At 42.1% G+C, this 115343-nt stretch carries 96 protein-coding genes and 5 pseudogenes (1 of these 101 only partly in view); 48 read left to right on the top strand and 53 right to left on the bottom strand.

The features are described from left to right. The 5 genes from C3F22_RS06525 to C3F22_RS06505 form a co-directional block, all read right to left on the bottom strand. On the bottom strand, positions 1–817 hold the 5' end (the start) of the coding sequence (locus C3F22_RS06525; protein WP_104426126.1) for an acyl-CoA dehydrogenase C-terminal domain-containing protein. 986 nt of this gene lie to the left of the window's left edge; the window shows 817 of its 1803 coding nt (coding positions 1–817); the start codon lies at positions 815–817; its stop codon lies beyond the left edge, outside the window. A 207-nt stretch (positions 818–1024) separates the two neighbouring features. Further along, the gene (locus C3F22_RS06520) at positions 1025–2005 is read right to left on the bottom strand and encodes an NAD(P)H-dependent flavin oxidoreductase (protein ID WP_004785718.1); all 981 of its coding nucleotides are present in this window, start codon (positions 2003–2005) and stop codon (positions 1025–1027) included. An 11-nt stretch (positions 2006–2016) separates the two neighbouring features. Continuing rightward, on the bottom strand, positions 2017–2805 hold the full coding sequence (locus tag C3F22_RS06515; protein ID WP_004785716.1) for an enoyl-CoA hydratase-related protein: 789 nt from the start codon (positions 2803–2805) through the stop codon (positions 2017–2019). Between the two features lie 36 nt (positions 2806–2841). Beyond that, positions 2842–3765 (bottom strand): 2-hydroxyacid dehydrogenase, encoded by a 924-nt coding sequence (locus C3F22_RS06510; RefSeq protein ID WP_004785714.1) that lies wholly within the window; start codon positions 3763–3765, stop codon positions 2842–2844. Beyond that, positions 3762–4517 (bottom strand): class II aldolase/adducin family protein, encoded by a 756-nt coding sequence (locus tag C3F22_RS06505; RefSeq protein WP_004785712.1) that lies wholly within the window; start codon positions 4515–4517, stop codon positions 3762–3764. Before C3F22_RS06505 ends, C3F22_RS06510 begins: the two co-directional genes overlap by 4 nt. A gap of 110 nt (positions 4518–4627) precedes the next feature. Between C3F22_RS06505 and C3F22_RS06500 the strand changes: the two genes are divergently transcribed. Continuing rightward, positions 4628–5065 (top strand): PaaI family thioesterase, encoded by a 438-nt coding sequence (locus C3F22_RS06500; protein ID WP_104426125.1) that lies wholly within the window; start codon positions 4628–4630, stop codon positions 5063–5065. A gap of 121 nt (positions 5066–5186) precedes the next feature. On the opposite strand, the gene C3F22_RS06495 is transcribed toward C3F22_RS06500, so the two are convergent. From C3F22_RS06495 to C3F22_RS06485, 3 genes are read right to left on the bottom strand one after another with little or no spacing between them, the layout of a single operon-like run. Next, positions 5187–6398 (bottom strand): 3-oxoadipyl-CoA thiolase, encoded by a 1212-nt coding sequence (locus tag C3F22_RS06495; protein WP_004785708.1) that lies wholly within the window; start codon positions 6396–6398, stop codon positions 5187–5189. 25 nt (positions 6399–6423) lie between these two features. Continuing rightward, positions 6424–7944 (bottom strand): 3-hydroxyacyl-CoA dehydrogenase, encoded by a 1521-nt coding sequence (locus C3F22_RS06490; RefSeq protein WP_004785707.1) that lies wholly within the window; start codon positions 7942–7944, stop codon positions 6424–6426. Positions 7945–7946: 2 nt separating this feature from the next. Beyond that, a complete protein-coding gene (locus C3F22_RS06485; protein WP_004785705.1) occupies positions 7947–8720 on the bottom strand; it encodes an enoyl-CoA hydratase in 774 nt (257 codons plus the stop codon). A 450-nt stretch (positions 8721–9170) separates the two neighbouring features. Between C3F22_RS06485 and C3F22_RS06480 the strand changes: the two genes are divergently transcribed. The 3 genes from C3F22_RS06480 (at position 9171) to C3F22_RS06470 (ending at position 13175) form a co-directional block, all read left to right on the top strand. Further along, positions 9171–10469 carry an MFS transporter gene (locus tag C3F22_RS06480; RefSeq protein WP_034170871.1) on the top strand — a complete coding sequence of 433 codons (1299 nt, stop codon included), beginning with the start codon at positions 9171–9173 and terminating at the stop codon, positions 10467–10469. 223 nt (positions 10470–10692) lie between these two features. Continuing rightward, complete coding sequence (locus C3F22_RS06475; RefSeq protein WP_004785698.1) at positions 10693–11958, top strand: DcaP family trimeric outer membrane transporter; 1266 nt, start codon at positions 10693–10695, stop codon at positions 11956–11958. A gap of 17 nt (positions 11959–11975) precedes the next feature. After that, on the top strand, positions 11976–13175 hold the full coding sequence (locus tag C3F22_RS06470) for an MFS transporter (RefSeq protein WP_004785696.1): 1200 nt from the start codon (positions 11976–11978) through the stop codon (positions 13173–13175). A 334-nt stretch (positions 13176–13509) separates the two neighbouring features. Here C3F22_RS06470 and C3F22_RS06465 read toward each other — a convergent pair. From C3F22_RS06465 to C3F22_RS06440, 6 genes are all read right to left on the bottom strand, one after another. Next, positions 13510–14332 (bottom strand): IS5-like element ISAba27 family transposase gene (locus tag C3F22_RS06465; protein ID WP_104426124.1). Its coding sequence is split into 2 segments (ribosomal slippage): positions 13510–13950 and positions 13952–14332, totalling 822 coding nucleotides; the frame shifts between segments, so codons are not numbered across the junction. A 183-nt stretch (positions 14333–14515) separates the two neighbouring features. After that, a complete protein-coding gene (locus C3F22_RS06460) occupies positions 14516–15190 on the bottom strand; it encodes a 3-oxoacid CoA-transferase subunit B (protein ID WP_004785695.1) in 675 nt (224 codons plus the stop codon). Then, complete coding sequence (locus C3F22_RS06455) at positions 15190–15858, bottom strand: 3-oxoacid CoA-transferase subunit A (RefSeq protein WP_004785693.1); 669 nt, start codon at positions 15856–15858, stop codon at positions 15190–15192. Before C3F22_RS06455 ends, C3F22_RS06460 begins: the two co-directional genes overlap by 1 nt. A 50-nt stretch (positions 15859–15908) precedes the next feature. Beyond that, a complete protein-coding gene (locus tag C3F22_RS06450) occupies positions 15909–17189 on the bottom strand; it encodes an MFS transporter (protein ID WP_004785691.1) in 1281 nt (426 codons plus the stop codon). Between the two features lie 210 nt (positions 17190–17399). Further along, positions 17400–18599, bottom strand: coding sequence for an acyl-CoA dehydrogenase (locus C3F22_RS06445; protein ID WP_004785690.1), 1200 nt, complete (start codon positions 18597–18599; stop codon positions 17400–17402). Positions 18600–18631: 32 nt separating this feature from the next. Further along, entirely contained in the window at positions 18632–19786 is a 1155-nt protein-coding gene (locus tag C3F22_RS06440) for an acyl-CoA dehydrogenase family protein (protein WP_034171043.1), read from the bottom strand. Between the two features lie 567 nt (positions 19787–20353). On the opposite strand from C3F22_RS06440, the gene C3F22_RS06435 reads away from it, so the two are divergent. Then, a complete protein-coding gene (locus C3F22_RS06435) occupies positions 20354–21190 on the top strand; it encodes an IclR family transcriptional regulator (RefSeq protein WP_004785687.1) in 837 nt (278 codons plus the stop codon). Positions 21191–21352: 162 nt separating this feature from the next. On the opposite strand, the gene C3F22_RS06430 is transcribed toward C3F22_RS06435, so the two are convergent. Beyond that, complete coding sequence (locus C3F22_RS06430; RefSeq protein ID WP_004785685.1) at positions 21353–23551, bottom strand: OsmC domain/YcaO domain-containing protein; 2199 nt, start codon at positions 23549–23551, stop codon at positions 21353–21355. A gap of 456 nt (positions 23552–24007) precedes the next feature. Between C3F22_RS06430 and C3F22_RS06420 the strand changes: the two genes are divergently transcribed. Next, the gene (locus tag C3F22_RS06420) at positions 24008–24889 is read left to right on the top strand and encodes an IS982-like element ISAba9 family transposase (protein WP_004282326.1); all 882 of its coding nucleotides are present in this window, start codon (positions 24008–24010) and stop codon (positions 24887–24889) included. Here the strand turns inward: C3F22_RS06420 and C3F22_RS06415 are convergent. The 4 genes from C3F22_RS06415 to betI form a co-directional block, all read right to left on the bottom strand. Continuing rightward, complete coding sequence (locus C3F22_RS06415) at positions 24876–25658, bottom strand: hypothetical protein (protein ID WP_104426122.1); 783 nt, start codon at positions 25656–25658, stop codon at positions 24876–24878. The two genes, C3F22_RS06420 and C3F22_RS06415, sit on opposite strands and share 14 nt — an antisense overlap. 127 nt (positions 25659–25785) lie before the next feature. Further along, positions 25786–27441, bottom strand: coding sequence for a choline dehydrogenase (gene betA / locus C3F22_RS06410; protein WP_004785682.1), 1656 nt, complete (start codon positions 27439–27441; stop codon positions 25786–25788). A 10-nt stretch (positions 27442–27451) separates the two neighbouring features. Beyond that, positions 27452–28927, bottom strand: a complete 1476-nt coding sequence (gene betB, locus C3F22_RS06405) for a betaine-aldehyde dehydrogenase (RefSeq protein ID WP_004785680.1) — start codon at positions 28925–28927, stop codon at positions 27452–27454. 21 nt (positions 28928–28948) lie between these two features. Further along, positions 28949–29527, bottom strand: a complete 579-nt coding sequence (betI, locus tag C3F22_RS06400) for a transcriptional regulator BetI (RefSeq protein ID WP_004785677.1) — start codon at positions 29525–29527, stop codon at positions 28949–28951. 270 nt (positions 29528–29797) lie between these two features. On the opposite strand from betI, the gene C3F22_RS06395 reads away from it, so the two are divergent. Then, positions 29798–31834: a choline transporter gene (locus C3F22_RS06395; RefSeq protein WP_004785675.1), complete on the top strand. Its 2037-nt coding sequence runs from the start codon at positions 29798–29800 to the stop codon at positions 31832–31834. Between the two features lie 28 nt (positions 31835–31862). Then, entirely contained in the window at positions 31863–32471 is a 609-nt protein-coding gene (locus C3F22_RS06390; protein ID WP_004785673.1) for a MarC family protein, read from the top strand. Positions 32472–32535: 64 nt separating this feature from the next. On the opposite strand, the gene C3F22_RS06385 is transcribed toward C3F22_RS06390, so the two are convergent. After that, positions 32536–34686 carry a TonB-dependent receptor family protein gene (locus C3F22_RS06385; protein WP_004785671.1) on the bottom strand — a complete coding sequence of 717 codons (2151 nt, stop codon included), beginning with the start codon at positions 34684–34686 and terminating at the stop codon, positions 32536–32538. A gap of 479 nt (positions 34687–35165) precedes the next feature. Then, positions 35166–35366, bottom strand: coding sequence for a hypothetical protein (locus tag C3F22_RS18255; protein WP_152606030.1), 201 nt, complete (start codon positions 35364–35366; stop codon positions 35166–35168). A 275-nt stretch (positions 35367–35641) separates the two neighbouring features. On the opposite strand from C3F22_RS18255, the gene C3F22_RS06380 reads away from it, so the two are divergent. Together C3F22_RS06380 and C3F22_RS06375 are read left to right on the top strand one after the other, a co-directional pair. Then, on the top strand, positions 35642–36220 hold the full coding sequence (locus tag C3F22_RS06380) for an ANTAR domain-containing response regulator (RefSeq protein ID WP_004785667.1): 579 nt from the start codon (positions 35642–35644) through the stop codon (positions 36218–36220). 10 nt (positions 36221–36230) lie between these two features. Beyond that, positions 36231–37234 (top strand): annotated as a pseudogene (locus tag C3F22_RS06375) (ABC transporter substrate-binding protein). Positions 37235–37302: 68 nt separating this feature from the next. Here C3F22_RS06375 and mtlD read toward each other — a convergent pair. Then, a pseudogene (gene mtlD, locus C3F22_RS06370) lies at positions 37303–39442 on the bottom strand (bifunctional mannitol-1-phosphate dehydrogenase/phosphatase). Positions 39443–39847: 405 nt separating this feature from the next. Between mtlD and C3F22_RS06365 the strand changes: the two are divergent. Then, positions 39848–40558, top strand: coding sequence for an HAD family hydrolase (locus tag C3F22_RS06365; protein ID WP_104426121.1), 711 nt, complete (start codon positions 39848–39850; stop codon positions 40556–40558). Between the two features lie 69 nt (positions 40559–40627). On the opposite strand, the gene C3F22_RS06360 is transcribed toward C3F22_RS06365, so the two are convergent. The 5 genes from C3F22_RS06360 to C3F22_RS18340 form a co-directional block, all read right to left on the bottom strand. Continuing rightward, the gene (locus tag C3F22_RS06360; RefSeq protein ID WP_104426120.1) at positions 40628–40978 is read right to left on the bottom strand and encodes a hypothetical protein; all 351 of its coding nucleotides are present in this window, start codon (positions 40976–40978) and stop codon (positions 40628–40630) included. Between the two features lie 251 nt (positions 40979–41229). Further along, positions 41230–42396, bottom strand: a complete 1167-nt coding sequence (locus tag C3F22_RS06355) for a fatty acid desaturase family protein (protein WP_104426119.1) — start codon at positions 42394–42396, stop codon at positions 41230–41232. 40 nt (positions 42397–42436) lie between these two features. Next, positions 42437–43459, bottom strand: coding sequence for a flavin reductase family protein (locus C3F22_RS06350; RefSeq protein ID WP_104426118.1), 1023 nt, complete (start codon positions 43457–43459; stop codon positions 42437–42439). Positions 43460–43777: 318 nt separating this feature from the next. After that, positions 43778–45415 carry a long-chain-fatty-acid--CoA ligase gene (locus C3F22_RS06345; RefSeq protein WP_104426117.1) on the bottom strand — a complete coding sequence of 546 codons (1638 nt, stop codon included), beginning with the start codon at positions 45413–45415 and terminating at the stop codon, positions 43778–43780. A gap of 259 nt (positions 45416–45674) precedes the next feature. Further along, positions 45675–45836: a hypothetical protein gene (locus C3F22_RS18340; RefSeq protein WP_162835335.1), complete on the bottom strand. Its 162-nt coding sequence runs from the start codon at positions 45834–45836 to the stop codon at positions 45675–45677. A 189-nt stretch (positions 45837–46025) separates the two neighbouring features. Here C3F22_RS18340 and C3F22_RS06335 point away from each other — a divergent pair, with 189 nt between their 5' ends. After that, entirely contained in the window at positions 46026–47447 is a 1422-nt protein-coding gene (locus C3F22_RS06335; protein WP_104426115.1) for a PLP-dependent aminotransferase family protein, read from the top strand. 41 nt (positions 47448–47488) lie between these two features. On the opposite strand, the gene C3F22_RS06330 is transcribed toward C3F22_RS06335, so the two are convergent. From C3F22_RS06330 to C3F22_RS06320, 3 genes are all read right to left on the bottom strand, one after another. Further along, positions 47489–48832, bottom strand: a complete 1344-nt coding sequence (locus C3F22_RS06330) for a DcaP family trimeric outer membrane transporter (RefSeq protein WP_104426114.1) — start codon at positions 48830–48832, stop codon at positions 47489–47491. 112 nt (positions 48833–48944) lie between these two features. Next, complete coding sequence (locus C3F22_RS06325) at positions 48945–50315, bottom strand: MFS transporter (RefSeq protein WP_104426113.1); 1371 nt, start codon at positions 50313–50315, stop codon at positions 48945–48947. Between the two features lie 229 nt (positions 50316–50544). Beyond that, complete coding sequence (locus C3F22_RS06320; RefSeq protein WP_005100217.1) at positions 50545–51456, bottom strand: LysR family transcriptional regulator; 912 nt, start codon at positions 51454–51456, stop codon at positions 50545–50547. A 115-nt stretch (positions 51457–51571) separates the two neighbouring features. On the opposite strand from C3F22_RS06320, the gene C3F22_RS06315 reads away from it, so the two are divergent. The 12 genes from C3F22_RS06315 (at position 51572) to pcaD (ending at position 62798) form a co-directional block, all read left to right on the top strand. Further along, entirely contained in the window at positions 51572–52681 is a 1110-nt protein-coding gene (locus C3F22_RS06315) for a muconate/chloromuconate family cycloisomerase (protein WP_104426112.1), read from the top strand. 15 nt (positions 52682–52696) lie between these two features. Then, complete coding sequence (gene catC, locus C3F22_RS06310) at positions 52697–52987, top strand: muconolactone Delta-isomerase (protein ID WP_104426111.1); 291 nt, start codon at positions 52697–52699, stop codon at positions 52985–52987. 155 nt (positions 52988–53142) lie between these two features. Then, a complete protein-coding gene (gene catA / locus C3F22_RS06305; protein WP_104426110.1) occupies positions 53143–54063 on the top strand; it encodes a catechol 1,2-dioxygenase in 921 nt (306 codons plus the stop codon). Positions 54064–54138: 75 nt separating this feature from the next. Beyond that, a complete protein-coding gene (benA, locus tag C3F22_RS06300) occupies positions 54139–55527 on the top strand; it encodes a benzoate 1,2-dioxygenase large subunit (protein ID WP_104426109.1) in 1389 nt (462 codons plus the stop codon). After that, positions 55524–56015 (top strand): benzoate 1,2-dioxygenase small subunit, encoded by a 492-nt coding sequence (benB, locus tag C3F22_RS06295; protein ID WP_104426108.1) that lies wholly within the window; start codon positions 55524–55526, stop codon positions 56013–56015. Before benA ends, benB begins: the two co-directional genes overlap by 4 nt. A gap of 88 nt (positions 56016–56103) precedes the next feature. Next, positions 56104–57120: a benzoate 1,2-dioxygenase electron transfer component BenC gene (gene benC, locus C3F22_RS06290; protein WP_104426107.1), complete on the top strand. Its 1017-nt coding sequence runs from the start codon at positions 56104–56106 to the stop codon at positions 57118–57120. A 16-nt stretch (positions 57121–57136) separates the two neighbouring features. Next, positions 57137–57922 (top strand): benzoate diol dehydrogenase BenD, encoded by a 786-nt coding sequence (gene benD, locus C3F22_RS06285; RefSeq protein WP_104426106.1) that lies wholly within the window; start codon positions 57137–57139, stop codon positions 57920–57922. Positions 57923–57966: 44 nt separating this feature from the next. Beyond that, positions 57967–59187, top strand: coding sequence for a benzoate/H(+) symporter BenE (benE, locus tag C3F22_RS06280; RefSeq protein ID WP_104426105.1), 1221 nt, complete (start codon positions 57967–57969; stop codon positions 59185–59187). Positions 59188–59211: 24 nt separating this feature from the next. Then, a complete protein-coding gene (locus C3F22_RS06275) occupies positions 59212–59883 on the top strand; it encodes a 3-oxoacid CoA-transferase subunit A (RefSeq protein ID WP_104426104.1) in 672 nt (223 codons plus the stop codon). A gap of 15 nt (positions 59884–59898) precedes the next feature. Continuing rightward, positions 59899–60552 carry a 3-oxoacid CoA-transferase subunit B gene (locus tag C3F22_RS06270; RefSeq protein ID WP_104426103.1) on the top strand — a complete coding sequence of 218 codons (654 nt, stop codon included), beginning with the start codon at positions 59899–59901 and terminating at the stop codon, positions 60550–60552. 163 nt (positions 60553–60715) lie between these two features. After that, complete coding sequence (gene pcaF / locus C3F22_RS06265) at positions 60716–61921, top strand: 3-oxoadipyl-CoA thiolase (RefSeq protein ID WP_104426102.1); 1206 nt, start codon at positions 60716–60718, stop codon at positions 61919–61921. 97 nt (positions 61922–62018) lie between these two features. After that, positions 62019–62798, top strand: a complete 780-nt coding sequence (gene pcaD, locus C3F22_RS06260) for a 3-oxoadipate enol-lactonase (protein ID WP_104426101.1) — start codon at positions 62019–62021, stop codon at positions 62796–62798. Positions 62799–62857: 59 nt separating this feature from the next. On the opposite strand, the gene C3F22_RS06255 is transcribed toward pcaD, so the two are convergent. Together C3F22_RS06255 and C3F22_RS06250 are read right to left on the bottom strand one after the other, a co-directional pair. Continuing rightward, complete coding sequence (locus tag C3F22_RS06255; protein ID WP_104426100.1) at positions 62858–63745, bottom strand: DMT family transporter; 888 nt, start codon at positions 63743–63745, stop codon at positions 62858–62860. Between the two features lie 233 nt (positions 63746–63978). Beyond that, positions 63979–64437 carry a GNAT family N-acetyltransferase gene (locus C3F22_RS06250; RefSeq protein WP_104426988.1) on the bottom strand — a complete coding sequence of 153 codons (459 nt, stop codon included), beginning with the start codon at positions 64435–64437 and terminating at the stop codon, positions 63979–63981. Positions 64438–64893: 456 nt separating this feature from the next. Between C3F22_RS06250 and C3F22_RS06245 the strand changes: the two genes are divergently transcribed. Next, a complete protein-coding gene (locus tag C3F22_RS06245; RefSeq protein ID WP_104426099.1) occupies positions 64894–65982 on the top strand; it encodes a zinc-binding metallopeptidase family protein in 1089 nt (362 codons plus the stop codon). A gap of 125 nt (positions 65983–66107) precedes the next feature. On the opposite strand, the gene C3F22_RS06240 is transcribed toward C3F22_RS06245, so the two are convergent. Then, positions 66108–67283, bottom strand: coding sequence for a thiolase family protein (locus C3F22_RS06240; RefSeq protein ID WP_171284744.1), 1176 nt, complete (start codon positions 67281–67283; stop codon positions 66108–66110). Between the two features lie 280 nt (positions 67284–67563). Here C3F22_RS06240 and C3F22_RS06235 point away from each other — a divergent pair, with 280 nt between their 5' ends. Next, on the top strand, positions 67564–68427 hold the full coding sequence (locus C3F22_RS06235) for an IS982 family transposase (protein ID WP_002122622.1): 864 nt from the start codon (positions 67564–67566) through the stop codon (positions 68425–68427). Positions 68428–68450: 23 nt separating this feature from the next. On the opposite strand, the pseudogene C3F22_RS06230 reads toward C3F22_RS06235, so the two are convergent. After that, positions 68451–70109, bottom strand: a pseudogene (locus C3F22_RS06230) (acyl-CoA dehydrogenase family protein); the annotation flags it as partial. A gap of 84 nt (positions 70110–70193) precedes the next feature. On the opposite strand from C3F22_RS06230, the gene C3F22_RS06225 reads away from it, so the two are divergent. Continuing rightward, positions 70194–71162 carry an IS30 family transposase gene (locus C3F22_RS06225; RefSeq protein ID WP_014538385.1) on the top strand — a complete coding sequence of 323 codons (969 nt, stop codon included), beginning with the start codon at positions 70194–70196 and terminating at the stop codon, positions 71160–71162. A 357-nt stretch (positions 71163–71519) separates the two neighbouring features. On the opposite strand, the gene C3F22_RS06220 is transcribed toward C3F22_RS06225, so the two are convergent. Together C3F22_RS06220 and C3F22_RS06215 are read right to left on the bottom strand one after the other, a co-directional pair. Beyond that, on the bottom strand, positions 71520–73475 hold the full coding sequence (locus C3F22_RS06220; RefSeq protein WP_104426097.1) for an alkyl/aryl-sulfatase: 1956 nt from the start codon (positions 73473–73475) through the stop codon (positions 71520–71522). 81 nt (positions 73476–73556) lie between these two features. Then, a pseudogene (locus C3F22_RS06215) lies at positions 73557–73817 on the bottom strand (integrase core domain-containing protein); the annotation flags it as partial. 113 nt (positions 73818–73930) lie between these two features. Here C3F22_RS06215 and C3F22_RS06210 point away from each other — a divergent pair. Both C3F22_RS06210 and C3F22_RS06205 read left to right on the top strand, forming a co-directional pair. Further along, a complete protein-coding gene (locus C3F22_RS06210) occupies positions 73931–74899 on the top strand; it encodes an IS30 family transposase (RefSeq protein WP_005804963.1) in 969 nt (322 codons plus the stop codon). 621 nt (positions 74900–75520) lie between these two features. Beyond that, entirely contained in the window at positions 75521–76129 is a 609-nt protein-coding gene (locus C3F22_RS06205) for a TetR/AcrR family transcriptional regulator (RefSeq protein ID WP_005235816.1), read from the top strand. A 53-nt stretch (positions 76130–76182) separates the two neighbouring features. Here C3F22_RS06205 and C3F22_RS06200 read toward each other — a convergent pair whose 3' ends face one another. The 4 genes from C3F22_RS06200 to cysK form a co-directional block, all read right to left on the bottom strand. Next, positions 76183–76380 carry a heavy-metal-associated domain-containing protein gene (locus C3F22_RS06200; protein ID WP_034704558.1) on the bottom strand — a complete coding sequence of 66 codons (198 nt, stop codon included), beginning with the start codon at positions 76378–76380 and terminating at the stop codon, positions 76183–76185. A gap of 54 nt (positions 76381–76434) precedes the next feature. Then, positions 76435–76869, bottom strand: a complete 435-nt coding sequence (cueR, locus tag C3F22_RS06195; protein WP_104426096.1) for a Cu(I)-responsive transcriptional regulator — start codon at positions 76867–76869, stop codon at positions 76435–76437. Continuing rightward, positions 76869–79559, bottom strand: coding sequence for a heavy metal translocating P-type ATPase (locus tag C3F22_RS06190; RefSeq protein ID WP_104426095.1), 2691 nt, complete (start codon positions 79557–79559; stop codon positions 76869–76871). The genes cueR and C3F22_RS06190 overlap by 1 nt, the downstream gene beginning before the upstream one ends. 182 nt (positions 79560–79741) lie before the next feature. Then, on the bottom strand, positions 79742–80740 hold the full coding sequence (gene cysK, locus C3F22_RS06185) for a cysteine synthase A (protein ID WP_104426094.1): 999 nt from the start codon (positions 80738–80740) through the stop codon (positions 79742–79744). A gap of 291 nt (positions 80741–81031) precedes the next feature. Here cysK and C3F22_RS06180 point away from each other — a divergent pair, with 291 nt between their 5' ends. From C3F22_RS06180 to C3F22_RS06140, 9 genes are all read left to right on the top strand, one after another. Next, entirely contained in the window at positions 81032–81352 is a 321-nt protein-coding gene (locus C3F22_RS06180) for an ArsR/SmtB family transcription factor (protein ID WP_104426093.1), read from the top strand. A 206-nt stretch (positions 81353–81558) separates the two neighbouring features. Beyond that, the gene (locus C3F22_RS06175) at positions 81559–83307 is read left to right on the top strand and encodes a SulP family inorganic anion transporter (RefSeq protein ID WP_104426092.1); all 1749 of its coding nucleotides are present in this window, start codon (positions 81559–81561) and stop codon (positions 83305–83307) included. A 157-nt stretch (positions 83308–83464) separates the two neighbouring features. Then, on the top strand, positions 83465–84433 hold the full coding sequence (locus C3F22_RS06170; RefSeq protein WP_265735213.1) for an IS30 family transposase: 969 nt from the start codon (positions 83465–83467) through the stop codon (positions 84431–84433). 238 nt (positions 84434–84671) lie between these two features. Then, entirely contained in the window at positions 84672–85868 is a 1197-nt protein-coding gene (gene sstT, locus C3F22_RS06165; RefSeq protein ID WP_104426090.1) for a serine/threonine transporter SstT, read from the top strand. Positions 85869–85910: 42 nt separating this feature from the next. Then, complete coding sequence (locus C3F22_RS06160; RefSeq protein WP_104426089.1) at positions 85911–86585, top strand: YoaK family protein; 675 nt, start codon at positions 85911–85913, stop codon at positions 86583–86585. A 15-nt stretch (positions 86586–86600) separates the two neighbouring features. Then, the gene (locus tag C3F22_RS06155) at positions 86601–87137 is read left to right on the top strand and encodes a DUF2058 domain-containing protein (RefSeq protein WP_104426088.1); all 537 of its coding nucleotides are present in this window, start codon (positions 86601–86603) and stop codon (positions 87135–87137) included. Between the two features lie 308 nt (positions 87138–87445). Further along, positions 87446–87841 (top strand): transposase family protein, encoded by a 396-nt coding sequence (locus C3F22_RS06150; protein ID WP_008306679.1) that lies wholly within the window; start codon positions 87446–87448, stop codon positions 87839–87841. Next, the gene (locus C3F22_RS06145) at positions 87789–88259 is read left to right on the top strand and encodes a transposase family protein (protein ID WP_104426087.1); all 471 of its coding nucleotides are present in this window, start codon (positions 87789–87791) and stop codon (positions 88257–88259) included. The genes C3F22_RS06150 and C3F22_RS06145 overlap by 53 nt, the downstream gene beginning before the upstream one ends. Positions 88260–88392: 133 nt before the next feature. Beyond that, the gene (locus C3F22_RS06140; RefSeq protein WP_104426086.1) at positions 88393–89670 is read left to right on the top strand and encodes a mechanosensitive ion channel family protein; all 1278 of its coding nucleotides are present in this window, start codon (positions 88393–88395) and stop codon (positions 89668–89670) included. Between the two features lie 163 nt (positions 89671–89833). Here C3F22_RS06140 and C3F22_RS06135 read toward each other — a convergent pair. Further along, positions 89834–90599 (bottom strand): annotated as a pseudogene (locus tag C3F22_RS06135) (IS5-like element ISAba31 family transposase). A 171-nt stretch (positions 90600–90770) separates the two neighbouring features. Between C3F22_RS06135 and C3F22_RS06130 the strand changes: the two are divergent. From C3F22_RS06130 to C3F22_RS06115, 4 genes are all read left to right on the top strand, one after another. After that, positions 90771–92627 carry an ABC transporter ATP-binding protein gene (locus C3F22_RS06130; protein WP_104426085.1) on the top strand — a complete coding sequence of 619 codons (1857 nt, stop codon included), beginning with the start codon at positions 90771–90773 and terminating at the stop codon, positions 92625–92627. 376 nt (positions 92628–93003) lie between these two features. Continuing rightward, a complete protein-coding gene (locus tag C3F22_RS06125; RefSeq protein ID WP_104426084.1) occupies positions 93004–94032 on the top strand; it encodes an AraC family transcriptional regulator in 1029 nt (342 codons plus the stop codon). Between the two features lie 82 nt (positions 94033–94114). Next, on the top strand, positions 94115–94489 hold the full coding sequence (gene gcvH, locus C3F22_RS06120; RefSeq protein ID WP_104426083.1) for a glycine cleavage system protein GcvH: 375 nt from the start codon (positions 94115–94117) through the stop codon (positions 94487–94489). Between the two features lie 252 nt (positions 94490–94741). Beyond that, complete coding sequence (locus tag C3F22_RS06115; RefSeq protein WP_104426082.1) at positions 94742–95917, top strand: MFS transporter; 1176 nt, start codon at positions 94742–94744, stop codon at positions 95915–95917. Positions 95918–95992: 75 nt separating this feature from the next. Here the strand turns inward: C3F22_RS06115 and C3F22_RS06110 are convergent, their stop codons facing one another. The 5 genes from C3F22_RS06110 to C3F22_RS06090 all read right to left on the bottom strand — a co-directional run bounded on the left by C3F22_RS06110 (position 95993) and on the right by C3F22_RS06090 (position 102483). Further along, entirely contained in the window at positions 95993–97189 is a 1197-nt protein-coding gene (locus C3F22_RS06110) for a PilT/PilU family type 4a pilus ATPase (RefSeq protein ID WP_104426081.1), read from the bottom strand. A 406-nt stretch (positions 97190–97595) separates the two neighbouring features. Beyond that, the gene (locus C3F22_RS06105; RefSeq protein ID WP_104426080.1) at positions 97596–98774 is read right to left on the bottom strand and encodes a PilT/PilU family type 4a pilus ATPase; all 1179 of its coding nucleotides are present in this window, start codon (positions 98772–98774) and stop codon (positions 97596–97598) included. Between the two features lie 254 nt (positions 98775–99028). Continuing rightward, complete coding sequence (locus tag C3F22_RS06100) at positions 99029–100078, bottom strand: 3-deoxy-7-phosphoheptulonate synthase (RefSeq protein ID WP_104426079.1); 1050 nt, start codon at positions 100076–100078, stop codon at positions 99029–99031. 553 nt (positions 100079–100631) lie between these two features. Continuing rightward, positions 100632–101162 (bottom strand): hypothetical protein, encoded by a 531-nt coding sequence (locus C3F22_RS06095; protein WP_104426078.1) that lies wholly within the window; start codon positions 101160–101162, stop codon positions 100632–100634. Positions 101163–101370: 208 nt separating this feature from the next. After that, positions 101371–102483: an S-(hydroxymethyl)glutathione dehydrogenase/class III alcohol dehydrogenase gene (locus C3F22_RS06090; protein ID WP_104426077.1), complete on the bottom strand. Its 1113-nt coding sequence runs from the start codon at positions 102481–102483 to the stop codon at positions 101371–101373. Between the two features lie 120 nt (positions 102484–102603). Here C3F22_RS06090 and C3F22_RS06085 point away from each other — a divergent pair, with 120 nt between their 5' ends. The 3 genes from C3F22_RS06085 to C3F22_RS06075 all read left to right on the top strand — a co-directional run bounded on the left by C3F22_RS06085 (position 102604) and on the right by C3F22_RS06075 (position 105528). Further along, on the top strand, positions 102604–104157 hold the full coding sequence (locus C3F22_RS06085; protein ID WP_104426076.1) for a phospholipase D family protein: 1554 nt from the start codon (positions 102604–102606) through the stop codon (positions 104155–104157). Between the two features lie 263 nt (positions 104158–104420). Beyond that, positions 104421–104858: a hypothetical protein gene (locus C3F22_RS06080; RefSeq protein ID WP_104426075.1), complete on the top strand. Its 438-nt coding sequence runs from the start codon at positions 104421–104423 to the stop codon at positions 104856–104858. Between the two features lie 178 nt (positions 104859–105036). Further along, the gene (locus tag C3F22_RS06075) at positions 105037–105528 is read left to right on the top strand and encodes a pyridoxamine 5'-phosphate oxidase family protein (protein ID WP_034171361.1); all 492 of its coding nucleotides are present in this window, start codon (positions 105037–105039) and stop codon (positions 105526–105528) included. 60 nt (positions 105529–105588) lie between these two features. Here the strand turns inward: C3F22_RS06075 and C3F22_RS06070 are convergent, their stop codons facing one another. From C3F22_RS06070 to C3F22_RS06040, 7 genes are all read right to left on the bottom strand, one after another. Continuing rightward, positions 105589–106173 carry a uracil-DNA glycosylase family protein gene (locus C3F22_RS06070; RefSeq protein ID WP_104426074.1) on the bottom strand — a complete coding sequence of 195 codons (585 nt, stop codon included), beginning with the start codon at positions 106171–106173 and terminating at the stop codon, positions 105589–105591. Between the two features lie 32 nt (positions 106174–106205). Further along, a complete protein-coding gene (locus C3F22_RS06065) occupies positions 106206–106916 on the bottom strand; it encodes an SGNH/GDSL hydrolase family protein (RefSeq protein WP_005235857.1) in 711 nt (236 codons plus the stop codon). A 218-nt stretch (positions 106917–107134) separates the two neighbouring features. Further along, complete coding sequence (locus C3F22_RS06060) at positions 107135–108193, bottom strand: fatty acid desaturase (RefSeq protein ID WP_104426073.1); 1059 nt, start codon at positions 108191–108193, stop codon at positions 107135–107137. 412 nt (positions 108194–108605) lie between these two features. Continuing rightward, positions 108606–109349, bottom strand: a complete 744-nt coding sequence (locus C3F22_RS06055; RefSeq protein ID WP_104426072.1) for an SDR family oxidoreductase — start codon at positions 109347–109349, stop codon at positions 108606–108608. A 53-nt stretch (positions 109350–109402) separates the two neighbouring features. After that, entirely contained in the window at positions 109403–110101 is a 699-nt protein-coding gene (locus tag C3F22_RS06050) for a histidine phosphatase family protein (RefSeq protein ID WP_104426071.1), read from the bottom strand. Continuing rightward, a complete protein-coding gene (locus tag C3F22_RS06045; RefSeq protein ID WP_034171364.1) occupies positions 110098–111219 on the bottom strand; it encodes a phosphotransferase family protein in 1122 nt (373 codons plus the stop codon). The genes C3F22_RS06050 and C3F22_RS06045 overlap by 4 nt, the downstream gene beginning before the upstream one ends. Before the next feature lie 54 nt (positions 111220–111273). Further along, positions 111274–112515, bottom strand: a complete 1242-nt coding sequence (locus C3F22_RS06040; protein WP_104426070.1) for an acyl-CoA dehydrogenase family protein — start codon at positions 112513–112515, stop codon at positions 111274–111276. Positions 112516–112749: 234 nt separating this feature from the next. On the opposite strand from C3F22_RS06040, the gene C3F22_RS06035 reads away from it, so the two are divergent. From C3F22_RS06035 to C3F22_RS06025, 3 genes are all read left to right on the top strand, one after another. Continuing rightward, on the top strand, positions 112750–113631 hold the full coding sequence (locus tag C3F22_RS06035) for an IS982-like element ISAba9 family transposase (RefSeq protein WP_004282326.1): 882 nt from the start codon (positions 112750–112752) through the stop codon (positions 113629–113631). Between the two features lies 1 nt (position 113632). Beyond that, positions 113633–114508 carry a LysR family transcriptional regulator gene (locus C3F22_RS06030; protein ID WP_104426069.1) on the top strand — a complete coding sequence of 292 codons (876 nt, stop codon included), beginning with the start codon at positions 113633–113635 and terminating at the stop codon, positions 114506–114508. Positions 114509–114668: 160 nt separating this feature from the next. Beyond that, the gene (locus C3F22_RS06025) at positions 114669–115286 is read left to right on the top strand and encodes a thermonuclease family protein (protein ID WP_104426068.1); all 618 of its coding nucleotides are present in this window, start codon (positions 114669–114671) and stop codon (positions 115284–115286) included. The last annotated feature ends 57 nt before the right edge of the window (positions 115287–115343 follow it).

The following is a 115343-nucleotide window of genomic DNA, read 5'->3' as shown; positions in this document are numbered from 1 at the left end:
TGTCAAAATTCAGCACACAGGTCGCATTGCCATGAATACCCATCTTGTGTTCAATCGCGCTACACACCACGCCATTGCGAGAAGCCACATTCCCAGCTTCATCCAGATTGTATTTAGGCACGATGAACAGTGAAATACCTTTGGTGCCGGCAGGCGCATCCGGTAAACGTGCTAACACAATATGCACGATATTTTCAGCCAGATCATGCTCACCTGCAGAAATAAAGATTTTCTCACCGCTGATGCTGTAGCTGCCATCTTCATTTGGCACCGCTTTGGTACGGATCAGGCCCAGATCAGAACCCGCATGTGATTCAGTCAAACACATGGTTCCGGTCCAGCGACCTGCAATTAAAGGCACCAGGAATTTATGTTTTTGTTCATCGCTACCATGATGCTCTAAGGTACGCATCGCACCATGTGACAGGCCTGGATACATACCCCAAGACCAGTTGGTCGCTGTGATAATTTCTGAAATGGCAATACGGTATAAAGTCGGGAAGCCTTGACCGCCATATTTTTCATCGCCAGTTAATGAAGTAAAGCCGAGTTCTACATATTTGTCATAAGCCGCTTTAAAACCATCCGGTGTAGTTACGACGCCATCCTGCAAACGGCAGCCCTGCTGGTCGCCTGTTGCATTAATCGGTAGAAGTTCGTTTTGGCAAAAGTCCGCAGCGACTTCCAGATATTGTTCCATAATATCCATAGAAACTTTGTCTGCAAACTTTGCATAGCCTGTGTATTTCTGTTCAACATTGAGCAGATCTTTCAGGACAAACTTCATGTCTTTTAATGGCGCAATATAATTTCTCATCGTAATTCCCTTGTATGAGTTCTAATTTGTATATTTATGACAATTAATTTCATAATACGAAATTATGTTTTAGGTCGAATATAATATAAGTTCATGGATAAAATCTAGTCATGACATAAAAAATCACATTTAAAAAATTAAAACTTTGGTATAAAAAAGCCATTCGGTAATGAATGGCTTTTGATTAAATGACCAAAATGAAACGATCTAGCGCGGGAAAAACTGAGCCAAACGTTGCTGAACAATCTGTTCTGCTTCTTGCATGATAGTGTCAATCAGCATTTGACAGGTTGGAATGTCATGGATCAATCCCATCACTTGACCTGCTGTCAGTATGCCTGCATCAACATCGCCATTTTCCAAAGCCAGCTTGCCTTTTAAGCCACTGACATAAGGGCGAATCTGTTCAAATTCCAGATTTGGATCTTCACCCATTTTAACGACGAGATCAGATACTGCATTCTTCGCAACACGCGCAGTATTCCTGAACTGACGGTAAAGCAGATGCGTTGCCCGTTCATCATTGTCGACATAAAACTGCTTGATATTTGGATGGATCGGCGCTTCTTGTGTGGCACAGAAACGTGTTCCCATATTGATGCCTTCTGCACCTAAAGCAAGTGCTGCCACCAAACCACGACCATCCGCAAAACCACCACTGGCTACAATCGGTACAGTGAGTTGATCAGCGGCTGCTGGAATCAGAATCAGTCCAGGAATATCGTCTTCACCCGGATGACCAGCACATTCAAAACCGTCAATCGAGATCACATCCGCGCCGATTCTTTGTGCTGAAAGTGCATGACGTACCGAGGTACATTTATGAATCACAATGATGCCATGCTGTTTAAAGGCTTCAATGTGTTCATGTGGTTTGTTGCCTGCCGTTTCTACAATCTTGATTCTACTTTCAATAATAGCCTGTCGATATTCGGCATACGGCGGTGGGTTTACAGCGGGCAATAAAGTCAGATTTACTGCAAAAGGCTGATCTGTCATTTCACGGCAGCGTGCAATTTCCTTGGTCAGCGCTTCAGGTGTGGGTTGTGTCAATGCCGTCAGCGTTCCCAAACCACCTGCATTGGAGACTGCACTGGCCATTTCTGCAGTACCGACCCACATCATGCCGCCCTGAATAATCGGATAGCGAATGCCTAAAAGCTCGGTAATACGCGTTTGAATTTTCATGAATGCTCTCCTTAGCGTCCGGTAAATTGTGCGGGGCGTTTTTCGATAAAGGCCTGTACACCTTCTTTATAATCCTGACTACTCAGGGCCAGATATTGCAGGTTTTGTTCCAGCTCCAGTTGCTGATCCATGCTATTTTCAGCACTGCGTTGCAGCGCCTGTTTAGTTAAAGCCAGTGCATAGGTCGGCTGTTGTGCCAGTCGCTGTGCAAGTTCTTCGATATAAGCATCAAATTCTGCATCAGGGATCATTTTCCAGATCATGCCCATTTCAGCAGCCTCTTTGGCATGCACAGGTTCACCGAGTAAGGTTAATGCCATAGCGCGTGCATAACCAATTAAACGCGGCAACATCCAGGTACCGCCGGCATCAGGAATTAAGCCGATTTTAGAAAAGGCTTGAATAAATTTGGCACTTTCCTTGGCAATGACCAGATCGCAAGCCAGTGCGATATTAGCCCCTGCACCTGCAGCCACACCATTTACCGCTGCAATCACAGGTTTAGGGCTTTTGCGAATCAGGTTGATTAAAGGATTATAGTATTTAGCCAGCGAACCCTCTGGTGGCAAAGGTACATTGCCAAGCTGTCCAGCCCGTTCTTTTAAATCCTGCCCTGCAGAAAATGCCCGACCATTACCCAGAATCACAATCACCCGAATATCCGGATTCGTATTCCAGCTTTTCAAAACCTGTTGCATTTCCTCATGCATTTGCCGGTTAAAACTGTTCAGTGAATCTGGCCGATTAAAACTTAAAGTAGCGATGCCTTGCTGAACCTGAGTCTGAATCATTTCCCACATCATCAATTTCCTTATTTTTTATCTGTATCCCTACAATTAATAGCCTTTATTGACATCCACCTGATGACACAAATCCAGGCCTTGATTTAAACGGCGGTCATTTTCCAGAATCTGCTCTACCACCACAGACATTGGGGCATGTGAGGCCACATGTGGTGTCACCACAATTTTTTCGTGCTGCCAGAATGGATGGTCAGCAGCCAAAGGTTCCTGTTCAAATACGTCGACAATTGCACCACGTAACTGGCCAGAATCCAGTGCATTGAGTAGATCCTGCTCGATTAAATGCTGGCCACGCCCGACATGAATCAAAGCTGCCTGTTCAGGCAGTTGCTGAAATAATTCAGCAGAAAGAATCCCGGTATTTTCTTCGGTAAGGGGTAGCAGGTTAATCAGAATCTGACTTTGAGCCAGGAACTCGGAAAGCTGTTCTTGACCCACATAACTTTTAACTTGATTAATATCTTTTGGGGAATTCGACCAACCAGAGACTTGATAGCCCATGTCAGCAAAGCGTTCTGCTACGTATCCGCCCATATGCCCCAGTCCCATAATCCCGATCTGGATATGATGGCTATAGCTCTGGCGATATTGCTTCCACAGCTGCTGCTTTTGCTGCTGGATCATGAGGTCAAAATAACGCTGAAAATACAGCACGCCCCAAAGCAGATAATCAAACATGCCTTTTTGATGATGTGGATCCAGTACCCGGCAAACGGCTTGATCTGGGCGTACAGCATTTAAGTTTAAATGTTCTACCCCAGCAGCAATCGAATGAATCAGGCCAAGCTTTGGTAGCTGCTGCACTTTTTCCAGATCTGGAAACCAGGCAGCAACTGTGGTTGCCCGTTCAGCTTCAGGGCTCTCCACTGTACAGAAACTACCAGCTGGCGCATATTTTTGAAAAGACTTGACCAAAATGGCCTCAATATTCGGTACAGAACTGGAAATAACAATCATGATGCATACTCCGTATATTGATGCTCAATCAGGGATAAAGCGGCCTGCCAGGCACGCTGTAATATCGGTTCAATGAGAGGACTCGCGAACTGCTTGGCTGTTTTAATTCGGACTTCTTCTGCTGGATAATGCAATTCAGCACCGCCGCTTAAGGCTTTCACCTGTGCCTGACAGGCGCGTTCCAGAAAATAAATTTCATGAAAAGCCCGTGCAATGGTCTCCCCAGCCGTTAATAGTCCGTGATTGCGTAAAATCATGGCACGATGGTCGCCCAAGTCCTGAATCAAGCGTTCTTGTTCGTCAGTTGAAAGCGCAACGCCTTCATATTCGTGATAGGCCACATGCTGATAAAATTTCATGGCGTGCTGGGAAATTGGGAGAAGCCCGTGTTTCTGTGCAGAAACAGCAATTCCATCCGCGGTATGGGTGTGAATGACACAATTCAGATGAGGATGTGCTTCATGAATCGCAGAATGAATCACGAAGCCTGCCATATTGACTGGCTTGTCTTGTTCATAGCTTTCTACCACCTGTCCTTCATGATTAATCTTCACCAGCGTTGAAGCACGCATTTTTTCAAATGCGACCCCATATTGATTAATCAGAAAGCAGTCAGGCTGATCTGGAACTCTTAAACTGATATGGGTATCAATCAGGTCAGTCATCCGATAATGCGCAATAATGCGATAAAGCGCTGCCAGTTCACAGCGTGCCTGCCATTCAGCAGCTGTAACGAGATTTTTTATTGTCATCATTCCATCCTAGAAAAATATAGCATTTCGATCACTATCTGTTATATCATAATTTTATAAAAACAGAATATTATTTCATAAAGCGAAATATTTTATTAAAGGGAAACGATATGACTACAGCTCAAATGAATGGACTTGAATATCTAACCGCAATTAAAAATGGCGAATTGCCTGGTTCAGCGATGGGACAACTGATTCCCATGAAAATCAGTGTCGTCCATGAAAACTATGTGGAATATGAAGTTTATCCAGATGAACGTCACTTCAATCTGCAAGGCGGCATTCATGGTGGATTTTGCGCCACTGTTCTGGATAGCGTAACTGGTGCAGCAGTGCATACCACAGTTGATGCTGGTGTCAGTTTTTCCACTATTGACCTGAATGTCAAAATGCTCAAAGCCATGAAAAATGGTGAAACTTATACAGCCATTGGTGAAGTGATCCGGATCGGACGCAATGTGCTGACCTCAGAAGGCCGAATTGTCGACAAAGACGGTAAAATTTATGCCTTTGGTTCAGCAACTTTATTGGTCACTGACCGCAAATAATCCTTACGCTGATTTAATTAATCCCTGCGATATGCAGGGATTTTTATTTCTATATAAATAGTCTAATAAAAAATGCCATGTATATTATCTATACATGGCATTAATACGATGACTAAAGCTGTTATGCAGCTTCAGGGTTTTCAATCACCATCGCCAGGCCTTGACCCAGACCGATACATAAACTGATCACGGCATATTTTTTACCAGTACGCTGTAATTGACGTGCGACGGTTAAGGCCAAACGCGCACCTGAACAGCCCAATGGATGGCCAATCGCAATACCACCACCGTTTGGATTCACACGCGGATCATCAAATGCAACATCCAGACCTTTCAGGCAAGATAACACCTGGCTGGCAAATGCTTCATTGATCTCGATAATGTCCATATCATCTAGCGTCAAACCTGCACGTTTAACGGCTTTTTTGATTGCTTCGATTGGACCTGCGCCCATGATGCGTGGCTCAATGCCAGCGGCTGCAGAAGACAGGATACGAGCTAAAGGTTTTAAGCCATACTGTTCCTGAACTTTTTCACTGCCGATAATCAGTGCTGCAGCGCCGTCATTGATACCTGATGCATTACCCGCAGTGACTACACCACCTTCGAAAAGCGGTTTTAACTTGGATAATGCTTCAAATGTCGAAGATGGACGTGGATGTTCATCTTCAATCACTAATTTAGGCAGTAATTTACGCCCTTGTGAAACTTCAATCGGTGTAATTTCACCTTCAAAGAAACCTGCTTCTTTTGCAGCTTGATATTTCGCTTGTGATGCAGCAGCAAAAGTATCTGCCTGTTCACGCGTAATGCCAAACTCTTCAGCGACGTTATCACCTGTTTCTGGCATGCTGTGCGCGCCAAACTGATCAGTAAATTTACGGTTTGGGAAACGTGTACCAATCGTGGTGTCATAGATTTTGGCATCACGTGAATACGCGCTTTCAGCTTTACCCATTACAAACGGTGCACGCGTCATACTTTCTACACCACCTGCAATATACAGCTCGCCTTCACCTGCGGTAATGGCACGTGCTGAATCAATCACAGCGCCCAAGCCTGAAGCACAAAGACGGTTTACAGTTTGACCTGGAACGGTCACAGGCATACCTGCAAGCAGTGCCGCAAAACGAGCCACGTTACGGCTGTCTTCACCGGCCTGGTTGGTGCTACCAAAGATTACATCTTCTACGTCAGCTGCTGGAATACCGGTTTTTTCTAGCAGATTTTTAATAACTGTTGCTGCCAGATCATCTGGACGTACAGTTGCCAGGCTTCCTGCATGGCGACCGATTGGAGAACGTAAACCATCATAAATATAGGCATTTAACATGAGTGTTATTCCTTTAACTTTTTAATTAATGTGTAGTATGAACAAGAGGTAAACCGAGATGAACGCGGCGGCGCAACCAAGGACTTGGGCGGTAACGCTGGTCACGGGTAATTGCAGTCATGCGGTCTAAAATTTTCAGAATTTTTTCCGCACCCAGTACATCGCCCCATTCAATTGGGCCGTATGGATAACCAAGGCCTAACTTCACGGCAACGTTGATATCTTCTACGGTTGCAACACCTTGCTGGGCAATATCACAGCCAAGATTCACAATCATGGCCAAAGCACGTTGTGCTACAAAACCAACGCTTTCCTGAATTGTGCTTGCAGTCACACCATCCAGATTGAAAATCGATTGCGCTGCGTTTACCAGTTCAGCTTTGGTGACAAACGTTGGCATCAAGGTACGGTGTTTATTTAGGCCATAAAGCAGATCAATGCAGACTACTTGCTGCGGAGACACCTGATAGCGGACTGCGGCTGAAGTGGCATCTTCACCATAAGTCGCAATTAGGATTAAAGCATCTGCTGAAGGTGCGTCAGTCTGCTCGATCTGGATGTTGAACTGCTGTAGATATTGCTCAAGCGCTTGACGGTCTTCGCTATATTCTGTACCCAGCCAAACCGATGGATATTGATCCAGCTTTTCAACCAAGGTTGGAGCCACATCACCTACTTTGCTCCCCGAGGTATAATCGTAAAAACCTTTACCAGTTTTACGGCCTAGCTGTTTAGCAATAAAACGCTGGCGGGTAATCACGCTTGGGCGGTAACGTGTTTCTTCATAATACTGGTGATAAATTGATTCACTTACCGGATGAGATACATCCATCCCGGTCAGATCGCCTAACTCGAATGGTCCCATCTTGAAACCGATGCCGTCACGATAGATGCGGTCAATGTCATAAAATGGAGTGACATTTTCATTCAGAATCGCATAGGCTTCACTACCAAAGGCACGACCAGCATGGTTAATGATAAATCCCGGGGTATCTTTGGCTTTTACCGGGCGATGTCCCATTTTTGTAGATAACTGAGTGAGTGCATCTACAATATCAGCACGGGTATTAAAGCCTTCAATCACCTCAACCACTTTCATCAGTGGAACCGGGTTAAAGAAGTGATAACCGGCAACGCGTTCCGGCTGGCTGCAATTGGCGGCAATCGCACTGATAGACAGTGAAGATGTATTGGATGCCAGAATCGCTTCCGGTTTTACGATACCTTCCAGTTGCTGCATCAGCTTTTGTTTGATTTCCAGATTTTCAATAATCGCTTCAACGATTAAATCGCAATCTTTCAGGTCTTCGATCTGCTGGGCAATGGATAAATGAGCAAGATCTTCAGCAGCTTTTTCATGGCTGAATTTACCTTTATCAGCCAGGGTATTTAATGTTTTAGCCAGCTTTTCTTGTGCCTGTTCAGCAGCACCCGCTTTGGCATCAAACAACACGACATCATGGCCCGACTGAATTGCGATCTGGGCAATACCCGCACCCATCGTACCTACGCCAATAATACCGATTTTCTGAATTTGAATACTCATGCTTATCGTCCCTGATAATTTGGTTTACGTTTTTCAATAAAGGCTTGCATACCTTCTTTTTGATCTTCTGAAGAAAACAGCATCTGGAAAGATTTACGTTCCAGCATTAAGCCAGCATTGAGTGGCACATCTTCAGCCAGTAAAGCCACTTCCTTGATTTGTTCAAGCGCGATTGGCGGCATTTTTGCCAGACCTTCAGCCATTTTGATTGCTGTTGCCAGGGTTTCACTGTCTTCCGTTACTTGAGACACCAGGCCAATCTGATAAGCTTCCGGCGCTGGTACCAGACAACCCGTCATGATGATACGCATCGCATGGAATTTACCCACGGCACGGAATAAACGCTGTGTACCACCCGCACCTGGCATTACCCCTACTTTGACTTCAGGCTGACCGAACTGGGCACTTTTTCCGGCAATAATAATGTCCGCATGCATCGCCAGTTCACAGCCACCGCCCAATGCATAACCGTTTACTGCTGCAATCACCGGCTTTGAACACTGCGCAATGGCTTGCCAGTAACGCTCAGTACGACGTTGCATCATCTGGATCGTTTCAGCATTGGCTAATTCTTTAAGGTCAGCGCCTGCAGCGAAATCAGTTTCACCGCCAGTGAGAATAATGGCACGGATATTTTCATCGTCATTCAATTGCAGAAAAGCCGCAGCCAGTTTCTGGCGCACTTCTGTATTCAGGGCATTTTTAGCTTCTGGACGATGGATCTTGACCATCGCCACATGTGTCGAGATTTGCTCTACTTGAACTACCTGTTCCATCAAAAAACTCCATTTATTTTGTATAGCGAAATTTTATTTTATATAAAACTACGGTTTCTAAACCCATAAATCAAGATTTTTTCTCTCAAAAACGTAAAAAAGTTATTTTTTAATAAAAATTAGGGTAAAAACTCTTGTTCAGCTGGCTATTTTATGATTAATTGATTTCGCAATACGGAATTAATTATTTAATTCGAATTTTGGTTATTCATTTATGTAAATATTAACCACAATACAAAATAAAAAAATTAATTTCCGTCATAAGGATACTACGTTGTTCAGTGATTTTTCACTCAAGGTGAAACGGAAAAATCAGATCCAGCCTGATCGTAACAGGGCGAATGCGCACAGACGCTTAGACCTTAGATGAGGAAAATGCTTTTCCGTGAGGAAGAAAATGGATTTAGCGGTAGCAGAGGAATGCTACTTTAATATATAGATGATATAAGAATGACAAGCGATACCATCGTAGCTGAGGAAACTAAAACGGGGGTCTCCTCCGACGGCACCATTAAGCAGGCACCTAAACGCCTGTGGATGACGGCCTTTGTCTTCGCTTTTTTGATTTTACTATGTGACGGTGCAGACATTGGTATTCTGGCTTTCAGCTTGACCAGTTTGAAAGCAGAATGGGGGCTGACTTCTGTACAGGCCGGTGCCTTGGGAAGTTATTCTCTTTTGGGTATGGGGATCGGTGGCTTTATTGGCGGATGGGCCTGTGACAAGTTTGGACGTGTACGTGTCATCGTATTGGCCACTATTTCCTTCTCAATCTTGTCTGCCTATTCAGGTTTTGCCCAGTCTTATCAAGAGTTTGCGATTTTACGTACCCTTTCGTGCTTAGGTTTGGGCTGTTTATATATTGCCTGTAATACTCTGATGTCTGAGTATGTACCAACCAAATACCGTACTACGGTACTGGCAACATTGATGACCGGTTTCACTTTAGGTTCATTGGTGATTACCATGATTTCAGGCTGGATCATTCCTGAATTCGGCTGGCGTATGCTGTACTGGATCACGATTGCTCCATTAGCTTTAGGTATCCTAATGCACTTTATGGTGCCAGAGCCAGAATCATGGAAACGTGTCCGTGAAATGAAAAGAACTGGTCAGATCGTGGATAATGATGCCAAAAAAGGCAACCCATATATCACCATTCTTAAAGATAAAACCCATGGCAAGATGTTCATCCTTTGGTCTTTCAGCTCTGGTTTCCTGCTATTCGGTTATTTCGGTGTAAGCAACTGGTTACCAAGTTATCTTGAAGCTGAATTAGGCATTAAATTCAAGGAAATGGCGCTATACATGGTAGGTACTTTTATCACCATGATGTTCGCCAAAATCATTGCAGGTTATGTGGCTGACAAAATTGGTCGTCGTATCGTATTTGCTTTCGGCACCATGGGAACAGCACTGTTTATTCCTGTCGTGGTGTATATGCACAATGCCGATAATATTGGTGTACTGATGCTGATCTTCGGATTCCTGTACGGTATTCCATATGCCATTAATGCAACCTATCTAACCGAAAGTTTCCCTACTGGAGTACGTGGTACAGCAGTTGGCGGTGCATTCAATATTGGTCGTATCGGTGCAATCTTCGCTCCAATTACGATTGGTTATCTTGCGATGAATGGTTCGATCGGTACGGGTCTATTGGTGATGGGTGCAGCTTACTTCCTATGCGGTTTGATTCCTGCCCTGTTTATTAAGGACCGTTTATACGATCCACAAAAAGCTGAATAACTTTTAACTCAAGAGGGCGGTAAATTTACTGCCCTCCTTCATCTATATTTTTATGACTTTAAATATCGAATACATACCCTTTGACCTGAACAGGATGTTTCTTGGTTGAACGAGATTCGTATTCATTATTCAAAAGTCAGCATCTCTGCATTTAGCAATGAGAGCAACGACAAGGAAAGATTTTCCTTCTTAGATATCAGAAAATTTCTTTAGGGATTAAGAAATGAAAAAATTAGTTTTAGCAACATTATGTGGTATTGCTTCAGCACAGGCATTTTCAGCAGAAGCGTCAGAAGACCGGATGCAGTTTTTAGAATCACAGTTAAAGCAAATCCAGGCCGAACTGGAACAGCAGAAAGCCGCGCAACTTGCGTTAAAGAACCAGCAAGAAGAAGCCAAAGCACAAGACTCTAAAACGCTGAGTTCGATGGTGGATAATGTCGATGTTTATGGATTGATTCGCTTTGATGGCGCAGTTGATTTCAAAAGTACCCCTGAAGCTCGTGGCCGTACTATTAACCAGATTAATAAAGTGCCTTTTACTGAACCTGACTCTACCCGTTCAGATTTTACTGCTGCTGCCAGCCGAATTGGTTTCCTGGCTAAAGACTTGGGTGGAAATCCAAATGTTTCTGCACGTTTAGAAGCTGACTTCTGGACCAATAATGGTAAAGGCGATGGTGGACTACGTATCCGTCATGCACATTTAAAATACTATAACTGGACTTTTGGTCAGGCCTGGTCATTAATGTCGACACCAGAAATTAGTACTGAAGCTGTCGATTACAGCTTATTACTGGGTGGGTCGGTCCTACGTACGCCTCAAGTCAGCTATGCTTTCAAACTTGATCCGGAAAATACTTGGAATGTTGGTCTGGAGTATATGGCTGGTGGCGATCGCTCTTCTGCCTTGCCTGCTTTAACCACTAAATATATTCATCAATCAGGTCCGCTGCATTTATTAGCTCAAGGCTTTGTCAATCAAAAGCAGGCGCAAACTGATACAGGTGATATTGAAAAAGTTGGTTGGGGTGTAGGTCTTGGTGGACGTTATCATCTCAATGATCAAAACTCGATCCAGGGTAACTATTTCCATATGGTCGGTGACCAGCGTATTGCAGCTTTCTTGACTCAAGGTTCAACAACCGATGGTGCTGCTTGGGGTGGAGATTATTCAGTCGATCCAATCAATAACGAACTTTTACTCAATGAGTTTAATAGTTTAAATATCGGCTTTACGCATAAATTTACGCCAAAACTACGTAGTAGCATTAATGCCAGTGTGGTAGATTTTGATGATTCCAGCGACTATGCACGCGCGAATCCTGAAACCAATAAACGTTTAACTGACTATATGGCTAACGTGATTTATTCTCCAGTTCCAAAGGTTAATCTGGGCGCAGAATATCACCACGGCAAACGTGAAACTTTTGATAATCGAGAAGCGGATGTTTCTCGTGTGAATTTATCAGCGACTTATAGTTTCTAAAGCCTTAGGAGACAAGGATGTCAGCCCAAGGGCAAATTTCACGAAAATTTATGTTTATGATGGCCATGACCTGCGCACTCTGCGCGGGTTGTAACTATTTTAACCAGCCATTAATTTATTCTATCGCAGAAGATCTGCATATCAGTGTGGCTGAGTCTGGTTGGACTGTCGTTTTAACCCAGATTGGTTATGCCACTGGGTTATTCTTGTTTGTGCCTTTAGGCGATTTGTTTGAAAAACGCCTCTATATTTGCAGCCTCATGCTATGTACCGGACTGGCGCTAATCGGACTTTCTGCCAGTACCAACCTGCATATGCTGTATGGTTTTACCCTGCTCGCTTCTTTTTGTTCGATTACCACCCAGATTCTGATTCCTTTTGCGGCTAACCTGTCTCAAAGAGAAAAAAGTGCTGAAGTGGTTGGTCTGCTGATGAGTGGCGTACTGGTCGGTATTCTGTTTGCCCGGACTGTATCAGGACTAATTTCTACCCTATGGTCCTGGCATGCAGTCTACCTTTTGAGTGGCTGTTCTATTCTCTTGCTCAGTATCGCTATGTGGTATCAGTTACCTAAAGCGAAGAGCCAATTACAAATGAGTATCTTACAGATTTATCGCTCACTATTTACCTTTGCCAAAACCGAACCCATGCTGATCCGACGTAGCATCATTGGTGGTTTGGGCTTTGGTATGCTGAGTATTATTTTTACCACCATGACTTTTGTACTGGCGGAAGCACCCTATCATTTTAATGATTTCCAGATTGGGTTAATGGGTATTGTTGGTGTGGTTGGCATCTGGTCATCACAATGGACCGGTAAAATGATTGGTCGACATCGGGAAAAATGGATTGCACAACTTGCTACCACGGGTTTAATTCTGGCCTGGATTCCATTATTTTTTGCGCAAAGCTATTTATGGGTGTATATCATTGGATTAATTCCCGCTTATTTTGGGATTTCTTCACTGCATGTGTTAAATCAGAATCTGGTATATCGAATCTCGGTACAAGCCCGTTCCCGTATTAATGCAATCTATATGACCTGTTATTTTTCAGGTGCCGGGATCGGTGCATTTCTATCGCTAAACCTATGGAAAATGTATGGTTGGTCAGCCTGTGTTGCATTGGGCTTTGGCTTTGCCCTGCTCATCTTTAGTATTAACCGCTATGACTTAAGCCGCAAACGCAATCTGGTCAATATCCACTCCCAATCATAAATAATCTAAAATTTAATACTGTGAACTCATAGAATATTAGTTTGAGTTTACAAAGGCTGCTTTCATAAATCATTTTTTTATCATTAAAAAGAAATTCCCTCATCCTAACCTTCTCCCAGAGGGAGAAGGAACTTTCAAAATTCATTAAATATGAAGATTACGATCATTTTTTGGTTTATGAAAGATATTTAAAGTATTTGACATATTAGCCCTGTGTTTCTATTTAGAATTATATGCTGGAAAATAAAGGACAGGATTATCCAGCATAAGAAGAACTATCTTCTACCAGAATCCTTTTCGATTATTTTATTTAATAGACCTCTTGCGAAAGTCGTTATTGCAAGTTCATCCGATTTACCAGTGCAGCGATTAAGTTAATGCGTAAACCGAATCTTTTCCGTCTATTTCGATAGCGTTCACTTAATATTCTAAATGTTTTCAATTGACTATTAATATGTTCGATCACAACTCGTATTTTTCCAATCATTTTATTGTACTTTTTCTCAACATCAAATAAGGGTAAATTCTTCTTTTTCTTTATTGGCATCAATAATTTAAAGCCATCTTGCTCTAATCCGTAGTACCCTAAATCGGTCATAACATATTTACAATGTTTGAATTTTTTAACCGTTCTTCTTGCCAATTTAATGTCATGCTGACTGCCATTCGATATATCTAGCCCTATGATTTGTTTGCTGTTCGGATGATAGATCACTTGTGCTTTTAGCGTATGTTTCTTCTTTTTACCACTGTAGAACTTACTCTGATTTTTTTTTCGGACGTTCTATTGAACATTCTGTCGCATCAATAATGACCCAGTTAAACTGTTCGTCTGCTGTGGTAATGCTTCGTTTTGGCAGAGTAAACCGTCTTGATTTCATCAATGCATCTTCAACCTTTTTAATGGTTCGATTCACATTACTTTCAGCGATATGGTAATTTGCAGCCAACTCCAATTGAGTGCTGTAATTCCGTAAGTAATTGAGTGTTAATAATAATTGATCCTCTATAGCTAAAGTATGAGGACGCCCAGATTTCTTTTTAAGTGATTCTACTTCTTTTAAAACTTCGATCATTTCACTAAAAACTGGTCGAGGTACACCAACCAAGCGCTGGAATTCAGAATCTGAAAAACGATTTAATTTGTGATATCTCATGAAATTTAGATTGAGGTGGTTTTTACTTTCGCAAGAGGTCTAATCTTTTGATATTTAAAAATTTAACCTGATTTAAAATCTTAATATTTAGGGTGTGTTGACACTTTTAGCTTAAAAAATATCTAATAAAAATCGCAGCCTAAGCTGCGATTTCTAATCATGTTTAAATGATTGATAGAATTATTATACGGATGCTTTTAACTGTGCAGCTGCACGGCCATCAAATAACTTGCAACCTGTCTGTTGCTGAAGTTCTTCGATACTCAAGCCATCCACCATTTCTAGCACCCAAGCCTGATTATCTTTGAGTTCAATAATGCACAAATCGGTATAAATGCGGTCAACGCAGTTTTTACCAGTAATTGGATAAGTCAGCTCTTCCACAATTCGTGGTTCGCCATTTTTTGTGACATGTTCCATGCAAACATAGACACAGCGAGCACCAACCGCCAGATCCATGGCACCACCCACTGCTGGAACCGCATCCAGTGCACCGGTATGCCAGTTAGCGAGATCACCATTCACGGCGACCTGAAAGGCGCCCATAATGCAGAAATCTAAATGGCCGCCACGCATAATATCGAAGGAATCTGCAGAGTTCATAAAACTACCGCCATCGAGCATGCTGACCAGTTCTTTACCAGCATTAATCAGATCATCATCAGCCTGTTCAGGATCAGTTAAAGCGGTAAAACCCAGAACACCATTTTCAGAATGCAGGACAATATCCTGTTCAGGTTTTAAATAACCAGCAACGCGTGTTGGTAAGCCAATGCCTAAATTCACATAAGAACCGGTCGGAATATCCTGTGCAACTTTTTCTACAATCTGTTCGCGTGTACGTTTTTGAATTGTCATTATTTGATATCTCCTACCTTCACCACATGCTGCACGAAAATACCCGGCGTCACGATAATCTCTGGATCAAGCTCGCCTAACTCTACAATTTCATGCACTTGGGCAATCGTGGTTTTGGCCGCTTTTGCCATTAACGGGCCAAAGTTTCGCGCTGCTTTACGGTAGGTCAAGTTGCCCCATTGATCAGCCTGATTGCCATAAACCAAGGCATAGTCCGCATGAATTGGATATTCCAGCACATAGTCCTTGCCATTGATATGGCGGGTTTCTTTGCCTTCAGCAATCTTGGTACCGTAACCTGTAGGCGTAAAAATAGCGCCCAGACCTGCACCCGCTGCCTGGATACGGCAAGCCAAGTTGCCTTGTGGTACCAACTCTAGTTCAACCTTTCCAGCTTTATACAGCTCTTCAAACACCTTGGAGTTATTGGCACGAGGAAATGAACAGATCATTTTTGTCACCAGTCCTGACAATAACAGGTTGGTTAGGCCACGGTCACCAGAAGCAGCATTATTGTTGATGATGGTCAAATCTTTAGGACCAATATCAATCAAAGCTTCAATCAGTTCGATTGGCTGTCCTGCCAAACCGAAGCCACTAGTCATAATATGCGCACCATCTGGAATCTGCTTGAGTATAGTTTCGATATCCTGTGTGATTTTATTCATTTAATTGCTTCCTAGCATCTTCCTGTCTTTATAAATATTTGATTAATCAATTAGTCAGCTTTTTGTGGGTCAAACAAACGGTTTTTAATGAAAATCGCTGGGATCAAACCACAAATAAAATAAGCCACACTCATGATAAGTAGACCTGTACCAATTGAGCCACCTTGTGCAAAATAACCGATGGTTAAGGGTGCCAATACTGCGCCTAGACGGCCAATGTTATAAGCGCCACCTGTAGCTGTACCACGGACTTTGGTAGAGAAACTTTCAGTCATATAAGTCGCGTTAATGCCATATGGAATACCGTAAAGGAATCCGAAAAACAGCATCAGCCATAAGATATTGTCCGGTGTGTTGCCAAAGACAATAATTGGAATAAAGATTGCAGTGCCCATGGTACCGAAAGCAAATACTGCACGACGGCCAATTTTATCCGCAATAATGCCTGCGATCACTTTGGTACACATCATGATCAGGAAGGTCCCAATCATATAGGTGGTCATTTCTTTAAATTTAATACCGAGATCTGATTCCAGATAAGCCGGTAACCAGTTACTTACACCGTAATAACCAAACTGTAAAAATGCGGTACTGAACGACCAGAGGATGAACATGCGACGGCTTAAAGCATCGGCAAAGATCATTTTAAACGTATTCTTCGGTTTTTCCTGAACTACGCCGCTGGCTTTGGCTGCCAATCTTTCTTGACGGGCTTTTAACCAGGCTTGTGGCTCTGGTACCAGGAAGAACATGCCAATGGCAAGAACAATCGGAACAATGGCGATATAGTAAAGGTAACGCCAGCCTAATTCTGGAAGTAACCATCCTGCAAGTACAGTGGCAACGACTGAACCAAGTGTCCAACCTGTCATTAAAGCAGCAAGTACTGTAGAACGATATTTTGTTGGCACATACTCTGCCATTAGAGTATTACAGGCAATATAGAGGGCTCCTAAGCCAATTGCTGAAAAGAATCGCAACCATTTGAATTCTTCATAGCTTTGAGTAAAGCCCAGCCAGAAGGTTAATGAAGAGAATAAAGCGATCGCAACAACAATCACCCGAACTCGCCCGAAGCGGTCACAAGCCCAGCCACCAAAAAAGCCACCAATGGCCATACCAGCAAGTGTCCAGCTACCAAGTGCACCTGCCTGAATACTACTTAAAGAAAATTCTTGTTTGAGGCTGGTTAGACTGTAGGCTAATAGTGCAAGATCTGCACCATCTACCAATAACGCTAAAAATGAAAAGATAAAAGCCAGAATCCAGACCTTTTTCTTAGGCATATTTTCTTCTGGTAGAAGGTTTTGTTGTGAATTAAGCGTATTCATAATGTCCTTTACACTTTGCTGGCACTCCTGTGCCTTTTAGCAGTTTATGTTTCACCTAATTAATTAAATGAAACATAGAATGTTTGATTGATCTCTAATTCTGAAACTGACTAGATTTTAAAAAACCATCCCAGAACTGGATTGTCTGACTTCAATTGAAGTCAGACAAAACAAACTAGCCAGCATTGCTGGCTAGAAGTTGATCTTCATTTAGTTGGAGAATGCAGCAATACCCGTTTGCGCACGACCTAGAATTAGGGCATGTACATCATGGGTACCTTCATAAGTATTGACCACTTCCAGGTTTACCAGATGACGAGCTACACCGAATTCATCAGAGATCCCGTTACCGCCCATCATGTCACGCGCTAAGCGGGCAATGTCTAAAGCTTTACCACAGTTATTACGTTTGATCAGTGAAGTACCTTCAACGGAAGCGATACCTTCATCTTTCATACGGCCAAAACGTAATGCCACTTGTAGACCCAGCGCAATTTCAGTTTGCATGTCTGCCAATTTTTTCTGGATCAGCTGATTCGCAGCCAATGGACGGCCAAACTGTTTACGGTCCATGGTGTATTGATGCGCTGTATGCCAACAGAATTCAGCTGCACCCATCGCACCCCAGGCAATACCATAACGCGCACTGTTCAGACAGGTAAACGGACCTTTTAGACCACGAATTTCAGGGAATGCGTTTTCTTCTGGAACAAAAACATTGTCCATCACGATTTCACCAGTAATCGATGCACGCAGGCCAACTTTACCGTGAATCGCTGGTGCAGAAAGCCCTTCCCAGCCTTTTTCCAGAATAAAGCCACGAATGTCACCGACATTGCCTTCAGGAGATACTTCTTTTGCCCAAACTACAAAAACATCTGCAATCGGACTGTTGGTAATCCACATTTTGGCGCCCGTCAGACGGTAACCACCTTCGACTTTCTTGGCACGAGTAATCATGCTACCCGGATCAGAACCATGATCAGGCTCAGTCAGACCGAAACAGCCGATATATTCACCGGTCGCCAGTTTTGGCAAATATTTCTGTTTCTGTTCTTCAGAACCAAATTCATTGATGGGTACCATCACCAGCGAGCTTTGTACGCTGGCCATTGAACGGTAACCTGAATCTACACGTTCCACTTCACGGGCAATCAGACCATAGCTGACATAATTTAAGCCGGCACCGCCGTATTGTTCTGGGATGGTTGGGCCCAGCAGACCCAGCTCACCCATTTCACGGAAAATCGTTGGATCGGTTTTTTCATGACGGAACTGTTCTAGTACACGTGGCATCAGCTTGTCCTGACAGTACGCATGCGCGCTGTCACGGATCATACGTTCTTCTTCAGTCAGTTGCTGTTCCAGTAAAAATGGATCTTGCCAGTCAAATCTAATTCTTGTGCTCATTTTAATATTTCCAATATTCTAAAATCTGCTGCTTACGCGGTCGCTTGTTTAATCATTTCACGTGCGATGATGATTTGCTGGATTTGAGTTGTACCTTCATACAGACGGAACAAACGCACATCACGGTAGAAACGTTCAATTGAATATTCACTGATATAGCCCGCGCCACCATGAATTTGCAGACAGCGATCCGCTACACGGCCACACATTTCAGTCGCAAACATTTTCGCGCATGAAGATTCAGTAGTCACATTCTTGCCTTCGTCACGCAGGCGGGCAGCATCTAGAACCATACATTTCGCTGCATAAATTTCAGCTTTAGAGTCTGCCAGCATGCCTTGGATGAGCTGGAAATTCGCAATCGGTTGACCGAACTGCTTACGTTCCACTGCATAATTTAAAGCATCTTCCAGCATACGCTCTGCCATACCTACGCTATAGCCAGCAATATGCAGACGGCCTTTATCCAGAACACGCATTGCAGTTTTAAAGCCAATGCCTTCAACACCACCGATCAACTGATCTTTATGAACTTTACAGTTGTCAAAAATCACGTCACAAGTGTATGAACCATGTTGGCCCATTTTTTTATCAATTTTGCCCAGACTTAGGCCCGGTGTATTCGCTTCTACCAGGAATGCAGAAATGCCGCTTGCACCTTTGATATCAGGATTGGTACGCGCCATCACCGTAAATGTCGTTGCACGCGGCGCATTGGTAATAAAACGTTTGGTACCGTTTAAAATATAGTAATCGCCATCTTTAACCGCGCTGGTTTTTAAAGATGCTGCATCTGAACCTGAATCCGGCTCAGTTAAACAGAATGAACCAATGATTTCACCAGTCGCATAACGTGGCAGGTATTTCTGTTTTTGCTCTTCAGTACCGTCAATCACGATCCCGCTTGAACCGATCCCGTTATTGGTTCCAATCAAAGAACGGAATGCAGCTGATGTACGGCCTAATTCCATTGCGACCAGAATTTCCTCTTCCATGGTGATACCTAAACCGCCGTATTCCTCTGGAATGGTTAGGCCAAACAGACCTAATTCTTTCATCTGCTCGACAATACGCTCAGGAATCGCGTTGCTTTCTTCAACTTCATGTTCTAAAGGAACTAGTTCATTTTTGACAAAGTTACGAATAGTCGAAAGAAGTTGCTCAAGCATTTCCGGATCGCGAATCATAGGGATCTCCATGTTATTTAGTTCATCTGGGTAAATTCCTTTACCCTTTAATTTTAGTTTCGTAATACGAAATAAATAATCATAAAAATTCATTTTGAGCAAGAAAAATTATTAAAAATTTTATTTTTTAAGCAAAAAAGCAAATTTTTCTAGCTTTAATTAAAAATTTTAGTTAGAATTTTATTTCGCAATGCGAAATTTTTAGATTGTTGGTAGATTTAGAAAAGAGTTAGATGATTTGAATCAGGTCATAATTGATTCTATAAAAGTGCAGCGAGATAAGAATGTTTCAATTAAATCGTGCTGATGATTCTCGTTTTGATTGGCTCCATTTTCCTGAAATTTTATCTGGTGAACTTTAAATTTCTAAAGATACTTAAAAATCATTACAGGTCTCAAAAACCTATAGATTCTGCATGGTTTTTAGCTGAATAGCGCTAATTAACTTAAATACAGATAAAGTGAGCACTTTTTTATTTATTTTTATCACTAATAGAAGTGTTTTATTTTGTATCGTGAAATTTAATTGCTATCATATTTATTAATTTACCTTTAATTGCTCTGACCATGACAAAAAATAAAACTGGCGAAATACCTAATTTTGATGAGATCCGTTTAGATCCGATTTCACATATTCATAGAGAAAATAACCCACAATTTATCGCGTCTATTGCACGTGGTTTAGAAATTCTCAGATGTTTTTCCGCAACGAATCAATTACTGGGCAACCAGGAAATTGCACAGCTAACTAATCTGCCAAAACCGACTGTTGCCCGGATCACCAGCACGTTGGTTTCTTTAGGTTATCTAAAACAGTTACCGAATACGACCAAATACCTGTTGGACGTTGGTGTATTGGCTCTGGGTTATGCAGCGCTAAGCAATATTTCGGCACGTACACAGGCATATCCATTTATGGAAGAAATGTCACGTTATGCGCAAGCGCCTGTCGCCATGGCAACCCGTGATCGTCTGAGCATGATTTATTTGGAAGTCGTTCACACAGAGTCTACTTTGACCATGCGTCGTCCAGTTGGCTCTACCCTGCCTATTCATAGTAGTGCGATGGGCCGTGCCTGCCTAGCTGCGATGGAAGTTAAAGAACGTGAGTATCTATTTGATGCCATCAAGAAAAGAAATGAAGATCAGTGGCCAACCATTAAGCGTAATTTAGAACGTGCTATTCGTGATTATCAGGATTATGGCTATTGCTTATCTCTCGGTGATTGGGCCAAAGATGTGAACTCTGTTGCAGTGCCATTGATTCATCCTAAACATGGTATTTTGACTTTTAACTGCGGCGCACCAACCTATCTGCTCAATCAGGAAAAACTGGAAAATGAAATCGGTCCTCGTCTGATTCATATGGTCAATAACATTTCTCTGACTTTAAATAATATCTAAGCTGTTATTTAAGATTTAAATGGGCGGCAATGATCGCCCTTTATTTTTCTTTTTTAAAACACTCGCAAAATGTTAGAGCAATATAAAAAAATAGCCCATTCTAAGATGGGCTATTTTTTAAAGATTTAAAGACCAGTAAAGTCAGCTAATCATCTTCACTTATTACGCTGCTACAAACTTGGCGCGCGCTGCATGGAGTTTCTTGTAGCTATCAATTAAACGCAGATGACGATCCAGACCTTCAAGCTGCATATTGGTTTCAGCTAAACCGTAGAAACGTACTGTACCTTCTACTGAACCGAGGACTGCATCCATACGGGCATCGCCAAACATACGGCGGAAGTTGTGTTCATAGTCTTCCAGTTCCATTTCATCATCCAGAATGACTTCAAGCACTACATTCATGCATTGATAGAACAGGCCACGTTCAACGGTATTGGTATTGTATTGCAAGAACTGTTCGACCAGATCTTTAGCTTCTTCAAATTGTTGTAGAGCCAGATAGATCAGGAGTTTTAGTTCCAGAATGGTCAGCTGACCCCATTCGGTATTTTCGTCAAATTCAATGCCGATCAAGGTACGGATCTCGGTGTAATCATCTTCATCTGCTTCTTCCAGACGTTCAACCAGAGCTTCTAGCTGTTCATCATCCAAACGATGCAGGTTCAGAATATCTTCACGATATAACAGCGCCTTGTTGGTATTGTCCCAAACCAAATCTTCCATCAGATAAATTTCAGAATAACCCGGCACCAGAATACGACAAGCGGTTGCACCTAAATGCTGATAGACCGCCATATAAACTTCATGGCCCATCTCTTCCAGAATGGTAAACAATTCTTGTGCCTCATCGGCATTTGAGTTTTGGCCATTATTGGTGAAATCCCACTCAACAAAATCATAGTCAGATTTTGCGCTGAAGAAACGCCAAGATACGACACCACTTGAATCAATAAAGTGCTCAACAAAGTTATTCGGTTCAGTGACTGCATTTGAACTGAAGGTTGGTTTTGGCAGATCATTCAGGCCTTCAAAACTACGACCTTGTAACAGTTCAGTCAGACTGCGCTCTAAAGCCACTTCAAAGTTTGGATGTGCACCGAATGAGGCAAAGACACCACCCGTACGCGGGTTCATCAAGGTCACGCACATCACCGGGAACTGACCGCCCAAAGAAGCATCTTTGACCAGTACTGGGAAGCCTTGCTCTTCTAAGCCTTTAATACCTTCAATAATTTTCGGATATTTTGCCAGTACGTGTTCAGGTACATCCGGCAGTGCCAGCTCACCTTCCAGAATTTCACGTTTAACCGCACGTTCGAAAATCTCAGACAGACATTGTACTTGAGCTTCAGCTAAGGTATTGCCCGCGCTCATACCATTACTGAGATACAGGTTTTCAATCAGATTCGATGGGAAATATACAGTTTCACTATCAGACTGACGTACAAATGGCAATGAACAGATACCACGTGCTTTATTGCCCGAGTTAGTATCATAAAGATGAGTACCTAGTAACTCATCTTCAGGATCATAAATTTCACGGGTATGTTCATCTAAAACTTCTGCTGGCAACTCACCATTTGGACCCGGCTGGAACCATTTTTCATCCGGATAATGCACAAATTCTGCATTGGCAATATCTTCACCCCAAAACTGGTCATTATAGAAGAAATTACAGTTCAGACGCTCGATAAATTCACCCAGTGCAGATGCCAGCGCACTTTCCTTGGTTGAACCTTTACCATTGGTAAAGCACATCGGTGACTGGGCATCACGAATATGCAATGACCAGACATTCGGTACAATGTTACGCCAAGACGCAATTTCAATTTTCATGCCGAGGCCTGCCAGAATCGCAGACATATTGGCAATAGTTTCTTCAAGTGGTAAGTCTTTACCCGGAATACAGGTTAGGCTGTCTGAAGCCAGATTTGGCATCAACAAAGCCTGCGCATCGGCATCAATGCTCTCAACTTCTTCAATAACAAATTCAGGACCAGTCTGAATCACTTTTTTGACGGTACAACGGTCGATCGAACGCAAAATCCCCTGACGGTCTTTTTCAGAGATATCAGCCGGTAGCTCGACCTGAATTTTAAAAATCTGTTTGTAGCGGTTTTCAGGATCGACGATATTGTTTTGAGACAGACGGATATTGTCGGTTGGAATGTCACGCGCTGCACAATAAACTTTAACAAAATAAGCTGCACACAACGCAGAAGATGCCAGAAAATAATCAAATGGACCTGGCGCAGAACCATCACCTTTATAGCGGATCGGCTGATCGGCGATTACCGTGAAGTCATCGAACTTGGCTTCCTGACGAAGATTATCGAGATAATTGACCTTAATTTCCATGTGGATACCTAAATATTCTTATGTGCCACCACGGACAGATAAGATGCTAAATCTGAATATACAAGCCGAATCACGGAGGAGAATTTGACTCAAAAATAATAATAACCCGGGTTAAACCTTCAACCAGTTAGTTTCAGGATAAGCTCGAGTAAGAATGGGTGCTATTATAGAATCATTTTATGAAATTGATAATGTTTGCTCGAATTTCCTGTGGATTTATCAAAATATGTGTTAATTAAATATTCAGAAAATCTGGCTTTAAGCCGAGAACAGACTGTTTTTATTAATACTTGCTGTTCCCGGCCGGATTTTATGGACTGGGAAATGCGTTTTTTAAATCAGATCAAGATCCAAATTAAAAATCATAACCAATACCCCAATCTCAACTTTTTAAGTGATTGAAATAAAAAGGACATAACCCTATTTTAGTTTCCACCAAGAAATTAAAGCAAAGTTATGTCCATTGAAGAATTTATCATTTTTGTCTATGTAATCATAGAAGAACTTTATCCCATTGTTGTTACTCAGCCCCTGAGAACTCGTGGTTTTCCGCCTGCTGTTACTGATGCAGAAATCATCACTATGCAAATAGTAGGTGAATTTCTTGGTTTAGATACAGACAAAAATATTTGGATGTATTTCAAAAACAATTGGTTAGAATGGTTTCCAAAATTAGGATCTTATCCCAATTTCTGTAAACATTGTGCAAACCTGTGGCATGTCAGTCAATCCATTATGGCACAGCTCATTCAGCGTTATGGTTCAGATAACATTCACTTTATTGATGGCTTCCCACTCCCTGTCTGTAGTTATACCAGAGCTAGAAAGCATAAAAACTTTAAAGAATACGCAGGTTTTAGTTATTGTGCTGCAAAACAAGAAAAATATTATGGTTTCAAAGCTCATATCGTCATTAATCTTTCAGGCATGATTTCGGGTTATACCTTTGCACCTGCTCATTGTGATGAGCGAGATGTTGCACCTGAAATTACGAATGATATTTACGGTTTACTGGGAGCAGATAAGGGCTATTTAAGACCAGAATTGAAACGATATTATGAATATCAGGGTATTGATTTACAAACACCCTTTAGAAAAAACATGATAGATTTCAGACCTAAAGAGACACTGCAAATACTGATGAAAGCCAGAAGAAAGATTGAAACAGTGATTGGTCAATTAACAGATCGCTTTCACATTCAGAAAGTGAGGGCAAAAGATCTATGGCATTTAACCCACCGCATAACTCGTAAAATTCTGTCGCATACAATTTGTGTGGTGCTAAATAAAAAGCTTGGTCATTCACCAATTCAATTCGAAAATCTTATTTTAAGTTGAGATTGGCGTAACCAATACCAAACACAGCGAGATCGCGCTGCTTATCACCAAAACGGTCATAACCACCAAAGATATAATCACCAGATAAGGTCAACTTCGGCGCAACTTCATAACTCAATCCGGCAGTTGCATAACGGAAAGCATGCTGTTTGGTAGTGTTGCCTAGCTCATTACCTTCATATTTGCCTTCATCATTAAAATAACCACCCGCTGCACCGACATGCGCACCCAGCTTATCATTAAGCTGATGGGTTAAATCCAGGGTATAAAAAGTATCGCCCTGATTGGCATAGGCCACATCATATAAATAGGTCGATACACCCGCTGTAACGCTGGTCTTGTCGTTTAGTGCACGACTTACATTCAAACCTAATTCATTTGAAGTGGTATGGCTGCCACCCGGATAATAATAGGTCGCATCCCAAAAATTCCAGTCGTAGTTTTCACTGCTATAGGTATATCCCACGATAAAATCATGTTCGAACTTATCACGACGATGTGATTTCTTGCCTTCCAGTTCCGGATAGGAATACCCTAAGGTTGAGCCCCAGTAACCGACATAAAAATTACCATAAGCCAGATTCAGTGCTGCCTGTAAGGCAACGTCATCATTTTCTGGTGCATTGGTCAGACCACGGGAGATGTATTTAGAAACTACACTGATGTTTCCACTGGTTTCAATTTTTTTTGCTTCTGCATCGTCTGCAAAACAATAAACACTAGAAACAGCAGCACAGCCGAAAAGGACTGTTTGTTTGAACATTCTCATAAAATATAAATTATATTAAGCAAAGAATGGATAACACTGAAACCGATTACAGCCTTATCCAGCTTTGGGTAAAAATAAATTCCGCTATATTCCTCTTTGCAGCAAGCAACAGGAATATAGCCATGACTTAAGCGCGTGGGGCCCGGTAGAAAGGCGCTGTAGAAGCAGGTAATGCCTGCTTGCCACGGATATGATCTGCAAGCTTTTCAGCCATCATGATCGTGGTTGCATTGAGGTTGCCTGTAATAATGAGCGGCATAATTGAAGCATCGATGACACGCAGGCCTTGCATCTCATGCACACGCCCATAACCATCGACAACGGCCATATCATCCTCACCCATTTTACAGCTACAGGACGGATGATACGCTGTTTCTGCATGATTACGAACAAATTCATCAATTTCTGCATCAGTTTGCAGATTTTTGCCCGGACTGATTTCTTCACCACGATATGGATCCAGGGCGGGCTGATGCATAATTTCACGGGTAATGCGGATGGCATCCCGGAATTCACGCCAGTCCTGTTCGGTACTCATATAGTTGAACAGAATACTTGGATGCTCGAACGGATCTTTGGATTTCAGACGGACTCGACCACGAGATGGTGAACGCATAGAACCGACATGGGCCTGGAAGCCGTGCTCATGGATAGCATTAGTTCCATTGTAATTGATCGCCACTGGCAGGAAGTGATACTGGATGTTTGGCCATTCGAACTCATCCGAAGAACGAATAAAGCCACCGGCTTCAAACTGGTTGCTGGCACCAATTCCTTTACCTAAGAATAGCCATTCTGCGCCAATCATGGGCTGGTTATACCATTTTAATGCTGGGTATAAGCTGACCGGTTTTTTGCACTTATATTGTAAGTACATTTCCAGATGGTCTTGCAGGTTTTCACCCACACCCGGCAGGTCCTGAACCACCGGAATATCCAGACTTTTTAACAATTCAGCCGGACCTACACCAGAGCGTTGCAGGATTTGTGGAGATGCAATTGCACCTGCACATAGTAGAACTTCACGATCCGCAAAGACCTGAATCGGCTGTAAGGTATTTTGACCTTCAAAATATTCTACGCCAATCGCCTTATTGCGATTAAACAGAATTCGGTTGGTCATGGCATGGGTAATAATGGTGAGATTATCCCGGCCTTTGGCCATATCCAGATAACCACGTGCCGTACTGGAGCGACGACCTTGGGGTGTCACAGTACGATCCATTGGCCCGAAGCCTTCCTGTTGGTAGCCATTCAAGTCATCGGTACGTGGATAACCGGCTTGAACCCCAGCTTCGACCATAGCATGAAACAGCTCATTATTATCATTTTTAGGCGTTGCGACTGAAACCGGGCCTGAATCGCCATGATAGTCATTGCCGCCAATATCGCGGGTTTCAGCTTTTTTGTAATAGGGTAGACACTGCGCATAGTTCCAGTGTTCCAGACCTTTAAGGCTGGCCCACTGTTCCAGATCCATAGCATTACCACGGATATAGCACATGCCATTAATCAGTGAAGATCCGCCCAGACCTTTACCACGGCCGCATTCCATACGGCGATTGTTCATGTGGGGTTCTGGATCGGTCAGATAGGCCCAGTTATAACGGCGTCCTTGTAAAGGATAAGCTAAAGCAGCCGGCATCTGGGTTCTAAAATCCAAACGATAGTCCGGGCCACCTGCCTCAAGTAATAGCACCTTAGTATCTGGATCTTCAGTTAAACGCGCTGCCAGAACATTACCCGCAGAGCCCGCACCGATAATAATATAGTCGTAATTCATCAAATCCCCCTTATGCGCTAAATACAGATTGGAAAGGACTGAGTTCGACCTGAACCGATTTGGTCTGGGTGTAATGCTGCAAGGTCACAAGCCCATTTTCACGTCCAACACCGGAATGTTTATAACCACCGACTGGCATTTCTGCAGGCGATTCCCCCCAGGTATTGATCCAGCAGATACCCGCTTCTACCTGATGAATAATTCGGTGTGCACGGGCTAAGTCTGGTGTGACGACACCTGCAGCCAGACCATAATCGGTATCATTGGCACGACGAATCGCTTCTTGCTCAGTGTCATAACTAAGAATACTCATGACTGGACCGAAGATTTCTTCACGTACAATGGTCATGTCATCACGACAGTCGGTAAATACGGTTGGCAGGACATAAGCCCCTTGGACAAACTGTTCATCCTCAGCACGACCGCCACCACATAATAGGCGTGCCCCTTCTATCTTGCCTTTTTCAATATAGCCCAGCACTTTTTCCATATGCTCAAAGCTGGACACCGGACCGAAATTGGTTTCAGGATCGAGAGGGTCACCCATACGAATATGTTCAACACGCTGTAAAATCTTTTCTTCAAATGCTGCTTTCAATGCCAAAGGCACAAATACACGAGTACCGTTGGTACACACCTGACCGGAGCTATAGAAGTTGGCCATCATGGCAATATCAGCCGCCAGATCCAGATCGGCATCTTCACAGATAATCAGCGGAGACTTACCGCCCAGCTCCATGGTAACTTCTTTCAGGCTAGAATTTGCAGCTTGCGCCATGACTTTTTTACCGGTAGAAACGCCACCGGTAAAAGACACTTTGGCAATATCGGGATGCGAAGTTAGATAACCACCAATTTCACCACTACCGGTAACCACATTAAAGACACCATGCGGCACACCGGCTTCGGTATAAATTTCTGCCAGTTTCAGCGCAGTTAAAGGTGTAACTTCACTGGCTTTGAAAATCATGGCATTGCCTGCAGCGAGTGCCGGTGCAGATTTCCACAATGCGATCTGAATCGGATAATTCCATGCGCCAATTCCAGCGACAACACCCAAAGGTTCACGGCGAGTATAGACAAAGGAACTGCTTCTCAGCGGGATTTGCTGGCCTTCAAGAACCGGTAGAATTCCCGCATAATATTCGAGTACATCTGCACCTGTCGTAATATCAACAGTCGATGTTTCACTAAAGGCTTTACCGCTGTCCAAGCTTTCTAATTTTGCCAGTTCATCGTTACGCTCGCGTAAAATGGCGACTGCCTTGTTCAAGATGCGCGAGCGTTGAATCGCGGTCATTTCTGCCCAGACTTTTTGCCCTTGTTGTGCAGATTCAACCGCACGATCGATATCATTTTTTGAACAGACCTGCACTTCAGCCAGGACTTCACCGGTGGCAGGATTAATAGTTTGAAACGTGCTATTGGACGTTGCATCGACATATTGTCCATGAATATAAGGACGTTGCAGTTTGAATGTTGTCAATGGAATTCCCTCGCAAATTGGTTATTTGAGTTGTTGCCGGATATATTCACTACACAGTTCAATCGGCAGTTCTGGATCAATTTCGCCACTTACTAAAGCACCTCTTAGCCAGAATCCATCAATGAGTGCAGCCAGACCTTGTGCTGCCTTCTCAGCTTGATCCTTACTCAGCTTTTTCATGAATTCATATTTAAGATTGGAATGTAAGCGGTAATGGTTTATTTGCTGTAAACGATGTAAATCGGGCTGATGCAGACTGCTGGCCCAAAAAGCCAACCACACCTTCATGACCGCTTTATCCGTTTGTGGAGCAGTAAAATTGCCACGCACAATTGCCAGTAAGCGTTGTTCAGGGGCGTCATTCACCTGTGACTTGATTTCAGCAACAGATTTACCTAATTGCTGCAATAAGTAACGCATTGTGGCTTCAATTAACCCATTTTTACCTTGAAAATAATGACTTATGATGCCTGTTGAGACACCTGCCCTCTGAGCAATCTGACTAATTGAAGCTTCTGCAAAACCTAGCTCATTCACTGCAGCTAAGGTGGCATCGATCAGTTGCTGACGACGGATCGGTTGCATACCAACTTTTGGCATAGGACTAACCTGAATAACGGATGTAGCAATACAAAATCACTCTGCTAAAGCAAATAGCGGAATGATGTAACAATTCCTAAACGCTTTTTTAATTGAACGTTCAATTAATAAAAATTATAGTGCCAGCTCACCCTTGATGTACAGCGCAGTTTGTTTTGGATTTGCAAAAGTTTGTAATTCACGAAAACAAGGAAGCTTTAGGGCCAGCTTTTGCTTTTAAATCACACTGCACTGTAGATCATTCGGCAACAAAACGATGGTCAGAGATTTATGCAAAAGAAAAACGAAGAGGTGCAAGATAGTCTGAATAAGGTAGTCTTTTATTGTTCGGCGACGCTTATTCTGCTGTTTTCTATCATCACGATTTTATTTAATGAACAAGCCAATCTAGTCATTATTAATATTTTAAACTGGGTCAGTAGTACCTTTAGCTGGTATTACCTGCTGGCGGCAACGCTGTATCTGGTTTTTATTGTCTTTATCGCCTGCTCACGTTATGGCGAAATCAAGCTTGGTCCCAAACATTCTAAACCCGAATTCAGCCTGCTGAGCTGGTCGGCCATGTTGTTCTCAGCCGGGATCGGGATTGACTTGATGTTCTTCTCGGTCGCTGAACCCTTGTCTCATTATATGAGTCCTCCAGTCGGTGAAGCTGAAACCTTTGAAGCCGCGCGTCAGTCTATGGTCTGGACCCTGTTTCACTATGGTCTGACCGGCTGGAGCATGTACGCGCTGATTGGGGTTGCGTTGGGATATTTCAGTTATCGCTATAATTTACCACTGACAATTCGATCTGCGCTTTATCCTATTTTTGGAAAAAGAATTAATGGCCCGATTGGCCATACGGTAGATACCGCTGCAGTACTCGGTACGATTTTTGGTATTGCCACCACCTGCGGTATTGGTGTCGTTCAATTAAATTATGGTTTGCATGTCCTGTTCGGCTTGCCAGAAAATATCTGGATTCAAACTGCATTAATCGGTGTTGCCGTCATTATTACCATTATTTCCGTCACTGCGGGGGTCAATAAAGGTATCCGGGTCCTGTCCGAAATTAATATCTATGTATCAATCGGATTGCTGCTCTTTATTCTCTTTATGGGAAATACCGAGTTTTTATTAGCAGCTCTAATTCAGAATTTTGGTGATTATCTCAGCCAGTTCCCGAAACTCTCTTTAAGCAGTTTTCCTTTTGAGCAGCCTAAAGAATGGATGAATAGCTGGACCCTGTTCTTCTGGGCATGGTGGATTGCCTGGTCGCCATTTGTAGGTCTGTTCTTGGCCCGTATTTCTCGTGGTCGTACCATTCGTGAATTTGTCACCGGGACTTTGGTTATTCCTCTGTTATTTACCCTGACTTGGTTGTCTATTTTCGGTAACAGTGCTTTATACAGCGTGATTTTTGATGGTAATACTCAGCTTGCGACAACTGTTTTAGAAAATCCGGCACATGGTTTTTATGACCTGCTGGCACAGTATCCAGGTTTCACATTTATCGCAGGTGTAGCCACCATTACAGGGTTGCTGTTCTATGTGACTTCAGCGGATTCAGGGGCATTAGTATTGGGGAACTTCACCACTAAATTCACTAATATTGAGCATGATTCACCGCGCTGGCTCAGTGTGTTCTGGGCGATTGCGATCGGTCTTTTGACGCTAGCTATGCTAATGGCTAACGGTGTTACTGCATTGCAAAACACTACCATTATTATGGGACTGCCTTTTAGTTTCGTGATCTTCTTTGTGATGGCCGGTTTGTATAAATCCTTGCGTCTGGAGGATTTTCGTCAGGCCAGTACCAGCCTGAATGCGGCACCTGTGGTCGGTAATGTGGATATCTTGAACTGGAAGAAGCGTCTGAGCCGGGTCATGCTGCATCCAAGCCTGTCCCAGACCCGGACCATGCTGGACAATGTCTGCAAGCCGGCCATCGAGGCCGTTGCAACCGAGTTAATTGATAAAGGTATTCAAGTCAATATTCAGGAAAAATCACTTGAGGAAGAACCTGAACTGTATCATCTGGATCTGACTATTCAACTCGATGAAGAAGAAAACTTTGTTTATGAAATATGGCCGGTACGCTATGACACGCCAAATTTCAGTTCACGTGGTAAACGAACCAAACGCTATTACTATCGTCTGGAAAGTTATCTGTTTGAAGGCTCTCAGGGTAACGATCTGGTCGGTTACAGTAAGGAACAGGTGATCAATGACATCCTGGATAAATATGAACGCCATATGATGTATTTGCACATTAACCGGATCAGCCCAGGTAAACGTCCACTTTTCCCGGATCGTGAAATCTAGGATCTCTCAACTACGGAAGGACGCAATGATGTCAGAAAGTTTGAATGCCTTTGCCCTGTTTTTTTCGTTACTCAATCCATTTTTGATGAGTATCTATATGCTCGGAATTATTCGTAATTCCGAAGCAAAGGTCTTCAATATGGCATTGATTCAGGGCAGCCTGATCAGCTTTATTGTTTTCATCATTTTTGCGAAAACTGGTGAAGCCTTCTTTAATGAAGTCTTGCATGTGCGGTTTGAGTCCTTCCAGATTTTTGGCGGTATTATTTTTCTAGTAATTGGCTATCGTTATGTCTTTGAAGGTGCTGATACGATTGGCGTGATGCGTGGAGCGCCCAGTCATCTGGCGGGCACGATTGCCATGCCGTTTATGATCGGTCCGGGCACCATTTCGGCTTCTGTGATCACAGGTATACAGCTCAGTTTAATGCAAACCATTCTGGTGATTTTCTTTACCCTGTTTCTAACCTGTAGCTTGCTGATCCTGATGAAATATCTGCATGATCATTTGCAGCATAAATACTCCAACTACATTGATTTATATGTCGATATTGTAGGTCGTGTTGCTGCGCTTCTGATTGGTACGATTGCCATCGATATGATTGTGACAGGTGTCAGTGGAATTCTGGAAGGCTAGTTTTATATAAGCTGACAATAAAAAAAGCGGGCAAAAATGCCCGCTTTTTTATGCAGTGATTATTTTAAAATTTAAACGACACACCTGCATAAGTCGAGAAGCCTTCACCTGGTGAAGATCGTGCTTCATCTTTCCCATTATCATTAAGACCTGGAATCACCACTGCTGCATATTTTTCATCCGTGATGTTCTTGAAGTTAACCCAGGCACTCCATGACTGATCTTCTGGCGCATATCCCAGATCTATACCCCAAATCTGATAATCATCACTGAAGCGGCTATTGGCATAATCATGTGCCATCTTCGATGCATATTCAGTATTTAGCCCCATATAAAGACCATTATTCAAGGCATAACTGAGCTGCGCCTGATAAAGGTGTTTTGGAATTCCTGGCAACTGGTTTTTACCAAACGATGGATCATTTTTATACTGGAAATCGCTAAGCGTATAAGCCTGTTGCAGACGCAGTTCACCATATCGGGATTCATGCAATGGCGTATCCAGACTTAACTCCACCCCTTGATGAATCGTTGGCGTCGCATTTGCTTCTACACTAATTCTTTCAGATTGAGGAGAGTTACTCCCATAATCTTTAATCATTTCAGAGGTTAACAGTTCATTTTTAACTTTAGAATAATAGTAGCTCAGTGCCCAATCTCCAAAGCCTGATTGTCCACGTCCGCCCAGTTCAAAGCTATTGGCAGTTTGCGTGTCCAAATAGATTGGCGCACGTACCCGACCAGAAGCGACCCCACTATCAAAATAATATGGTGAAGACCATGCCATCGCCCAAGGATGTGCCGGTTCAATGCTGCGGCTTAAATTGGCAAACCATTGCACAGACTCATTCGGCTGATAGGTCAATCCAAGTCTTGGTGCAAAATTCCATTCATAACGACTGACTTCAGGACTCGCCTCAGGATAAGTCACTTCACTTTCCCGATGGGTATACACCGCTGCCAGTCCCAAATCTAATTTGAACTGATCATTTAATGTAGTTTCCTGATCAAATTGCAAGACGTTGTCTGAACCGCGATAGGTATAACGGCGGGTAACGGTATCTGCCGGATATGATGGAGTGTCAAATCTTAAAGTTTCAGTTACGCCACTGTCTGGACGATGAGTGGTGCTACGCAAGGCAATACGCCCCTGATGTTCCAGACCTAGAAACTGATAAGGCTTTTTATACTGGAAGCGCGCAGTAATATCTTCATAATCGACATTAGTACGATAACGACTTTCACGTAGATCCAGCGGATAATGATGATAAGCCAGACTACCGGTCAGTTTTGCATCATCCTGCAGATTCCATGTCGTGGTATTGGCCAGCCAGGTACTGCCCGGCTGGATCCGTTTGGCATCAATAGCTGCAAAATTACTGTCAGCCGTTTCAGGGTTATTTTTAAGATCTTTCTGTTTAATCCGCCCTGGAGTTAAATGTTTGCTCTCACGGTAACGGGCATAAAAACGGGTTTCAATATCCGGACTAATTTGATAGCCCAAATTAAAAGCCAGACCTTTACCATCACTTTCGGCATGATCCTGAATCCCATCAAACTGCGAACCCGTCACTGCCAGATAATAATCTAACTTGTCGATTTGTCGGCCAGTACTAAACTGGTATTTCTGATAGCCATGGCTACCCGCTTCATATTTTAATTCAGAGCCATTTTGCTCTACACCAGTCTTACTTTTATAGTTAACTGTTCCACCTAAGGACAATCCGCCCTGTTTTAAACCATTGGCACCACGGTACACCCCAACATGATCAATCCACCATGGCTCAAGCAGTTCATAAGCCGTACCACCCGGTCCGGTAAAGGGAATATCATCGATCATGACATAAGTTCCGGATGCATGTGCACCAGAAGTACGGTTAATGCCAGAACCACGGATAGAAATTTTGGCTCCTTCATTGCCCGGCGATTGGGCATAAATACCGGGCTGGAGACGGAAGACGTCAGCAGTGGTTCCCAGACGCTGATGTTGTAACTGCTGATCTGAAATAAAGTTGGTTCCTCCCGAAACGCTGACAAGTTCCGCCTCAGTCTGTTTCTGAGAATTTGTATTTTGCTCAGTGGTCACCACAATAGTGTCCAGTTGCTGAACACTATTCTGCGCTAGCGTAGTTTCAGCATAAAGATGGCCTGAAAATGCCGACAATATCATCAGGCTAAGTGGATTCTTCTTGAGAGGAATTTTTGTCATATTCATGGCGAATTTATACAATCCTGTATAAGTGATCCTGATCTGCTTTAGGACTTGGCTTAAAATTTAAGCTGTAGCATAAATGAAGCACGCAAAATTAAGCAGATATTTTCTGCCAAAATATCTGACTGGTGCGGCAATATTTTTAATTTATTCTATACAAATAATCTGTCAGTACTTTGCAAGATCGCAGACAGATTCAAACAAGTTCTGATATCTAACTTATTAAGTATTTGTAATTTATATATATGTATTTTTTTCTTGTAACCATCTTATTTTAGTTGGCAAAAAATGATTTAAATTAAAAATTTCGAAGATATAAACAATATTCTGATTCATCAAGATCAGTTTAATAGACAGGTTTCTAAACCAAAATCTAAGTTATAACTAGAAAATAGAATTCTTATTTTTTGAACTATGGCTTATAGATTTCAGCCCAAAAAAGAAACCCTTCCGCTGGAGAGTTTCTTCATGTATTCTGGCTATTATTTAGAGTCATTTGCAATTACTTGCGCTTGTAATGGTGCAGCTTGCTGGGTGTCGGCTGGTTTTTTCTTGGTTTTCATTTCTGCCACTTTGGCCAGAGTTTTCTCGGTAAAACGTAAACCACCATCTTCTGCCATCACATTACCCGCCATCAAAAGAGTTCCTATTACTAGCAGTGATGGTATAAGTTGTAATTTCATGTCTATTCCACCTTTTTATTTTATAGTGGATTAAAAACAAGCAATTATTATTCCAATATTTTTATATTCTTATTCGCCTTAAAACTCCTTATTTTAGTGCGCTTATTTCAAGAACGCCTTATTTTAGTCAGGTTAATTCGGCCTTCTAAGTTCTTCTGCACTATTTTTATGACACTTTTAACCTGATCTCCTAATTTTTTGCACCAAATTGCATGGTATGTTTTTTGCATAAGTCTTCATGGAATATTCCCCGATTTACTAGCTAAAAATCTTGCATGTCTAAATTACGAATTGCCCTGATTGATGATGATCCAGAACGCGCTGAATTTATTCAGGCTTCTTTGCTTGCGCATGATTTTCATGTAGTGGCCTGTGTCATTCTGAATGACCTCAACATTGTTGATATCAAAAGCCTGCATGCCGATGTCATTCTGTTAAATATGGATCACCCTCATCGCGATATTATCGAAAGCTGCGTGAGTCAGTATGAATTACCTACAGTTCTGTTTACCCAAAATTCCAACAAGGACACCATCAGAAATGCCATTGATGCCGGCGTCACGGCATATATTGTGGACGGGATCGATCCGACCAAACTGGAAAATATTCTGGAAATATCGATTGAACAATTTCAGAAACATAAAAAACTGTTACATGACCTGAAGGAAACTCAGGAAAAATTAAGTGATCGCAGGGATATTGATAAAGCCAAAGTCCTGCTGATCCAGCTGCATGGACTGAGCGAAGAAGAAGCATTTGCCCTGTTGCGCAAAAATGCCATGAGCCACCGGATTACCATTGGCGATATGGCAAGGCGCTTACTTGATGCACAAAAACTGTTATCTGGCCAATAAGGAGCATTCAATGACAACAATAGAAAAAACAGAACTCAATATTGGCTATATTCCACTGCTTGATTGTGTTGCTATTCTTTGGGCGGAGCGACAAGGTTATTTTACTGAACAGGGTTTAAAGGTAAATCTGATCCGTGAAGCCTCCTGGTCCACTTACGCGACCGTCTGGCCTATGGCTTTCTGGATGCAGCCCATTGCCTGTCTGCCATGCTTCCCGCGGCTGCTTTGGGTGCAGACCAGTTACAAGTCGCTTTGCAGACTCCATTAGTACTCAGTATCAATCAGGCATTTATCAGCTTAAGACAGGATCTGTGTTATGCACTGGGCATTCAGCCTGAAGATAATGAACAGATCACGTCGCAAAAGCTGGTCAGTGCCTTAAAGCAGCAACACAAGGTAGGTTTGGCGCATGTTTATAAATACTCCATTCATCATTACTGTTTAAGAGAATGGCTGGCTTTAACTGATCCGCAATATGCCAAAAATATATTGCTCAAGACCTCACCACCCCCTTTGATGGTCAAAGGGATCGCAGCACAGATTTTTGATGGTTTTTGTGTGGGTGAACCTTGGAATATTCAGGCCAAGCTTGAAGGTTATAGCCTGATTGTTGCAGCCAGTCAGAATGTCATTCCTAAAGTGGCAGACAAAGTGCTGGCGATAACTCAGGAATGGGGCGAGTTGCATCCACTGACTGTTGAGGCCTTAGTCACGGCTGTAAAAAAAGCCCAGATGGATTTAAAACATGTTACGGATCTTTCTGAAGTTTGGGACATGCTGATGGATTATCAGATCATCCAGTTTGAATGTTCAGCTTCTCGACACGTTTATGACTTCCATAAAATTCAGAATATTATCCGTAACCTTACAGGTGAAAGTGTTGAGCCTCAATTCACCGATTTTATCTGGTTACTGGGGCAGATGGAAAAATGGGAAAATATTGATCTGTCCGCAGATGATCAGCGACAAATTGCCCAATCCTGTATTTATCAGCAAGAATCCACGACTGTATAAATTATAAATTTATAAACTTCCAATAAAAACCCAGAAATTTCTGGGTCTTTTTTATTTACTGCTGATATTTAACTGAGCGCTTGCTGTAAATCCAGTTGCATGAATTTCTGCAAGGATAGTTTTCCGGCGATAGTCTGATTGATGAATTGTGACATTTCATCATACAAGGTCTCATATAGCTGCGGCTCTAATGCCATACGTCTTAACTGGATCTGTAAATGCATCAACAGTTCCTGCTGCTCGCATTCACCCTGTTCCAGAGCATAGATATAACCCAGCACTGCGCCTTTTAAAACCACATCAAATGGCAAGCTATATTTAAGCAAGGTCAATAATGAACCCATAACCCGTTCATTGTGTTCCAGCTTTCTTAAGGGTTCACGTCCTACACGTGCACATGGGTCCTGATAAGCATAGGCACAAGATTCAGTGAAACTTTGTGCCAGACGTTCCAGATCTGAAGCATGCTTAGGAATCTGATAACAGAGGCCATGCTTTACCTGCGCTAAAGCCTGCTGCATAAATTTTCTGACCGAATGATCTGACATGGCCACGCCAATAGTCTGATGACCGCGCAGGCTGGCATACCAAGCCATCATCGCATGTACACCATTCCATAATCGGTTTTTAATCAGCTGGATATTGGCAATATCATCTACCAGAATCATCTGGCGCATTTTGGCCAATAATGGACTGTTATTTTCCACATAGATTGGCATATCCGTTTCGGCATTAAACAGAATCAGATCCATCGACTGCAGAATATGACTCGGCTGAAAATTACGACGCAGGTCTTCAATATACAAGCCCGCCTGATGTTCCTGGTCTGCATTCAGGGCTGTAGAATCATCCAGACCCACTACGGACAGATCTTCATCCAGCTGATACTGCTTGAACATGTTGTATTTGATGCGCAGCTGACGGTACAGTTTCTGGTCGGACAGTTTGGAGACCATACGGTTCACCACTGTGTCACAGAAATAATGCTGATCCATAATGTGCTGCGCTGTCTGTTCATCCGTAATCTGTTTCAGACGGCTCAGAATCTGCTGCATCACCAGCTGTTTGGCCCCGATTTTATTTAGGATAATTAACAGCGTCAGCGGCTGTTCCTGCTGCTCGTAGGCCAAGTATCGCGCATATAAACCCTGTGCAATCACCTCTGCTTCAGAAACCAGCGCTTCCTCAGGGACACAGACTGCGACCAGACTGGATTCAATATACATGTTCTGCATTTGCTCCAGATCATGCGCATCAATTACACTCATATTTTCAATACGCTGGTCAAAAGAGTTCTGACCATAACGAATGCAATAAGTGCCAAACGCATTTACGGCAGACTGATAGAGTGGATTACGCGTTGAGGCAATAATTTTGCGTGGACGCGTATAACCATCCCAGTGTGATAACACCTGAGCCAAATAACCACCACCAATCGCACCGAAACCGTGAATCCCGACCGTTAACTGATTCAGCGTTTGCGGAAATGCGGTCTCAAGTTCTGGCATTTCCAGAACCGGAACAAACTGGTTCAGATCTGTCAGAAAATCTTCCATCATTTCATAATAATACTGGGCTTGTGCCAGCATCGATTCATTCGGTGTTTTAATGTCTTTGAAAAGTACCGTCATACCACCTGCATCATAAGCAGATCGCAGGCCATTTTCAGAATCTTCAAACATCAGGCATTGAGCCGGACTTAAATTGATTTTTTCGGCTGCGCTGATAAAAATTTCTGGATGAGGTTTCCCCTGTTTAATCTCATCACCACACACCAGCACATCAAAAAATTTATAGACATTGGCATTGATCAGATATTCTTCTGCGATCGCACGTCGACTCGAAGTCGCCACAGCCATTTTTAGGCCTGCCTTGCGTAGGCGTTCCAACACCTGCAATAAACCTTTTTTAATCGGAACACCATAATTGCGTACATGTTCTAGTTCCAGTACATCGGCGCGCTGGCGGATCTCGGCATAAGGAACATCTTGTCCATAACGCTCTTTGGCCAGCTGCTCGGCACTACGGGCACTTAAGCCCAAACACTGCATTAAAACACTGCATTAAATAGTTTTCAGAAAATTCGACGCCGATCAGCTCACGTGAAGCTTGTTGCAAGGTTTGAAAGCGCAAACGTTCAGTATCAAACATGGTTCCATCCATATCGAAAATTGCGCCGTGTACGATTTGATTTTTAAATTCTAGCATTGCTCCCCTTTTATAATTCAATGAGTTAAGAAGTGGACAATACCTTAAGGAAAATAAGAGATTAAATAAACCGATGTAAAGATATGAAATAGTTCTGGCTATAAATTAATCAATAAAGACTAAATTAAATAGTTTTAGGTTTTCTTATGTAACCGTTAGGTAACAAAAAGTAACCAGCAAGTTGTTTCTTATAAAAAATAAATATTCAAATTAGGAGGTGTAGATAAATTCAAATGCTGTGCCAATTTAGTATTACGATTTTTATTATTAGTAATACTTAAAATGCTCAAAATAAGTTCATTTTACGAATTTATTGATAAATACAGTCTGGATGTGCACCCAAACTGGACTTTTTATCTCTATCCAAAAACGGGATAATGGCGGTGAAAGAGAATTGGGTGTGACATGTTTAAAGATAAAAAGCTGGTATGTTTTGACCTGGATGGGACCTTGATTGATTCAGTGGGAATCTGGAACCAGGTCGATGCTGCCCTGATTCAGGAATTGTCGGGGATCGAAATCGGTCTGGATCAGATTCAGCAACTGCGTGACCTGCAACTGAAAGCCTTTAGACATATGCCCGATCCTTATCTGGAATATTGTGGCTATTTAAAAGAGCTATATGGTTTTGAACCCAGCAAGGAAGAGGTTAAAAACCGTCGTTATCATATTTCACGGCATTTTCTGGATCATGTGATAGAACTCAAACCGCAAGCTGAGCTGCTGATTCAAGCCCTAAAACAGCAAGGGATACAATTGGCACTCACGACTACCACCAGCTTGTTCAATGTGCAGCGTTATCAGGACAATAACCAGAAGATTAATCAGAAAATCAGTTTTGATGATGATTTTGCGATTATTTTGACTCGTGAAAATGTTGAGAATATCAAACCGCATCCAGAAGTGTATTTAAATGCGCTCCAGCATTTTGAAATTGAGGCTAAAGATTGCCTGATTGTTGAAGACTCTTTAATTGGGGTGGAAGCTGCCAACAATGCGGGAATTGATGTCGTTGCAATTTACGACCAGTATTCTGCGCATGAAATGGACCTGATCAAAGCCAAGGCAGATTATTTTGTAGAAGATTTTGCTGGTCTCATAAAATTGGTGAACTAAAAAAATGCCATGAATCCTTTCTGATCATGGCATTTTTCGTGTTATCTCTGAATTGATTAGATTAGAGCATTATTTGGCTTTTTTATAGACGGAGCCTGAGCCGACCAGATTGCCAGTTTTTGCGTCAATTGCGAAATCAACGACACCTGCACCTGAATTAATCTGAAGCAGACCATTATCAGCGACTGAAGCTGGCATCGGATTTTTCTTGTCGGTTTTGCCGCTTTCTTTGTCTTTAATGGTATTGGTAATGAAATAGTTTTCACCATTTTTGGAAATCACCAGGATATTTTCCAATTTTGGGTTTTCCAGTGTATTTTTCCAGTTCCCCTGATAATCTGGTGCTGGGGTTTCCGGGGTATTACACGCGGTTAACAGCAATAAAAGTGAGATGCCTGAAAAATATTTAAGATATTTCAAAACTGAGACCTTGAATGATAGAACGCGGCCATTATAAAAAGAACCTCCTTGAGGTAAACGCTTAGCTTGTAGGCGAAGCGTTTCAGCGGTAGTAAATCTGTCCCGCCTTCGTCATTTTTTGAAAATCATCTTCATATTTCGTTCATAAATTCGTGTGAATTGACCACTTTTTAACAGATAAAAAAATCCTCAATAGACCATCCAAATCTATTGAGGAGTACCAAACTGGATAATAGAGAAACCTTAAAAAATTAATTTACAAGTTTGGATTTAAAGTAACGAAACACCGATTTAACTGCATGAGTTTTTTCTGCAATTTGCTGATTCCATTCATTTGGCAGTGAGCATTTCGCCAGTCTGACCCATACAGTCGAGAACTGTTTTATAAAGCTGGCCTCGTTATAGTGAATCCCATACTCAGCACATAAGGCTTTGATTTTTGGTGCTACTTCGGCATAACGGTTTGCTGGCATATCTGGGAACAGATGATGCTCAATCTGATGGCTTAAATTACCACTCAGAATATGCAACCAGTTCGCCCCACTGAAGTTGCTCGAACCACGGATCTGACGCAGATACCATTCCGCACGGGTTTCATTGTCGGTATTGTCCATTTCAAAGGTTTCTGCATCTTCAGTGAAATGTCCATTGAAGATTACCGCAGACGCCCATAGGCTACGAATCACATTGGCAACCGCATTCCCGGTAAATACTGGAATCGCATTTGGACCGGCAATAATCGGAAAAAATACATAATCTTTCAGGACCTGACGACGCATTTTTTTGCGTAAAGGTGCTGCTTCTTCCCAGACCTGTTTCCAGGTTTTGGTTTTATAGGCAATCACATCTTCCAGATGCAAACGCTGTACACCCACATACCATTCAAAGAACACCATCAACTGAATGGTTAAAGGAATATTCCAGATAAAACGTAGTTCCCACGGCTGAGATTCACTGACACGGATCAGACCATAACCGACATCGTGATCCATACCAACAATATTGGTATAAGTGTGGTGAATATAGTTATGGGTGTATTTCCAGTCATCCCCAGTGGAAATAGTATCCCAATCATAAGTAGAACCATTCAAACTTGGATCATTCATCCAGTCGAACTGGCCGTGCATTACGTTATGGCCAAGTTCCATATTTTCCACGATTTTCGAGATACCCAATAAGCCTGTGCCCGCTAACCATACTGGTGGCAACCAGCCTGCAAACATTAACATGCCGCGGGAAGCAATCTCGCTATAACGTACAAAATTACGGATTTTATAAATATATTCTGCGTCTTTCTCGCCCAAATCTTCCATTACTTCACGGCGGATAGCATCAACCTTGGCGCCGAACTCTTCAACCTGTTCCGGGCTTAGAAATTGAGATTTACTGTGTTTTTTAAAATCAATTTGCATATTCATGGGAGCACCTTCTTATTCGTTTAGTAATGGTTGAAATAGCTTATAAATTAATCACCACAGGACTAACGGCCTGTGAAATACAAAGTTTGATTGGAGTATTGTTGCCGTGGTCGATCTCACCTGTCAGCATGTTTTTCACCGAACCGCTGACTTTGGTACATGAGCAAGTATTACAGATGCCCATACGGCAACCATGCGCTGGACGAAGACCCGCCTGCTCTGCACTTTCCAGCAGATTAGATTCTGCCTGGAATTCCTGCTGCGATCTTAAAAACTGTACAGGCTGTGCTTTCACTTTTTCATCCATCGCAATCTGGAAATATTCAGAATGGAAGCTAGATTTCACTGCCAGTTTATCGGCAATCTTGAGTGCAGTTTTCATCATTCCCGCTGAACCACAGGCATAGATTTCACGCTGTTCAAAGTCTGGTACCAGCTTGTTTAGCAATTGCTGGCTCAGATGCTGCTTATGCTCGACTGTATTAAAATGATGATATTTCAGATGAGGATGCATTAACGCTAAGGTTTTGATCTCGGCATGAAATGCATCATCACGGGTAAAATAAATCAGATCAATTGGGTGCTGAAACTGCACGACTGCTTTTTGCAATAAGGAATAAATGGCGGTAATGCCACTGCCTGATGCTAGAAACAGAATCGGTTTAGGAGAGTTTAATAAGGTAAATTCGCCCTGTGGCTGAGACAGCTCGACCACTGCACCCAGTTGCAATAAAGTTAAGGCACGTGACACTTTACCTTGCTGCTTGACTGCAATAATCACATCGCCATTTTTTAAAATGGTCACGATAGAATAATGACGTTGATGACGAACTCCATCCAGACGCAGAGTCACCGCGATATTTTGACCGGCCTGAAATGACCCGCGGTTAAAGTTATAATTTGGACGTAACTGGATTTTGAAAAAGTCTGGGCTGACCGCCTGAATATTCACGACCGATGCTTTGACTTTTTTGAGTGCCCAGGTTGGATGGATTTTTTCACCAACAAAATCAATGAAGTCTTCACGAATCCAATGCGGCTTGTAGGTTGTCATACTTGTCATTTTTATCCCCTCTATTCCGCAGACAGCATTAATGTACAACTGTCTATTTATTATGTAGTCCAGAATAAAGAATTTTGAAGCTCACACCATGTCAATGTAGGTCAAATTATGTGCTTAGAAACCATAGTTAGACTTTTTGTAAGACAATCCTAACCAGAAAGTGCTGTTAAAACTGTATGAACTGAATAAATTGCTTTTTTAGTCTGTATATTTTTAGCAAAAACATATAAAAAAACTGACCTCTATATAAGAGATCAGTTTCTGTTTTAAATATTGGGTGAGTTAAAAAGGCAAAAATTTACCTTTTAAAAAAATAGCTTAACCTACGGCCTGTTCCAGCAAGATAGAACCATAAAGTTCACGCAGGTCTTTTTTCAGCATCTTGCCGGTTCCACTTAACGGAATAGAATCTACAAAGATCACGCGATCCGGGATCTGCCATTTAGCGACTTTGTCCGCATAGTAATCCAGAATTTCAGCTTCACTCACATGACTCTCTGGCTTTTTAATCGCAATCAGAACGGGACGCTCATCCCATTTAGGATGCTGTGCCGCAATCACGGCAGCCATGGCAATTTCAGGATGTCCCATCGCCATATTTTCAAGATCGACTGAAGAGATCCATTCACCGCCTGACTTGATCAGATCTTTGGAGCGATCACACAGCTTCATAAAGCCATCTTCATTTAAGGTAGCGATATCTCCGGTATCAAACCAGCCGTCTGCTGTGAGCGCAGATTCTTCCTTGCCAAAGTAATGATCAATGATCCAGTGCCCTTTAATCTGCAGATTGCCTATGGTTTCACCGTTGCGGGCAATTTCCTGAGTTCCTTTTTCTTCATCGGTTAAGCGTAAATCAACGCCAAACGGTGGACGACCTTGAGACAAGCGAATCTGCATTTTTTCTTCATCCGCCAGATCAAGGTGTTTGGTTTTCAGCTGATTGGCACTCCCGAGTGGACTGGTTTCAGTCATTCCCCAAGCATGAATGGTTTCGCAATTAAACTGCTCTTTAAAGGTTTTCAGCATAGCCGGTGGACAGGCAGAACCACCGACCACATTCCGTTTCAGGCTTTCCAGTTTTGAACCACTTTGCTGGGCAGCCGCAATCAGCCCTTGCCAGATCGTTGGAACGCCTAAAGCCACAGAGACTTTATACGTATCAATCAGATTGACCAGACTGGCTCCATCCAGGCCCGGCCCCGGCAGCACTAGGGTACAACCGACCATGGCAGCGGCATATGGGGTTCCCCAGGCATTGACATGGAACATTGGCACCACCGGCAGCATGATGTCACGCGCTGCTACATTCAGGGAATCCGGCATGATGATGGCGTAACTATGCAACACTGTTGAGCGATGGCTATATAAAACCCCTTTCGGATTTCCAGTCGTACCAGAGGTATAACACAATGAACTCGCTGTATTTTCATCCAGTTCAGGCCAGTCAAATTCTGCAGATTGCTGGGCAAGCAAATCGTCATAAAACTGAACTTCCGGAATGGCTTCACGAATCGACGAATCTTCAGCATCCAGACAAATATACTGTTCTACAGTTTTTAATAACGGTTTGACGGCTTTAATTAAAGGTGCAAAGGTTTTATCAAACAGCAGTACCCGATCGGCAGCGTCATTGATAATAAATACCAGCTGTTCCGGAAATAAGCGCGGGTTGATGGTGTGGCAAACCAGTCCACTTCCCGAAATGGCATACCATGATTCTAGATGTCGATGATTATTCCAGGCAATGGTCGCAACCCGATCGCCGAGTGTCAGACCGAATTGCTGTAATACATTGGCAAAACGTTTCGAGTTTTCCCGGATTTCTCCCCAATTGGTCTTTTTAATGCTGGTATCGGTATTTTTAGAAATGATCTCGGTATCGGCATGATAACGACCGGCATGTTCAATCATGCTGCTGATCAGTAAGGGCTGGAACATCATATTTCCGAGCATGCTTCACTCCTTTATCCTTGTTGTTTGTCCATCTGCTATATCGTTGTTATTTCTGTATGATGCGCTGGCGAAAAGCCTGTATTCATTTTTATCATCAAACAGTCTGAATCTAGCAAGGAAATCTGACTTTGTGAGTGTCAAATTGTGACAAAGTCATAGAGTGGATGCAGAAAAAGTAGAAAATAAAACTGGTAATGTGTGGCATAAAAAAGCCCCAATTTAGATTGGGGCGATGATAGTGTTCAGGGAGAAGAGAATTTTAAAAGCCGCTCATCATAATTTTGTCTGCATTTACTACAAAGATAACGCCGAGGCAGAATAAACCGGCATAAAGTGCAAACCAGAGAATCATCTTCTTGAATGCTGCATCAGAAATACTGCTATCCGCATATTTTGGTGCTTTGTTGTCTTCTGAATTCATATGATCACCCATAGGTTGGTCTGGCGTTATGAGTTTTATTATCAGCAGACCTAAATCAGCTGTATAGATACAATATTCATTTAAAAAAATATAACAGTTAGCCACTTATTTTTTTGATTTGTTATATTTTAATAACTTATTCATAATATAATTCTGATTATATTAGTACAGTTTAGATTTTATTTTCTTATGTTCAAATCTGAAAAGCTAGCCCAAAATATTCGCCAGATGATTGAAAATGGCGCATGGAAGGCGCATGACAAATTACCTTCATTACGGGAACAAACTGAACTGTCCGGCTATAGCCTGATGACGGTGCTTAATGCCTATCAGGTGCTTGAATCGCAAGGATTGGTCTATGCCAAAGATAAATCTGGCTACTATATTGCGGAGCGACCTCAAACCTATAACAGCAAAGAACCCGCGGTACAGATTGGCTTAAACTCCAAAGTTAAAATTAACTCTGTGGTATTTAATTATTTAAAGTCACTGCAAACTCCAAATATTGCGCCTTTTGGTTCAGCTTTTCCAAATGCTGAACTGTTATATAACAGCCGGTTTATGCAGATTTTGGCGCAGCATAGCAAAAGAAAAAGCAGTTATAGCCATCAAAATCATATGCCACCGGGTAATCAGGAATTACGCCAACTGATTGCTAACCGCTATCAGTTACAAGGCATAAACTGCACTTCGGATGACATTGTCATTACTTCTGGTGCATTGGAAGCCCTTAATCTGTCTTTACAGGCTTTGACTCAACCGGGTGATTTTATCCTGCTCCAGCAAACCATTTTTTATGGTGCCTGGCAGGCGGCTGAACGTTTAGGCTTGCAAGTCATCACAATCCCTGAACATCCGCAGTTTGGTTTTGACCTGGAATCATTTGAACAAGCACTTAAACAGTACCCGATCAAAGTTTGCTGGCTGATGCTGAATGTGCATAATCCGATTGGCTTTACGGTAAATTCAGAGATCAAGCAAAGAATTGCGGAACTGTTGAATGAATATCAGGTATATCTGATTGAAGATGATGTCTATCAGGAACTCAATTACGGCGCTCATAAACCGGTTTCCGTAAAATATTTTGATCAGCATCAACGGGTATTGCACTGCTCTTCATTTTCTAAAACTCTGGGCATGGGTGCGCGGGTCGGCTGGGTTTTCGCTGGCCCATTTTCCGATGCAATCCAGCATTTACAGCTCATGAGTACTTTGACTGTTAGTCCGCTATTACAAAATGCACTGGTCGATTTTCTGTCCCATCATCATTATGAAAAGCATTTGCGCCATTTAAAACAGCAACTAGAAAAGTATAAGCAAAAGTTTTATCAGGAACTTAAAGCGCGTTTAGATTCAGTCTGTGAAATTTATTATTATTCTAGTGGCTATTTTCTCTGGATCAAATTGCCGGAACAGCTGGATGGTCAGGTTTTATATGAACAGCTGATTCAGCACAATATTGCCATTGCTCCTGCTTTGCTGTTTAAACCGGAACATACCAGCCAGAATTATATTCGCCTGAACTGTTCATTTGACTGGACTTCTGAGATAGAAAACGCTGTCAATGTACTGGCAGAGGTGATCCTGAATCATGCAAAAAGCGTGGATTAATTCATCCACGCTTTAGGTTTTTTATGTTAAATCGCTGGAGCTTAGAAACTGTAAATTGCAACGGCATTCACTCGGTTATCTTCACCTTTTGTACTGCCATTTGGTGCAGCACCCAATGCTTCACGTTCACCATAAACATATTCCAGGCCAAAACTCAGCGGTTTTGTAGGGTTATAGAACACATTGGCCCAAGCCTGCCAAAGGTCTTTGTTCACTGCTGTTAGAGTCAGACCAGGAGCAGCAAGATAGCCATTATCTTGGTCGAAATTCATATAACCATAGCCTACTGTGCCACGCAATTTATCATTAAACTGCTGCGTTAGACCGACTGTAATTGAGTCGAATTCACTCTGTAGAAGATCTCCATTAGCAGCTGTAACGACACCTGGATTGGCGTAAGAGACAAAACTGCTATCCCCTTTGACATGATAATAATCTGCCTTAAGGCTGGTGCCTGGAACAAACTCGTATTTCGCACCTAAGCCCACACCCCATGCAGTTTTTTCATCTTCATTCACGCGTTTTTCATTCCCCATCGCACGCGCACTGACAGAAAGATTATCTGCAAATTTGTGGTTTAAGCGTGCAGTTAAAGCCGGTAAACGCTGTTTGATTCCCGTAATGGTCGCATCTTTCGGATCTTCTACTGCAAGCACCAGATTGGTTGCCGGACTCAAAGTACTGGTATGACGAATCTGAGGGGTCCGTTTAATTGAACCGCCAGCATAAACCAGTGCATCTACAGTCTCAGGTATATAGTCCGGAGTTGCAAAGTTTGACCAGGTTTGGCCAATTAACCAGTCAGCATAGCTGATATAGGCATGACGGATACGCAGGTTGTCAAAGCCAGCTCCACCCAGGAAATCGACCTCAACCTTACCACTTAAGGCATTTTCCCCAGCACCCACGGGCGCTTTAAAATCCATCCCTAAACGGGTGGCTGAAAGCGTGGACTTAAACTCATCACTGCGTTCACCTGTGCCTTCAAGAGGTACTGCATTAATCTGGTTATACATACGTGTCGCTGCACCGCCCTCAGCCTGATAAGAGGCATCAGCACGGATATTACCGTATAAATTAAACTCGGCCCCACTGGCAATTTTCATCACAGGTTTGCTTGTAGGAGCTACTGCTGTATTTGCAGGTGCCGGTGTTGTCGCTACAGGTGCAGTCACAGCAGCTGTCTGAGTTTGCTGCTGTTCAATCAAAGCACGTAAAGCTTTAACCTCCTGACGCAACTGCTCAATTTCCTGCTGATTGGACTGAGCTGGAGTTTGTGCCTGGGTAGACAAGCTAAGGCCCCCTAAACTCATTGCCATCATGCTCATCAGAACCGTGCGTTTTAATGTGATTGTTTGATTATTAAATAATTGTTTCGTGTTCATCCTAAACTCACTTTTTTATTATGCGTCTCGATTCTAGCAACAGATCACCACCGCTTACGATGGCGATCTCTATCATTAGAAGTGTTTTCTTTATTAATTGATATTTAATCCATTAACTTGCTTTTTCAGCGAGAGAATTAGTACGAATCTCAGGTGCAGCAAGGGCTTGACCTTCTACAGACATTTTTAAGTTAACCAGGAAAATTGCCAGCGCAGCAATCAAACCGGGAATCGCAATTGCAAAGAAGTTCATTTGATGCGGTAAATTCATGGTGAGTAAAGCACCTGTCAATACCGGTCCAACGATCGCACCAATACGTCCAATCCCAGAGGCCCAGCCCATGCCGATAGAACGCACCGTCGATGGATAATATTGTGCCACGAAGGTATAGAGCAGGATTTGAGAACCAATGGTTGCTGCTCCAGCCATAGCAATCAAGCTATAAAGCACGAATTGCGGACTGTTATAACCGAGCAGGATTAAAGAAGCTGCCCCGCAAAGAAACATCATTGTCAGTACTTTTTTGATATGGAAGCGGTCTGCCAGATAACCTCCACCAATGGCACCAATCATTCCACCAATATTCAGGGCAAATAGGAAGATCATGCTGGCACCCAGTGAATATCCAGCCTGGATCATCAGTTTTGGTAACCAGCTGCCTAGTGCATAAACCATTAATAAACACATGAAAAATGCCAACCAGAACATAAAGGTACTAAATGTGCGGCCTTGCTGGAATAGTGCTTTTAAAGGTGCTTCATCGCCTTTTTGTACTTCATTCAGGACGAACTGGGTGTCAGATCCAATTATCTGTGTTGGCGAGATTTTCTGGATAATGCTTTGCGCTTGAGCAGTCTGCTGCTTATTGGTCAGATACATCAACGATTCTGGTAAATATTTCCAGAGTATCGGCAGGAACAGTAAAGGAGTACCCGCAAGCAAGAACATGATTTTCCAGCCAAACTGTGGTACCAGCCATGCGCCAAGCAAGGCAGATGTCATGCCGCCGATGGCATAGCCACTAAACATCAAAGCGACCAGTGTACTGCGAATCCTTTTTGGTGCGTATTCCGTCATCAGGGCAACGACGTTTGGCATCACGCCACCAATTCCGAGTCCGGCAAGAAAACGTAAAATTCCGAATTCGACAGGTGATGTTGCAAAGGCACCGATAAACGTAAAACCACTAAAGATCGCGACACAGATCATGATGGTTTTTTTACGTCCCAGTTTATCGGACAAAGTGCCGAAACTCATCGCTCCAAACATCATACCGAACAAGGCGGTGCTGGCTAACATGCCTGCCTGTACTGCACTGAGTGCCCATTCCTGCATCAGTAGCGGTAAAGCCACGCCGTAAATCACCAGGTCATAACCGTCAAAAATAATGATCAGCAAACACCAGATCAGGACGCCCCAATGAAATGGCGTGAACTTTGCTTCATCAATCAGCGTATTTATATTCACTTTATTTGTAGACATCTCCACCTCCTAATTGTGAAGTTCAATTTATGAGATTCACAATGCAGAAGATGTGCATAAATGTCCAAAACTGAATAGGCATGCTTCTATACCTATAAAGTCTGCCTTAAAGAAAAAGCTTTATTTACTATGCCTTAATGATATTCATCCAAAAAATGAAACCTTCATTCAATATTAAAATATGGATTCGCTTTATTCCCTATAAGATCCAGACAGGTATTGATCTGAATTAAAATACAGCACGATCATATTTAATCGCTTCAAGATCATAGACCTGATAGACCGCATCAAACAGATAACGAATATATTCACTTTCATCCATATTACGAATAGCCATAAAAACCGGACTGACCGCAAATTCATCTAATAAAGGGATAAAGTTTAAATGTGCCAGACGAATATTCTGGGCACTTTCCGGCACAATACAGACGCCCTCTCCGGCAGCCACAAAACCAAGCGCCAGTTGCAATTCACTGACTGCACGGATATTTTTCGGTTCCAGCCCATACTCGGAAAATATACCGCGCACCTGGGTAGAAAAATTAGCCTTACCATTATTCGGGTATAAAAAGAGTGGCTGATCTACCAGTTCAGCCAGATTCACGCCATCTCGTTGCGAAAGAAAATGGCTGGAATGTGCCGCGACCATCAGCCGTTCTTCACGCAGTAATACCCGTTTCACTGCCGGATCTGAAATCCTTAAACGTCCAAAACCGACATCAATCCGCCCTTCTTTAAGTGCCTGAATCTGCTCTGAAGTATTCATTTCAACCATCTCAATTTTGAGCTGGGGATGTTGCTGCTTAAATAGAAACACAATACGCGATAGCAAACCGAACAATAACGAGCCAACAAAACCAATGCTAATGGTGCGATCCGCGATACCAATCCGCTTGGTCATCGATTTGATTTCTTCCGCATTAGACAAAAGTTTAACCGCATGCTGGTAGAAGAATTGACCTGCTTCTGTGGTCTTAAGCGGTCGGCTACCTCTTTCAAAGAGCTGAATATCCAGTTCCTGTTCCAGATTTTGTATCTGTCTGCTTAAAGGTGGTTGAGCAATAAACAGTTTTTCTGCCGCCTTGGTAAAACTTTGTTCTTCGACGACTGCGACAAAGTAACGCAAATGCCTGAGTTCCATATTCCTAAATACCTTTAAAGTATAAAAAAATGCTAAATCGATCTTAGACCAATCAAAATTATTCTTTTAAGGTATATCAAGTCAAAACATTAAAGCAAGAATGTGAAGCGTAATTATGTATAAGTCAGTTGAAACCTTGCTGGTTCAAATACCGACGATCCGTCCTCACAAGATGGCTGTCGCAACCATGCAAACCCAGACACTGGTCCTGGTCAAAATCACCACCGAAGACGGCTATGTGGGTTGGGGCGAAGCCACCACTATTGGCGGTTTAGGCTACGGTGAAGAAAGCCCAGAAAGTGTCAAAGTGAATATTGAGACTTACTTTGCACCGCTTCTGAAAACATTATCGGGTTTGAATGTTGCACAGACATTACGAGCCATCAAAAAGAATATTAATGGTAACCGTTTTGCCAAATGTGCCATTCAAACTGCGCTACTGGATATTCAGGCACAACGTCTGAACCAGCCACTGAGTGAAATTCTAGGTGGACGTTTACGTAACAGCGTACCAGTGCTGTGGGTATTGGCATCTGGCAATACCGAGAAAGACATTACTGAAGCCCAGAAAATGATTGCGGCCAAACGCCACAATATTTTCAAACTGAAAATTGGTTCTCGTCCAGTGGAACAGGATGTTGAACACGTGCTTGCCATTAAACAGGCATTAGGCAAAGACATTTCGATCCGTGTTGATGTGAACCGTGCCTGGACAGAGCTAGACGCGATTAAAGGCATTCAGTTACTCCAGGACGGCGGCATTGACCTGATTGAACAGCCATGTGCCATTGATAATCTGGATGCAATGCGACGTCTGACCCAGCGTTTTGATATCGCCATCATGGCGGATGAATCCTTGATGGGTCCGCAGTCTGCCTATCAGATCGCACGTCAGCATGGCTCATCAGTTTTTGCAGTCAAAGTGGCGCAATCTGGTGGCCTGATTGAAGGTTGTGAAGTTGCAAAAGTGGCACAGCTGGCAGGTATCGATCTGTATGGCGGCACCATGCTTGAAGGTCCGGTGGGCACGATCGCCTCTGCCCATGCCTTCTCGACTTTTGAAAGTCTCGCTTATGGCACCGAACTGTTTGGTCCACTGCTGTTAACTGATGAAATTTTAAGAACCCCACTCCAGTATCAAAACTTTGAACTTGAGATTCCGAAAGGACCAGGTCTGGGTATTGAGTTGGATGAAAACAAGATTGACAACTTGCGTCATCAATAATTCCAGGAGAATCCCATGCTTTTCCAAGTACGAATGGACGTCAATATTCCAAAAGATATGCCAGTTGAACAGGCCAATGAAATTAAGGCTGTCGAAAAAGCCTATTCACAGGATCTGCAACGCCAGGGTAAATGGCGTCATATCTGGCGCATCACCGGACAGTATTCAAACATCAGTATTTTTGATGTTGAAAGCAATGAAGAGTTGCACAACCTGCTACAGGGCTTGCCGCTCTACCCGTATATGAACATCGAAGTTATGGCATTGAACCGCCATCCATCATCGATTCGAGATGATGACAAGTAATTAAAAATTTGGGAATGGAAATGAAAGAATTTCCTTCCCACCCCATACACCTGAGGGTAATCCAAAAGGACTTGTGGCCAGCAAGATTTAGCCAGCCAAACGAATGCTAAAACATGCGCCACTAAAATATGAAAACATACTTTAGGAGCAATAGTATGAACCGCCAAGAAATTGATGCACTGGTTAAAAAAATGAATGTCGATACAGCGACAGGACCAGTTGATGAGCGTGTACAACAAGTTGTTGTACGTTTATTAGGTGATCTTTTCCAGGCTATTGAAGATCTTGATATTTCTCAGACTGAACTCTGGAAAGGTCTGGAATACTTTACTGATGCAGGTCAAGCCAATGAATTAGGCTTACTGGCTGCAGGTCTAGGTCTGGAACATTACTTAGACTTACGCGCGGATGAAGCAGATGCCAAAGCCGGCATTACTGGCGGTACACCACGTACCATCGAAGGCCCGCTGTATGTTGCAGGTGCTCCTGAGTCAGTTGGTTTTGCGCGTATGGATGATGGTTCTGAAGAAGGCAAAATTCCAACCCTGATCATTGAAGGCACAGTGACTGACACTGACGGCAACATCATTGAAGGTGCAAAAGTTGAGGTCTGGCATGCCAACAGCCTGGGCAACTACTCTTTCTTTGACAAGTCACAATCTGACTTTAACCTGCGCCGCTCTATCTTTACCGATCAAGACGGTAAATATGTTGCCCTGACTACCATGCCGGTCGGTTATGGCTGTCCACCTGAAGGTACTACCCAGTTCGTACTGGATAAATTAGGTCGTCACGGTAACCGCCCATCTCATGTGCATTACTTCGTATCTGCACCGGGTTACCGAAAGTTAACCACACAGTTCAATATCGAAGGCGATCAATACCTGTGGGATGACTTTGCCTTCGCCACACGTGATGGTCTGGTCGCAACCGCTGTTGATGTGACCGATGAAGCTGAAATCGCACGTCGTGGTTTAAATGGTCCATTCAAACATATCCAGTTCAATATTGAACTGGTGAAAGACCAGGCTGCTGCACCAAGCACTGAAGTAGAACGTCGTCGCGCAAGCGCTTAATTCAAAATGGAATCGGGATGTCAGTCTGAGCAACATCCCGATGACTTCCCCTCCTTGGAAAGTCGGAGACTGGACATGCCTCGTATTCCTGTAATTAACACCAGCCATTTAGACCGTATTGATGAATTACTGGTCGATGATTTTGAATCTGGTGAATTTAAACTGCACCGTTCCGTATTTACTGATCAAGCCCTGTTTGATCTGGAAATGAAATACATCTTTGAAGGAAACTGGGTTTATCTGGCCCATGAGAGCCAGATTCCCAATAACAACGATTACTACACAACCCATATTGGCCGTCAGCCAATCATCATTGCACGTAACCGCAATGGCGAACTGAATGCCATGATCAATGCCTGCTCTCACCGCGGTGCACAGCTCTGCCGTTATAAGCGTGGCAATAAAGCAACCTATACCTGCCCATTCCATGGCTGGACATTCAATAACTCAGGCAAGCTGTTAAAGGTGAAAGATCCTGCTGATGCAGGCTATTCAGATTGCTTTAACCAGGACGGTTCTCATGACCTGAAAAAAGTAGCCCGTTTTGAAAATTACAAAGGCTTCTTGTTTGGCAGCCTGAATCCTGATGTTCCATCTCTGGAAGAATACCTGGGCGAAGCTACCAAGATTATCGACATGATCGTAGGTCAGTCTGAGCAAGGTCTGGAAGTTTTACGCGGTTCATCGACTTATACCTATGAAGGTAACTGGAAGCTGACTGCAGAAAACGGTGCCGATGGTTATCACGTCTCTGCCGTGCACTGGAACTACGCCGCGACCACTCAGCAACGTAAGGAAAAAGAAGCTGGCGATAATATTCGTGCCATGAGCGCAGGTTCATGGGGTAAACAAGGCGGTGGTTCTTACGGCTTTGAACATGGCCACATGCTGCTTTGGACCCAATGGGCCAATCCGGAAGACCGTCCAAACTTTGCCAAGAAAGATGAATATACCGAGCGTTATGGCGAAGCCATGGCGAAATGGATGATCGAACGCTCACGTAACCTGTGTATCTATCCAAACGTTTATTTTATGGATCAGTTCGGCTCACAAATCCGTGTTCTGCGTCCAATCTCCGTCGATAAGACTGAAGTGACGATTTACTGTATCGGTCCTGTCGGTGAAGAGCCTGAAGCACGCACCCGCCGTATCCGTCAGTATGAAGATTTCTTTAATGCTTCTGGTATGGCTACCCCAGACGATCTGGAAGAATTTCGTGCCTGTCAGGCGGGCTATGCCGGGATCGCACTGGAATGGAATGACATGTGTCGTGGTTCTAAACACTGGATTCAAGGGCCGGATGATGCAGCCAATGAAATTGGCCTGAAACCAAAGCTGTCTGGCATTAAAACTGAAGATGAAGGCTTATATCTGGCACAACACCAGTACTGGCTAGAACTGATCAAAAAAGGCATTGCGACTGAAAAAGAAATTGCTGCAAGCACTGAAGGAGAAACCGCATGAGCGACATCACTTTAGAAAATATTGCACAGTTCCTGTATCAGGAAGCCCGCTTTTTAGATGATGAGCAATGGGATGACTGGTTACAGTGCTACGCCCCTACTGCTTCTTTCTGGATGCCAGCCTGGGATGATGATGACCGCCTGACTGAAGATCCACAGTCTGAAATCTCACTGATCTATTACCCTGACCGTCAGGGCCTGGAAGACCGTGTGTTCCGGATCAAGACAGAACGTTCATCTGCCACCATGCCGGATACCCGTACCAGCCACAACATCTGCAATATTGAAATTGTGGAACGTGATGGCGACAAGGTCATTGTGCGCTTTAACTGGAATACCCTGAGTTTCCGTTACAAAACCAGCTACAGCTATTTCGGTATGTCTCGTTACGAGATCGATTTTTCAGGTGAAAAACCACAGATTCTAAGCAAATACGTGGTGCTGAAAAACGATTACATCAACCAGGTTATCGACATTTATCACCTCTAAGACTGTTTCGACAGCAAGGTCAGACCTTTCAGCTAGGGAAATATGGCTGAAAGGCTAAGTTTCAAAGATTTATATAGGATATTCAGCCATGTCAAACCACAATGTTGCACTCCAATTTGAAGATGGCGTTACACGTTTTATTAGTGTTGCCCAAGGCGAAACCCTGTCCGATGCAGCTTACCGTCAAAAGATCAATATCCCTCTAGATTGCCGTGACGGTGCATGTGGAACGTGCCGCGCTTTCTGTGAATCAGGTGCGTATGACATGCCTGAAGAAATGTATATTGAAGATGCACTGACTCCAGAAGAAGCCGCAGAAGGTTTTATTCTGGCTTGCCAATGTAAACCGACTTCGGATGCCGTGTTCCAGATTCAGGCTTCGTCTGATGTCTGCAAAACCGAGATTCACGCATTTCAAGGTACGTTGGCTCGTGTAGAAAACCTGTCTGACTCCACCATTACCTTTGATATTCAACTCGATGATGGTCAACCAGATATCCATTTTCTGGCCGGACAATATGTCAATGTCGGTATTCCTGGAACCACCGAAACCCGTTCTTATTCATTCAGCTCTAAACCGGGTAACCGTTTAACTGGTTTTGTAGTTCGTAATGTCCCTAACGGCAAAATGTCGAGCTTCCTCAGCGCTGATGCAAAAGCCGGTGACAAAATGACCTTTACCGGTCCATTCGGCAGCTTCTATCTACGTAATGTCACCCGTCCGGTATTAATGCTGGCAGGTGGTACAGGCATCGCACCATTTATGTCGATGTTACAGGTACTGGAAGAAAAAGGGTCTGAACATCCAGTACGTCTGGTCTTTGGAGTGACCAATGACTTCGACCTGGTCGCAATTGAAAAGCTGAATGAACTACAGGACAAATTCCCATGGTTCGAATATCGCACGGTGGTCGCAAATCCAGAATCTACACATGAGCGTAAAGGTTATGTGACTGGCCATATTAAAAATGAATGGCTAAATGGTGGCGATGTCGACATCTACCTGTGTGGTCCAGTGCCAATGGTTGAAGCAGTTCGCAGCTGGCTGGATGCGGAAGGTGTTAAACCTACCAGCTTCCTGTTTGAAAAATTCTCAGCGAACTGATTGAGGATATTTCGACATGACCGAACGTCAAAGATTTTTAAATAAAGTGGTTATCGTGACCGGTGCTGCCCAAGGTATCGGCCGCGGTGTAGCCATCCAGGCTGCTGCTGAAGGCGCACAGCTAGTATTGGCCGATATTTCCGACTATGTGCAGGAAACCCTGGCAGAAATCGAAGCGGCTGGCGGTGATGCCATCATCGTCAAGGCCAATCTGGAAACCTATGTTGGTGCCGAAGTTGTCATGGCTAAAGCATTAGAGACCTATGGACGTATTGATGTGCTGATCAACAATGTTGGCGGTGCGATCTGGATGAAACCTTTTGAAGAATTTTCTGAAGAAGAAATCATCAAGGAAGTGAACCGTTCATTGTTCCCAACCATGTGGTGTTGCCGTGCAGTGCTACCGCAAATGATCAAGCAGCAGCAAGGCACGATCGTGAATGTGTCATCGATTGCGACCTGCGGGATCCATCGTGCGCCGTATTCGGCTTCCAAAGGTGGCGTAAATGCGCTGACCGCTTCCCTGGCCTTTGCCTATGCCAAAGATGGTATCCGCGTGAATGCAGTGGCAACCGGTGGTACCGAAGCACCGCCACGCAAGATTCCACGCAATGCCAAACCGCTGAGTGAACAGGAAGAACAATGGATGCAGGATGTGGTCGACCAAACCAAGGATCGCAGCCATATGAAACGCTATGGCACGATCCAGGAACAGGTCAACGCCATTCTGTTCCTCGCTTCAGATGAAGCATCGTATATGACTGGAACCGTGGTTCCCGTTGGTGGCGGTGATCAGGGTTAAACCTGATTGCATACAGGTTCATTGACCGCAAGGAGGCAACCGCAATGACACACCTGTTTCAAACCCTGAAGGATGACTGGTCAATTTCAGCCACTGTGGCAGGATTTTTAGCAGTGCTGATTTCCTATTCCGGTCCCCTGATTATTTTTTTCCAGGCGGCCCAGCAGGCGCAGGTCTCGCCTGCCATGATGATTTCATGGATCTGGGGTATTTCCATCGCTGCTGCTATTTCCAGCATTTACCTGTCGGTGAAGTTTAAAGTCCCGGTAGTGATGGCCTGGTCAGCACCAGGAACAGCCCTACTGGTGACCCTGTTTCCTGAAATTTCCCTGAATGAAGCCATTGCCGCCTATATCACCACAGCTGTGGTGTTGTTCGTGATTGGTATTACAGGTTATTTCGACAAATTACTGGCCTTGATTCCACAATCGGTAGCTGCCGGGATGATGGCCGGGATTCTAGTGAATTTTGGACTTGGGCTTTTTACTGCTACCGAAAACATGCCCATCATCGTGACCAGCATGCTGATGGTGTTCCTGATCGCGAAACGCTTTAACCCACGCTATGCCATGCTCTGGGTACTGGGTGTAGGGCTGATCCTGAGTTTGATCTTTGGCAAATTCCAGCCCGTTACCATGAATTTCAGTATTGCTATTCCTCAATTCATCCAACCAGAATGGAGCTGGAATTCTACCCTAAACCTGGCACTCCCGCTGATTCTGGTTAGCCTTTCGGGCCAGTTCCTGCCAGGCATGAGTTTATTAAAGCTGTCTGGTTATAACGTTCCAGCCAAACCGATTATTACCACCGCCAGTATTACCTCACTGATTTTTGTCTGCTTTGGTGCCATCACAACCGTGCTTGGTTCGATTACTGCAGCCCTGTGTATGGGTGCAGATGCGCATGAAGCCAAAGACAAACGTTATATCGCTGGTATCTGTAATGGACTGTTTTACATCCTCGGTGGCCTGTTTGCTGGCAGCATTGTAATGCTGTTTAGCCTGTTTCCAAAAGAACTGGTCGCTGCACTGGCTGGTTTGGCATTACTCGGTGCAATTTCCAGCAACCTGACCGTGGCCATGCAAACCGAAAACCAGCGTGAATCTGCCCTGATTACCTTTCTAGCTACTGCTTCTGGCATGAGCCTGTTGGGCATGAGTTCTGTGGTCTGGGGCATCTGTATCGGCCTGCTGGCGCACTTTGTACTTACCTCAAAGAAATCTTCACCGAAAACAAATTTAGCTTCTGATTCAAAACGTGCCTGAGTGATAGGCAGTAAAGGAAAGATTATGATTGATAAAAGTTCTGCTTCTCTGGTTGAAGCACTTTCACAAATCAAAGACGGTTCCACCATCATGATTGGTGGTTTCGGTACCGCAGGTCAGCCTGCTGAACTGATTGATGGTCTGATTGAGCTGGGCGTGAAAGATCTGGTGATCGTTAACAATAATGCCGGCAATGGTGACTATGGTCTGGCAAAACTGCTAAAGACTGGCGCAGTACGTAAAATCATCTGCTCTTTCCCGCGCCAGTCAGACTCATGGGTCTTTGACGAGCTGTACCGTGCCGGAAAAATCGAGCTGGAACTGGTGCCGCAAGGAAACCTGGCCTGCCGGATTCAGGCTGCAGGTATGGGGCTAGGGCCAATCTACACGCCTACCGGTTTTGGTACCTTGCTGGCGGAAGGCAAGCCTACCCTGAATTATGAAGGCAAAGATTACGTTTTAGAAAATCCAATTAAAGCAGACTTTGCCCTGATCAAGGCGCATAAAAGCGATCGCTGGGGCAATCTGGTTTACCGTAAATCCGCACGTAACTTTGGTCCAATCATGGCGATGGCCGCAGACATTACCATTGCCCAAGTCGCTGAAGTGGTTGAACTCGGTGAGCTGGATCCGGAACACATTATTACCCCGGGCATCTTTGTCCAACACGTTGTCCAAGTACAAACGGCACAGTAATTCAGGAGCAAAATCATGAGCTATATCAAACTGACCCGCGACCAGATTGCTGAACGTGTTGCCCAGGACATTCCTGATGGTACCTATGTCAACCTTGGTATTGGCCTGCCGACCAAGATTGCTAGCTATCTGCCTGCAGACAAGGATGTTTTCCTGCATTCTGAAAATGGCTTGCTAGCTTTTGGCCCGCCACCTGCCAAAGGTGAAGAAGACCCTGAACTGATCAATGCCGGTAAAGAATTTGTGACCATGCTGACTGGCGGTGCTTTTTTCCATCATGGGGATTCTTTTGCGATGATGCGCGGCGGACACTTAGATATCGCAGTTTTGGGTGCTTTCCAAGTCGCTGAAAATGGTGATCTGGCCAACTGGCATACCGGTGCACCCGATGCAATTCCTGCAGTCGGTGGCGCGATGGATCTGGCCGTCGGCGCCAAGAAAGTCTTTATCACTACTGATCATGTCACTAAAAAAGGCGAACCTAAGATTGTGGCTGAACTGACTTATCCTGCCACTGGCCTGAAATGTGTAGACCGTATTTATACCGATCTGTGTGTGATTGATGTCACGGCTGAAGGCATGAAAGTGATTGAAAAAGTTGAAGGTCTGTCATTTGAAGAATTGCAGTCGATGACGGGTGCAACATTGATTGATGCGACACAAGGTTAAGTAATAAAGCAAAATTAAATCCCCCTATATCCCCTGAACGAGACTTAAGCACTGCTTTAAGTCAATGTGCAAGAAAGGGGGACTTTCGAAAATATATGACGGAAGCTCTCCTCCCTTTATCAAAGGGAGGTCGGGAGGGATTAGAGAACTGGAAATAGAAACAATGAAAAATGCATATATTATCGATGCCATCCGTACCCCATTCGGTCGCTATGCGGGTGGACTGGCACCTGTCCGTGCTGATGATCTTGGCGCGATCCCGATTAAAGCGCTGATGGAACGTAACCCAAGTATCAACTGGGAAAAAGTGGATGACATCATCTATGGCTGTGCCAACCAGGCTGGTGAAGATAACCGCAACGTGGGTCGTATGTCCGCTTTGCTCGCAGGAGTGCCTTATCAGGTACCGGCAACTACAATTAACCGTCTTTGCGGTTCATCACTCGATGCGGTAGCCATTGCGGCTCGTGCCATTAAAGCCGGTGAAGCCGATCTGATTATGGCTGGTGGTGTGGAATCCATGTCACGTGCACCGCTGGTGATGGGTAAGTCTGAAACCGCTTATGGCCGTACTCAAAAGCTTGAAGATACTACCATGGGCTGGCGTTTTATCAACCCGAAACTGAAGGAACTGTATGGCGTGGAAACCATGCCGGAAACTGCGGAAAATGTGGCAGCACAGTTCAATATCAACCGTGAAGATCAAGACAAGTTTGCCCTGACCAGCCAGCAACGTACTGCAGCGGCGCAGGCCAAAGGTTTCTTTAAAAATGAAATCATTCCGGTAGTGATTTCTCAGCGTAAAGGCGAACCTGTGGTTGTTGATACAGATGAACATCCACGTGCTTCTACGACACTAGAAGGTTTAACTAAGCTAAAACCAGTTGTAAAAGCGGATGGTACGGTGACTGCCGGCAATGCTTCTGGCATTAACGATGGTGCAGCGGCACTCCTGATTGCCTCTGATGAAGCTGTTGCTGAATATGGCCTAGAAGTGCGTGCCAAAATTATTGGCTCAACGGTTGTCGGTGTTGAACCACGCATTATGGGCTTTGGTCCGGCACCAGCGATTAGAAAGCTACTGGCCCAGACCGGTTTGACACTAGATCAGATGGATGTCATTGAACTGAATGAAGCCTTTGCTGCACAGGCCTTAGCCGTGACCCGTGACCTTGACCTTCCAGATGATGCTGCCCATGTAAACCCGAATGGCGGTGCCATTGCCATTGGCCATCCACTCGGTGCTTCCGGTGCCCGTCTGGTGACAACCGCACTGAACCAGCTGGAACAGACTGGCGGGAAATATGCTCTCTGCTCTATGTGCATTGGCGTAGGTCAAGGTATCGCGCTGATTATTGAACGTGTTTAAAAAATCCCTCCTAACCTCCCTTTCTTGCACAAGGCTTAAGCAGTGCTTATGCCTTGTTCAGGGAAGAACTTTTAGAAGGAAATAAAAGGAATAACAAATGCCAACATTTACATCAAATGATGCCCAGATTAATTACCAGACTTTTGGGGATGCCAACAAACCTGCATTGGTATTTTCCAATTCACTGGGCACCAAATACAGCATGTGGCAGCCACAGATTGAACATTTCCAGCAGGATTATTACGTAATCTGTTATGACACCCGTGGTCATGGTGCATCTTTTGCGCCACAAGGCCCATATAGTCTGGAACAACTGGGTCAGGATGTCGTGAGTCTTCTGGATCATTTGAATATTGCAAAAGCAGCATTCTGTGGTATTTCTATGGGTGGCTTAACCGGTCAATGGTTAGCGATTCATAAGCCAGAACGTTTTAACCACGTGATTGTTTGTAACACCGCAGCCAAAATTGGCCAGGAACAGGCATGGCAAGACCGTGCTGCGCTTGTCCGTGAGCAAGGTCTTGCTCCGATTGCTGCAACTGCAGCATCACGCTGGTTTACCAATCCCTTTATCCAGAGCAACCCGGCAGTCGTTGCAGAACTTTCAAACGACCTCGGAGCTGGCAGCCCAGAAGGCTATGCAAACTGCTGTGAAGCTCTGGCTAAGGCGGATGTCCGCGAACAACTTAGCAGTATTCAAATCCCTGTGCTGATTATAGCGGGTCAGCAGGATCCGGTGACGACTGTTGCAGATGGCCAGTTTATGCAGCAACGTATTGCGAATAGCAAGTTGTTTGAAATCAATGCTTCGCATATTTCCAATATTGAACAGCCGGAAGCCTTTAATCAGGCAGTACAAACTTTTCTTGCTGCTTGATCTATGGTTGTAAAAAAAGCCACGATATTTCGTGGCTTTTCTTTTTATTCGTTGATTCGTTAAGCCCAGATCACCAGCATCGCTGCAATCACCACCAGTCCCAAGCCCCAATGCTCGGCACGCGCCAATTTTTCTTTAAAGAAATAAGCTGAAATCAGCAGACTGAACAGGATTTCGATTTGTCCCAAGGTTTTCACGATTGGCACGCTCATCATACTCATGGCGGTAAACCAACCGAGTGATGCCATAAAGCTACAAAAACTGACTTTAAAAGTAAGTCCCAAACGTTGCCACATGGCAACTAAGGTTTTGCGGCTAAATAAACTTAAATAGATCAGCATACTGATACATTGGAAACCAATCACCGAAATCAGTACCCATGAAGCTCTATGCATGGTTGGCAACATTGGTAATTCCAGACTGGCTTCACGTACCAAGAGTGAAGTAATAGCAAAGCTCAAACCGCTGCCGATTCCGATGGCTAAAGTCTTGGTGGATAGACCGGTGAGCTGATTGCCCTTACTCAGCAGGAATACCGCATAACCACCGATCAGCACCCCGATCCATGCCAGTACAGACAGATGATCTGACAGAAAAATCACTCCGATAATGGCAGCCAGAATCGCTTCACTTTTTGCCAATCCAACGCCAATCGCATAATTTTTCTGTTTAAACAGCTGCACCATCAAGGCGGTTGCCAGAATCTGGCTGATACCGGCAATCAGGATATAGATCCAATACTTCGGGGTAAAATGCACCACACTTTCTACCGGTTTGAAGTGATATAAAGCTGCGATGTAAAGCCCTGCTAGCGGAAAGCCAAACAGGAAACGCGCCAGTGTCACGCCCCAGATATCGACAGTTGTGCTGAGCTGTTTTTGAAAGGCATTTCGCCAGGCCTGCATAAATGCAGCCATTAAAGTGAAGAAAATCCAGCTGATTGCCATACCCTGATCGTTAATGCCGTAAAAGTGAATTAATTCTATGCCTTAGTACAATCTATGACTAATTAAAAATGAGATAATGGCTAATAGCTAAAAGTTTAATTTTCTAATTCAAAAATAATTAAAATTTATCAAATTGACAGGGATAAAATTGATTTCTCAGATTCCAACTATGCAAAAAAATAAGAAAATAACTCCTGATCTTTGATTAACTTATAATAAACGGCTCTTCTATTTTAAGAGACCGAAGATGTTTCATCAGAATAAACTTTTTCCATTGGAATAAAGCGAATGCCATGTTCCTGAGTAAGTTCACCCGTCTCAACAAAACCAAATTTTTTATAAATATTGAAGCCATATAAACTGGATTTGACTGTAATCTTTTGATGCCCTTGATTACGGATTTGTTCTTCTAAAAAATTCCACATTTGTCGTCCATATCCCTGACCCTGATAAGCTGGATCCAGAAAAAAGTGCATGAAGTGTGCAGGTTCCATATAGGCCACTACGCCCACAATTTTTTGATTAATTTCTCCAATAAAATAATGAATATCAGCTCGGTCAAAAATGGTCTGAAGAATTTCAGGTTGAAAACGCTTGCGCCCCTCTTCACTAGAAATCAAGACATCAACAAATGGGGCAATGACGTTCGCAATTGCAAGTGTATCCTGAACAGTGACTTTTCTTATCTTCATCATATCTTAATACCCCAAAAGCAGAACTAAAAAATTAAAAATAATTTATTTTTCAGCATGATGCATGTTTTAACATTGAGTAAAATATATACCAATTAGGTCTTATGAAAAATGCTATTCAATCAATTTTTTTCAATAATTTTTGATCTCTAATTTTTTATAGTTTGCATTATTCAGTTTTTTTAAATTGATACTCTCGTTTTTATTTAAGAAAAAAATACATAAGTCAGTTCATCGGTTTTTTTATTTCTGTCAGCTTTTCTTCTATAAACAGTCACTAAACTATAATCTAATGAATAATCGATCACATGCATTTTACAATTAATCAACATAGTGTTTTTTAAGAAATTTTTATGATGAATTTTTAAACAGGATAAAATTCCGCAATGCAATCTGAATATAAATTACAGAGTTTCAGCAATCCATTGTAATTCATTCATTTCGCAGGGAGTATCGATGAAATATTTTGAATGTCCAGTTTGCGAACAGCAGATCTTTTTCGCCAAATTCGTGTGTGATCACTGCCTTTCCCCTATCGGTTATATCGCATCCGAAAAAGAAATGACGACATTTAAAAAGCTGAATGCTCAGGAGTGGGTTCCGGTTGCCGAAAAGTATCAACATTCCCGTTATAAACCTTGCTATAACTATACCCATCATCAGGTATGTAACTGGATGATCCCTGTAGATGACGAGGAAGATTTTTGCGAATCCTGCCAGCTGACTCATGTAATTCCAAATCTGGAAAATTCTGAGAACATGATTTACTGGTATCGGCTCGAGGAAGCCAAACGCCGTTTTCTGTATCTGACCCAACGTATGAACATTATGCCTCGTCCAAAACATTCGGATGATGATCCATTGGGTTTGCGTTTTGATTTTCTTCTTCCTGAAAAAGACAAGCCAGTACTTACCGGCCATGCCAATGGGGTGATTACCTTAAATGCCTTCGAGGCCGATGTGGTTTATCGGGAAACAACCCGGGTCAATATGGGTGAAAATTACAGGACATTATTAGGGCATTTTCGTCATGAAAGTGGGCATTTTTATTTTAACGTCATCCAGCATCTACATCCGGAATTACTCGATGAACTTCGCCATTATTTTGGAGATGAGCGGCAAAATTATAGTGAAGCACTAGAGAGGCACTATAATCAAGGTGCGCCTATCAACTGGCATGAAAAATATATTAGTCCCTATGCCACTACACACCCGTGGGAAGATTGGGCTGAAACCTGGTCACATTATCTGCATATCATGGAAACACTGGAAACTGCATTTTATGCCGGTCTACGCGTGGAAGGTAATGGCCGAAACCTGGCCAGTATGGACTTTAAAGAATGCCCGATTGGTGGACAGGATTTTGAACATATCCTGGAAAACTGGGTCACGCTGACCTTTAACTTGAATGCCTTAAATCGCAGTATGGGTCTGGAAGATGCTTACCCCTTTAAGCTGACTGAAGCTGTGAAAGATAAACTGCGTTTCATTCATCGGCATATATTGGATAAAGTCTTTAATAACCCACGTCTGATTCAGAACTAAAATATTTATCTAACACAATAAATAAAGCCCGTAATCTACGGGCTTTATTTTGGCTTAAGACTATTTCAATAAATTAAGCAATGCTTTTAGCTGACCAAAAGCATCGCCATCTCATCTAAATAAACTTAAACCAGTTCTACCGCAATTGCTGTTGCTTCACCGCCACCGATACATAGCGCTGCAATACCTTTTTTGCCGCCAGTACGTTTCAAGGCATGAATCAGGGTCACAATGATACGGGAACCTGAAGAGCCCAGTGGATGACCTAGAGCACAAGCACCGCCATTAATATTCACTTTGGCAGGATCCAGTTCAAAGGCATCAATCGCTGCCATAGTCACCATCGCGAAAGCTTCATTAATTTCCCATAGATCCACATCAGCTGCATTCCAGCCAGTTTTCTTCAGTACTTTTTCAATTGCGCCCACTGGTGCAATGGTGAATTCTGATGGATGCTGCGAATGGCTGGCATAGGCCACAATATTAGCCAGCGGCTTTAAGTTACGCTGCGCGGCAATTTCACTAGAAGTCACAACCAGTGCCGAAGCACCATCAGAAATGGAGCTGGCATTTGCCGCAGTAATCGTACCGTCTTTTTTAAATGCCGGACGTAAAGATGGGATTTTGTCTGCTTTGGCATTCAGTGGTTGTTCATCCTGCTCAACCACTACATCGCCTTTACGCGTACTTACAGTAACTGGCACGATTTCATCTTTGAAGAAGCCCTGCTGAACGGCAGTCACGGCTTTATTTAAAGAGCCAATCGCATAATCATCCTGTTGCTCACGGGTATAGCCTTTTTTGTCCGCCATTTCCTGCGCCAGGATTCCCATCGACAGACCAGTTTCAGCATCTTCCAGACCTTCCTGGAACATATGATCGGTCACTTTACCGTGGCCCATACGGAAACCGGCACGAGCCTTGTCCATTAAGTATGGTGCATTCGACATGGATTCCATACCGCCCGCCACTACGATTTCTGCCGAACCCGCCTTGATCGCATCCGCAGCCTGCATTACCGCTTTCATACCTGAACCACAAATTTTATTGATCGTGGTGGCGCCGGTTGAATCTGGCAGACCTGCCTGACGCATAGCCTGACGTGCCGGACCCTGTTTTAAGCCGGCTGGCAATACACAGTCCATGATCACTTCATCAATATCATTGGCTGCCAGACCTGTACGCGCTACCGCTTCCTTGATCGCTACAGCACCCAAATCTGGTGCCGTACAGCTTGAAAGTGAGCCTTGAAAACCGCCCATTGCGGTACGTACAGCTTCTACAATTACAATCATTCTAATCTCATCCTTTAACATCATTGTTATCAACACTGCAAAGTAATAGCTCTACAGTGTTCGTCCTTCGCAATATTTGCGGGTTTAGGCCTGTGCAGTGAAATATTCTTCTGGCAATTGCATCACCAGCTCCGCACCTGCCTGAATGCGTTGAATTCTCGCACTCAAATCCGAGAGTACTTTAGTAATATAACCTGAGTTCGATATAAAAAAAGAGTAGAAAAAAAGCCCTGTTTTTGTAACATATTGGTTCTCAAGACAAAATGTTATAAAACAAGGCTTCTCAATGGATCATATTACCGAATTATTTTGTATTTTGGATGATTTCTGCAAAAAATTTAATGAATCTTTAGAGAAAGCTTTAATTTCTAATCAAAAAACCAAGTTGAAAAAGTCAGCTTTAAGCTTGTCCGAAGCAATGACCATTGTCATTTTATTTCATCAATCCGGTTTTAGATTCTTCAAATATTTTTATTGCCAAATGATCGTTCCATTCTGGAAATCTGCTTTTCCTAAACTGCTTAGCTACAACCGATTTATTGAAATCATGCCCCGTTGTTTGCAAGCTCTGAGTAGTTTCTTCCATCAGGTGAAAGGAAAAGATACGGGAATCAGTATCATTGACTCCACTAAATTGGTAGTTTGCCATAATCTTCGGATTAAAAGGCATCGTGTATTTAAAGGCTTGGCCGGTCGTGGAAAAAGTAGTACGGGTTGGTTTTATGGTTTTAAATTACATCTCGTTATCAATAATTTAGGTGAAATTATTAATCTCAAGCTGACATCGGGAAATGTTCATGATGTTGCTATATTAGAATCTTTAACTCAAGAATTAAAAGGGATCCTACTCGGAGACAAAGGCTATTTGAGCAAAGCAAAAGCCGAAGCTTTAGCAGCAAGAGGACTGAAAATATTGACCCCATCACGTCGGAATATGAAAAATAAACCCATCCAAACTGAAGAAGAAAAACAATTACTTTGCAGAAGAGGATTGATCGAAACAGTGAATGATCAATTAAAAAATTTACATCAACTTGAACATTCACGTCATCGTTCGGTAAATAACTTCATGGTGAATATCATGGCTGCTGTAGTGGCTTATTGTTTGAACCCCAATAAGCCAACTTTCCAAAATATGCTAAAAGGTTAAGTGGATTTCATCGAACTCAGGTTAATATAGTAATTTGCCAGTACCAGCTTGTTCTTGAAATAGCTTTCTTCTTTGGTAACCGCCGCTTTGCTGATACGTGCATACATATAGACAAAGCTCAGCAGACCTACAGCATGCAGATAATCAACAGCAATGGAGTTGGCGAAATCAGGATTCTGCTGAGACTGCTCAACAATAAAATTGGTAATATCTTCCAGTTGCTGACAGGTATCTAAGGTTGCCTTTTTAATCGTTAAGGCATCATCCAGACCTTGGGCAAATTCACGGATTTCTGCAATATACTCTGCAATATATGCACCTTTACATTTCGTAGTTTTACGGCCAATCAGGTCAATTGCCTGCACCCCATTGGTCCCCTCATAGATCTGTGAAATGCGCAGGTCACGGATACATTGTTCCATGCCCCATTCACGGATATAGCCATGACCACCGAAGCACATTTGTGCTTCAAGTGCAGCATCCAGTGCTTTATCGGTGAGGTAAGCTTTGGCAATAGGCGTTAATAAAGCCACACGATCAGTTGCTTTACGTACCGCCTCAGGGTCGGTGGAGTATTTGGTAATATCCAGCTGCTGGCCGACATAGACTGCGAAAGCACGAGAAGCTTCATTATTGGCACGCACATTCAGCAACATACGGCGTACATCGCCATGGACCAGAATTGAATCGGCTGGTTTTTCTGGAGATTTTGCACCAGTTGATGCACGGCCCTGTAACCGGTCCGTCGCATATTGTGCCGCATTCTGGTAGGCAAATTCTGCCGCGCCAATGCCTTGAATCCCCATCGACAAACGTTCGTAGTTCATCATCACGAACATGCCCGCCAGACCTTCATTTTCATTGCCCACCATATAGGCTTTGGCACCATCAAAGTTCATGACACAGGTTGCCGAGCCTTTAATACCCATCTTATGTTCGATCGAACCGGCAGCGACCGCATTGCGCTCACCGAGTGAACCATCGGCATTAACCAGGAATTTAGGGACAATAAACAGGGAAATACCGCGTGAACCTGCTGGCGCGTTTGGGGTTTTGGCCAGTACCAGGTGAATGATATTTTCACTCAGATCATGCTCGCCGCTGGTAATAAAAATTTTGGTGCCGGTAATATTGTATGAACCATCTTCATTCGGTTCAGCTTTAGTCTTGATAATGCCAAGATCTGTGCCGGAATGTGGTTCAGTCAGGCACATGGTGCCCGACCATTCACCCGTATAGAATTTTGGTAAATAAGTTTCTTTTTGTTCCTGTGAGGCGCGGTCATTGATGGCCATACCTGCACCCACCGTTAATAGCGGATAAAGCATAAAAGATGGATTGGTGCTCCAGATCATTTCATCCGCTAGAACCGTGAGCATCTTCGGCATGTTTTGTCCGCCCCATTCTTCAGGAGCACCCAAGCCTACCCAGCCACCTTCGGCAAACTGTCTGAACGCTTCTTTAAAACCTTTGGGTGTCGTCACCACACCATTGTTAAACTGAGCACCACCCTCTTCATCTGCAGGACGATTCAGATCAAGAATGACATTTTTTGAAAATTTTGCCATTTCTTCCAGAACCGCATTTGCAGTCGCCATATCGAGATGTGCAAGATTTTCGTTACCTTGCCAAAATTGTTCAGCATGAAATACATCGGCAGAGTAAAACTTGAAGTGCGACATAAACCACCTAATTAATTTAAAGGGTTTATGGAGTATATAAAATTGTCATACCATCATCTTAACTTTGAAGATCGTACTGCATTAATGCTTGAGTCAAGAAAAGAAGGCTTTTCAGCCAGAAAATTTGCTGAACTTATTAAAAGACATCCTAGTACGATCTATCGTGAGCTTAAAAGAAATAGCATCAATGACGTTTATCAAGCTCGATATGCTTCTGATAACACTTTTGCTAGACGTAGACGTGGTCACAGAAAACTCAAAATCGATTCAATCCTCTGGAAATTTATTGTTGAAGCGATCCGTTGTTTATGGTCTCCTCAGCAAATAGCAAAGCGTTTAAAGACATTTCCTGATTTGGATCAAACAATGAATGTAAGCCATACAACGATTTATTCAACGATACGAGCATTACCCAAGGGTGAGTTGAAAAAAGACTTATTATCCTGTCTGCGTCATGAAAATAAAAAGCGAAAAGCTAACGGTGAACCTAAAAAAGATTCTATATTACAGGATATTAAAACTATTCATGAGCGCCCAGCCGAAGTTCAAGAAAGAAAAATACCGGGTCATTGGGAAGCTGATTTAATTAAAGGTAAAGACAATAAAAGTTCGATAGCAACACTTATTGAACGAAATACACGGCTCTGTATCTTGGCAACATTACCTGATGCAAAGGCAGAATCAGTGCGCAAGGCTTTAACTGAAGCTCTGAAATATTTACCTGCAGAACTGCGTAAAACGTTGACCTATGACCGTGGACGCGAGATGGCAGAACATAAAATACTTGAAGAAGATTTAGGCATAGATGTATATTTCTGTGACCCACATTCACCCTGGCAAAAAGGCACATGCGAAAATATGAATGGTTTAATTAGGCAATATTTACCTAAAGGGATTGATTTAAATCAGGCAGATCAGCATTATTTAAATCAAGTTGCCATGTCACTGAATACTCGTCCTAGAAAAGCGTTAGATTGGCTTACACCATTAGAGAAATTTGCTCAGCTTGTTGATTATCATAAGACTTTTCAAACTGTCGCACCTCATGTTTGAATTCGCCCTAATATAAAAGCTTATTTTCAATAAAAAACACATCATAATACCCCCTTGCCTTTTAACCACAAAAATATTGAAGTTATTATTTAGAAGCAATTAATAGAAAAATAAACAAATCTTTTTTAAACAAGCTACTAATAAAAATATCTCCATCGAAAATAAAGTATAAAAATTCAAAAACCATTTAATAAAGTATCAATAGAGTTAAAATACATATAGCTTACTTTTAATTTTAAAGAGGAATACAAGAAATAATTTCTTGTATTCCTGTTATAAGATTGGGAGAACCAAGTTGATAATTTCACCCATTTCTTTGGATCTATTAATTTAAGTTTCGACTTTACTTATTTGAGCTTAGCCATTTGGTCGAGTCACAATCGGGAAAATTGAATCTGGACGTTTAAACATTGCAAAGAATTTTCCAATTTTCAGTGGATTACCTTTGACTTTACTGTCTTTAGAAAGCAGGACTTTTACCCCTTCTATTTGACCTGTAATCATTTTTAGATATAAGGGCTTGGTTAAGGTTAATGTAGGGCAATCCAATGCCAAATCTTTACTTTCATCATAACGCTTAAACTGCATGACTGAGTTTTCAACCCATAATGAAAAATGCTCTTTGGTATCCGACAAAACCAGATTGATACACTGGTTTTCATTTTTTAAATTTTCCACATCTAAATTTGTCGCCATAGCTTCAAGAAATCTTTCAGTTGGTGTATGAATCAATAAATCACTCGGATCAGAAGTATTTTGTAGGGGTACATTATTTTGTAGCTCTTGAGCGCCCACCAAAAAGAAATTACGCCAAGTTGAAGCCTCAGCAGCATAGCCCAATTGACGATAAGTATTCGCCAATAAGTCTTTTGCTTGTTGGTTTTGAGGGTTATTCAACACAATATGTTTTAAAATCTCGGCAGCCCATCTATAGTCAGCTTGAGCGTAGGCATCCCGCGCATTTTTCAATGCATTGTTCTCCCCACCTGCTAACTCAATATATTTTTTTGCAACAGCTTTAGGGGGTAATGGATCTAAATTGGAAGGATGGGCATCGAACCATCCCATATAATATTGGTATACTGCTTTTACATTATGTTTTAGGGTTCCATAATAGCCATGAGCATATAGTTTTTGATCAAGTGCCGCTGGAAGCTTAATTTTTTCGGCAATTTCAGCGCCATTAAAACCAGAGTTCATATATCTCACCGTCTGATCATGCGTGAACTTATAAACATCTCGCTGGGTTTTAATAAAATCTTGAATATTGTCATTGCCCCAGACAGGCCAATGATGCTGTGCAATCAATACATCGGATGCTTTGGCATGCTGCATTGCTTGGTCTAGATAGCCCACCCATTTTAAGGCATCACGGACTTTAGCACCCCGAAGGGTATAAAGATTATGCATGGTATGAGATAGAATTTCTGCGCCGTTATAAAGTTTCAATGATGGGATAGAGAACGTTAATTCTGCTGGTGCTTCTGAACCCGGCACGTTATAAAACACAAAATCCAAGCCATCAACCGTCATTTTCTGTTCTGGTTGAGTGATCAGTTGTGTAGGCTCAAGGATGCCCATTTTTCCCACAGCAACAGCCTTACCTAAACCTGTATCCACCAATCCTTCCGCATTTTTAGGTAGAAAAGTTCCATACATATAAGTCGCACGACGTATCATGGCTGAACCTGCCATCACATTTTCACTGGTCGCTTCTTCCATAAAGCCTTTTGGCGCAATAATTGGAGTTTTTCTAGCGTTAATTTCTTCGCTAGAAAGAACGCCTAATGCACCACCAAAATGATCGATATGGCTATGGGTAAAGATAATGGCTGAAATTTTTTGCTCACCTAAATGCTGTCTAGCAAATTTAAGTGCTGCTTCAGCCGTTTCTTTAGAGGTTAATGTATCCACAATAATCCAGCCAGTATCACCCTGAATGATGGTCATATTTGCCAAATCAAAACCACGAATTTGCCAAACTCGATCTGTTACTTTAAATAGCCCAACATTGTTGTTTAATTTTGCTTGTCGCCATAGAGTGGGATTAACGGTATTTGGTGCTTGATCTTGTACAAAACTAAATGCATCAAAATCCCAGATAACATTGCCTTTCTCACTTTTAATTTGACCTGTTGGCTTGGCAATAAAGCCCTTTTGAGCCTGATTAAACTCAGTCATATCCTCTAAGTTATACTTCGCCTTATATGTATTATTTGATTCAATGACCGCTTTTTCTACTACAGTATTTGCTGCAAAAACAGAAAATGGCAGAATAAGCATCAATGAAACTGTTAAAAACTTAATTTTCATCTTCTTTCCTTTTTTTAAATAGAGGTGGTCCCACATGTTTGAACAACTAAAAGCTTATTTATAAGTGATACTCTGCTCTAGTTAAGCTACCTTATTTTGTTGTGGTAGCTGGTCATAGTAAAACTCATCTGGAGTCATTTTGTCCAGACTCGAATGAGGTCGTTTCAAATTATAAAATTCAAAATATGCGTTTAATTGCTTCTTCGCATCCAAAACATTGCTGTAGGCTTTGAGATACACCTCTTCATATTTAACGCTCCGCCATAATCGTTCAACCATCACATTATCAACCCATCGACCTTTACCATCCATGCTGATTTGGATGTCATTTGATTTCAATACATGGCAGAGTAAAACTTGAAGTGCGACATAAACCACCTAATTAATTTAAAGGGTTTATGGAGTATATAAAATTGTCATACCATCATCTTAACTTTGAAGATCGTACTGCATTAATGCTTGAGTCAAGAAAAGAAGGCTTTTCAGCCAGAAAATTTGCTGAACTTATTAAAAGACATCCTAGTACGATCTATCGTGAGCTTAAAAGAAATAGCATCAATGACGTTTATCAAGCTCGATATGCTTCTGATAACACTTTTGCTAGACGTAGACGTGGTCACAGAAAACTCAAAATCGATTCAATCCTCTGGAAATTTATTGTTGAAGCGATCCGTTGTTTATGGTCTCCTCAGCAAATAGCAAAGCGTTTAAAGACATTTCCTGATTTGGATCAAACAATGAATGTAAGCCATACAACGATTTATTCAACGATACGAGCATTACCCAAGGGTGAGTTGAAAAAAGACTTATTATCCTGTCTGCGTCATGAAAATAAAAAGCGAAAAGCTAACGGTGAACCTAAAAAAGATTCTATATTACAGGATATTAAAACTATTCATGAGCGCCCAGCCGAAGTTCAAGAAAGAAAAATACCGGGTCATTGGGAAGCTGATTTAATTAAAGGTAAAGACAATAAAAGTTCGATAGCAACACTTATTGAACGAAATACACGGCTCTGTATCTTGGCAACATTACCTGATGCAAAGGCAGAATCAGTGCGCAAGGCTTTAACTGAAGCTCTGAAATATTTACCTGCAGAACTGCGTAAAACGTTGACCTATGACCGTGGACGCGAGATGTCAGAACATAAAATACTCGAAGAAGATTTAGGCATAGATGTATATTTCTGTGACCCACATTCACCTTGGCAAAAAGGCACATGCGAAAATATGAATGGTTTAATTAGGCAATATTTACCTAAAGGGATTGATTTAAATCAGGCAGATCAGCATTATTTAAATCAAGTTGCCATGTCACTGAATACTCGTCCTAGAAAGGCGTTAGATTGGCTTACACCATTAGAGAAATTTGCTCAGCTTGTTGATTATCATATGGCTTTTGAAACTGTCGCACCTCATGTTTGAATTCGCCATCATTTAAAATAAATTCCATGTCTTTCAGCGGCGCATTATAAATCGGCATTTTCAACTTCCTAAAATGGTGATACTCAATCCTGTTACTGAGTATTTTTTCATTATGGATTCGAGAAAATATTTTGAGGCTTTTTGCTCGAATCCATGCATGTCATTCAAAAATCATCATATCGAATTAATCTGGCGATGAATTCATTGACATAAATTAGCGATATAAAATTTAAAATCAAAAACTTTATACCTCTGGTATTTACTGAATCATTAAAACTTAAATCCATTGATGAATGAAAAATTTAAGCTGTTAAAATGACTCTGGCTTCACTTCGCTAAACCTTGTCTGGTCTGGGTTTAAAACGAAAATATGATTCAGCTTTATGCCCTAAAACCATAAATCAAATATATTGAAAATGGAATTTTATTTAGCAAAGTTGATCTCAAGGGTTCAATTTTCTTGACAATATTTTTAGTGCAGCTGTATATGACTTTTTTCTACAAGAAATGTTGAATAAATATACAAATTTAGATAAATATCACGACCTTAGTTTTATAGCTATACCTGCGAAAATAGCATATTCTTAGTAGGTTCCTTTTCGAAAATGATGAGTCAAGAAGATGACGACTGTAAGACAGCAGAACTTCCTTCTTCGTAAAGAGAAGATCCTGAGCATGGCGGAAAGTCTACTGCTTGATAATAATCAGGACATCACCTTGAGTGAACTTGCTGAAGAACTAGACATCGCCAAAGGAACCATCTACAAGCATTTTAAAAGCAAGAACCAGTTATATTTAGAACTCATCATTCTGAATGAAAAAAGAATTCTGGCAATTTCCGATAAATATAATAACGATATTAAAAATTATGTTTCGCAATATATGCTTTATCACATGCTCAATTCAAACCGGACTATTTTGCTGCATGTTATTGAAGAGCGTTTAACCAATAATGAAAAAAACCTGAAAGAGTTATTTCAGGAACTCTACCGTATTCGTGAAGAACGGATTATCCGCATTAAAGATATGACCCATGATTATCTGGTGTCTTTAGACAGTGCCATGTCAATCCGGGATTATTTATCTTATATCTGGACGGTCACTTACGGCGCTTCACTATTATTAAATTCGACCAGTTATCAAAAAGCGATTGGTTCACGTGAACGCCTGATTAAGCTATATATTAATCAGGCATTGATGACGCCAGATAAAATATCTGCAGTTTCATAAAAAATGCCTAATCATGATTAGGCATTTTAGAATTATTTTTTAAATGGCAAATATCAAGCCATAGTTTCAGGCGGAAAGCCATCTTCAGTTAATGCCGCGATAATCTCAGATTCGCTTGCACTCGATTCAACTTCCACCATTTTGCTGACCACATCAACATCTACTTTAGCATTTTCATCCAGCTCCTGAATGGTTGCCGTCACACTACGTGCACAACCACCACAAGTCATATTTTCAATACGGAATTTCATCTTGATCTCCCTTTGATCAGTTTAAATTTGGGTTAAGCGAATTTTAATTCAAGGCTATTGATCTGCTTTGATAGCCGTATGTGCAGTTTGCCCATGTGACACACCCTGCTCAATCTGTTTCAGAATCTGACAGTCAGATTGCTCATCTCCAGCACACTGTGCAACCGATTGCTGCAAAATTTTCATCATATTTTGCATGTCCGCAATTTTCTGTTGCAGTAACTCGATATGCTTTTGCGCCAACTGTTTGACATCACTGCTGTGTCTAGCATCGTTCAGCCACAGGCCGAGCAATTCTTTCATCTGTTCAGAAGAAAAACCCAGTTCACGCGCATGCTGAATAAAACTTAAAGTCTTGATATCATCGTCACTATAGATACGATAACCCGAATCGCTACGTTTAGGATTGGGTAATAAACCGATATCTTCATAATAACGGATCATTTTGGCCGAGATCCCGGAGCGTTTCGCGGCCTGTCCAATATTCATTACACTGCCTCCTTCAACTGGATCGGCTGATAAGTCTTTAAACGAAGCGCATTGCTGACCACAAAAACTGAGGATAATGCCATCGCGCCTGCTGCAAACATCGGTGATAACAAAATACCGAAGAATGGATACAACAGACCGGCAGCAATCGGAATCAAGGCAATATTATAGACAAAGGCCCAGAACAGGTTCTGTTTGATATTGCGCATGGTCGCCTGACTCAGGCCAATACCGGTTGCCACATGCTGTAAATTTCCAGACATCAGCACCACGTCTGCTGCTTCGATTGCGACATCCGTACCAGTTCCTATTGCCATTCCAACATCGGCCTGAGCCAAAGCAGGTGCATCATTAATCCCGTCACCGACAAAAGTGACGATGCCATGTTGCTGTTGGAGTTGGCGTACCGCATCGACTTTTTCATTAGGCAGAACTTCAGCAATGACATGATCAATCTTCAACTGTCTGGCAATGGCCTGTGCAGTATGCTGGTTATCACCGGTAATCATGGCAATCTTTAAGCCTTGATCATGTAAGGCCTGAATCGCACTATAGGTTGTGGCTTTAATCGGATCAGCCACAGCAATAATGGCAGCCAATTTTTGATCTATAGCGACATATAAAGGAGTACGTCCCTGTTCACCTAACTGTTGTGCTTTCTCTTTAAAAATATCGACACTTAAGCCCAATTGCTGCATCAGGCGTTCTGCGCCAATATGAATTTGCTGACCTGAAACTTGAGCTTTCACGCCTGCACCAGTGATTGAATCAAAATCACTGACTTCAGGTAGTTGCAACTGTTGTGCTTTCGCAGCTTCCACAATCGCATGAGCAATGGGATGTTCAGATTTGGCTTCCACTGCTGCGACCATTTGCAATACTATTTGCTGCTCAAAACCAGATGTCACTGCAAAATCGGTTAGGGCTGGTTTCCCTTCAGTTAAGGTTCCGGTTTTATCCACCGCCACAACTCTGGTTTGCTGCAAGAGTTGCAATGCTTCGCCTTTACGGAACAAGACACCCAGCTCTGCTGCCCGGCCGGTGCCGACCATAATAGATGTTGGCGTAGCCAGGCCCATTGCACAAGGACAGGCAATAATCAGTACTGCAACAGCATTGACCAGTGCATAAGTCAGATTCGGTTCAGGACCCAACAGGAACCAGACAATAAAAGTCAAAGTCGCGAGCAGCATCACAGCCGGTACAAACCATAAGGTCACTTTATCGACTGCCGCCTGAATGGGAAGCTTTGCGCCTTGTGCCTGTTCCACCATATGAATAATCTGAGCTAGAACTGAATCTTGTCCGACTGCTGTCGCCTTGATCTGCAAGGTGCCATTCTGATTTACCGTTCCGCCAATCACCCGATCTCCAGCCTGTTTAGCCACCGCTAAAGGTTCACCGCTGATCATGGCTTCATCGATATAACTTTGACCAGAAACGACTTCACCATCAACTGCGACTTTCTCACCCGGACGAATCTCGATCAGCATGCCCTGCTGTACATCAGCAATCGCCAGATCAACCCAAGTTTCATTTTGCTGTACTCGTGCGGTTTTCGGTTGTAGGCCAATTAAATACTGAATCGCTTCGGAAGTTTTACCTTTGGCTCGTGCTTCCAGATAACGTCCTAGTAAGATCAAGGCAACAATCACAGCCGCCGCTTCGAAATACACATGTACAGTACTTTGCGGCAATAATTGCGGAAAGAACGTGGAAATACAGGAAAATCCATAAGCGGCTATTGTTCCCACGGCAACCAGAGAATTCATATCGGGTGCCAGTCGCAACAATGCCGGAATCCCATGCTGATAAAACCGCCGTCCTGGAATCAGTAAGACCAGAGTAGTCAGCACAAACTGGATATACCAGCTGTTTTGGGTACCTAGCGTATGTGCAATCCAGTGATGAAAAGCAGGAATCAGATGTGAACCCATTTCCAGAATAAACACTGGAACAGCTAAAATTAACGCGAGCCATAAGTCACGCTTTAGCTGTTCAGTTTCAGCGGTTTTCTTTTCCTGAAATGCCGTCTGGGTATCGGTAGCCTGTGCATCTAATTTTGCATGAGCGTTATATCCAGCTTTTTCGACGGCAGCAATTAAAGCTGGAAGCTGACTACGCGGTGCTTTGACCCAAGCTGTTTCAGTGGCGAGATTGACTTGTGCTTCACTTACCTGATCGACTTTTTCCAAGGCCTTTTCTACACGTGCCACGCAGGAGGCACAGGTCATTCCTTCAATAGCCAGTTCAATTCGGTCGGTTTGAATATCAAAGCCCGCTTTTTGTACAGCCTTGATCAATTGAGAAACAGCGAGAGGACGAATTGCAGTGACATGAGCTTTTTCGGTTGCCAGATTAACCTGCGCATCTAGTACCTGATCGACTTTTTTCAAGGCTTTTTCAACACGAGCTACACAAGAGGCACAGGTCATACCTTCAATATTTAAATCAAACTGCTGGATCACAGCTTCAAAACCGGTTTTATTAATAGCATTAACAAGTTGCGTTGCAGGAATAGGTTGTTCACTTTTTAAAAAAGCCTGTTCAGTGGAGAGATTAACGTTCGCTTCCACCACACCTTCAATTTTCTTTAAGGCTTTTTCCACACGTGCGACACAAGAGGCACAAGTCATTCCTGAAATCTGTACCTGCTGTTCGTATAACTGTGTGGTTGCTGGTGTATTCATTCTGCGCTCTCCATTTACCCATTCACTGCCTATGCTATAGCTTAAACATTACCATAATGGGAAGGTCAAGCTTCTGCTTTAAATTCTTGATCTTTCATTATATGAAGGCATAAAGTCCAATAAAAAAACCCGAAGATGACTTCAGGCTTTTTGAGATTTAAAGAAATTGCTTGGTTAATAGTTTACTCAGCCGAAATATCTTCAAAAAGAATTGAAGATAAATAGCGTTCACCACCATCTGGCAGAATCACTACGATATTTTTGCCTGCATTTTCAGGACGTGCAGCCAATTGCGCAGCTGCAGCCATTGCAGCACCACTTGAAATACCGACCAAGATACCTTCTTGAGTTGCAGTTTTACGTGCCCATTCCACTGCATCGCTACTGGTAATGGCAATCACTTCATCGACCAGATCCAGATCTAGGTTCTTTGGAATAAAGTTCGCGCCAATACCCTGAATTTTGTGTGGTCCTGGAGTGAGTGTCTCACCACGTTTTGCCTGACCAATAATGGCAGATTCAGCGGGTTCTACAGCAACTGAATAAATCGGCTTGTTTTTCACTTTTTCAAAATAGCGTGAAATACCGGTAATCGTACCGCCTGTGCCTACACCCGCTACCAGAATATCGACATTACCTGCAGTCGCTTCCCAGATTTCAGGACCGGTCGTCTCTTCATGGATTTTTGGGTTAGCTGGATTTTCAAACTGTTGTGGCAGGTAATACAGTTCAGGATTTTCATTCACCAGACGTTGTGCTTCTTCCACCGCGCCTTTCATGCCTTTGGCTGGATATGTCAGTACTAAATTAGCACCTAATGCTTTCACCACTTTACGGCGTTCAATACTCATGCTGGATGGCATGGTTAAGGTAATATCATAGCCTTTAGCCGCTGCTACAAATGCCAGCGCAATACCGGTATTACCACTGGTTGGCTCAACAATGTGCATGCCCGGCTTCAATTTACCTGACTTTTCTGCATCAGCAATCAAGGCTGCGCCAATACGGCATTTCACCGAAAATGCCGGGTTACGGCTTTCAATTTTCGCAAGTACAGTCGCTCCGCCTGAAATGACACGATTGATACGAACCAGAGGGGTATTACCAATTGCCTCTGCATTATTGCTATAAACCGCGATACCTAAATTGGCAGGTGTTGGAAAAGCTGAATCTGTAGTCATTAGAATATCCTTGATGTTATTCGCCAAGATGTATTTACATGATACAAGCATTTTCCGGCTTTGTAGATGCCTGAAACAAGATGGAATCACGATAGCAGTTTGAAATGAAACATCTTCTTCCTAAAAAACCGGAACACGATAAAATTATCTTATATTTTAATTAGTAAATTATAACTATTCTTGATAACACAATTCATTAAAAACCATAGTAATTCATGCTTTCTATCCATCAATTCACGCTGTTCGAGTCGTATAATTCGCAGGCTGTAATTGTATAAATGGACATAGTAAATGAAAACCGATCTTGAAATTGCCGCGATGCGGGATTCAGCTCAACAGGTTGTCGGTATTTTAAAGTTAATGGCCAATACGGACCGACTGCTCATTTTATGTCATCTCTCCCAAAATGAACTGAATGTCTCTCAAATTGAAGAGATTACCGACATCAGACAGCCAACCCTGTCTCAGCAGCTCATGATTTTGCGTAAAAGCGATGCGGTAAATACCCGTCGAGACGGTAAACAGATCTATTATTCGATCAAAGACCAGAACCTGGTAGAAATGTTAAAAAAGCTTTATCAAATCTACTGTGTAAATCAAGCAGTCGCTTAAAGCTGCAATTTACCTTATTCGTCCTGTTTTATTTTAAAGCGATCTGCCTGATTTAAATTTTCTTTACTGAGAGTTTTAAGTCTTTTACCTTGATCCTTTGTCCCCTCATTCATTTTTTAAAATGTGAATGATCACCTATTTATATCCTAAGACTTCTTAGCAGAATTTGTGCATAATATATCTATATTTGTGATTTAGACCTGTATATGCCAAATTTTAAGTCTAGACTGCTCAATAGACTCCCTGCCTGGTCATGGTTAAGTCAGTACAGCCCAGTGAAATTAAAATCAGATGTACTGGCTGCCCTGATTGTCGTCGCGATGCTGGTACCCCAAGGGATGGCCTATGCCATGCTGGCAGGTTTGCCACCGATTATGGGACTCTATGCCAGTATTCTACCAATGATCATTTATGCCTTATTGGGCGGCAGTACGACCTTATCGATTGGACCAGTAGCCATCATTTCCATGATGACCTTTGCCACACTGAATCCATTATTTGAAGTGGGTTCTCCGGTCTATATTGAAGCGGCAACTTTATTGGCATTGATGGTCGGCATTATTTCCCTGCTTTTAGGTGTATTCCGTTTCGGCTTTTTAATTCAGCTGATCAGCCATCCGGTCATTCAGAGTTTTATTATTGCTTCGGCTCTATTGATTGCTTTTGGTCAGTTCAAGTTTCTGGTGGATTTACCTTTAAAAGCCAATAATATTCCCGAGCTGGTGAAAAGCCTGATTGAATATTTACCACTTTTGCATCTCCCGAGTCTGATCTTTGGCCTGCTTTCTATCGGTTTACTGGTTTATCTGCCGAAACTATTAAAATCTCAAGCAGTACAAAGCCGGATCGGTTCGACTGATTTTCTGGTTCGAGCAGTTCCACTGATTCTGGTTTTTCTCGGTATTGCAGCCGTTCTGTTTTTAGACTTAAAAGTTCAAGGCATTAAAACGGTCGGTGAAATTCCTTCAGGCTTTCCGCCTTTGTCTTTCCCACACTGGAACTGGGAGTTGGTGATGACCTTATTACCGGGTGCCAGCATGATTGCCATGATCAGTTTTGTGGAATCTCTCTCTATTGCTCAGGCAACGGCGCTACAGCAGCGTAGCAATTTGAACAGTAATCAGGAATTGATTGCGCTCGGTGTAGCCAATATCAGTGCCGGAATCAGTTCCGCCTTTCCTGTAACCGGTAGTCTGTCACGTACTGTGGTTAATGCTGACGCTGGCGCCAAAACACCTTTGGCTGGCGTATTGTCTTCTTTATTGATTGTCGTGGTTAGTCTGTTTTTTACCAGCTTCTTTGAGGATCTGCCGCTGACCATTCTGGCTGCAACCATTATTGTGTCTATCTGGAAACTGGTCAATTTCCAGCCTTTCGTCGATGCCTGGCGTTATTCCAAAGCTGATGGCATTGCCATGTGGATTACTTTTTTTGGTGTGATATTACTGGATATTACTACCGGTCTAATCGTCGGGATTATTTCGACCTTTATTCTTATGCTATGGCGCATCAGCCGCCCTCATATTGCAGTCGTAGGTCTGGTCGAAGGCACCCAGCATTTTCGGAATATCCAGCGTCATCAGGTGATGACCTCTGATCGGGTTCTGTCACTGCGTATTGATGAAAATCTAAGTTTTTTAAATGCGCATACCTTAAAAGGTTATCTGATTAATCAGTTAAGTTTAAATGACAAGTTAGAGCATGTGATTTTGAACTGCTCCAGTATTAGTGCGATTGACTTGAGTGCCTTGGAAACACTGGAAGAGCTCAATGCTGAATTGTCAAAACTGAATATTCGCCTGCATTTTGCAGAAGTGAAAGGCCCGGTATTCGACCGCTTGCAAGCCTCCAAACTATTGACACATTTGAGTGGACGGATTTATCTAACCCATTTTCAGGCAATTCAGGATCTGGCTCCGGAAATCTTCGAGAAGCCTCAGCATTATATGATTTAAGATTTTTTAATTCCTTGCATGATAGACATGCTGTCATGCAAAGAATGGCAGAGTAAAACTTGAAGTGCGACATAAACCACCTAATTAATTTAAAGGGTTTATGGAGTATATAAAATTGTCATACCATCATCTTAACTTTGAAGATCGTACTGCATTAATGCTTGAGTCAAGAAAAGAAGGCTTTTCAGCCAGAAAATTTGCTGAACTCATTAAAAGACATCCTAGTACGATCTATCGTGAGCTTAAAAGAAATAGCATCAATGACGTTTATCAAGCTCGATATGCTTCTGATAACACCTTCGCTAGACGTAGACGCGGTCACAGAAAACTCAAAATCGACTCAATTCTCTGGAGATTTATTGTTGAAGCGATCCGTTGTTTATGGTCTCCTCAGCAAATAGCAAAGCGTTTAAAGACATTTCCTGATTTGGATCAAACAATGAATGTAAGCCATACAACGATTTATTCAACTATACGAGCATTACCAAAGGGTGAGTTGAAAAAAGACTTATTATCCTGTCTGCGTCATGAAAATAAAAAGCGAAAAGCTAACGGTGAACCTAAAAAAGATTCTATATTACAGGATATTAAAACTATTCATGAGCGCCCAGCCGAAGTTCAAGAAAGAAAAATACCGGGTCATTGGGAAGCCGATTTAATTAAAGGTAAAGACAATAAAAGTTCGATAGCAACACTTATTGAACGAAATACACGGCTCTGTATCTTGACAACATTACCTGATGCAAAGGCAGAATCAGTGCGCAAGGCTTTAACTGAAGCTCTGAAATATTTACCTGCAGAACTACGTAAAACGTTGACCTATGACCGTGGACGTGAGATGTCAGAACATAAAATCCTCGAAGAAGATTTAGGCATAGATGTATATTTCTGTGACTCACATTCGCCATGGCAGAAAGGTACATGCGAAAATATGAATGGTTTAATTAGGCAATATTTACCTAAAGGGATTGATTTAAATCAGGCAGATCAGCATTATTTAAATCAAGTCGCCATGTCACTGAATACTCGTCCTAGAAAAGCGTTAGATTGGCTTACACCATTAGAGAAATTTGCTCAGCTTGTTGATTATCATAAGGCTTTTGAAACTGTCGCACCTCATGTTTGAATTCGCCTCTATATTCATCTAAAAAATAAAGTTTAAAAACCGATCATTGAATCTGGCTATTTCTAAGAATTTTGTATGGAAATAATACGATCAAGATAAAAAATCATCTTAATTATTTATTAATTTTCAGATATTTAAATATTATCTAAAAATATATTTTAAGCGATCCTTAATTTAAGTATAAAATAACGCAAATTTTTTTCGCATTTAGCCCTCGTAATTTTCACAAGGCAACCTTATGTTTTCTGCCCTTTCGCGTCTGAGTTTAGTCTCCCGAATCATCATCGCCATTATTCTAGGTGTTGGTGTGGCTCTGTTATTTCCTGAAGCTGCACCTTTCTTAAGCCTATTGGGCGATCTGTTTATTAAGGCACTAAAATCAGTCGCGCCAGTTCTGGTTTTCATTCTGGTTCTTGCATCAATCGCAAATTTCCAGGTTGGCCAGACCAATTCAACGATAAGACCTATTATGCTGATGTATGCTGTCGGCATGTTCCTGGCAGCATTAAGCGCTGTGATCGCCAGTATTTTATTTCCAAGCACATTGTTCCTGGATATTGCAGCGCAAGGTGATTTACAGCCGCCAGGCAGCCTAGGTGAAATTCTCAAAAATCTGGTGCTGAGCTTTGTGGCGAACCCGGTGGTTGCCATTGCTGAAGCGAATTTTATTGGAATTCTGGCATGGTCAATTGCGTTAGGGATTGCCTTCCGTCATGCATCGCACACAACTAAAACCTGTTTAAATGACGCTGCCAATGCCATCAATTATGTAATTCGTCTGGTAATCAGCTTTGCACCAGTGGGTATTTTTGGTCTGGTTGCCGTGACTTTTGCCGAAGCCGGTCTGGATACTCTGACTAGTTACGCGCATTTATTAGCTGTTTTATTGGGCACGATGGTATTTGTAGCCTTGGTGATTAACCCATTAATGGTCGGTTTCATTACCCGTCGTAATCCGTATCCACTGGTGTTTACCTGTTTACGTGAAAGTGGCATTACCGCGTTCTTTACCCGCAGTTCTGCTGCCAATATTCCGGTAAACCTGGACTTGGCAAAACGCTTAGGTGTGAAAGAGACTACTTCAAGCGTAGCGATTCCTTTAGGTGCAACAATTAACATGGCTGGTGCATCAGTGACGATTACAGTGTTGTCTTTAGCTGCAGTGAATACTTTAGGTGTTAATGTTGACTTCACCACTATGCTAATTCTTTCTATCGTAGCGACTGTGTCTGCATGTGGCGCTTCAGGTGTGGCTGGTGGTTCACTATTGCTGATTCCGGTAGCTTGTGGCCTGTTCGGGATTTCTTCAGATATCGCAATGCAAGTGGTAGCAATTGGTATGGTGATCAGTGTATTGCAGGACTCTACCGAGACTGCACTCAACTCATCTACCGATGTTTTATTTACAACAGCAGTAGACCGCGCTACAGATTGATTTTATATTGAAGAATCAAGATGTTTTGCTAATGATATTGCCATGCCATTACAGCGTTTACCATCGTGGGTTCAATTGGGTGCATTCTTCCTTGCGGTAAATGCCGGAATGATTAATGTATTAGGACTGGTGACCGTGTTGCATCAGTCCGTTTCACATATGACCGGTAACGTCAGTATGCTGGCGATGGCGCTGCTGGACTGGCAACCACGCCAGATTTTGTATCTGATTCTGGTTACGCTCTGTTATGTGATTGGCTCGATGTATAGCGGGCTGATTTTAGGAAATAGTCACTTTCGCTTGGGACGCCTGTATGGTTATCCTTTAAGCCTAGTGGCTTTTTTTATATTCATTTGCTGGCTATTATTGCCCTATTTCCCGCGTTATGCCTTGTTATGGGCCTGTGTCGCGATGGGCGTACAAAATGCCATGGTCAGCCACTATAAAGGTGCCATTATCCGGACCACGCATCTGTCAGGTGTACTGACCGATTTAGGTCTGGCTATGGGCTATCGCCTGCGTGGTCTGGTAGTAGAATCCCGTAAAGTGATCCTGCATATGCTGATTCTGGCTGGCTTTTTGGTGGGCGGCATACTTGCCAGCTGGATTTATCCTTATTTAAAATTAAATGCATTCCTGGTCCCTACAGTGTTAAGCCTGCTGCTTAGCCTGACCTATTGGGTGATCTATTTACGTTATCGACATCAACACGACTAATTTCTGGAAACTCTCATGGTTAAAAATGCATTACAGGCACAATTGTTAAAGGCAGGCCTGGTCGATAATAAAAAAGCCAAAAAACTGTCTAAACAGGCTGTACATGAAAAACGCACAGGTGACAGTAAAGAAGCCGAAATCAAGGCCAAGATTGAGCAGGACAAACAGGAAAAGCTGGCTAAAGACCAAGCCATTGAACAGGCGAAAAAAGCCCAGTTGCAGGAAAAAGAACTCAAAGCTGCCATCATGCAGATGATTAATCAGCATAAAATCCGCGATACGGATGGCGAAATTAGTTATCAGTTTATTGATGACAGCAAGATCAAGAAAGTTTATATCAACCAGCAGATTTATAATGCACTGGTCGCTGGCAGTCTGGTGATTGCACGTGAAAATGAGAGTTATGCCTTCCTGCCTAAAGCTCTGGCGGATCGCATCAATTCGAAAATGGAAGGCTTTATCATTGTGAATAATTCAGAGAAAAATGAAGAAACCACTGATGAAGAAGACCCATATGCAGCTTATGTGATTCCTGATGATTTAATGTGGTAAACACATTTTCCTTAAAAGGAAAGCATAAATAAAAAACCGGCATATTTGCCGGTTTTTTTAATCTGTTTCATTAAGTCTATGTCAGCTTGCCTTTTGCATATTCTTGTTTTAATAGATAGCAAATTTCACTCAATTTAAATCTTATTTGGAAACTTCAGATTTCATATAACGAGCCTTAAATGAAAGCGCTAATAACTAAAATTTAGTCTGTAAATATTCAATAGATCTCTTTCATAAATCAAAAAACGATCTTCTTTTTGGTTAATATTTGCACTCCGGATTTCTTGGCATTCGTGCATAATCTGCGGATGAAATACATCGATTCAAACAAGCTTTCTGATCCTCAGTTCAAGCGATACACAGGCATCTCATGGTCAACTTTCTATTTGATGGTTGAGCAATTGCAGAAGCATGTCTCTGCCAAAGGCAGACCGCCCAAGTTAAGCCTGGAGGATCAGGTTCTGCTCTGTCTGAGCTATTGGCGGGAATACCGAACCTTATTTCACGTTGCGACGAGTTACGGGGTTTCAGAGCCCACAGCCTCAAGAATTGTCCGTCATGTTGAAGACTGCCTGATTCGGTCCAATCTGTTTAATTTACCCAAAGATTTACCCGAGGGCGAAGGCATCGATTGGAATGTTGTGATCGTGGATGCCACAGAAATTCCAATCCAAAGGCCTAAAAAAACAGAAGAAAAGCTATAGCGGCAAGAAAAAGACCCACACTTTCAAAGTACAGGCCATCATTCATTATCAAACTCAAAAAATCCTGAGTTTATGTACGAGTCGTGGTGCCGTACATGATTTCGAACTCTTCAAACGTAACTTGAATCAGATTCCTGCAGGTGCATTTATCCTTGCGGATAAGGGTTATCAGGGAATTTATACAGTGTATCCAAATAGCTTGTTGCCATTAAAAGCAAAGAAGCGCTGTAAACTGGATTCCGAACTAAAAATCTATAATCAGGAAATCAATAAAAGAAGAATTGGAATTGAGCATGTATTTGGCAGTTTGAAAACCTTCAAAATCCTTGCTGAGCGTTATCGAAATAGAGGTAAAAGGCTTGGTTTGAGATTCAATTTAATCGCTGGAATCTACAACTTGGAACTGAGCAAAAAATGATTTATGAAAGAGGTCTAGTGATTAAGTTCGCCTCCTCTAAGAAAGATATGTTTTAAAAGGTTATCCAAGATTAAAAAATTGCGTTTAAACCTATAAACTCTAACAAATTTTTTGAGTTAAAGAGAAAGATCAGTTGGAACAGTTTAATTTTATTCAGAATATTCGAGATTGGGCCGATCAGTACCCATGGCTGGAAATGTTATCTTCACTGAGTATTGTGATTTTACTGGCCATCCTTGCCAATGTGTTTGCCAAACAGATTGTCGTACGCGGTATTCGTCAACTGATTTCCAAAATGCCCTTTGCCAATAATCAGATTTTTGCTGAACATAGTGTGATTCGCCGGATTTCCAATATTGTTCCGGCAATCGTGATCATGAACGGGATTACCACTGTCCCGCATTTATCCGATAAGGTGCAAACCTTTGTGCAAATGGGTGCTCAGGCGTTTATTTTCCTGACCATTGCTCTGGCACTCGGTGAGTTACTGAATATCTTTAACCTGATTTATCAGCGTAATCCCAAGTCACGCAACAAGCCGATTAAAGGTTATTTACAGCTGGTCAAGCTGATCATCTTCATTGTTTGTGGCTTGATGATTTTAGGCACTTTCCTGAAAAAAGATGTATTCACCTTGCTCGCTGGCTTTGGTGCGATGGCCGCTGTCCTGATGCTGGTCTTTCAAAATACGATTCTGTCACTGGTGGCTTCGGTTCAGATTTCATCTTATGACATGGTACGTATTGGTGACTGGATTGAAATGCCGACCCTAAATGCCGATGGTGATGTCATTGATATGTCATTACATACAGTGACTGTGCAGAACTTTGACAAGACTGTGACCACGATTCCGACCAATAAACTGGTGACTGATACCTTTAAAAACTGGCGCGGCATGCAGGAAGCGGGTGCCCGCCGGATCAAACGTTCAATTCATATTGATCAAACCAGCGTACATTTCATGACAGCTGAAGAACAGAACAAACTGAAAAATTTCATCCTGCTAGATCAATATCTGAATACCAAATCAGAAGAGCTGGATAAATTTAACCAGCAGCTCCAGCATCATTCACAATACAACCAGCGCCGTCTGACCAATTTAGGAACGTTCCGCGCTTATCTGGAATTTTATCTGCAACAGCATCCTGGTATTGCCAAAGATTTCTCATTGATGGTACGTCAATTACAACCGACCAGCGAAGGTTTACCACTGGAAATTTATGCTTTCACCAATACGACGGTTTGGGCAGAGTATGAAAATATCCAGTCAGATATCATGGACCATATTCTGGCGATTATTCCGGAATTTGGATTGAAGGTGTATCAGGCGCCTTCTGGCAGTGATTTTAAAGAATCTTTTAACGCGAGTTCTTCATCTCCGATTATCATCTCCGATTATCACTTAAACTAACCTTTCAACTTAAGCCCGACATAATCTCTATTTCGGGCTTTTTTATTCAGTATTTAAAATGAATTCAGGCTCTTATTTTTAGTTTTCATATCAGCTGGCATAAATCTGGCATGAGTTTCTGCTCTGCAATCTAAAGTTTGATTTAGTTAGGGTCTGTTGACACTTACTGTTCATAATTAACCCTATAAAGGTAGCCATAAAAATATACAGGCTAAGGCAACAGAACTTTGATAATTTCTTTTGAGCTTGTCATATCGAGTAGCTATTCCTCTAAATTGCTTTAATCTACAAAACATATTTTCAACTAAATGCCTGATTTTATATAAATACCAGTCCATATGGTCATTGTTCGATTGGCTATTCGTTTTCTTTGGTATATTCGCTTTAGTCCCTGTTTTCCTGATCTGTTCACGCAGTGGTTCTGAATCATAGCCTTTATCTGCACATACCACTTTTGTCTCTTTTAAATCTAATGTTGATATTAAATCAGGCGCAACTTTAACATCATGTGTGGTTCCATCGGTAATCATGAAATCAATAGGATTGCCATGTGCATCAACAATCAAATGTATTTTTGAGGAGTTTCCTCCTGCACTTTTAGAAATAGATTGATTCGCTATGCCGGCAGAATGTTGATGAGCACGTACATGAGAGCCATCAATAAAAATCCACTCCATATCGGGGCATGAGGCTAGTCATTTGAATAATCTAAGTAACTTACCGCTGCTTGACCAACGATTAAAACGTTTGAAAATAGAGTTTGAATGACCAAAACAAGAAGGAATATCTCGCCACGGACAACCTGTCCTAATTCTATAGAGAATAGCTTCAATAAAATTGCGTAAATTTGATTTGTGGTGAATGGATAAATTACGCAGAATAACTTTCAACTTTTGCCAGTGTTGATCTGTCAGCATGGTACGAGGCATAGCGAATAGTAAAATTGGGTTTGGTGATTTGATTTTACTACTTCGCTATTTTTTTAAGCTAAAAGTGTCAACACACCCTAAACATTTGTGGCAATTTCACTCAAATTCAGACTTCAAAAAGCAGAATCCTTTATAATTTCCGCAAAGAAAATACATGATAAGAGTACGTGAATGTTTCGATGGCTTGAACGGCTGGTAGATCCCTATCCCACCAAAAACCTGAATCAACCTTTACCCACCAGGTTTTTCCCCTTTGTATGGCAGGCAGCTTATGGGGTACGCCGTTATTTGTTGATTCTAGTATTGTGTACCGCGGGTGCAGCCAGTTTTGAGGCTTTACTGTATTCAAAAATTGGCGATCTGGTGAACTGGTTGAGTCAAAGTCAGCCAGATACTTTTTTAGATCAACATGCCAGCAATCTAACCTTATTGAGTATTATCTTGCTGGCAAATATCCTGTTTGCCAGTGCTCAGTCCCTGATCAAGCATCAGATTTTATATAGTAATTTCCCGATGCGTCTGCGTTGGCGCTTCCATAATTTATTGCTCAAACAGAGTTTGGACTTCTTCCATAATGATTTTGCCGGACGTTTATCGGCCAAAGTCATGCAAACGGCGCTGGCGATCCGAGAATTCTGGGTCATTTTGGGCGATATGCTGGCCTATGTGCTGATTTATTTCGTCACGATTAATATTGTTTTGGGTGCTATTTCACCCTTACTCATCCTGCCGCTTATGGTCTGGCTATTCTTGTTTATTTGTGCCGCCTGCTATTTCATTCCAAGATTAAGCAAGATTTCATCCTTACAAGCGGATGCGCGTGCAGTCATGACCGGACGTGTGACTGATGCCTATACCAATATTCAGACCGTAAAACTCTTTGCGCATGCGGGTCGTGAAAGCCAGTATGCCAAATCCTCCATGCAGGAATTTATGGTTACGGTATATAAACAGATGCGGCTGGGCGCTCAATACGAAATCAGCATTCTGATGCTGAGCGTTGTGCTGTATGCAGGTGTGCTGGGAACTGCAATCTGGCTCTGGATGCAAGGTCAAGCGCAGCTCGGGATTATTGCAGCCACTACAGCGATGGTATTAAAGCTGAATAGTATTGCCGAGTTCATGATGTGGCAGACCTCTGCCCTGTTTGAAAATGTCGGTACCATTCAGGACGGGATGAAAACTCTAGGTCGTCGGATCAATATTCAAGACAAAGAAGATGCGAAAGAACTGGAGCTAAAACACGGTGAGATTAAATTCGATAATGTCACTTTTGCCTATAATGAAAAACCGGTCATTGACCAGTTTAATCTGACCATTCGCCCAGGTGAAAAAATCGGGATCGTGGGGCGTTCTGGAGCTGGTAAATCGACCCTGATTCAATTGCTATTGCATTTCTATCATCTGAATCAGGGCCGTATTCTGATTGATGATCAGGATATTGCCGATGTCACTCAGGACAGTTTGCGTAAAAATATTGCGCTGGTCACTCAGGATACGTCTTTGCTGCATCGTACCGTAGCTGAAAATATCAAATACGGTCGTCCGGATGCAACTGATGAAGAGATGTTTGAAGCTGTACGCAAGGCCAAAGCGGAAGAATTTATTCCGAATCTGACTGATTTGCGTGGCCGTAGAGGCTATGAAGCCTATGTGGGTGAACGTGGCGTGAAGCTTTCTGGTGGACAACGCCAACGTATTGCCATTTCCCGGGTATTCCTGAAAGATGCACCGATTCTGATTCTGGATGAAGCCACAAGTGCTCTGGATTCCGAGGTCGAAGCGGCTATTCAGAATAGTCTGGATGATTTGATGCAAGGTAAAACGGTTATTGCCATTGCGCATCGTCTTTCTACCATTGCGCAGATGGATCGTCTGATTGTGATGGATCAAGGTAAAATTGCCGAGCAAGGTACGCATGATGAACTGGTGGCCTTAAACGGGATCTATGCGCAGTTATGGCAGCGTCAAACCGGCGGTTTTTTGGTACAACAACATGCCAAATCTGACAGCTTGCATGAAGCATAATTGCTCTCTATTCAGTAGTAGCTAAGCTCTACAACAGAAACCGAAGCATTCTATTTGAGTCACTTGAATAGCCATGCTTCGGTTTGCTTTTATGGGAATATCAACTATTCCACAAGCATTTTTAAATTCCAGATTATTCAAAAAACAGCCCTATTCTGAATTAATAGAAATCTGTAGGCTTAAAATTAAATCCCTAAAATATCTCTGGTTTACATTGATTTCCAACTTTAAGTTGAGCTACTCTGCTTTAAGTTGATTAAAATCTGCTTGTGGAAATTGCCACAGCTTTGTCCAACAATTTTTATCAAGAAAATGGCTTTTTCATGCCAATATGAAGTGAAAATAAAAAAATTTGAATGAGTGCAACGGATCGCGCATGAAAACAATAGCTCCACGCCAAGACCAAGGTATTCCAGGTGTATACGGTCTCTTGCTTCTCGATGTCATTTCCCGCTGGGGGTATAATAATGAGTCGCTTTTTAAGCCTTTTGGCCTGACCAGTGAACAGTTGGCAGATCCTGATTACCGTATTCCGACCCCTGTGGCCAATGAACTGGTCAAGCATGCCCTGAAGCTCACTGGTGAACCGACACTGGGTTATCACTTAGGTACCCAGATGCGGATTTCGATTCATGGCTTTATCGGTTATGCCATCATGACGGCGAATAATATTACCGAAGCTCTGGTGCTAGCGAACCGATTCATTCAGTTACGTTTACCCTTCCTGCAGCTATTTTTCTCGACCTTTGGCGCTAAGGCAACCGTACAGTTGCAAACTGATATTCAGCTGGAACCGCTTCGCACCGAAATTTCAATTGCCCTGATGATTGGCCTGATCAGTATGGCCAAAGCCATTACCGGGGTTAACGATGCAACCGGTGAAATCGACTTTGATTTCAAAAAACCGGAAGGTTTTGAGCGCTTCATGGCGAAATTTCCTACGCATCAGTTCCGTTTTGAACAGCCGCATTTAATTTTAAGCTTTGATAAAAGCTACCTGATGAACAAGTTGGTACACGCTGATCCGATTGCTAGCCAGATTGCGATTAACCAGTGTGAAGCTGAATTATCGGCACTTGGTGAACGGCACCGGATTGCCATGCGGGTACGGGATATTCTGACTCATTCCGAACAGCATTATCTGAGTATTGAAAGCGTAGCTGAACGGCTGCATATGTCGGATCGAACCTTAAAGCGTCAGTTGGCCGCTGAAGGTACTTCTTTTTCGACGCTAGTGGATGAAGTGCGCTACCGGCATGCCACTTCCTTATTATCTCGTACAGACTTTACTCTGGAGCAGATCGCTGATGAACTTGGCTATAGTGATGTGGCCAATTTTAGTCGGGCGTTTAAGCGCTGGAGTGGTCGTAGCCCGAGCAACTGGCGTAAAGATCCTTATTTATAAGCACGGATAAACCTTTTGTTTTGGCCAAAAAGAATGTATAAAACATATCAAAAATGATCTTAAGATTTTTAGGGAGTTATCAATGAATCATCCTTCAGAATTAAAGTACGCAAGTACGCATGAATGGGTACGCATTGAGGGTGATCTTGTTGTGACCGGTATTTCCGACCATGCACAGGATGCATTAGGTGATCTGGTTTATGTAGAAGCACCAGATCTTGACTCACATATTACTGCGGGCGAACAGGCTGGCGTGGTTGAATCAGTGAAAACTGCTTCTGATATTCATGCACCTGTCTCTGGTACAGTGGTTGAAATCAATGCTGCGCTTGAAGATGATCCTGACTTCATTAATGATGACCCGTATGGCAAAGGCTGGATCTATAAAATCAAACCGGACAATATGGCAGATGTAGAAAAGCTATTGTCTAATACAGAATATGAAGCTGGCCTATAAGCTACTTTGATTTAGTATGGAAAAATAAGAATCAGCCTGCGGGCTGATTTTTTTACGCATTGAAAACTTCGTATTTAAAGCTCACCATCAAATACAATGTATTTATATCGGAATTTTATTGTATTTTTCACACATTTTTCTTAAAGTCTTTGCTGTACCTGCTATCACTCGCATCAGATAGCTCAGGCTGCTTTATAAAAATAATATTCATGCTCATCGCAGCATTTCCCTATAGATCAATTTAGGAAAATTATGAAATCCAATCTATTGCCTTTATGGACCAAGCCTTTTGTGCTGTGTCTGGCCAATAACCTGTTTTTATTTATTTTCTATTTTGCACAAACCACGATTTTACCGATTTATATCCTGAAAGAATTAGGTGGAAACTTAGCCCAAGCTGGTCTGGCCATGACCTTGTTCATGATTTCAGCGATTGCTGTACGACCATTTAGCGGCCTGATTATTGAGAAATTGGATATCCGTAAAACCTTGATTGTTTCTGGAATCTTTTTCAGTCTATTTTCCCTAGCCTACTTGCTTGCCGATCAGCTGACGACCTTATTTATCATCCGTTTTTTGCATGGGATCTGGTTTAGTATTTTGACTACCGTCTGTGTTCCTGTGGTGAATCAGTTTATTCCAGAGCAGCGTAAAGGCGAAGGCATGGGCTATTACGTTATGTCAGTCAATCTGGGTATTGTTCTAGGACCATTGATTGGCTTAAGTCTGATTGAATACTGGTCTTATTTTCAGATCACAACATTGCTGATTGCATTAGTTTTTATCGGATTTGCTTTCTGCTTAATGATTCCGGTCAAGGAGACTGAGAACATCATTCAAACTATTCCTGATAAAAAAGGACTGGTGTTTTCTGATGTTGTAGAAAAGAAAGCGCTGCCTGTTGCTGTTCTGGCTGCTCTGATTTCCTTCTCTTACGCCAGCATCATGTCTTTTATTGCGCCTTTTGCTGCCAGTAAAAATCTGATGGCTTATGCCAGTTTATTCTTTGTTGTATTTGCCATTTCCATGATGAGTTTGCGTCCAATTACCGGAAAAATTTATGATCGTAAAGGCCCACAATATGTAATTTATCCTGCGCTCTTAGTATTTAGTTTAGGACTTTTTTTACTCAGTCAGATTCAGACTTTGTGGGGATTCTTACTGGCTGCGGTATTGATTGGTGTCGGTTTTGGCAGCGCACAACCTTGCATTCAAACACTGGCCATTCAACGTGCACCGAAACACCGGATTGGTTATGCGACTTCGACCTTTTATACCTTCTATGATGTAGGAATTGCGGTCGGTTCGCTACTGATTGGGGCGCTTATTGCGACTTATAGTTATCAGTTCGCCTTTATTCTCTGTAGTTTACTCACCTTATGCAGTATTGTTTACTTTAAACTGGTCGTTCAAGTTAAGACTGCCTAATACAAGTTAATATCTAAATATAATAAAAAAACAGGCAGATGAACTGCCTGTTTTAATTCTGACACGAAGATGTATTTATTCAGATGCTGAAGTATTTTCCTGTTCTTTTTCTTCAGCTTTCGGTTCTTGCATCATCGTGAATTGTGTTGCTTCTCCAGCAGCAGGATTATCTTGGCGGTTGCTTTTCAGCTTGATCTGTAAACGTAATTCATTAGTCGAATCAGCATTACGCAATGCTTCCTCATAAGAAATCGCACCCTCGTTATACAGGTCAAATAAGGCCTGATCGAAAGTCTGCATGCCCAGTTCACGAGATTTGCCCATAATGGCTTTCAGCTCATGAAACTCACCTTTTAGAATCAGATCAGAAATCAAAGGTGTATTTAACATGATTTCAATTGCAGCCCGACGCCCTTTTCCATCCTGAGTACGAATCAGACGCTGGGAAATAATCGCCTTCATATTCGAAGATAAGTCCATCAATAACTGATTACGGCGTTCTTCCGGGAAGAAGTTAATAATCCGGTCCAAAGTCTGGTTGGCGTTATTGGAATGCAGTGTGCCCAGACATAAATGTCCGGTTTCAGCAAAGGCAATTGCGTGTTCCATGGTTTCGGTATCACGAATCTCACCAATCAGAATCACATCAGGTGCCTGACGCAAGGTATTTTTCAGCGCATTGTGCCAGGAATGACAATCTACCCCAACTTCACGGTGAGTAATCATAGATTTCTTGTGCTTATGCACATATTCCACTGGGTCTTCCACGGTAATGATATGCCCCGCCGAATTTTCATTACGGTAGTCGATCATCGCTGCCAGAGAGGTTGATTTACCTGAACCTGTTCCTCCCACAACCAGTACCAGACCGCGTTTTTCCATAATCACATGTTTCAATGATTCTGGTAATTTCAGTTTCTGGAAATTTGGAATTTCTGCCGTAATGGTCCGGATTACCATCCCGACCTGAAGCTGTTGTACGAAAACATTTACCCGGAAGCGCGATACGCCCGGCACGGTAATCGCGAAGTTACATTCCAGTTCAGCTTCAAACTCTTGACGCTGTTTTTCATTCATCAAGCTATAAGCAAACAGTTTGGTTTTTTCAGCAGTTAAGGTCTGTTGTCCAAAGGGCTTCATTAAGCCCTGATGTTTAATACTCGGTGGAAAATCTGCGGTAATAAATAAGTCTGAGCCCCCATATTCCACTACTTTGGTCAGCATGTGATGCATGAATTTTTTTGCTTCGTCCAACAGTTCTGCCGTGAACATTCTCTTCCCCTGGAAATACACAATTACATGAATTTAAATGCTTGATTCATGCCAATATCATTTGATTTTTATTGTGCAGCGTTTTTTTTAAAGCCTCAAATAGATTTGATTTATAAAGAAAATATTTTCGGAATATTATGTGATGAAGTTCAACAAAATATTAATTAAGTAGATATAAATTGCCTTTTAAAAACTATTGCATTTTAAAAGAATATTACGATGAAAAAGATCATATTCAGGATATAAATGCAGACAGGGTTAAATTAAATTCGTCAGGCAAGTAAGGATAGAATTGAATATCTAGATAGGTGGCTGAAAGCTGCCTTGCTTAAAAGCCACCATTAAAGAAGATTTATGACTCAGTTCTATTGAGCTGAATGGCAGTCTGTTTATTAAAAAGCAAAGATTAGTCAGGTGAAAGTGCACGCGATCTGGACTGTTCCAGAAGTGAAATCTGGGCATTTTCTACCTGTAAAACAGGATTGATACGACTGCTCTTCAGCTTGATTTGCAAACGTAATTCATTGCTGGAGTCTGCATTACGCAAGGCTTCTTCATAAGAAATAATGCCTTGGTTATATAAATCAAATAATGCCTGATCAAAGGTTTGCATGCCCAGTTCCCGCGAACGAGCCATAATCGTTTTAAGTTCATGGAATTCACCTTTACGAATCAGGTCAGAAACTAAAGGGGTATTTTGCAGAATTTCTACCGCAGCCCGACGACCTTTACCATCTTGAGTGCGAATTAGCCGCTGAGAAATCACGGCTTTGATATTAGCTGATAAATCTAGCAGTAGCTGATTACGGCGTTCTTCTGGGAAGAAGTTAACAATCCGGTCCAGTGCCTGATCGGCATTATTGGAATGGAGTGTTGCAAGGCATAAATGGCCGGATTCAGCAAAGGCAATTGCATGTTCCATACTGTCTGTATCCCGGATTTCACCAATCACGATAACGTCAGGTGCCTGCCGCATGGTATTAATCAGTGCATTGTGCCAGGAAACGCAATCTACACCAATTTCCCGCTGGGTGATCATCAACTTTTTATACTGATAGACATATTCCACCGGGTCTTCTATCGTAATAATATGCCCTTCAGTATGCGTATTACGATAATCAATCATAGCTGCTAATGTAGTCGATTTTCCGACACCCGTTGCACCAACTACCAGCACCAGACCACGTTTCTGCATAATGACCTGTTGCAATGAATCCGGTAAGCCTAACTGTACAAAGCTTGGAATATCTGTCGTAATGACCCGAATCACCATGCCTACATTATGCTGTTGCTGGAAGACATTAACCCGGAAACGCGACACATTCGGGATGCTTATACTAAAATTGCATTCCATCACCGATTCAAATTCCTGAATCTGTCGCTCATTCATCAAGGCATAAGTAAACAAACGGGTCTTATCGGCTGTAAGTTTCTGCTGGCCAAACGGTTTCATTAACCCCTGCTGTTTGATACTGGGCGGGAAATCAGCTGTGATAAAAAGATCGGAACCACCATATTCCACGACTTTGGTCAGCATATGGTGCATAAATTTACGTGCTTCATCGAGCAATTCAGTTGTATACATAGCAAGCTTCCTGGGATCATTACTCATCCGCTGTTTAAAAACAGTGTCAGGCTGACCTCTAATAAGTTATTGTTATTGTTTATTTTTTAAATTAATTATTTTTTAATCAATTTTTAAAATCGTTTTAATACTCATTGTTTTAATTTTCAAAATATCGAATTGTTGCTTTCAGCATTTAGAAAAATACTTCTGAACAACCATATCCGATCATAATATCTTTCCTCAACAAATTGAGGAAAGATAAGATCGTGAGTTTAAGCGCTACGCTTTAAACTTTCGCATCGCAGTGAATCAGCCATATTTAACAATAATTGCTCGGTTTTTGTCCAGCCCAGACATCCATCAGTCACTGACTGGCCGTAAACCATATCTTCAGAGATTTTCTGATTGCCATCGACCAGATGACTTTCGAGCATTACACCCCGCACATTGCTGTGCAAACGTTCAGCGACGATCTGCTCCAGCACTTTAGGTTGTAGCATTGGGTTTTTTGAACTATTGCCATGACTGCAATCAATAACCAGGGCCGGCAAATCGGTTGAGTGTTTCGCTTTAATTTTTTCAATTTCAGACAACTGGTAGTTCGGACCACTATTTGAACCACGCAGGATCAAATGTGCTTTTGGATTCCCTTTTGAGCTCAGGATACACGGCAGACCCGATTGGCTCATGCCCATGAACTGCTGTGGATTGGAAGCTGACTGAATAGCATCAAGAGCAATTTGAATCGAACCATCTGTCCCATTTTTGAAACCGATGCTGTACGGCATATGGCTGGAAATTTCACGGTGAATTTGTGATTCACTGGTACGTGCACCAATTGCGCCCCAGGCCAATAGGTCATCGAAATACGCGGTTGCCATTGGACTTAAGATCTCTGAGGCAATCGGCAGACCCATGCTAATCAGTTTTAGGTACAGTGCACGAGATTTTTCCAGACCCAATTGCATATTGGATGAGCCATCGAGTTCTGGGTCATACAGGAAGCCTTTCCAGCCTACAGTAGTACGTGGTTTTTCAATATAAGCCCGCATAACCAGGAAAATTTGATCAGAAACCTGTTCCTGAAGTTGTTTTAATTTTTCTGCATATTCAAGTGCGGAAGCTTCATCATGAATGGAACATGGTCCGGTAATCACCATTAAACGGTGATCTTTACCCTCTAAAATATTTTGAATAATTTGACGCTGTTCAGCGACTTGTGCAGCCAATTGCGGAGACAGTGGCAATTGCTGCTTAAGCTGCTGTGGCAAAGCTAAAATGGTTTCTGTTTGATGTTGTTGTGATGTATTTGCAATATTCATGACTTTAAATCCTGGGACTGGCAATCAGTCCAAACTTTTATTTGAGCGTTATGGGTCTAATCGAAGATGTCGAAAGCGTCATTAGCTGGCTAAAGTAAGACCAATAAAAGTTGCTAAAGTATGAATAGTTAAAGTTTGTCATGGCTGTCTCCAAAAAATTGTTAAATCACATGCATAAAAAAACCTGATCAGGGTTGCCGATCAGGTATTAACTGGTGGGCAACCTTTTCATTGCCCAAACGCATTCAGGCAATTATTTAAACTGCCAGAAATAAAAATAAGCGTTTGAAATGATAGGTTGCTTTAACATGTTTATGTCTTTCATAAAAATGTGAATCTGAAATTAAAATACGCGCTCTATCCAGTTTTGACAAGTAGTAAATATAAAAAAAAATATTTATCAGTATTTGTATTTTACTTATCGCCCTAGAATTCTAGCCTTTCAGTGATTAATTTTCAGATATTAATAATGAACAAAGTCGTGAAAGTCAGCGGACTTTGCCCATTTCCTTAAAACCAAGAGCATATTAGATCTTGGTTTTGGCATTTGCAATTAACGGGTTACGCGATTCCATGCATCACGTACTGCAAATTTTGCCTGTTCCCAGTTCAAACGTGACTGGCCTTTTGCTTGCTCCCATTTTACTTTCAGATCGCTTTCTACGTCTTCAAAACGGGTATTAGCATCATATGCCCCACGGTTTTCATAACCGACACGATAGGCCGCATTATAGTCACGATCGTAATCTAAATCGCTATATGTGGTACGGGCATCTGAATAATAAGGGGTTTCAACAGCATTATCTCGCCAGAAAGCTGCTTCTTCAGTCGGGTTCACAGCTTCGCCTACGCCTTTACCTGCGAGACCACCGACCACTGCCCCAACAACACCGCCTACCGCTGCACCGACCGGACCGCCTGCTGCACCGACCGCTGCACCTGCCGCTGCGCCACCTGCAGCACCAACACCTGTACCCACAGGATGAGCACCAGGTTCACCAGTAATTGGATCAGCATTTAAATCATCGCGGACATCTTTAGGCGCATTCTTAATTACATCACGATCAAAATTATCATTCGACATAGAGCTTATCCTTATTCTTTAAAATGGTTTTATCACGTATTTTCATACGTCCTATTTAATATAAGCATCTGGCATGTAATGACATTAGCAGGCGTGTGTTGTTTCAGTGACTCTCTGTGAGGCTTTCATGCACTAATGTATCCTGAATCAAGTGAAAGCCGCATAAAAAAGACCGGATTGGTACCGGTCTTTTTTAGATTAAAACAGCTTAGTCAAAATGAATGACTGTACGGATTGACTTACCTTCGTGCATCAGATCAAAGGCTTCATTGATCTGTTCTAATGGCATCGTATGTGTCACAAATGGTTTTAATTGAATTTCGCCTTTCATGGCCTGCTCAACCATGCTCGGTAATTGAGAACGGCCCTTAACACCACCAAATGCCGTACCCATCCATTTACGGCCTGTGACTAGCTGGAATGGACGAGTCGAGATTTCTTTACCTGCACCTGCTACGCCAATAATCACAGACTGACCCCAACCGCGATGCGCACATTCTAGTGCTGAACGCATTACGTCGACATTACCAATACATTCAAAAGAGTGGTCTACGCCCCAACCGGTCATTTCCACAATCACTTGCTGAATTGGCTTGTCATAGTCTTTCGGATTCACAAAATCAGTAGCACCAAACTGTTTAGCCAGTTCGAATTTATCTTGATTGGTATCCACGGCAATAATACGACCTGCCTTAGCCTGACGAGCACCTTGTACAACTGCAAGTCCAATACCGCCTAAGCCAAATACAGCAACACTATCGCCTTCCTGCACTTTAGCAGTGTTATGTACTGCACCAATACCTGTAGTCACGCCACAGCCCAATAAACACACTTGCTCATGGTTAGCTTCAGGGTTAATTTTCGCCAGAGAAACTTCTGCAACGACTGTATATTCAGAGAACGTTGAACAGCCCATATAATGATAAATTGGCTGGCCATTATAAGAAAAACGGGTAGTTCCATCTGGCATTACACCTTTACCCTGAGTCGCACGAACCGCTACACACAGGTTGGTCTTACCCGATTTACAGAACAGACATTCACCACATTCTGCTGTGTAAAGTGGAATCACATGATCACCCGGTTTCAGACTCGTTACGCCTTCACCTACCTCAACGACCACACCCGCACCTTCGTGGCCTAAAATTGCTGGAAATACGCCTTCCGGGTCATCACCATACAAGGTAAATGCATCGGTATGACATACGCCAGTATGGCTAATTTTTACCAGTACTTCACCTGCTTTTGGTGGAGCAACATCTACTTCCACAATTTCTAATGGCTGACCTGGGCCAAATGCAACCGCTGCACGTGATTTCATGTAAAACAATCCTTTTATTACTGATTTACAGATGGTTAACAGTAACCTCTTTTTATTCGGAGATTCAACCATTAACATCACTAGTTGAGGAATAAAACCCCTATAACAAATGGAACATCAATGACTAAGCCCTCGTCAATTACATGTTTAAGTATTTTTGTTTTTAGCCTGACTATTTCTGGCTGTGAATTAGCTCCCAATACAGCAAAAGAAGAAGCTATTACTCCCGTACAATCGGCCCACTGGATTAGAGAGGAACAGCTACCACAAATTCAGGAAGGTAAAACGGCTTATCTGCCTTTATATGATGGTTTTATGAGTATGGCGGCAAGGTTATATCTGATCAATCAGGCCAAATACCATCTCGACCTGCAATATTACATCTGGAAAGATGACTATATTGGCAACATGATTCTCTCCCAATTATTAAAAGCCGCTGATCGAGGCGTGAAGGTTCGGGTTCAGATTGATGACCAGAACGGAACTCAACTGGATGATAAGCTGCTGGCCTTAGCCCAACACCCTAATTTCGAAGTCAGACTATTTAATCCTTATAAATTCCGTCAATTGCGTGCCCTTGATTACGGATTCCGTATGAAATATGTTAATCCGCGCATGCATAATAAACTGATTATTGCAGATGGTACGGCAGCGGTCACAGGTGGTCGGAATATCAGTAGTGAATATTTTGATGCCAGTGAAGACTTTCAGTTTAGCGATGTTGATATTTTCTTTGCCGGAAAACCAGCACACGATGCGAATCAGACCTTTATCAAATTCTGGAACGATGATCTAAGCTATGACATCCGACAAGTTCTAAATGATTCAGGCAATCCACAACTTTTAAAACGGCTGCGAACCGAATTTAAAGAAGATGAAGTCGATAAAAATGAGTTGAAACGTCGAGTTGGTATTGCGGAACAGCAGATTGATGAGCAGCTGAGAAAGCGCCCGATTAAATGGGGAAATGCCTATTTTGTTGCCGATGCCCCTTCCAAGACCCGTCGTAGCGCCCAGAATGGTGATTATATTTATACTCATATGCTGGAACTTATGGGTGAGCCCAAAGACCATCTGGAACTGGTTTCTTCTTATTTCATTCCTACTCAGGAAGGTGCGGATTATTTAAGTAAACGTGCCCAACAAGGTGTCAAAATCAGAATTTTAACCAATTCTTTCCAGGCAAATGATGTAGCTTTGGTCCACGCCTATTATCAGCAATACCGTAAACAGCTCCTCACAAATGGAATTGAGCTCTGGGAATTTAAACCCTATATTGAACGACCAAAACGGACCTGGTATGAAATTATGACCGGTAATATTATTCCGGCCAAAAATAAGAACAGCTCCAGTTTGCATGCCAAATTCTTTGATCTGGATGGCATGGTATTTATTGGTTCCTTTAACTTCGATCCACGTTCTGCCTATTTAAACACTGAAGTCGGTCTGGTGATTGAATCTGATCAGCTCCAAGATGAAATTACCAAGTCCTTAAACCAGTATTTACCCAGAATAGCTTATCAACTTAAGTTAAATAAACAGGGCGAGATCATTTGGCTGGAACATCAAAAAAATGGTTCAGTGATTCAGCATAATCATGACCCTGAAACAACACAATTCCAGCGTTATATGATGAATCTGGTGACAAAATTCCCGGGAGAATGGTTAATGTAATGACAGATACATTGCGATCAAATCACATTTAGTGTGGTTTTTCCTTAATTGATAGTTGGCTTTAGATATTTTAGATCTTTATTGGTAATAAGCTGAACAATATAAAATTGACTAAATCTCTAAATCGAGTTTTTCTACTTATATTTTTCAGCTTATTTCTTATACATTAATCAGATCAATGCTGACAAAGGTTTTACCTATTCCGTTGATTGCTCTAGAATTACACTTTTCTAGTATTTTGCGAATTTTCGCTTTCCACTCCCATGCAATTTTTTGATTTAAGCCGCCAGTTTAAACTCAGTGATATTCTCACCCCTGTTAAGACCTTGCAGGATCTGTCTCAACAAGAATGGTTTTTAGCCAAAGTACGGGTTGAACATGATTGCCTGTCTGATTCAGACTTGGTCGAAGGTCAGGTCGTACTTAAATCTAATCAGAATATCCAGATCGAACTGGAATGGTTGATTCAGGATAACGGTTATGAATTACAGGTGTTATTTAAAGGTGTTGAAACCGAAGCTTCTGAAGAAACGCTGGTGATGGTTAAAGGTGCACAACTGGTCGATGAACAACAGCAACTGATTTCTGCACAGGCTTTAAGTTTATGGATTGACGGGACATTACTTCCAATGTTGCCAAATATTCGCAAGGAAATTAAAGCGCGCTTAAACCTGTGGGATTATGTGGAATATGATAGTTAATTCATTTTTCCATTTTCCATTTCTAAAATTTAAAAGAGCCATATCGGCTCTTTTTGTTCATAGGAAATTTATTTCTTATTTTTAATTGGTTAAATTGCCTTGACCTGAATATTTTTATGGCAATGCCTATTTTAGACATACAGATTAAGCTTGATTAAAATAATAAAGAGAAAACATCATGATTTCCCCTTCTGAATGGCAAAATATCCGTCAGGTAGTTGCTAATGCACAGCGTGCAGCAATGTATTGTTCGATCGCAACCGTCAATCCCCAAGGTTTTCCTAGTATCACTCCGATCGGAACTGTCTTCCTGGATCAGCAGTCTAATACAGGTTTCTTTTTTGATATCTACTCCACCACCTTCTCTGAAAATTTACAGCATCAGCCACTTGCATGCATTCAAGCTGTGAATAGCAGCAAACTTTTCTGGTTAAGCTCCATGTTTAAGGGAAAATTTAAGCATTATCCCGGTGTACGTCTATATGCAGAAATTGGCTCTTTACGTCCTGCTACAGCGGAAGAGATTGAGAAAGTTGAATCTCGTATTTTAGCTTTAAAATGGAGTAAAGGGAGCAAACTGATCTGGTCCAGCTTTCATCATGTGCGGGATATTAAAGTTAAGGATTATCGCTGGGTCGAATATCCCAATATGCAGGTAGAAAATATTTAAAAACTTTCTAAAAGTAAGTTTATTTCAAAAATATACTTAAAATTTATATTTATTCATAACTCAAATTAGACCGACATGCTCGAACATCATCCGATAACTGTTTGCTTTCTTATCTAGAGCCAAAGGATAAGCTCGGGATGAAGACGGCATCCGGTATAAATACAGCTCACGTCCAAGAAAATGTGCCTGAGTGGGCTCGCCTATACTTGGTTTCAACGTACCTTCAGGCATCGATAGCATCAGGGTATCTGTAGCCTTGTCGCCTGTGGTCATGATGTGGTTGCAGTCTGGCATTTTCCCGAATAGATCCTGCAAATTGGTTGGTACTACAATTTCCAGAAATTTATCGGAAGCATTTCCCTTCAGGCGTCGGATCTGATAAGCACTGTCAAAAATCGCAATCCCCGTTTCAGTTAGAAACTCACGGATTAGATGTTCCTGAAATTTTTTATTGGGTAAGTCCAAAAAGTAATCTTTATTTTTAAAGAAAATTAACCCAAATATCCGCCACATATCATTTTGGTAATTCGGATAATAAAAATTCATTTTCCAGCGCGTTGCGGGTGGTGGAAAGCTGCCCAACATCAGTAATTTGGCATTGGGCGGTAAAAATGGCGGTAATGGATGGGTTTCAATATCCAACATAAACTGTTCCAGATTCAGGTATTTCAGTTATTTTAGAATGCCTGACGGATCTTACTAGCAACTTCTTGTCCCCAAAGTGTATAAACTTCCTTACTTGGATGAAATCCATCTTGGGCCATTTGTAAATTCATGGCACGATATTTTTCAATATCGTATTCAATCCATTGCATGTTTTTCTGTTTGTTCACAAATTTTTCCAGTTGCTGGTTCATGTGTTTGGCATATTGACCAAATAACCAGGCCAGAGGATTCGGTAAAGCCGGGAACATATTCATCGGAGGAACACCGGCTGCAATGACCAGTTTTGGATTAAACTTTTGCTGGATTTTGCTATAAAACTGTTCCTGCTTCTTGATCCAGACATCGGCAGGCATGAGTTTAGTTACATCATTCACGCCGACTGAAGTCACGACCACATCATAGGATTTAGCTTCAATCTGATCTAAAGTATGAATGACTTTTGAGGTGGTATCGCCTGTTTTTGCCTGCAACTTCCATTCAATTTCAAAGTCATTTTTTAGCTCATTCAGAATCGCGCCGAGTAAGGCATCATCCTGATGATCTACGCCCACGCCTGCTGCTGCTGAATCACCTACAATCAGTAATGAAAGTTTTTTTCCTGTTCCTGTTTGCCCTTCACGTGCACCTTCTGGTTCTGGAAGTTTTATCGTATTTTTTTTGACACGGTTACCCTGAATTATGAGCGCGGGAATTAAGGCGATAGTGGCAGCTTTGAGCAACATAATGGACTAATTTATATAAAGATATGATTGATTTTACTGCAATTTATGGATTACGAGTAATACCTCAGCAGTCATTTTTAATGAATATTCACGTAACTTAGAATTTTGTCCGTACATTGCTTTCTAATATTTGTATATAAAATTTTTACTTAACGAGTAGATTAAAAAATTAAAAAATCCCGCCATTTAGCGGGATTTTTTTTAATGTAGCTGATCTATCAAACTTTATGATCATTCCAGCGGTTCATGCGCTTGAAAGTTCCGATATCATTAAAGCGTACACCCACTTCTTTCATGACTTTATGCGCCGTTTTAGAGGTCAACTGACGTATATAAAAGGGTTCTTTGACCACAAAATGATGGATCGCATGAGTTGAACCGAAATTACAGCAAAATAACTGGAATGGCACCATCCACCATGGATTCAGTACCTGAGTCTGCTTGATGACATCGCGTGGATCAATATCACCATAATAATGCATATTGGAGCTAACGAATTGCAGGCTAAAAGAACGGATAAAATTCGGAATGATCCAAATTACTGCCAAGAAATTCACGAGCGGCATAGCTTCGATGATACTTTCCGACCAAAGCATTTCATAACCAAAGATTGGTGCAACAGCATTGCCTACATGAAAAACTACAAATAAATAGCACAGACTATAATAAATCATGCTTAATGGCAAGAAGCCCAAGAGCTGAGAAATCATTGCAACTTTACGTTCTTTTTCAGGTTGTTTCTCCATAAAAAGATGAATCATTTTAAACATCTGAAAAGGACGCAAATACACTGACATCAACTGGTCACTGATCACTAGTATGCGGCGAATCCCCCATGGCATACCATTACTGATGCCACGTTCTTCTAGGTCATGTTCAGTGCCTGAATATTTATGATGGTGCAAATGTAAACGACGACGTGCCCATGGACTAATCGTATTTGGACGTGCCAGCCAGACCAGTGCCAGCATCAAATGATGTGCCCAAGGTGTTTTTTTGAAATACATATAATGAATCAGGTCATGTTCCAATTCATGTGTCAGTGAAGCAAAAATTGCAATCAATGGAATGGTGAACCACGCCGAAAGATAACCATATCCATATGCCAATGCGCATGCGATCATCCCCGTCCAGGCAAAACCTAAAATACTCGCACCAATAAAATTCTGATGTTTGAGTATAGGATAACGGGTACGTATTTCTTCCCCGGCCTGTGTAACGATATTTCTGACCTTAGAGATTCGCTGTTGGTCAGTCATATCCGAAGATGCAGACATATGGACAACCTTTAATTTCTGAACAATTGTACATTAAAGGAATTTATAAAAAAGAGAAGTTATCTTTCCACTTTCGCAGCGAGTATGTCCAAGTTTTGGGCAGTTTTAGTAATTTTTTTAAGATCAAGAATAAAGCAGAAAAATAAGGAGATATTTTCTATAAAATTTATCGTCTAAAAATTCTTTTCTAAAAAATTTAATTATCTCTATTCTGATAAAATTTTTATTTTTATATAGAAATAAAATTTATTCATCATCAAAGTGTTAATGACTTTTAGGGATTTAACTAAACATCTTAATAATTTATAACGCCTTTAAATCCGATACCAGAATTATCCAACCTACTTTTATCCAAATTTTTAAATACTAAAAATTAAAAAAGCCCCTGATGGAGCTTTTTTGAATTGAAGTTTTAACCTAATTTATTGACTAATTTTAGCGGTAATACTTTCATTGCCAAACCGAGTGGCAACCAAGGCCACTTCGGTACATAAGCCTTGACTGGCGCTTTTTCAATTTCTTCTGCCAATAGACGTGAACCCGTTTTCTCATCCACTTCAAACGGTAATTTTTTCGCGCCTTCATTGATTTCAGTACGAATATAGCCTGGGAAAATGGTCGTAACTTTAATTGGTGTATCAATTAGCTCAGCACGAATGCCTTCAGCCAGATGTGCAACCCCTGCCTTACTTGCGCCATAAGCGGTCAAGTGTTTTGGCATACCACGCATTGCGCTCATCGATGAAATCATCACCAAATGACCGCAGTTTTGTGCGCGGAAAATTTCCACTGCAGCTTCACATTGTGCCAATGCAGAAATAAAGTTAGTTTCAACAGTAGCTTTATTGATTGCAAAATTACCTTTACCAATCCGGCGGCCTTCACCTACACCGGCATTGACAATAATCCGGTCAATGGTGCCAAAGTCTTCTTTAAAGGCACGGAAAACCTCAAAAACCTGATCATAATTGGTCACATCCAGTGTTTTGGCAATGACTTTAATATCATATCGGCTTTCGAGTTCCTGCTTCAAAGTTTCCAAACGTTCCAGACGACGTGCACAAATCGCCAGGTTATACCCTTTTTTTGCAAATTCACGTGCCATACCGGCACCAATCCCTGAACTTGCACCAGTAATTAAAATCGTTTTAGCCATATTTTTACCCTATCCCTTTATTTTTTTCTAAGGTGTTTTCTCTTCAAAAATTTTTAAATCCAGGTTAGCAGGTCTGGACGTTGTGCTTTAATAAAATGATGTTCATTCAAGCTGAGTAGCTGGGGTTCATTTCCGACCAGACGTAATGTAGTAATGCTGGTATTGGTAATTGCCCAGTTTAAAGCGAAAGTTTTCTCTGGACTCAGACCCAGGATTTTGCCTACCGCGACAGAGATGACACCACCCGAGGTATACACGACTGCATAGCGCGGTTTAGTTTGCGCAAGCTGGTCACATAAATTTTGCAAACCGGTTTCTACACGGCTTTTAAAATTGGGCCAGGATTCATCATATTCGTGGTGATAATCATCACAGGTCCATCGAGCAATCGCTCCACTAAAGATTTTGCTCAAATAGTCTCGCGGATTGGCATGTTCTGAGACATCCTGCTTCAGCAGTTCTGGCTGATTAAAACGCGGTTCATAACGGGCAAAGACCTGCTGATGATTAAACTCATTCCAGGCACTATCGGTCAAAATCTCGATTTCAGGAAAACATTCTTCTAGAGATAACTGCGCCGTTTGTTGATGACGTTGCATAGAACCAGCCACTACATACGGTGCTTCTTTCAGAATTTCATCAAAATAACGACCGAGCAATTTTGCCTGTAGTTCCCCATTTGGCGAAAGCTGATCATAACTGGCTGCCCCGAAAGATGCCTGTCCATGCCGGATCAAGTAAATGGTGGTCATTTTTGCATTAACTCTTTAAATTTCAGGATATATTTTTGTGCAATGTCATTGGCTTCAAGCTTTTGTAGACCAATCAGTTTTAATGCACGGATATGCAAGGCATGAATCACTACCCAAAAATCCTTAAAGGCCGGATTGTTGGTTTGTTTGTGGTAATAACGGTAATAGATCTGCTGAGCAATCACTGAGAGACGGAAAATCCCAAACACCTCATAGAATGTCCAGTTTTCCGGTTGCAGACCGGTTTTCTCCAGATAGTAATCCACCACTTCTTTACGGGTAAACATACCTTTTAAATTGGTGGGCTGACGACGTGTTGCTTTAAAAATGGCATTGTCCGTATCTTCTACCCAATAAGCCAAGGCAGAACCCAAGTCCATCAGCGGATCACCCAGAGTGGCCATTTCCCAGTCCAGCACCCCAATAACTTCAGTTGGATTTTCTGGATCCAAAATGACATTATCAAAACGCCAGTCATTGTGAATGACACAGGTTTTAGAATCAGATGGAATATTATCTTTCAGCCAGTTACGCACGTATTTAAAAGATGGAACATTTAATGTTTTGGCTTTTTCGTAACGTGCATCCCAGCCTTCTACCTGACGACGGCAATAGCCTTCACCTTTACCTAACTTTTCCAGTTCTGTACCAGTGTAAGGAACTTGGTGTAGTTCGATCAGCTTATCAATCACATTAATACATAGAGTCTGGATATCTGGTTCAGTCAGTTGTAATTCAGGCGGCAGCTTGGCACGCGGAATAATACCTTCAATGCGTTTCATCACATAAAAATCACAGCCAATGACTGATTCATCCTGACAAAGTGCCACCATTTCAGGTACGACTGGATAGTGTTCAGCCAAAGCTTTTTGTACATGATATTCACGTGCCATGTCATGCGCAGATTTAGCTTTAGTCCCTTGAGGCGGACGACGTAGAATCAAATCGGCATTGGCATATTGCAAACGATAAGTCCAGTTTGAAGCTCCACCGGAATATTGAGTAAGCTCTAAAGGACCTTCTACATTTACTCCTTGTTGATTTAACCAATCTGTGATGGCCTGTACATCCAGTTCCTCACCTTCACGAACTGACCCACCTACATCAATGACCGCCATAATTTTTCCTTAAAATCTTCTAATACGTTTCAATGTTCTGTATATAAAGCCAGCTTATTTTTTACGACGTGTGTTATAACCACGTTTTGCCAGTTCCAGCTTGGCAATCATACCTTTATGCACTTCATCCGGACCATCAGCCAGACGTAAGGCACGGGCTTGGGCAAAGAATCCGGTCAGCGGTGTATCACGAGAAACACCCGCACCACCGTGGATCTGAATCGCCATATCCACAACTTTCTCCAGTACACTTGGCGCAACGACTTTAATTGCAGAAATTTCAGTCAGTGCTGCCATATTCCCTAAAGTATCCATTTTATAGGCAGCACACAAGGTTAATAATCGAGCCTGATCAATGGCAACGCGAGCTTCTGCGACACGTTCCAGGTTACCACCCAGTTTTAAAATCTCTTTACCAAATGCGGTACGGCTCATGCCCCGGTCAATCATAAGTTCTAATGATTTTTCAGCAGCACCGATGCAACGCATACAATGGTGAATACGGCCTGGCCCTAAACGCCCTTGGGCAATTTCAAAGCCTTGACCTGCACCCCCAATAAAATTCGAAACTGGAACACGAACATTATCGAAGCTGACTTCGCCGTGGCCATGTGGTGCATCATAATCACCAAAGACTGGAAGCATCCGTTCAATTTTCACGCCTGCAGTATCGACTGGAACTAAAACCATGGAATGCTGATGATGACGATCTTTGGATTCATCCGGTGTATGTGCCATAAAGATGATGATTTTGGCATTTGGATCACCCAAACCCGAAGACCACCATTTACGACCATTCAAAACAATTTCATCACCTTCAACTACTGCCGTCGCCTGCATATTGGTAGCATCGCTTGAAGCCACAGCAGGTTCAGTCATACAGAACACTGAACGGATTTTCCCTTCCAGAAGTGGCATCAACCATTGCTGTTTTTGTTCTTCAGAACCATAGCGCCACAATACTTCCATATTACCACTATCTGGCGCATTACAGTTAAAGACGGTAGGTGCAATCAGGCTTCGTCCAGAAAGTTCAGCGATATGTGCATATTCCTGAACGGATAATCCCTGACCTAATTCTGGACAAGGCAAAAACATATTCCAAAGACCTGCCGCTTTGGCTTTATCTTTCAATATTTCAAGCTCTGCCGGCCATTGCCATTTGGTCCAGTCGCCACCTTGATTCAGTTGATGCACCTGATGCCAGAAACCAGCCTCGACAGGTTCAATTTCATCAGTAATAAACTTTTTTGTTCTATTTAAATAATCCTGTGCTCGTACAGACAACTCAAACATTGCTTTATCCCTCTGAATATTCTAATTCATACGCTTTACAACACCTTAACCCAAAATATATTATGAATAAAATGATTTAATTCCATATAGCAGTATGCATAGTATTCATTCAAAAACCGTGATGGACCTACGAAATTTTCATCGTATTGATACCCCAATCTCAACTTTTTAAGTGATTGAAATAAAAAGGACATAACCCTATTTTAGTTTCCACCAAGAAATTAAAGCAAAGTTATGTCCATTGAAGAATTTATCATTTTTGTCTATGTAATCATAGAAGAACTTTATCCCATTGTTGTTACTCAGCCCCTGAGAACTCGTGGTTTTCCGCCTGCTGTTACTGATGCAGAAATCATCACTATGCAAATAGTAGGTGAATTTCTTGGTTTAGATACAGACAAAAATATTTGGATGTATTTCAAAAACAATTGGTTAGAATGGTTTCCAAAATTAGGATCTTATCCCAATTTCTGTAAACATTGTGCAAACCTGTGGCATGTCAGTCAATCCATTATGGCACAGCTCATTCAGCGTTATGGTTCAGATAACATTCACTTTATTGATGGCTTCCCACTCCCTGTCTGTAGTTATACCAGAGCTAGAAAGCATAAAAACTTTAAAGAATACGCAGGTTTTAGTTATTGTGCTGCAAAACAAGAAAAATATTATGGTTTCAAAGCTCATATCGTCATTAATCTTTCAGGCATGATTTCGGGTTATACCTTTGCACCTGCTCATTGTGATGAGCGAGATGTTGCACCTGAAATTACGAATGATATTTACGGTTTACTGGGAGCAGATAAGGGCTATTTAAGACCAGAATTGAAACGATATTATGAATATCAGGGTATTGATTTACAAACACCCTTTAGAAAAAACATGATAGATTTCAGACCTAAAGAGACACTGCAAATACTGATGAAAGCCAGAAGAAAGATTGAAACAGTGATTGGTCAATTAACAGATCGCTTTCACATTCAGAAAGTGAGGGCAAAAGATCTATGGCATTTAACCCACCGCATAACTCGTAAAATTCTGTCGCATACAATTTGTGTGGTGCTAAATAAAAAGCTTGGTCATTCACCAATTCAATTCGAAAATCTTATTTTAAGTTGAGATTGGCGTTATTGATATTAATCTTTATCCACTTTTTATTGCCATTTACGAACAAAACAGTATTTCTAAAGCTGCGCAAATTCTATCGATAAGCCAGTCAGCGGCCAGTCATGCTTTACAACGTTTAAGACAGCATTTACAGGATGATTTATTTGTGCGAACGGGTAGCAAGATGCAGCCCACACCGTTTGCGGATCAGATCTATCCTGAAATTAAAAATGCACTTTTTGCGATTCAGAATATTTCGATGCAGCATCAGCAATTCAGACCGGAATTGATTCATAGCTTAAAAATCGCTGTACATGATGAAATTGAACCCATGATATTTCCAAAACTGGTTCAACATTTTCAAAAAATTAACCTGGATCTTCAGCTGAGTAGCATGAAACTCGACCGTAAAAATATTGCTGCAGATCTCGCCTCTCAACAGGTCGATTTTGTCATTGATCTGGAGCAAAGTATTAGTGAAAAAATTCAGTTTGAACGACTGGTACAAGATGAATTCGTGGTCTGTACACAACAAACAGAAATGAATGAACAGATTTATCTGGCCTCACCTCATATTGGCGTTTCCTCACGCCGTACGGGAGTTTTAGTTGAAGATATATATTTAAGTCGAAAACATTATTCCCGGCAGATTTTTTTACGTTGTCAGCACTATTCCACAGCCCTCCAAATTCTGGAACAACAAAAGACTGCCATGCTGACAATTCCTAAAAATGTATTGACACATCTACAGTTAGCAAACTGTCTGAATATTTTTGATGTTCCTGTACAACTGCCGAAAATTAATATGGGGATGTATTGGCATAAAGATCTGCAAGAAAATAAAAGACATCGATTTTTGAAAAATGAAATTTATAAAATTTTTACTTAGGCTATTTATTAGATGATTTAAAATTGCTTAGGCTATTTTATTATCAGGTTTTAGGATTGCGATTGGGTTAATTTGATAGTGCTTAGGCTATTTTATCGGTACAAAACTAAACACTGATTGATGACTTTTTAAGCCTTATGCGGAGTGGCTTTGATCTAAAATGGCTCAACTTTTAGCTGTGTTTATGCGGCTGTTTTTGCTGATTTGGATCTTGCCCTTGTTACATCTCTCCACCACCTGGCAAATTGTGCTGGGCTTCGTACTTCTGTGTTTTTCCTATTATCTACTGCATAAAATTACGGTGTATTTAAAGGACCTATTTCGCCCCTTTAAGAAAGGTAAGAAATACTGGTGCCGGGTTAGTGCTGTCAGTGATGGCGATACCCTCACCTGCTACCGTTTTAATATCCGTCGCTCTGAGACCAAACTGCGCTTTGCTTATGTCGATGCACCTGAATCTTCACAGGCCTATGGTAAGGAATCGTTACGCCTGGTTCAAAGTATGGTTAAAAATAAAATAATTCGTGTACAAATTACTGATATTGACCGATATGGTCGCTGTGTCGGTGTGGTCTATCGTTATCGCAAGAATATCAATGAAGAGATTGTGAAACGTGGTGCGGCATGGGTTTATGAGGAATATATCCGGGATAAAAACCATTTACGCTATATGATGGAACTACAGAATAAAGCCAAAAAGCAGAAAAAAGGGTTATGGAAAAATAGCCGCCCTGTCCGTCCAAGTGTGTATCGTAAACAGATCAAAGCCTCATCTTGATTTTTAAGATCTAAAATTTAGCTTATAAAAAAGGGATCTGTACTAACAAATCCCTTT

The sequence above is a fragment of the Acinetobacter sp. ACNIH1 genome, from assembly GCF_002934695.1.
In the GTDB taxonomy this organism is placed as follows: Bacteria; Pseudomonadota; Gammaproteobacteria; order Pseudomonadales; family Moraxellaceae; genus Acinetobacter; species Acinetobacter variabilis.
The sequence above is the reverse complement of the archived record's forward strand: the minus strand, read 5'-3'. Positions and strand labels throughout refer to the sequence as shown.

Coding starts and splice junctions, on each gene's coding strand:
- C3F22_RS06520 (WP_004785718.1), bottom strand. CDS start 2,005: ATGAAAATTCAAACGCGTATTACCGAGCTTTTAGGCATTCGCTATCCG.
- C3F22_RS06515 (WP_004785716.1), bottom strand. CDS start 2,805: ATGTGGGAAATGATTCAGACTCAGGTTCAGCAAGGCATCGCTACTTTA.
- C3F22_RS06510 (WP_004785714.1), bottom strand. CDS start 3,765: ATGATTGTTATTTCCAGTTCTGTACCGAATATTGAGGCCATTTTGGTC.
- C3F22_RS06505 (WP_004785712.1), bottom strand. CDS start 4,517: ATGACAATAAAAAATCTCGTTACAGCTGCTGAATGGCAGGCACGCTGT.
- C3F22_RS06500 (WP_104426125.1), top strand. CDS start 4,628: ATGACTACAGCTCAAATGAATGGACTTGAATATCTAACCGCAATTAAA.
- C3F22_RS06495 (WP_004785708.1), bottom strand. CDS start 6,398: ATGTTAAATGCCTATATTTATGATGGTTTACGTTCTCCAATCGGTCGC.
- C3F22_RS06490 (WP_004785707.1), bottom strand. CDS start 7,944: ATGAGTATTCAAATTCAGAAAATCGGTATTATTGGCGTAGGTACGATG.
- C3F22_RS06485 (WP_004785705.1), bottom strand. CDS start 8,720: ATGGAACAGGTAGTTCAAGTAGAGCAAATCTCGACACATGTGGCGATG.
- C3F22_RS06480 (WP_034170871.1), top strand. CDS start 9,171: ATGACAAGCGATACCATCGTAGCTGAGGAAACTAAAACGGGGGTCTCC.
- C3F22_RS06475 (WP_004785698.1), top strand. CDS start 10,693: ATGAAAAAATTAGTTTTAGCAACATTATGTGGTATTGCTTCAGCACAG.
- C3F22_RS06470 (WP_004785696.1), top strand. CDS start 11,976: ATGTCAGCCCAAGGGCAAATTTCACGAAAATTTATGTTTATGATGGCC.
- C3F22_RS06460 (WP_004785695.1), bottom strand. CDS start 15,190: ATGACAATTCAAAAACGTACACGCGAACAGATTGTAGAAAAAGTTGCA.
- C3F22_RS06455 (WP_004785693.1), bottom strand. CDS start 15,858: ATGAATAAAATCACACAGGATATCGAAACTATACTCAAGCAGATTCCA.
- C3F22_RS06450 (WP_004785691.1), bottom strand. CDS start 17,189: ATGAATACGCTTAATTCACAACAAAACCTTCTACCAGAAGAAAATATG.
- C3F22_RS06445 (WP_004785690.1), bottom strand. CDS start 18,599: ATGAGCACAAGAATTAGATTTGACTGGCAAGATCCATTTTTACTGGAA.
- C3F22_RS06440 (WP_034171043.1), bottom strand. CDS start 19,786: ATGATTCGCGATCCGGAAATGCTTGAGCAACTTCTTTCGACTATTCGT.
- C3F22_RS06435 (WP_004785687.1), top strand. CDS start 20,354: ATGACAAAAAATAAAACTGGCGAAATACCTAATTTTGATGAGATCCGT.
- C3F22_RS06430 (WP_004785685.1), bottom strand. CDS start 23,551: ATGGAAATTAAGGTCAATTATCTCGATAATCTTCGTCAGGAAGCCAAG.
- C3F22_RS06420 (WP_004282326.1), top strand. CDS start 24,008: ATGTCCATTGAAGAATTTATCATTTTTGTCTATGTAATCATAGAAGAA.
- C3F22_RS06415 (WP_104426122.1), bottom strand. CDS start 25,658: ATGAGAATGTTCAAACAAACAGTCCTTTTCGGCTGTGCTGCTGTTTCT.
- betA (WP_004785682.1), bottom strand. CDS start 27,441: ATGAATTACGACTATATTATTATCGGTGCGGGCTCTGCGGGTAATGTT.
- betI (WP_004785677.1), bottom strand. CDS start 29,527: ATGCCAAAAGTTGGTATGCAACCGATCCGTCGTCAGCAACTGATCGAT.
- C3F22_RS06395 (WP_004785675.1), top strand. CDS start 29,798: ATGCAAAAGAAAAACGAAGAGGTGCAAGATAGTCTGAATAAGGTAGTC.
- C3F22_RS06390 (WP_004785673.1), top strand. CDS start 31,863: ATGTCAGAAAGTTTGAATGCCTTTGCCCTGTTTTTTTCGTTACTCAAT.
- C3F22_RS06385 (WP_004785671.1), bottom strand. CDS start 34,686: ATGAATATGACAAAAATTCCTCTCAAGAAGAATCCACTTAGCCTGATG.
- C3F22_RS18255 (WP_152606030.1), bottom strand. CDS start 35,366: ATGAAATTACAACTTATACCATCACTGCTAGTAATAGGAACTCTTTTG.
- C3F22_RS06380 (WP_004785667.1), top strand. CDS start 35,642: ATGTCTAAATTACGAATTGCCCTGATTGATGATGATCCAGAACGCGCT.
- C3F22_RS06365 (WP_104426121.1), top strand. CDS start 39,848: ATGTTTAAAGATAAAAAGCTGGTATGTTTTGACCTGGATGGGACCTTG.
- C3F22_RS06355 (WP_104426119.1), bottom strand. CDS start 42,396: ATGAATATGCAAATTGATTTTAAAAAACACAGTAAATCTCAATTTCTA.
- C3F22_RS06350 (WP_104426118.1), bottom strand. CDS start 43,459: ATGACAAGTATGACAACCTACAAGCCGCATTGGATTCGTGAAGACTTC.
- C3F22_RS06345 (WP_104426117.1), bottom strand. CDS start 45,415: ATGCTCGGAAATATGATGTTCCAGCCCTTACTGATCAGCAGCATGATT.
- C3F22_RS18340 (WP_162835335.1), bottom strand. CDS start 45,836: ATGAATTCAGAAGACAACAAAGCACCAAAATATGCGGATAGCAGTATT.
- C3F22_RS06335 (WP_104426115.1), top strand. CDS start 46,026: ATGTTCAAATCTGAAAAGCTAGCCCAAAATATTCGCCAGATGATTGAA.
- C3F22_RS06330 (WP_104426114.1), bottom strand. CDS start 48,832: ATGAACACGAAACAATTATTTAATAATCAAACAATCACATTAAAACGC.
- C3F22_RS06325 (WP_104426113.1), bottom strand. CDS start 50,315: ATGTCTACAAATAAAGTGAATATAAATACGCTGATTGATGAAGCAAAG.
- C3F22_RS06320 (WP_005100217.1), bottom strand. CDS start 51,456: ATGGAACTCAGGCATTTGCGTTACTTTGTCGCAGTCGTCGAAGAACAA.
- C3F22_RS06315 (WP_104426112.1), top strand. CDS start 51,572: ATGTATAAGTCAGTTGAAACCTTGCTGGTTCAAATACCGACGATCCGT.
- catC (WP_104426111.1), top strand. CDS start 52,697: ATGCTTTTCCAAGTACGAATGGACGTCAATATTCCAAAAGATATGCCA.
- catA (WP_104426110.1), top strand. CDS start 53,143: ATGAACCGCCAAGAAATTGATGCACTGGTTAAAAAAATGAATGTCGAT.
- benA (WP_104426109.1), top strand. CDS start 54,139: ATGCCTCGTATTCCTGTAATTAACACCAGCCATTTAGACCGTATTGAT.
- benB (WP_104426108.1), top strand. CDS start 55,524: ATGAGCGACATCACTTTAGAAAATATTGCACAGTTCCTGTATCAGGAA.
- benC (WP_104426107.1), top strand. CDS start 56,104: ATGTCAAACCACAATGTTGCACTCCAATTTGAAGATGGCGTTACACGT.
- benD (WP_104426106.1), top strand. CDS start 57,137: ATGACCGAACGTCAAAGATTTTTAAATAAAGTGGTTATCGTGACCGGT.
- benE (WP_104426105.1), top strand. CDS start 57,967: ATGACACACCTGTTTCAAACCCTGAAGGATGACTGGTCAATTTCAGCC.
- C3F22_RS06275 (WP_104426104.1), top strand. CDS start 59,212: ATGATTGATAAAAGTTCTGCTTCTCTGGTTGAAGCACTTTCACAAATC.
- C3F22_RS06270 (WP_104426103.1), top strand. CDS start 59,899: ATGAGCTATATCAAACTGACCCGCGACCAGATTGCTGAACGTGTTGCC.
- pcaF (WP_104426102.1), top strand. CDS start 60,716: ATGAAAAATGCATATATTATCGATGCCATCCGTACCCCATTCGGTCGC.
- pcaD (WP_104426101.1), top strand. CDS start 62,019: ATGCCAACATTTACATCAAATGATGCCCAGATTAATTACCAGACTTTT.
- C3F22_RS06255 (WP_104426100.1), bottom strand. CDS start 63,745: ATGGCAATCAGCTGGATTTTCTTCACTTTAATGGCTGCATTTATGCAG.
- C3F22_RS06250 (WP_104426988.1), bottom strand. CDS start 64,437: ATGAAGATAAGAAAAGTCACTGTTCAGGATACACTTGCAATTGCGAAC.
- C3F22_RS06245 (WP_104426099.1), top strand. CDS start 64,894: ATGAAATATTTTGAATGTCCAGTTTGCGAACAGCAGATCTTTTTCGCC.
- C3F22_RS06235 (WP_002122622.1), top strand. CDS start 67,564: ATGGATCATATTACCGAATTATTTTGTATTTTGGATGATTTCTGCAAA.
- C3F22_RS06225 (WP_014538385.1), top strand. CDS start 70,194: ATGCTTGAGTCAAGAAAAGAAGGCTTTTCAGCCAGAAAATTTGCTGAA.
- C3F22_RS06220 (WP_104426097.1), bottom strand. CDS start 73,475: ATGAAAATTAAGTTTTTAACAGTTTCATTGATGCTTATTCTGCCATTT.
- C3F22_RS06210 (WP_005804963.1), top strand. CDS start 73,931: ATGCTTGAGTCAAGAAAAGAAGGCTTTTCAGCCAGAAAATTTGCTGAA.
- C3F22_RS06205 (WP_005235816.1), top strand. CDS start 75,521: ATGACGACTGTAAGACAGCAGAACTTCCTTCTTCGTAAAGAGAAGATC.
- C3F22_RS06200 (WP_034704558.1), bottom strand. CDS start 76,380: ATGAAATTCCGTATTGAAAATATGACTTGTGGTGGTTGTGCACGTAGT.
- cueR (WP_104426096.1), bottom strand. CDS start 76,869: ATGAATATTGGACAGGCCGCGAAACGCTCCGGGATCTCGGCCAAAATG.
- C3F22_RS06190 (WP_104426095.1), bottom strand. CDS start 79,559: ATGAATACACCAGCAACCACACAGTTATACGAACAGCAGGTACAGATT.
- cysK (WP_104426094.1), bottom strand. CDS start 80,740: ATGACTACAGATTCAGCTTTTCCAACACCTGCCAATTTAGGTATCGCG.
- C3F22_RS06180 (WP_104426093.1), top strand. CDS start 81,032: ATGAAAACCGATCTTGAAATTGCCGCGATGCGGGATTCAGCTCAACAG.
- C3F22_RS06175 (WP_104426092.1), top strand. CDS start 81,559: ATGCCAAATTTTAAGTCTAGACTGCTCAATAGACTCCCTGCCTGGTCA.
- C3F22_RS06170 (WP_265735213.1), top strand. CDS start 83,465: ATGCTTGAGTCAAGAAAAGAAGGCTTTTCAGCCAGAAAATTTGCTGAA.
- sstT (WP_104426090.1), top strand. CDS start 84,672: ATGTTTTCTGCCCTTTCGCGTCTGAGTTTAGTCTCCCGAATCATCATC.
- C3F22_RS06160 (WP_104426089.1), top strand. CDS start 85,911: ATGCCATTACAGCGTTTACCATCGTGGGTTCAATTGGGTGCATTCTTC.
- C3F22_RS06155 (WP_104426088.1), top strand. CDS start 86,601: ATGGTTAAAAATGCATTACAGGCACAATTGTTAAAGGCAGGCCTGGTC.
- C3F22_RS06150 (WP_008306679.1), top strand. CDS start 87,446: ATGAAATACATCGATTCAAACAAGCTTTCTGATCCTCAGTTCAAGCGA.
- C3F22_RS06145 (WP_104426087.1), top strand. CDS start 87,789: ATGCCACAGAAATTCCAATCCAAAGGCCTAAAAAAACAGAAGAAAAGC.
- C3F22_RS06130 (WP_104426085.1), top strand. CDS start 90,771: ATGTTTCGATGGCTTGAACGGCTGGTAGATCCCTATCCCACCAAAAAC.
- C3F22_RS06125 (WP_104426084.1), top strand. CDS start 93,004: ATGAAAACAATAGCTCCACGCCAAGACCAAGGTATTCCAGGTGTATAC.
- gcvH (WP_104426083.1), top strand. CDS start 94,115: ATGAATCATCCTTCAGAATTAAAGTACGCAAGTACGCATGAATGGGTA.
- C3F22_RS06115 (WP_104426082.1), top strand. CDS start 94,742: ATGAAATCCAATCTATTGCCTTTATGGACCAAGCCTTTTGTGCTGTGT.
- C3F22_RS06110 (WP_104426081.1), bottom strand. CDS start 97,189: ATGTTCACGGCAGAACTGTTGGACGAAGCAAAAAAATTCATGCATCAC.
- C3F22_RS06105 (WP_104426080.1), bottom strand. CDS start 98,774: ATGTATACAACTGAATTGCTCGATGAAGCACGTAAATTTATGCACCAT.
- C3F22_RS06100 (WP_104426079.1), bottom strand. CDS start 100,078: ATGAATATTGCAAATACATCACAACAACATCAAACAGAAACCATTTTA.
- C3F22_RS06095 (WP_104426078.1), bottom strand. CDS start 101,162: ATGTCGAATGATAATTTTGATCGTGATGTAATTAAGAATGCGCCTAAA.
- C3F22_RS06090 (WP_104426077.1), bottom strand. CDS start 102,483: ATGAAATCACGTGCAGCGGTTGCATTTGGCCCAGGTCAGCCATTAGAA.
- C3F22_RS06085 (WP_104426076.1), top strand. CDS start 102,604: ATGACTAAGCCCTCGTCAATTACATGTTTAAGTATTTTTGTTTTTAGC.
- C3F22_RS06080 (WP_104426075.1), top strand. CDS start 104,421: ATGCAATTTTTTGATTTAAGCCGCCAGTTTAAACTCAGTGATATTCTC.
- C3F22_RS06075 (WP_034171361.1), top strand. CDS start 105,037: ATGATTTCCCCTTCTGAATGGCAAAATATCCGTCAGGTAGTTGCTAAT.
- C3F22_RS06070 (WP_104426074.1), bottom strand. CDS start 106,173: ATGTTGGATATTGAAACCCATCCATTACCGCCATTTTTACCGCCCAAT.
- C3F22_RS06065 (WP_005235857.1), bottom strand. CDS start 106,916: ATGTTGCTCAAAGCTGCCACTATCGCCTTAATTCCCGCGCTCATAATT.
- C3F22_RS06060 (WP_104426073.1), bottom strand. CDS start 108,193: ATGTCTGCATCTTCGGATATGACTGACCAACAGCGAATCTCTAAGGTC.
- C3F22_RS06055 (WP_104426072.1), bottom strand. CDS start 109,349: ATGGCTAAAACGATTTTAATTACTGGTGCAAGTTCAGGGATTGGTGCC.
- C3F22_RS06050 (WP_104426071.1), bottom strand. CDS start 110,101: ATGACCACCATTTACTTGATCCGGCATGGACAGGCATCTTTCGGGGCA.
- C3F22_RS06045 (WP_034171364.1), bottom strand. CDS start 111,219: ATGGCGGTCATTGATGTAGGTGGGTCAGTTCGTGAAGGTGAGGAACTG.
- C3F22_RS06040 (WP_104426070.1), bottom strand. CDS start 112,515: ATGTTTGAGTTGTCTGTACGAGCACAGGATTATTTAAATAGAACAAAA.
- C3F22_RS06035 (WP_004282326.1), top strand. CDS start 112,750: ATGTCCATTGAAGAATTTATCATTTTTGTCTATGTAATCATAGAAGAA.
- C3F22_RS06025 (WP_104426068.1), top strand. CDS start 114,669: ATGGCTCAACTTTTAGCTGTGTTTATGCGGCTGTTTTTGCTGATTTGG.